Here is a 113,578-nt window from a genome sequence, read left to right as displayed (position 1 = left end):
CGACCAGACACTGCGGTTAAGCAGGCGGGTGCTGGTCTGGCGCGGCAACAGGTCGAGCCAGCTCTGCATCATGCCGGCGGCCACTGCCGAGAGAATGCCCGACACACCAAGACGCTCGGCCAGCACGTAAGCGGCGAACGGCAACAGCAGCATGAATACCACGTGGGTGGCCGGGTCATCCCAGCCACGGGCGATCATCCAGGCGCGCAAGCGGCCAATCAGCCAGCTCAGTGCAACGCCCACAGCCAGCCCGCCGAGGGCGACCAGGACGAAACTGAAGCTGGCATCGGCCAGCGAAAACGCCCCGGTAATGGCCGCAGCCAATGCAAACTTGAACGTCACCAGGCCGGAGGCATCATTCATCAGCGCCTCGCCTTGCAGCATGTGCATCAGCGGGGTCGGCAGGCGATCCTGGCTGATGGCCGACACCGCCACGGCGTCGGTGGGCGACAGCACGGCGGCCAGGGCGAAGGCCACCGGCAGCGGGATACTCGGCAGCAGCCAGTGGATGAAGTAACCGGCGCCGACCACGGTGAAAAGCACCAGCCCCACAGCCAGCGCCACCACGGGCCCACGGATGCGCCACAGCTCGCGCTTGGGAATGCGCCAGCCGTCGGCGAACAGCAGCGGCGGCAGGAACAGGAACAGGAACAACTCGGGGTCCAGAGCCACATGCAGCCCCAGGGTCGGCCAGGCCAGCAGTGCACCGGCGGCGATCTGTACCAAGGGCAGCGGCAACGGGATCAAGCGCCCGACCAGTTTCGACAGGCTTACCAGCGTCAGCAGGATGAGGACGGTGTAGGCGGACTGCATCCGTGAAGGCTTCCTTTGTGAACCAAAAACGACAGCGGGGGCGAGAGATCGCCATTGAAACAATATGTTAGCGGGGTATCGTGAAACGAGGCCGCTGCACGATAGTCGCAGGTGCTGGATGAATATGTAACACGATGATACATGGAGGGGTTACCGGGTTTGAGCTTGTAGAAGCTGAAGGGGCATGCCTGGGAGCTTGTTGACGTGCTGAGATCGAGCGCCGCCCGTGCGGCGCTCGGTTTCACAGACACCAAAAGTCGCAAGACATGCACACCCCGTGGCGCTCACACAATCGTTCCCGCATAATCCCGCGACTGACATTCGGAAATGGAGAGATTGGGGCAGCCTGTGGCCTCAATGTACACAATGACCTACACGCTCTACGGCATCAAAGCCTGTGACACCATGAAAAAAGCGCGTACCTGGCTCGAAGAAAAAGCCATCGCCTACGAATTCCACGACTACAAGGCCCAAGGCATCGACCGCGACAGCCTCAACCGCTGGTGCGACGAACACGGCTGGGAAGTCATCCTCAACCGTGCCGGCACCACCTTCCGCAAACTCGACGACGCCAGCAAGGCCGATCTCGACCAGGCCAAGGCCGTCGAACTGATGCACGCCCAGCCGTCGATGATCAAGCGCCCGGTGCTCGACCTGGGCGATCGCACCCTGGTCGGCTTCAAGCCCGACCTGTACGCCGCCGCGCTGGCCTGAGCCCCCACCCTATTTCGCACGAGGTAATCACATGTCCAATACCCTGTTCAGCCTGGCCTTCGGTGTCGGCTCCCAGAACCGCCAGGGCACCTGGCTGGAAGTGTTCTATGCACAACCCCTGCTCAACCCGAGCGCCGAGCTGGTTGCCGCGGTAGCGCCGATCCTCGGCTACGAAGGTGGCAACCAGGCCATCGCCTTCAGCAACGCCCAGGCCGCCCAGCTGGCCGAAGCCTTGAAAGGCGTCGATGCCGCTCAGGCTGCCCTGCTGACCCGCCTGGCTGAAAGCCACAAGCCGCTGGTCGCCACCCTGCTGGCCGAAGACGCAGCGCTCGCCTCGACCCCAGAGGCCTACCTCAAGCTGCACCTGTTGTCGCACCGCCTGGTCAAGCCGCACGGCCTGAGCCTGGCCGGCATCTTCCCGCTGCTGCCGAACGTGGCCTGGACCAACCAGGGTGCCGTCGACCTCAGCGAACTGGCCGAACTGCAACTGGAAGCACGCCTGAAGGGCGAGCTGCTGGAAGTGTTCTCGGTAGACAAGTTCCCGAAAATGACCGACTACGTGGTCCCGGCCGGCGTGCGCATCGCCGACACCGCCCGTGTCCGCCTGGGCGCCTACATCGGCGAAGGCACCACCATCATGCACGAAGGCTTCGTCAACTTTAACGCTGGCACCGAAGGCCCGGGCATGATCGAAGGCCGCGTGTCCGCTGGCGTATTCGTCGGCAAGGGCTCGGACCTGGGCGGCGGCTGCTCCACCATGGGCACCCTGTCCGGTGGCGGCAACATCGTCATCAAGGTCGGCGAAGGCTGCCTGATCGGCGCCAACGCCGGTATCGGCATTCCGCTGGGCGACCGCAATACCGTCGAAGCCGGCCTGTACATCACCGCTGGCACAAAGGTGAACCTGCTGGACGAGAACAACGAGCTGGTAAAAGTGGTCAAGGCTCGTGACCTGGCTGGCCAGACCGACCTGCTGTTCCGCCGCAACTCGCTGAACGGCGCCGTGGAATGCAAGACCCACAAGTCGGCCATCGAGCTGAACGAGGCGCTGCACGCCCACAACTGAGCACCGTCCAAGGTTTGAAGTGTTAAGATCGGGTCTGGCGTGCATGCGCCAGACCCGATTTTCATTCCAGGCCCCGCGAACATGTTCCAGCCCTCCCCCTGGCGCGCCGATTTCCCCGCTATCGCCGCCCTGCAACGGCAGCACCAGACCTACCTGGACAGCGCCGCCACCACCCAGAAGCCCCAGGCGTTGCTCGATGCCCTGAGCCATTATTACGGCCACGGCGCTGCCAACGTGCATCGCGCTCAGCACCTGCCCGGCGCACTCGCGACCCAGGCCTTCGAGACCAGCCGCGACAAGGTGGCCGCCTGGCTCAATGCCGAAAACTCACGGCAGGTCATCTTCACCCATGGCGCAACATCGGCGCTTAACCTGTTGGCCTATGGCCTGGAACACCGTTTCGAAGCGGGCGACGAAATTGCAATCAGCGCGCTGGAGCACCACGCCAACCTGTTGCCATGGCAGCAACTGGCCCGGCGCCGCGACATGCGCCTGGTGATACTGCCGCTGGACGAGCATGGGCGCATCGACCTGGAGCAGGCGCTGCAGTTGATCGGGCCGCGCACCCGCGTGCTCGCCGTCAGCCAGCTGTCCAACGTGCTCGGCACCTGGCAACCGCTGCCTGCACTGCTGGCCCATGCCCAAGCACAAGGCGCACTGACCGTGGTCGATGGCGCCCAGGGCGTGGTCCATGGCCGCCATGATGTACAGGCGCTGGGGTGCGACTTCTATGTGTTCTCGAGCCACAAGCTGTATGGGCCGGAAGGCGTCGGGGTGCTGTACGGCCGTAGCCAGGCCCTGCAACTGCTGCGCCACTGGCAGTTTGGCGGTGAAATGGTGCAAATGGCGGATTACCAGAGTGCCAGCTTCCGCCCCGCACCTTTGGGCTTCGAAGCGGGTACCCCGCCGATCGCCGCGGTGATCGGGCTGGGCGCAACGCTGGATTACCTGGCTAGCCTGGATAGCCATGCTGTCGAGGCCCACGAAACCAGCCTGCATCAGCAACTGCTGCGCGGCCTGGCCGACCGCGAGGGCGTGCGCGTCCTCGGCACACCTCAGGCGGCCCTGGCCAGCTTCGTCATCGACGGCGTACACAACGCCGACATCGCCCATATGCTGACCGAGCAAGGCATTGCCGTACGTGCCGGGCATCACTGCGCCATGCCGTTACTGAAGGGACTGGGGCTGGAAGGGGCGATTCGGGTGTCGCTGGGGTTGTACAACGACAGTGACGACCTGCAACGGTTTTTCGCGGCGCTTGATCAGGGCCTGGAGTTGTTGCGATGAGCTTGCCGGTTCAGGCACAGGAGGCATTGGCCAGCTTCGAGCTGGCTCGTGGCTGGGAACAGCGGGCGCGGCTGTTGATGCAATGGGGCGATCGGCTGGAACCACTGAGCGAGGCGGAGAAAGTCGAAGCCAATCGCGTGCATGGCTGCGAAAGCCTGGTGTGGCTGGTGGCCGAACACGTCGAAGGCCAGTGGCGATTCAAGGCGGGCAGTGATGCGCGCTTGTTGCGGGGGTTGCTGGCACTCCTGCTGGCCCGGGTACAAGGGCTTGGCAGTGCGGAATTGGCCGGGCTGGCTCTGCGCGACTGGTTTACCCAGCTTGGTCTGGAGCGGCAATTGTCGCCATCGCGCAGCAATGGGCTGCATGCGGTATTGCTGCGGATGGCGGAGCTGGCCTCCAACCGCTAAATCCAAGACTTACACTGCTCCCTGTAGGAGCGGCCTTGTGTCGCGATGGGGCGCGCAGCGGCCCCACATTTTCAGCTACGCCGCGAAAATTGCCGGGGCCGCTGCGCGCCCCATCGCGACACAAGGCCGCTCCTACAAGGACCGAGTAGTCCTGCGAATGCTTACTCAGGTTTGACCCGCTCCGAAGGCCGTCGCGCCCCGGCCACCAGTTTCTCGACCGCCTTGCTTGCCGCCACCATGCCAAAGGTCGCAGTCACCATCATTACCGCACCAAAGCCCCCCGCGCAGTCCAGGCGCACGCCTTCGCCGACGAAACTCTTCTGCAGGCAAACGCTGCCATCACCCTTGGGATAGCGCAGCTGCTCGCTGGAAAACACGCACGGCACGCCATAGTTGCGGCTGGTATTGCGCGAGAAGTTGTAGTCCCGGCGCAGGGTCGAGCGCACCCGTGAGGCCAACGGGTCGTTGAAGGTCTTGTTGAGGTCACCGACCTGGATCTGAGTCGGGTCGATCTGCCCGCCCGCACCACCGGTGGTAACGATGGCGATCTTGCGGCGCCGGCACCAGGCGATCAGCGCGGCCTTGGCCATCACGCTGTCGATGCAGTCGATCACCGCATCCATCTGCTCGGTGATGTACTCGGCCATGGTCTCACGGGTGACGAAATCCGCCACCGCGTGCACGGTGATCGCCGGATTGATCGCCCGCAGACGCTCGGCCATCACCTCGACCTTGGGCCGCCCCACCTGGCCTTCCAAGGCATGGGCCTGGCGGTTGGTGTTGCTGACGCAGACATCGTCCAGGTCGAACAGGCTGATTTCACCCACGCCACTGCGCGCCAGGGCTTCGGCCGCCCACGAGCCGACCCCGCCGATGCCGACGACCGCCACATGGGCGTTGCTCAGGCGCTGCAGGCCCTCGTCGCCGTACAACCGGGCAACGCCGGCAAAGCGTGGATCTTCTGTGCTCATGTCGATACCCCTGGGCTCTGATGCAAAAAACGGCGCGCATTATAGGCCAGTGGCCGCTTTGACCTCCATCGTTAGGAAAGACCCTACCATTACTGCTTTAATGTCCCACGACTTAGACAGAAGCGGACCACAATGTCATCACGCAAATTCGGCCTCAACCTGGTGGTGGTCCTGGCCATCGCCGCGCTGTTCACCGGGTTCTGGGCCCTGATCAATCGCCCGGTCTCCGCACCTGCCTGGCCGGAACAGATTTCCGGCTTCTCGTACTCGCCGTTCCGCCTCGGGGAGAGCCCGCAAAAAGGCCAATACCCCAGCGATGACGAGATACGTCAGGACCTGGAGCAGATGAACAAGCTCACCGACAACATTCGTATTTATACCGTCGAGGGCACCCAGGCAGAGATCCCGCGGTTGGCCGAAGAGTTGGGCCTGCGGGTGACCTTGGGCATCTGGATCAGCAAAGACCTGGAGCGCAACGAGCGCGAAATCGAAAAAGGCATCGAGCTGGCCAACCATTCTCGCAGCGTGGTGCGGGTGGTGGTCGGCAACGAAGCGCTGTTCCGCGAAGAAGTCACGCCTGAAGAGCTGATCGCCTACCTCGATCGCGTACGTGCCGCGGTCAAGGTGCCGGTCACCACCAGCGAGCAGTGGCATATCTGGAAGGAACACCCGGAACTGGCCAAGCACGTAGACTTGATCGCTGCACACATCCTGCCGTACTGGGAGTTCGTGCCGATGAAAGACTCGGTGCAGTTCGTCCTCGACCGCGCCCGCGAACTGCGCCACCAGTTCTCGCACAAGCCGCTGCTGCTGTCGGAAGTCGGCTGGCCAAGCAACGGCCGCATGCGCGGCGGCGCCGATGCCACCCAGGCCGACCAGGCCATCTACCTGCGCACGTTGGTCAACACCCTCAACCGCCGCGGCTACAACTACTTTGTGATCGAGGCCTACGACCAGCCCTGGAAGGCCAACGACGAGGGCTCGGTGGGTGCCTACTGGGGCGTCTACAACGCCGAGCGCCAGCAAAAATTCAACTTCGAGGGGCCGGTGGTGGCGATCCCGCAGTGGCGCGCCCTGGCGGTCGCCTCGGTGGTCCTGGCGATGATCGCCCTGGCCGTGCTGCTGATCGACGGCTCGGCCCTGCGCCAGCGCGGCCGCACCTTCCTCACCTTCATCACCTTCCTGTGCGGGTCGGTGCTGGTGTGGATCGCCTATGACTACAGCCAGCAATACAGCACCTGGTTCAGCCTCACCGTCGGCGTGCTGCTGGCGCTCGGCGCGCTGGGTGTGTTCATCGTACTGATGACCGAGGCCCACGAACTGGCCGAAGCGGTGTGGACCTTCAAACGCCGGCGCGAATTCCTGCCGGTGCAGGGCGACAGTGCCTACCGGCCCAAGGTGTCAGTGCATGTGCCGTGCTACAACGAGCCACCGGAGATGGTCAAACAGACCCTCGACGCCCTCGCTGCGCTGGATTACCCGGACTATGAAGTGCTGGTGATCGACAACAATACCAAGGACCCTGCCGTGTGGGAGCCGCTCAAGGCCCACTGCGAAAAGCTCGGCGAGCGGTTCAAGTTCTTCCACGTGGCCCCCCTGGCCGGCTTCAAGGGCGGCGCCCTGAACTACCTGATCCCGCACACCGCCAAGGACGCCGAAGTGATCGCGGTGATCGACTCGGACTACTGCGTCGACCGCAACTGGCTCAAGCACATGGTGCCGCACTTCGCCGACCCGAAGATTGCCGTGGTGCAGTCGCCACAGGACTACCGCGACCAGAACGAAAGTGCCTTCAAGAAGCTCTGCTACAGCGAATACAAGGGCTTCTTCCACATCGGCATGGTCACCCGCAACGACCGTGATGCGATCATCCAGCACGGCACCATGACCATGACCCGGCGCAGCGTGCTGGAAGCGCTGGGCTGGGCCGAATGGTGCATCTGCGAAGATGCCGAACTGGGCCTGCGCGTCTTCGAGAAGGGCCTGTCGGCCGCCTATGCCCACAATAGCTATGGCAAGGGCCTGATGCCCGACACCTTCATCGACTTCAAGAAGCAGCGGTTCCGCTGGGCCTATGGCGCCATCCAGATCATCAAGCACCACGCCAGTGCCCTGCTGCGCGGCAAGAACAGCGAGCTGACCCGTGGCCAGCGCTATCACTTCCTGGCCGGCTGGCTGCCATGGATCGCCGACGGCATGAACATCTTCTTCACCGTCGGCGCCCTGTTGTGGTCGGCCGCGATGATCATCGTGCCGCACCGGGTCGACCCGCCGCTGATGATCTTCGCCATCCCGCCGCTGGCGCTGTTCTTCTTCAAGGTTGGCAAGATCATCTTCCTCTACCGCCGCGCGGTGGGGGTGAACCTCAAGGATGCCTTTGCCGCAGCACTGGCAGGGCTTGCGTTGTCGCACACCATCGCCAAGGCGGTGCTGTACGGGTTCTTCACCAGCAGCATGCCGTTCTTCCGCACACCGAAGAATGCCGACAGCCATGGGCTGCTGGTGGCGATTTCCGAAGCGCGAGAAGAGCTGTTCATCATGTTGCTGTTGTGGGGTGCGGCGGCCGGCATCTGCCTGGTGCAGGGGCTGCCGAGTTCGGACATGCGCTTCTGGGTGGCGATGTTGCTGGTGCAGTCGTTGCCTTATGTGGCGGCGTTGGTGATGGCGTTTCTGTCGTCGCTGCCCAAGCCCGTTGAAAAGGCTGCCCAAGCGCAACAGGCTTGAGAACACCGGGGGCGCTTTGCGCCCCTTTCGCGACACAAGGCCGCTCCTACAGGTATTCGCGACCCTTCTGCAGGAGTGGCCTTGTGTCGCGAAAGGGCTGCAAAGCAGCCCCATTGCCCCATGTGTTTGATATAAGATAACGCCCCTCAGATTTCCCCGCCTTGCCCCGGAGTTCCCCATGACGGCCCCTGCCGAGCTCTCGCCTACCCTTCAACTGGCCTGCGACCTGATCCGCCGCCCCTCGGTCACCCCCGTCGATGCCGACTGCCAGGCACAGATGATGAACCGCCTGGGCGCCGTGGGCTTCCAGCTGGAGCCGATGCGCATTGAAGACGTCGATAACTTCTGGGCCACCCACGGTACCCAGGACGGCCCGGTACTGTGCTTTGCCGGCCATACCGACGTGGTCCCCACTGGCCCGGTGCAACAATGGCAGCACGAACCGTTCGAAGCGCTGATCGACGCCGACGGCATGCTCTGCGGCCGCGGCGCCGCCGACATGAAAGGCAGCCTGGCCTCGATGGTGATCGCCAGTGAACGCTTCGTGAAGGATTACCCGGGCCACCGCGGCAAGGTGGCTTTCCTGATCACCAGCGACGAGGAAGGCCCGGCCCACCACGGCACCAAGGCCGTGGTCGAGCGCCTGAAAGCGCGCAACGAGCGCCTGGACTGGTGCATCGTCGGCGAGCCGTCGAGCACCACCCTGCTCGGTGATGTGGTCAAGAACGGCCGTCGCGGCTCGCTCGGCGCCAAGCTGACCGTGTGCGGCAAGCAAGGCCACGTGGCCTACCCGCACCTGGCGCGCAACCCGATCCACCTGGCCGCCCCGGCCTTGGCGGAACTGGCTGCCGAGCACTGGGACGAAGGAAACGCGTTCTTCCCGCCGACCAGCTTCCAGATCTCCAACCTCAATTCCGGCACCGGCGCCACCAACGTGGTCCCGGGCGAGCTGACCGCGCTGTTCAACTTCCGCTTCTCTACCGAGTCGACCGTCGAGGGCCTGCAGGCGCGGGTCTCGGCGATCCTCGACAAGCACGAGCTGGACTGGTCGGTCGACTGGGCGCTGTCGGGCCTGCCGTTCCTCACCGAGCCGGGCGAACTGCTCGACGCGGTGGCGGCCAGCATCAAGGGCGTCACCGGTCGCGACACCCAACCGTCGACCAGCGGCGGCACCTCCGATGGCCGCTTCATTGCCACCATGGGCACTCAGGTGGTCGAGCTCGGCCCGGTCAACGCCACCATCCACCAGGTCGACGAGCGGATCCTGGCCAGCGACCTCGACCTGCTGACCGAAATCTACTACCAGACCCTGGTCCGGTTGCTCGCCTGATGCTCGCCTGCCCTCTCTGCCAGGCGGCCCTGTCGCGGCTCGACAACGGCGTGGTGTGCCCGGCCGGCCACCGCTTCGACCGCGCCCGCCAGGGTTACCTGAACCTGCTGCCGGTGCAGCACAAGAACAGCCGTGATCCGGGCGACAACCAGGCCATGGTCGAAGCCCGCCGCGATTTCCTCGACGCCGGCCACTACGCCCCGGTGGCCCAGCGCCTGGCCGAGCTTGCCGCCGAGCGCCAGCCCGGCGCCTGGCTGGACATCGGTTGCGGCGAGGGTTACTACACCGCGCAGATCGCCCAGGCCCTGCCAGCCGCCGATGGCTATGCGCTGGACATCTCACGCGAGGCGGTCAAGCGCGCTTGCCGCCGTGCGCCCGAGGTCACCTGGATGGTCGCCAGCATGGCCCGCGTGCCGTTGGCCGATGCCAGCTGCCAGTTCATCGCCAGCGTGTTCAGCCCGCTGGACTGGGACGAGGCCAAGCGCCTGCTCAGCCCGGGCGGCGGCCTGATGCGCGTGGGCCCGACCAGCGGCCACCTGATGGAACTGCGCGAAGTGCTCTACGATGAAGTGCGCCCCTATGCCGACGACAAGCACCTGGCCCTGGTGCCGCAGGGCATGGCCCACGCCCACAGCGAAACCTTGGAGTTCCGCCTGAGCCTGGCCGAGCCCAAGGCCCGTGCCGACCTGCTGGCGATGACCCCACACGGCTGGCGCGCCAGCGCCGAGAAGCGCGCCCGGGTAATCGACCAGCCCGAGCCGTTCGCGGTCACGGTTTCCATGCGTTATGACTATTTCGTGCGCCAGCACTGAGCACACCCGGAGCCCTTATGCGCCAACCCGATATCGAGATTTACCTGAAGGACGCCGACGTCGATCACAAGCAGATTGCCGAATGGCTCAGCCAGGCGATCGGCCCGTGCAGCGAATGGAAGCAGAAAGGCCAGACCTTCAAATGCCAGGCCGGTAACATCCCGGTCACCTGGTTACCCAAAGCTGTAGGGAAATGGAACAGCCTGTACCTGGAAAGCGACCAGACCCCATGGCCCGATGATGTCGCCTGCGCCCGCGCGGCGTTCGCCGCACTGAACGTCGAAGTGCGTTGTGCGCCGGGTGGCTGGGTCGAGGAAGACGGTGAAGAAGATGCCGATCGCTGGGTCCGCATCAGTGCCGACGGTGAAGAGGAAATCACCTGGCGTACTAGCTGAAGCCGGTTGCTTCAGGCTGCAAGTTACACGGTCAACTTGCAGCTTGAGGCTTACCACTTGAGGCTCAGAGCCCGACTACGTCCTCGGCTTGCAGGCCTTTCTGGCCCTGCACGCAGGCGTATTCCACCCGCTGCCCTTCGACCAGGGTACGATGCCCCTCACCGCGGATCGCCCGATAGTGGACGAACACATCCGCACCACCTTCGCGCTGAATGAAGCCATAACCTTTGGCATCGTTGAACCACTTAACATTCCCAGTCTCACGAGACGACATCTGAACTACTCCGGATTTTTATTGTGAAGATCGCCTTGTAGACACAGGGTGTCCTCCCTATGTCGACGCCGCTTGCCGAAATATCTTGCAAGTGGCAGGCCGAGTATATGACACAGAACAAAAAAATTTCATGACCGTCGCGCTATTTACCGAATTTTGCTGAACTTGCGCCGATACGGCAGACTAAATGGCTGTCTATTCTCAGAAATTCATTCCCAGGGCACTCACCCCATGACCCGTTCCCCCCTGCGCCGCCTGATCTTCGGCGCCCTGCGTCGCCTGATGTACCTGTGGGTGCGCTCCGAGACCATCAACCAATCGCCCCTGCCCCTCCAGCTCGACCGCAGCCGCCCGGTGTTCTACGCCCTGCCCTCGCCGTCGCTCACCGATCTGGCGGTGCTCGACCATGAATGCACCAAGGCGGGGCTTCCACGCCCGGTCTTGCCGGTTGCGGTCGGCCCGCTGCATGAACCTGCCGCGTTTTTCTACCTCACGCCGGACCCGGACTGGCTCGGCCGCCAGGACAAGCGCGGCGCCCCGCCGACCTTGGAGCGCCTGGTCGCCGCCATCAGCCAGCACGTCGAGGAAGACGCGCAGATCATTCCGGTCAGTGTGTTCTGGGGGCAGACGCCGGCCAGTGAAAACAGCCCGTGGAAGCTGCTGTTTGCCGACAGCTGGGCCGTGACCGGGCGCCTGCGCCGGCTGCTGACCGTGCTGATTCTGGGGCGCAAGACCCGCGTGCAGTTCTCTGCGCCGATCCACCTGCGCGAACTGGTGCAGCACAACAAGGGCCACGAGCGCACCGTGCGCATGGCCCAGCGCCTGATGCGCGTGCACTTTCGCAACCTCAAGAGCGCGGTGATCGGCCCGGACATCTCGCACCGGCGCAACCTGGTCAAGGGCCTGGTGCATGCGCCACTGGTCCGCCAGGCCATCGCCGACGAGGCCCAACGCGAGAACATGCCGCTGGCCAAGGCCGAAGCCCAGGCGCTGCGCTATGGCAACGAGATCGCCTCGGACTACACCTACACCGCGATCCGCTTCCTCGAAGTGGTACTGAGCTGGTTCTGGAACAAGATCTACGACGGCATCAAGGTCAACCACATCGAGCAGGTGCAGGGCATCGCACCGGGCCACGAAGTGATCTACGTGCCCTGCCACCGCAGCCACATCGACTACCTGCTGCTGTCCTACCTGTTGTTCCGCAACGGCCTGACACCGCCGCACATCGCCGCCGGCATCAACCTCAACATGCCGGTGATTGGCGGCCTGCTGCGCCGTGGCGGTGCCTTCTTCATGCGCCGCACGTTCAAGGGCAATCCGCTGTACACCGCAGTATTCAACGAATACCTGCACACCTTGTTCACCAAGGGCTTCCCGGTGGAATACTTCGTCGAAGGTGGGCGCTCGCGCACCGGGCGCATGCTGCAGCCGCGTACCGGCATGCTGGCAATCACCCTGCGCAGCTTCCTGCGCTCGTCGCGCACACCGATCGTGTTCGTGCCGGTGTACATCGGCTACGAGCGGGTGCTTGAAGGGCGTACCTACCTGGGCGAACTGCGCGGGGCAAGCAAGAAGAAAGAGTCGATCTTCGACATCTTCAAGGTCATCGGTGCGCTGAAGCAGCGCTTCGGCCAGGTGTACGTCAACTTCGGCGAGCCCATCCGTCTGGCCGGTTTCCTCGACGCGCAGCAACCCGGCTGGCGCGATCAGGAACTGGGCCCGCAGTTCCGCCCGGCCTGGTTGAACGAAGCCACCACCCGCCTGGGCGAAACCGTGGCCCGTCACCTCAACGAGGCAGCAGCGGTCAACCCGGTCAACCTGGTGGCCCTGGCACTGCTGTCCACCAGCCGCCTGGCGCTGGACGAGCGTGCCCTGACCCGCGTGCTCGACCTGTACCTGGCCTTGCTGCGCCAGGTGCCCTACTCCGAGCACACCACCTTGCCCGAAGGCGACGGCCAGGCACTTATCGAGCATGTCCGCGGCATGGACCTGCTGGCCGAGCAGAAGGACGCCCTGGGCCGCATCCTCTATCTGGATGAAGCCAACGCGGTACTGATGACCTATTACCGCAACAACGTGCTGCACATCTTCGCCCTGCCCGCCCTGCTGGCGAGTTTCTTCCACAGCAGCTCGCGGATGAGCCGCGAACTGCTTGGCCAGTACGTCCACGCGCTTTATCCGTACCTGCAGGCCGAACTGTTCCTGCGCTGGGCACCGGAGCAGCTCGACGAGGTCATCGACCAATGGCTCGCAGCGCTGGTCGAACAGGGCCTGCTGCGCCAGGACAACGACGTGTACATCCGCCCGGCGCCGAGCTCGCGGCAGTTCGTACTGCTTACCCTGCTTGCGCGCACCATCACCCAGACCTTGCAGCGCTTCTACATGGCCACTTCGCTGCTGCTCAACAGCGGACAGAACAGCCTCAGCGCCGAGGAACTGGAAGACCTGTGCGTGATGATGGCCCAACGCCTGTCGATCCTGCATGGCCTCAACGCCCCGGAGTTCTTCGACAAGACCTTGTTCCGACACTTCATCCAGACGCTGATCGAACAAGGCGTGCTGCACCCGGATGGCAACGGCAAACTGGGTTACCACGACAAGCTTGGCGAATTGGCCGAAGGCGTGGCCAAGCGGGTGCTGTCTGCCGAGTTGCGCCTGTCGATCCGCCAGGTTGCGCTGCACCGTGAGGACTCGCTGACCACCGCGGCCATCTGAACCCCCATCTGCCTGGAAAATCCGCTAAAGTCCCTGGGGTTGGCCACAAGCCAACTCCAAGGACACACCGGAGATTCCATGAAAAAACTCTTGATGCTGTGTTGCGCATCCCTGCTCGCAGCCTGTTCCAGCCACACCCCCTCCAACCAGGCCAGCCTGGATGGCGAAGTCTTCTACCTGCAGCGCATCGCCCTGCCGCCTGCCGCCACCTTGAGTGTCGAGTTGCAGGACGTGTCGCTGATGGACGCCCCCGCCGTGACCCTGGCCCGCCAGGCCGGCCCGGTAAAAGGCAACGTGCCTCTGCCGTTCCACCTCACCTACGACCCGGCCCAGGTCAAGCCCGGCCACCGCTACGCGGTCAGCGCGCGGATCGAGCTGGGCGGCAAGCTGCTGTTCATCAACACCGAACACCACGGCGTCGCCCTCGACGGCAGCGACCAGCAGCCGGTACGGGTCAAAGTCGACCCGGTGCGCTGAGCGCGCCCCACTTCATCGATAAGGAAATACCCATGATTCGCGCCTCCCTGCGCTTCACTACCCTGTGCGCCGGCCTGCTGCTGTCGGCCAGTGCCCTGGCGCTGTCGCTCGGCGACCTGAGCCAGTCCGACGCCACCGGTGGCCTGAAGGACGCCCTCACCCAGGGCGCGCAGATTGCCGTCAAGCAGTTGAGCACGCCAGGTGGCTTCAGCAACAACCCCGATGTGCGCATCGAGCTGCCGGGTAACCTCGGCAAAGCCGCCAAGGCCATGAAGATGTTTGGCAAGGGTGATCAGGTCGAAGCCCTGGAAACCAGCATGAACAAGGCTGCCGAGGCCGCCGTGCCACAGGCTCAGGCGATTCTGGTGGATGCCGTGAAGAAGATGACCGTGACCGATGCCAAGGGCATCCTCAGCGGCGGCCAGGATTCGGCTACCCAGTACCTGAACAAAAGCAGCCGCGAGCAGATCCGCGCCAAGTTCCTGCCGATCGTCAAGCAGGCCACCGACAAGGTCGGTGTCGCCCAGCAGTACAACGCCTTTGCCGGCCAGGCCAAAGGCCTGGGGCTGATCAAGGATGACGCGAACATCGAGAACTACGTGACCGAGAAAGCGCTGGACGGCCTGTTCGAGATGATTGCCAAACAGGAAGAGAGCATTCGCCAGAACCCGGCACAGGCAGCTACCAGCCTGGCCAAGAAAGTCTTCGGCGCGCTTTGAGGCCCTTGGGGCTGCTACGCAGCCCTTTCGCGACGCAAGGCCGCTCCTACAGGCGATCGCGTTTCCCTGTGGGAGCGGCCTTGTGTCGCGAAAGGAGGGCAAAGCCCTCCCCCGCGATCTTCAGCCTTTCTTGACCCTGAACCATGCCGCATACAACGCCGGCAAGAACAACAGGGTCAACGCCGTGGCCACGATCAAACCACCCATGATCGCCACCGCCATCGGCCCATAAAACACACTTCTGGACAACGGAATCATCGCCAGCACCGCCGCCAGCGCGGTCAGCACGATCGGCCGGAAGCGCCGCACCGTGGCCTCGATGATCGCCTGCCAGCGGTCCAGCCCCGAGGCGATATCCTGCTCGATCTGGTCCACCAGGATCACCGAGTTGCGCATGATCATCCCCGCCAGGGCAATGGTGCCGAGCATGGCAACGAAGCCGAACGGCTGGCGGAAGACCAGCAGGAACAGGGTCACGCCAATCAGCCCCAACGGCGCGGTGAGGAACACCATCACCGTGCGCGAGAAGCTGCGCAACTGGATCATCAGCAGGCTCAGCACCACCACGATGAACAGCGGCATGCCGGCGTTCACCGACTTTTGCCCGCGCTCGGCGTCTTCCACCGTGCCGCCCACTTCCAGCAGGTACCCATCCGGCAGCTTGGCCTTGATCTCCTGCAAGGTCGGCAGGATCTGCTTCACCAGCGTGGCCGGCTGCTCCTTGTCATAGATGTCGGCACGCACGGTCACCGTCGGCAGCCGGTTGCGGTGCCAGATGATGCCTTCCTCAAAGCCATATTCCAGCGTTGCCACCTGCGACAGCGCCACGCTCTGGCCATTGTTGGTAGGCAGCGCCAGGCTGCCGAGGTTGCCCAGTTCGCCACGCTCCTGCGGGGTGCCACGCAGGAGGATCTCGATCAGTTCGTTGTCCTCGCGGTACTGGCTGACTGTGGTGCCGGTCAGCGAGCTCTGCAAGAAGCTCGACAGATGTGCGGTACTCACGCCCAGGGCGCGGGCACGGTCCTGATCGATCTCAAGGAATACCGCCTTGCTCGGCTCTTCCCAATCCAGGTGCACGTTGACCACATGCGGGTTCTCACGCACCTTGTCCGCCACTTCGCGGGCCAGGGCACGGGCCTTCTCGATATGTTCGCCGGTAACCCGGAACTGCACCGGGTAGCCCACGGGCGGGCCGTTCTCCAGACGCGTGACGCGAGCGCGCAGGTCGGGGAACTGCTGGTCGACGGTGTCGATCAGCCAGCTGCGCAGGCGCTCGCGGTCTTCCATCGACTTGGCCAGCACCACGAACTGGGCAAAGCTGGCCGCCGGCAGTTGTTGGTCCAGCGGCAGGTAGAAGCGAGGCGAACCAGTGCCCACATAAGCCACGTAGTTGTCGATGCCATCCTGCTGCTTGAGCACCGCTTCCAGCTGCTTGACCCGCTCGGCGGTATTGGCCAGCGAGGCGCCTTCGGCGAGCTTCAGGTCGACCATCAGCTCCGGGCGCCCGGAAGCGGGGAAGAACTGCTGGGGCACGAAGCGGAACAGCAGGATGCTGCCAACAAAGGCGGCGATGGTCAGCAGGATCACCGTCTTGCGCCGCCGCACGCACCACTCCACCACACGCCGCACGCGCTGGTAGAACGGCGTGCCGTACGGGTCGGGGGCATGCCCGTCCTTGCCATGGCGGGCGGCATGCAGCTTGGCCAGGTCCGGCAGCAGCCGTTCGCCCAGGTAAGGCACGAAGACCACGGCCGCGACCCACGAGGTCAGCAACGCGATAGTCACCACCTGGAAGATCGAGCGGGTGTACTCGCCAGTGCTTGATGCCGCCGTGGCGATCGGCAGGAAGCCTGCCGCCGTGATCAGCGTACCGGTAAGCATCGGGAAGGCGGTGCTGGTCCAGGCGTAGCTGGCCGCCTTGAGGCGGTCGAAGCCTTGCTCCATCTTGATCGCCATCATCTCCACGGCAATGATCGCGTCATCCACCAACAGCCCCAGCGCCAGCACCAGCGCGCCCAGCGAAATCTTGTGCAGGCCAATGCCGAAGTAGTGCATGGCGGCGAACGTCATGGCCAATACCAGGGGGATGGCCAGCGCCACCACCAGGCCAGTGCGCAGGCCGAGGGAGAAGAAACTCACCAGCAATACGATCACCAGCGCCTCGACCAGCACCTGGACAAACTCGCCGACACCGGCCTTGACCGCTGCAGGCTGGTCCGACACCTTGCGCAGCTCCATGCCAGCCGGCAGGTTGCGCGCCAGGCGCTCGAACTCACCCTCCAGCGCCTTGCCCAGCACCAGAATGTCGCCGCCATCCTTCATCGACACCGCCAGGCCGATGGCGTCCTCGCCCATGAAGCGCATGCGTGGCGCGGGCGGGTCATTGAAGCCACGGTGCACGTCGGCCACATCGCCGATGCGGAAGGTGCGATCGCCCACCCGGATGGGGAACTGGCGAATCTGATCAACGCTGTCGAAGCGCCCGCTCACACGCAATTGCAAGCGCTCGCTGGGAGTCTCGAAGAAACCGGCAGTGCTGACTGCGTTCTGCTCACGCAGCGCCTGCTGTACCGCCTCCAGTGGCACACCCAGGGTGGCCAGCTTGAGGTTGGACAGCTCGATCCAGATCTTCTCGTCCTGCAGGCCGATCAGCTCGACCTTGCCTACGTCCTTGACCCGCTGCAGCTGGATCTGGATACGGTCGGCATAGTCCTTGAGCACCGCGTAATCGAAGCCGGCGCCGGTCAGCGCATAGATATTGCCGAAGGTGGTGCCGAATTCGTCGTTGAAGAACGGCCCCTGAATCTCTGGTGGCAAGGTATGGCGGATGTCCGCGACCTTCTTGCGGATCTGGTACCACAGCTCGGGGATGTCTTTGGAGTGAAGCGAATCGCGGGCCATGAAGGTCACCTGCGACTCGCCCGGGCGCGAGAACGAGACGATCTTCTCGTACTCGCCGGTCTCCATCAGCTTCTTCTCGATGCGTTCAGTGACCTGGCGCGAGACTTCCTCGGCCGTGGCGCCCGGCCACAGGGTGCGGATGACCATGGCCTTGAAGGTGAATGGCGGATCTTCGCTCTGCCCCAGCTTGGTGTAGGACATCGCGCCAATGGCAGCCAGCAGAATCATGAGGAACAGCACGATCTGGCGATTGCGCAGCGCCCAGGCGGAAAGGTTGAAACCCATCGGGACTTACTCCTTGACCGTCAGGTTCACCACACGGTTGGTACGGTCCACCGGCCGCACCTCTTGCCCCTCGCGCAGCACATGGCCGCCGGCGGCGACCACCCAGTCGCCTGGAGCAAGGCCTTCGAGCACCGGCACGGTTTCACTGCCATAAGGGCCAAGGCGCACCATGGCCCGCTCCAGGCGGCTGTCCTTGTTGACGCGCCAGACATAGGCCTGGCCGTTTTCGGCGGTGACTGCCGACAGCGGCACTGCCAGTGGGATCACCCCGTCATGGGCAATGAACACCCGCGCACTCTGGCCGAGTTCGGCTGGCACCTTGGCCGAGCTGAAGGCAATCCGTGCGGCGAAGGTGCGTGAACGCGGGTCGGCTGCAGGTGACAGCTCGCGAATACGCCCCGGGAAGCGCTGGTTGGGGTGCGACCACAATTCGATGCTGACATCCTGGCCCACGGCAAAGCGGGCGAACTGCTGCTCCGGCAGACCGATGGCCACTTCACGCTCACCGTCGGCGGCGAGTGTGAACACGGTTTGCCCGGCTGCAACCACCTGGCCGACTTCCACCTGACGCTTGGCGATCAGGCCTGCCTGCGGCGCACGCAACACCGCGTAATCAGCCTGGTTGCCGGCCACGTCGTATTCAGCTTTGGCCTGTTTCAGGCGGGCCAGGCCAGCGCGGTAGAGGTTTTCTGCGTTGTCGTACTGGGAGTGGCTGACCATCTGCCGATCCAGCAGCTTCTGGTAGCGGTCGCGTTCGGTGCGTACCAGCGACAGGTTAGCTTCGGCTGCCGCCAACTGGGCGCGGTTGGCCTCCAGCTGCAGGCGCACGTCCTGCGGGTCGAGCTCGGCCAGCGGCTGCTCAGCCTTGACTCGCTGCCCCTCCTCCACCAGGCGCTTGCTGACCTTGCCGCCAATGCGGAAGGCCAGCTCGGGCTCGAAGCGCGCACGCACTTCGCCGGGGTAACTGTCAGCAGCGGCTTCGGCCGGCTGCGGCTGGACCACCAGGGCCGGGCGCGGCGCGGCAGGCGCGGCGGCTTCCTGGCCGCAGGCTGCCAGCAACAGCGCGGCAGTAGCGGGCAGGGCGAGGGACAAGGCATGGCGCAACATGATGAATCCTTTCGCGAAGTGCACATCGAATATTTATACTGGCGAGTATATTAAATCAGGGAACCGAGGCCGGGAAGCCAGCGTCGGAAAGAAAATCAACATTCACGATGGTCGCGACCTACAGCCGGAAGCCGTTCGAGCCGGTAAGATGGGCGCCCCTTCAACCAGATGCGGATTCCAATGTCCAACGACGCACCCAACGGCCCGGGGCGGCCCAAGGACCTGGCCAAGCGCGAGGCCATCCTCGAAGCCGCCAAGGCCCTGTTCCTCAGCCTTGGCTATGCCAACACCAGCATGGATGCGGTCGCTGCGGCGGCAGGTGTTTCAAAGCTCACGGTCTACAGCCACTTCACCGACAAACAGACGCTATTCGGTTCGGCGGTCATGGCGACCTGCCAGAATCAGTTACCCGACCTGATGTTCGAGTACCCGGAAGGTGCGCCGGTGGAGCAAGTGCTGCTGAATATCGGCCGTAGCTTCCAGGCGCTGATCAGTAGCGACGAGGCGGTCAAGCTCAGCCGGCTGATCATGGCACTGGGCAGCCAGGACCCGAGGTTTGGCGAGTACTTCTACGAAGCCGGGCCCAAGCGCGTGCTGGCGGGGATGGAAGCGCTGTTGCGCGGGATCGACGAGCGCGGGTTGCTGCGGATTGCAAATCCGTTGAGTGCGGCTGAGCACTTCTTCTGCCTGGTCAAGGGCGCGCCGGATTACCGCTTGCTACTGGGCTGTGCCGAGCCTCTGGAAGGGGATGAAGCCGAGGCACATGTGCGCGAAGTGGTCGGGGTGTTCATCCGGGCGTTCAAGGCCTGAGTCAGCCTGTGACGGCCTCTTCGCGGCTAAAGCCGCTCCTACAGGGATCGCGCAGTACCTGTAGGAGCGTGCAGGTGATCAGGCCTTCAGAGCCTTCTTTGGATAAATGTCATACCGGCTCGATTTGCCTTCCAGGCTATGGCTTGGCTTCGGCCCGTCGATGATCGGTGCCTTGCGTGGCCGCTTCACCACCACCCGGTGGCTGGCCAGCGCCAAGGCTGCTTCGAGCAGGGCTGGCGCATCCATGTCATCACCGACCAGAGGCCTGAACACCCGCATTTCTTTCTTCACCAATGCGCTCTTGTCGCGGTGCGGGAACATCGGGTCGAGGTAGACCACCTGCGGCGGCTCGCCCTCCCATGCACGCATGCGCTCGATGGCGTTGCCGGTAAGCAGACGCATACGCCCGACGATAGGCCCTACCTCGTCATCGGCCCTGGCGCGCGCCAAGCCATCTTCGAGCAACGCTGCGATCAGCGGCTGGCGCTCGATCAGGGTCATCTGGCAACCCAGGCTGGCCAGCACGAACGCGTCCTTGCCCAAACCTGCCGTGGCATCCAGCACTTGGGGACGCACGCCCTGGGCAATACCGACCGCCTTGGCAATCATCTGCCCGTTGCCGCCACCGAACTGGCGACGATGTGCCGCCTGGCCCTCTACAAAGTCGACGCGCACCGGCCCCGGCGCCTGCGGCCCAAGTTGCTGGATCTGCAAGCCGTCAGCACCGACCTGCACGGCAAACCCGGCCGCGTCATCCACCCGTGGAAGCCCCAGGCGCTCGGCCCATGCGTTGGCCTGCGCGGCATATTCCGGTGCTAACGCCTCGACTCTCAGACCTGTGCCCTGTTCCTGCTCTTGCATCGCAACCCGTACCCGAAAAAATGGAAGAAGCCCTTAATGAATAATCGGCCACGGCCGATACAGGCAATATCCCGCTATTCTGCCAGAGCACAGCGCGTACGACTGCCATGTCAGAAACTCTTCCCATCGGTTTGACCTACCTGTCGCCTGTCGGCAACTACGGTCGGCAAAATACCCAGGCACTTGGGGGCGTCAGCCACCTGTGGCAGGATTTCTTTGCCCGCGCGATGGCCGAACAGCACGCGGAAGAACCCGACAGCGTCAGCCAGGCCATGGTCCAGTACGACCAGGCCAGCGGCGAGCCGATCGGCGGGGCCAAGGCCCTGGCCATGATCGAAACCCAGCGCGCCTGCCCGGTGCAGGACACCATCGTCGCGCCGCCCGAGCCATTGTTCCTGCCCAAGGCCGAGCTTGAAGCCCATCTGCTGGAGCCGGCACCGGAGCCGTTCAGCGTGGCCGAGATGATCCAGCAACAGCGCCAGCTCGACATCAGCAACAACTGGCTGCGCCCCGTTGTCATGAGCCAGGGCCACCCGCTCGCAGAACCCGGCCCGGCCCCCTCCCCCCGCCCGCTGCACCTGCCGATTGCCGAATTCGAGATGGACCTGCTCGACCCCGCGCCGGAGCCGTACGACGAGGCGACCATGGCCAAGCAGCAGAGCGAGCTGGCATTCGACATGCACTGGGCACGCCCGGTGGTGCTGAACAACGTTCGCGTGCACGCCTGAGCTCAGCGGCAAACCTGCCAGCGCCCCATGTCCAGATGAAAGTGATTATGGTGAGCGGCGTTGTAGTCCGGCCCCAGCACGGTGCTGAAACTGTCGCAGGCCGCTTGCCGCACCTGCCTTAGAAATTCCCCCTTCTGCCCGCCCGCCTGCCAGTCCCGCGCCAGCACGATGCGCTGCCCGTCCTGCAGGCGAAAACCGCTGATATCCAGCGCGTTGGCCGTGGCGTGCTGGCTCAGGCGCCCCTGCTTGCGGTTGTAGATATTGCGGCAGGCAAAGCTGCCCAGATGATCCACCTGAGCAACAGGCTGGCCGAATACCCGCTGCGCAGCCGCTTGCAGCCCATGCTGCTCGAACAGTGCATACGCCACTGCCAATGGGCAGCTGGCGAGAAAACGGCTGCTAAGCCGGGCTTGGCCTTGCTCGATGCGCCATACGTTCTGCAATGGGCAACTGGCCGATGGTGCACTGTCGGCTTGCGCACGGTAGCGCAGGCCAGAGCTTTCCAGCGCCTGGCGGCACAGACTTGGGTCGTTGCGCAGCCGCGACAGCTTGTAGCGCGTCAGCCAGTTCGGCGGCTGGCTTACATCCAGGGTCGCCCAAGGGTTCCAGGCATCCGGCAGGCGCCAGTCGAATTGCCAGGCCAGGGCCACCGTGAGCGCCAGCCCCCCGCACAGCAGCATTACTGCGCGCATCTTGCCTCAGCGGCGGAACAGGTCGTTGAGCTGGGCGAACGGCAAAGCCTGCTCGCCGTAGCTGAAGGTGCCCTGATCACGGATTTCCAGTGCCGCACGCTGAAACGCGCCCAGCGCCGCACGGGCCAGTGACGAGCCAACACTGATGCGGCGCACGCCCAGGTCCTGCAACTGATTGACGCTCAGCGGCACACCGGCCAGCCCCATCAGCACGTTGACCGGTTTCGGCGCCACGGCCTGTACCACCGCGCGCACCTCATCGACACTGCGCAGCCCGGGGGCATAGAGCACGTCGGCCCCCGCTTCGGCGAAGGCCTGCAGGCGCAGGATGGTGTCGTCCAGGTCCATGCGCCCGTGCAGCAGGTTTTCCGCACGGGCACACAAGGTGAACGGGAATGGCAGGCTGCGGGCAGCTTGCACAGCAGCCCGTACCCGTGCCACGGCCAGTTCGAAGTCATAGATCGGAGCGTCGGCCCGGCCACTGGCATCTTCGATCGAACCGCCTACCAGCCCCGTCTCGGCGGCACGCAGGATGGTCTGGGCGCAGTCCTCGGGCAGGTCGCCGAAGCCGTTTTCCAGGTCGGCGGCCACCGGCAAAGGTGTGGCATCGACGATCACCCCGGCATTTTCCAAGGTTTCGTCAAGGCTCAAGGCGCCTTCGGCATCCGGCCGCCCGAGGCTGAAGGCCAGGCCCGCACTGGTGGTGGCCAACGCTTCGAAGCCGAGGCTGGCCAGCAGCTTGGCGGAGCCGGCGTCCCAGGGGTTGGGGATGACGAAGGCGCCATCGCGCTCGTGCAGTGCCTTGAAGGCTTCGGCTCGCAGGGTCTGTACATCCATGGTCACAACCTCCGGGGGCAGGGAATGGTCAGAGTAGCCCCAGTTGTTCGACCTCGGGGGCGCGCGGCAATTCAGGCAAAGGTGCCAGGCCAGGCAACCGGGTCATCAGCCGCTGGTGGAAGCGCTGAGCCAACGCGGCGGCCTGGCGGTTGTCGGAGGTGTGCAGGAACACATAGGGGCTGCGCCCTTCCTCGATCCAGGCGGCGACCTTGTCCACCCAAGGGGTGAGGAAAGTTTCGTTGGCCGCAAGCTCCGGATGACCGATGAAGCGCACCTGTGGGTGCTGGCTGAAGGCAGCGGGGCGCGGTGGCACCTTGGGCTTTTTCGACTGCGCGTGCAGCACGGCAGGGTCGCGAGAGGTGCAATTGAACAGGGCGCGGGGGTCGAGGCAGATGCGCTCCACGCCACGCTCATGCAACAGGCGGTTGAGCAACCGCTCTTCCTCGCCCTTGGCGAAGAACGCCGGGTTGCGCACTTCCACGGCCACCGGCACGCCGATTTCATCTAGGAAGTGGCACAGCTCGCCGAGCCGTGCGGGGCTGAACCTGGCCGGCAACTGCAGCCAGTACGGCGATACACGCTGGCCCAGTGGTGCCATCAGACGGGTGAAATCAAAGGCAGGCTCCAGCTGATCACGCAGGTCCCCCTCGTGGCTGATGTCCCCGGGAAACTTGGCTGTGAAGCGGAAGTGCGCAGGCATGACCTGCGCCCAGCGCGCAATGGTGCCGGGTGAAGGGCGGGCGTAGAACGTGGTGTTGCCCTCGACGGCGTTGAACACCTGGCTGTAGTAGCCAAGCATTTCGTTAGTGGTCGCGTCGGCGGGATACAGGTAATCGCGCCAGGCGTTTTCGCTCCAGGACGGACAACCCACGAAGTAAGGCAGGGGTGGAGGATTCATCCCTCAAATGTACAGGTCGAGCCCCAGCACTTCCATGTCCCAATCCGTAAAACCGGCCGTGCTGAGGTAGCTGGCCAGCGCAGTGGCGGTGCGCCGGTCACGGGCACGGGGGAATACCCTGTCCTGCTGGCGCGCCGGCAGGCCTGCCGGGCGACGAAGAGCAGCTGCCTCCTGGGTGACTTCGCTTTCCTCGATCAGCTCGGCATCGTCGACACTCTCGTCGCGCACCGCTGCCTTGCGCGGCGTGCGCTTGAGCGGGTAGGACTGCGATGAGAAACCGTCGATACGCATGGTGTGAGCACTCAGGACCAATGATGGCAATTTAGCAGCATCAGGGATCCATCGCTAATGCTCGAGTGATAACTGGACCACAGTTTGCGCCGAAGGTTTTATCGTCAACCGCGATAACCGACGAACAGCATTCAGCGCGCTTTGGGTGTGGCTACATTATCGCGCAAGTAAACCGGTTGCGCCTGTTCGGCGACGATGGCCTCGCCACGCACCCAGGCGAAGCTGGCCAGGCTGAGGATGTCCAGCGCATTGGGCAGTGCCGCAGGGTTGCTGGCGATGGCCTGCACCGCCAGGCGCTCGGCATAGCCCCAGCCGGTGCCGGCACCGAACCAGTCACCGCAGCTGCCATCAGGCAAGGCCACGCGCTCGGGCGGCAGGACTGCTTCCTGGCCCTGCAGGCGCATCTCGCCGGCTTCGGCCTTGTAGCAACCCCAGTACACCTCATCCATGCGCGCATCGATGGCAGCTGCCACCTGTTGCGCACCGTGCTCGCGCAGCGCGCCCTGGGCCAGCGCGGCCAGGTTGGACACTGGCAGCACCGGGCGCTCCAGCGCAAACGCCAGGCCTTGCACCACACCGATGGCGATGCGCACACCGGTGAAGGCGCCCGGGCCACGGCCAAAGGCGATGGCATCCAGTGCGTTCAGCGCAACGCCCGAGTCCGCCAGCAGTTGCTTGATCATCGGCAGCAGCTTCTGCGCATGCATGCGCGGGATCACCTCGTAATGGCTGGTTACCTTGCCGTCATGCAGCAGCGCGACGGAACAGGCTTCGGTGGCGGTATCCAGGGCCAGCAGGGTGGTCATCGAACGGGTATCCAGGTGCTAGGGAAAAAGAGCGGCAGTATAAACGACAACGGCCCGCAAGCGGGCCGTCGTGACGCACGGTGATGGCTCAGCTCAGCGCTGCCAGCACCTTGGCGGTGATCGACTCGACCGAGCCGACGCCTTCGATGTGGCTGTACTTCGGCTTGCCGGCGTTGGCGGCCGACAGCTTCTGGTAGAAGTCCACCAGCGGCTTGGTCTGGCTGTGGTAGACCGACAGGCGGTGACGCACGGTTTCTTCCTTGTCGTCGTCGCGCTGGATCAGGTCTTCGCCGGTGACGTCGTCCTTGCCTTCCACTTTCGGCGGGTTGTACTGAATGTGGTAGGTGCGGCCCGAAGCCAGGTGCACACGGCGGCCAGCCATGCGGCCGACGATTTCTTCGTCGTCGACGGCGATTTCGACCACGGCGTCGATATCCACGCCTGCAGCAACCATGGCTTCGGCCTGCGGAATGGTACGCGGGAAGCCGTCGAACAGGCAGCCATTGGCGCAATCCGGCTGGGCGATGCGCTCCTTGACCAGGCTGATGATCAGCTCGTCGGAAACCAGCTGGCCGGCATCCATGACGTTCTTCAGTTCCAGGCCCAGTGGGGTACCGGCCTTGACGGCGGCGCGCAGCATGTCACCGGTGGAGATCTGTGGAATACCGAACTTCTCGGTGATGAACTTTGCCTGAGTACCTTTACCGGCCCCGGGAGCTCCCAGCAGAATTACGCGCATCTCGTGCTCCTCAAATTTTTTTATGAAATTCAATGGATTCGGCAATCGAGGCCAAGTCCGGAAAATCGGGTATGACCATAAATCGGTCAAAAGGCTGCTCAAGATACACAGCGCCCGGCAGCCAGACAAGCGTCCCAAAGTTGCAGCATTGCGTCATTTCCCGGCAGAGCTGCAGGTGGTTGCGCCCGGCGCAACCACCCTCATCGTCCTGCTCAGGCCCCTTCCCTGCCGACGGCGAAGGGCCGCACCCGCTGGCCTCAACCGGTATTGCGCAGGCCTGCGGCAATACCTGCCACGGTCACCAGCAAGGCCTGCTCCAACGGGCTGTCCAGAGCGGCTTCGCGGCTGCGCGAACGGGCCAGCAACTCGGCCTGTAGGCGGTGCAGCGGGTCCAGATAGGTATTGCGCAGGCTGATGAATTCCAGGGTCTCAGGGCTGTGCGCCAGTAGCACCGGCTGCCCGGTCAGGCCCAATACCACCTGACAAGACTGCGACAATAGGTCGCGCAGGTGCGCACCTAAAGGAAGCAACCCTGGTTGCACTAGACGTTCGTCGTAGGCCTTGGCAATTTCCGCGTCAGCCTTGGCCAGGACCATTTCCAGCATGTCGATGCGGGTGCGGAAGAACGGCCACCGCTCGCGCATCTGCGCCAGCAGCTCGCCTTGGCCACGCGCCAGGGCATTGCTCAGGGCGGTTTCCCACCCCAGCCAGGCAGGCAGCATCAGGCGTGTCTGGGTCCAGCCGAAGATCCACGGGATCGCCCGCAGGCTCTCGATGCCACCGGCACGGCGCTTGGCCGGGCGGCTGCCCAGCGGCAAGCGGCCCAGCTCCTGTTCGGGGGTCGACTGGCGGAAGTATTCGACGAAATCAGGGTTTTCCCGTACCACGCCGCGGTAGGCCTTCAGGCCATCGGCCGCCAGCTGGTCCATCAGTGCGCGCCAGGCTGGCTCTGGTGGCGGCGGCGGCAGCAAGGTGGCTTCGAGCACGGCGGCCAGGTAAAGGTTGAGGTTCTGCTCGGCGATGCCCGGCAAGCCGAACTTGAAGCGGATCATCTCACCCTGCTCGGTGGTGCGGAAGCGCCCTGCCACAGAGCCTGGCGGCTGTGACAGGATCGCCGCATGGGCCGGGCCGCCGCCACGCCCAACGGTGCCTCCGCGGCCGTGGAACAGCAGCAGCTCGACCTGATGCTCGCGGCAGATGCGCACCAGGTTTTCCTGGGCGCGGTACTGGGCCCAGGCGGCCGCCGTGGTGCCAGCGTCCTTGGCCGAGTCGGAATAACCGATCATTACTTCCTGCGGCCCGCGCAGGCTGGCGCGGTAGCCCGGCAGGCCAAGCAGGCGCTGCATCACAGGGCCCGCGTTGTCCAGGTCGGCCAAGGTTTCGAACAGCGGCACCACGCGCATCGGCCGGGTCAGGCCGGCTTCCTTGAGCAGCAACTGCACGGCCAGCACATCGGAGGCCGCGCCCGCCATCGAGATCACGTAGGAACCCAGCGAGGCGCCCGGTGCAGCGGCGATCTCACGGCAAGTGGCAAGCACTTCAGCAGTCTCTGCCTGGGGTTTGAAGTGCGCAGGCAACAGAGGCCGACGGTTCTTGAGCTCCGCCTGAAGGAATTCGATACGGCGCTCTTCGTCCCAGTCGGCATAACTGCCCAAGCCCAGGTAATCCGTGATTTCAGCCAGTGCATCACAGTGCCGGGCAGCGTCCTGGCGCACATCCAGGCGGCCGAGGAACAGGCCAAAGGTCACCGCCCGGCGCAGGCTGTCGAGCAGCGGGCCATCGGCGATCACGCCCATGCCGCACTCATGCAATGACTGGTAGCACAGTTCCAGCGGGGCGATGAGGTCGCGATTGTCCACCAGCACCTCGGCGCTGGCCGGCTGGTTGCTCGTCAGTGCAGCATGGGCCCAGACGCGGGTGGCCCGCAGGCGGTCACGCAACTGCTTGAGGACGGCCCGGTACGGCTCGGCACTGTCGCCCACACGCTCACGTAGTGCCTGGCTGGCCTGCTGCATGGAGAGCTCGGCGGCCAGCGCATCTACATCACGCAGGAACAGGTCGGCTGCCATCCAGCGGGCCAGCAGCAGCACCTCACGGGTCACCGCGGCCGTGACATTGGGGTTGCCATCACGGTCGCCGCCCATCCACGAGGCGAAGCGGATGGGTGCGGCTTCCAGCGGCAGGCGCAGCCCGGTGGCTTCAAACAGTGCCTTGTCGACCTTGCGCAAGTGGTTGGGAATGGCCTGCCACAGCGAGTGCTCGATCACCGCGAAGCCCCATTTGGCCTCGTCCACCGGGGTTGGCCGGGTGCGGCGGATTTCCTCGGTGTGCCAGGCCTCGGCGATCAGCCGGCGCAGACGTTCACGTACCTGCTGGCGCTCGGCGGGGGTCAGGTCGCGGTGGTCCTGCACGGCCAGCTGGCCGGCGATGGCATCGTATTTCTGGATCAACGTGCGCCGCGCCACTTCGGTTGGGTGGGCGGTAAGCACCAGCTGGATATCGAGCTTGGCCAATTGCCGGGCCAAGGCATCATCCTTGTGCCCGGCCTGCTTCAGCCGCGCCAGCAGCTCGGGCAATACCCGCGCTTCGAACGGTTCTGGCTGGCCAGCATCGCGGCGGCGGATCAGCTGATACTGCTCGGCCATGTTGGCCAGGTTGAGGAACTGGTTGAATGCCCGTGCCACCGGCAGCAGGTCCTCTTCGGCGAGGTCGGCGAGGGTCGAGCTCAACTGCTCGCCAGCTCCACGGCGGTCGGCCTTGGCACTGTGGCGGATACCCTCGATCTTCTGCAGGAACGCATCACCGTGCTGCTGGCGAATGGTCTCGCCGAGCAACTCCCCCAACACATGGACATCTTCACGCAAGCGCACATCGATATCAGTCATTGGCCCTCTCTTCGGCGCGGCTCGCCCGCGCACTGCTCAGGAAACAGCACTGGCCCAAGAGTGCCCACTGCCGGGACGTAATGGCAAGCCGCGATCGCGCAAAGCAAACTAAAGTTAAGGCACAGCAGTCCGATGCAATGCAGCCTTTTCTGGCGTTGACAGAGGTCATCATGAAAATCCGCGAACTCGCCCAGCACTGGGAACAGAATGCCACCGGCACCCTGAGCCCCACCGGCCACGCCTTGCACCTGGACCTGGAGTCCGAAGCGCGGCTGGCGGCCTTGATCGACATGTACCCCAAGCGCACCGCCGAGGAATTGCTCGGCGAACTGGTCGCCGCCGCGCTGGAGGAGCTGGAAGCCAGCTTCCCTTACGTGCAGGGCCGCAAGGTCATCGCCACGGACGAAGAAGGTGACCCCTTGTTTGAAGACGTCGGTCCGACGCCACGTTTTCTGGCCCTTTCGCGGCGGCACCTGCACGACCTCAGCAACACGGGCGACGACAGCGCAAACTGACCTGCCAGCACCTTGTTCCAGGCCTGCAACAGGCCTGGAATACCCCTCCGAGCATTGAAAGTTCCGGGCCAATCCTGCTGACCAATTAGTCAGAAACAGATACGTAGCCTTGGCAACTTTTTTCTGAACTATTCAAAAAAAGGTCAAGTCCCAGCCAATAGCCATCACGCTAAAACCCTGCACACCTGCCCAGGTGCATCGTGAAGCGCAAAGCGCAGGCAATGTCAGGGATTGAGCGATGGACTGCTACGGACATCGTCGTTATCAGGAGTGACCCAATGGAGCTGACCACCATGAAGACCCGCACTGCAAAACCTTCATCCACCCACGTGCGCGGGCTCAAGCTGGCCGCGCTGGCCCTCGGCAGTAGCCTGGTCCTGGCCGGCTGTGCGGGCAAACCGCCCACCGAGCAGTACGCCGTTACCCAGTCCGCCGTGAACTCCGCCGTCAGCGCGGGGGGCACCGAGTTCGCCGCAGTGGAGATGAAAGCGGCCCAGGACAAGTTCAAGCAGGCGGAAATCGCCATGCACGACAAGAAGTACGACGAAGCCAAGCTGCTGGCCGAGCAGGCCGAATGGGATGCCCGCGTCGCCGAACGCAAGGCCCAGGCAGCCAAGGCCCAGAAGGCCGTGCAGGATGCCCGCCAGGGCGTTCAGGACGTACGTCAGGAAGGCTTGCGCAGCGCTCAATGAGCGCCGCCATGCCAACCCAAGCCTTCGCAACTGATCAAAGGATGAACACTATGCGCAATTACGTCATGATTCCCGCCCTGTTGGCCCTCAGCGTCGGCCTCGCCGCCTGCTCCCACGACCCGAACCCCAACCTGGAGTCGGCCCGCACCAACTTCTCGGCACTGCAGAGCGACCCGCAGTCGAGCAAGGTTGCCGCGCTGGAGACCAAGGATGCCCAGGACTGGCTGAACAAGTCCGACAAGGCCTTCATGGACCGTGAAGACAGCAAGAAGGTCGACCAACTGGCCTACCTGACCAACCAGCGCATCGAGGTGGCGAAAGAAACCATCGCCCTGCGCACCGCCGAAAACGAGCTGAAGAATGCCTCGGCCCAGCGTGCCCAGGCCAAGCTCGATGCCCGCGACGCGCAGATCGCCAAGCTGCAGGAAAGCCTGAACGCCAAGCAGACCGACCGCGGCACCCTGGTGACCTTCGGTGACGTGCTGTTCGACTTCAACAAGGCCAATCTCAAGAGCAATGCCTACCCGAACATCACCAAACTGGCCCAGTTCCTTCAGGAAAACCCAGAGCGCAAGGTGATCGTCGAGGGCTACACCGACAGCGTCGGTTCGGCCAACTACAACCAGGGCCTGTCCGAACGCCGCGCCGCCAGCGTGCGCATGGCGCTGGTCCGCGCAGGCGTAGACCCGGCACGCATCGTTGCCCAGGGTTATGGCAAGGAATACCCGATTGCGGACAACGGCAGCAACTCGGGCCGTGCGCAGAACCGCCGGGTGGAGGTGACCATTTCCAACGACAACCAGCCGGTGGCACCGCGTTCGGTGAGCCAAGTCAGCCAGTAAGTCCGGTTAGCGCAAGTGACAAGCCCCGCGATCAATGCGGGGCTTTTCTTTGGGCGCCTGGGCTCATGGCTTGAGAGGGGTAGCGGCTGTGAGATCGAGCGCCGCCCGCGCGGCGCATCGCGGATAAATCCGCTCCTACATCTGTTGCAACGTGCCGAACCTGTTACGCCATGGTTGCCTGCCTTGGCGCATGACTTGAGCCGTGCAAACCGGCTGACCACCATGGCCTCACAGGCATGGCCACGTTGCAACAGATGTAGGAGCGGATTCATCCGCGATGCGCCGCGCGGGCGGCGCTCGATCTCACAGGCGCCAAAAACCCCACGTCAACCCTCACTGCACCTGCTTCGGGGTCTCCTCGCCCATGCAACGCACCGCGCGCTTGCGGCTGTCCACCAGCACGCCGGTCAGGCCTTTCTGTTCGGTATCGAACAGCACCAGCACGCCATCCACGCACTGGGCCACCTGCGGTGCCGGGTCCAGCGAGACCTTGTAGTCTTCGCCAGGGATGGTCTTGAGCATGGTGAAGTCCTGCAGCAGCAGCGCATCCTCAGGTTTGGCGAAATGCAGGTAGCCGTAGTACCAGAGGGCTCCCACCGTCACGATGATGCTGCCGACGCCGGTCAGGATCAGCGGGATGGCGTTGCGTTCTTCACTCATTGCTGGTTCTTCTCGTCAGGGTAGTTGGGCACTTCGGCAAGCCGCCGCAGGCCGTTGAAATGGCTGGGGTCATCGAGAAAGCGCAGCATCACCTGGCGCCACACCGGGTCGGCGAAAGTCTGCACATGGCCGCCACGGGTCAGTTGCAGCACCCTCGGGGCCGGCGCGTTCTGGTACAGGCGGATACCGTTGTCCATCGGCACCAGGGCGTCGTCGATGCTGTGGAAAAACAGCTTCGGCGGGCTGCTAAGTTGCCCGATCGATCGGATCGCACTGTCGCCGTCCGGCACCAGCCAGGACAGCGGCACCTGCAGCGGCCAGGTCATCCACGAAGTACTCAGGGCATAGCGGCCGACACCTCGGTAACTGGCCGGCACGCCGTCGAACACCAAGGCACTGAAGCGCTGGCGCTGATCTGGGTGCTGCGCCAGGTAATGGATCGCCATTGCCCCACCGAGGCTCTGGCCGAGTAGCACCAGGGGCTTGCCCTTGACCTCAGGTGCCTGGTCCAGCCACGCCATCGCCGCAGCGATGTCCTGGTAGACCTCGGGCAAGCTCGGCGAGCCCTCCGACAGGCCATAGCCACGGTAATCGATCATCAGCACCTGGTAACCCTGCTCCGGCAGCCAGTAGCTGCCGCCCAGGTGGCCTGGCAGGTTGCCGCCATTGCCGTGCAGGTGCAGCACCGTCCCTTTCACCTCCACCCCAGCCTTGGCCGGCAGCCACCAGCCATGCAGGCGCAGGCCATCGGCGGTGGTGAATGTGATGTCGCGGTACTCCAGCTTGGCCCGCTGCGGAGTGAACGGCTCGCCAGGTTCCGGGTAGAACAGCAAGCTGCTGCAACCGCCCAGCCCGAGCATGAGCAGGCCCAGGACGAGCAGGCGGCAGCCTTCAGAGAATGTTCGCGTAGTCGGCTTCAATGCGATCCAGGCTCAGGTGGTTGAGGAAGTTGGAGAAGCACATCCAGGCCGACAGTGCGTTGAGGTCACGGAACTGCTCCGGAAGGTACTTGGGTGGCTCCACCAGCCCCTCCTCGACCAGTTGGCGCAGGGTGCGCATGTCTTCCAGAGTGGTCTTGCCGCAGAACAGCAGCGGAATCTGCTCAAGCTTGCCCTTCTTCACGGCCAACTGAATGTAGTTGTAAACCATGATGAAGCCCTTGAGGTAGGACAAGTCCTTGGTAAATGGCAGGCCATTGGGCACCGAGCCGCGGAACACCCGGCTGGCGTTGCTGTAGCTCTGCGTCATCTCGAAGCCTTGTTCGCGGAAGAAGTCGAACACCTGCAGGAAATCAGCCCCCTCCTCGACCATGTGGATGGCGCGGGTGCGGTTGGTCAGCTTGCGCAAGCGGCTGGGGTAGGACGCAAAGGCGATTACCTCCATGAGGATGGCCAGGCCTTCCTGGGTCACCGTCGACGAGGGCGGGCCCTTGGCCAGGAAGGTGCAGATCGGCTGGTTCAGGCCATTGAGCGTGGTGCCCACGTGCACGAGGCCTTCATGCACCTCCAGCGCACGTACGTCGCGGTTGTTGAACATGGCATCGGCACGCACCTTGATATAGTCGGCGCCGGCCGCAGCATCGGCGACGATACCGTCCGACTCGAATACGCGGATGGTTTCTTCGGCTTCGCCAAACACTTTGTTCAGGCGGCGCTGGAGGATGTCCACGGCCTCTTTGGCAGTGAGGTTCTTCGGCTCGTCCTTGAGGTCACCGCGCCCATCGATGTTGTTCAGGTAGTCCGAGAGCATCAGCCCCAGGTCGGCCAGGGTCGGATCACCGGCATGGAAGGCATCGGAGGCCGCGCCGTAGAGTTCCTGGGAGATCAGCCCGAAGTCTTCGGTACCGCGGGCTTCGAGCATGCGCACGACCATGCGGTACTCGCGGCACATGCGCTTCATGATCTGCCCGACCGGGTTGAACTGGCCGAGTTGGCGAATGATGTCACGCTCGATGGCCTGGAACTCGGCCTTCACCGCGCTGGAGTCGAACGCCAGCGGGCGGGCCAGGTAGTAATCGCGGTTAACGGCGGGTGGCTCCTTGCCCTTGGCCTTGAGGAAGCCCTGGCGAATGTTGTCGTCCCATTTCACCGCATCCAGGACCCGGATCGGGGTCTGCGCCGCGACGATGCGGTCAGACAGGGCGCGGATGGTTTGCTGGTATTCGTCCACCGGGGACTCCTTTCTAGAACAAGATACCTGTGCCGGCCCCTTCGCGGCTAAAGCCGCTCCTACAGGATTATCACTCGCCTCAAGCCTGGCGCTGAACCTGTGGGAGCGGCTTCAGCCGCGAAGAGGCCAGCTCGGTCATTTGCCGGAGCGCTGGAACCGCGCCACCTCAACGAACAGGTCGGAGTTGGCTGGATCATCCAGATAGGCCAGCACGCGCGGCGACGGGCTGTCGATCAGCACGCCCTGTTCATTTTCTTCCGCCACCTCAGTGCTGCGCCCGCTCAATTCCTTCTTGTCGACTGCCTGCTGCACCTGCTCGACGTCAAGGTTGTAGACCACCAGTTCCTTGCCATCGACGATGTCGAATCCACCGATCAGGAAGTTGCCGCCCAGGCGCTTGGGCACGCCAGCCGACAGGTACCAGCGGTTGCCATGCCGCGAGACGGTAAACGTGTATTCCTCGGGCGCCTTGCCCTTGGCCGTGGCCACCGCCTTGTAGGCATCGCCACCGCTGCGGCTGATGGTCAGCTTCAGCGGTTCGCCCCAGGCGTCCTTGCTGCTCCATTTGCCGAGCAAGGCCTTGGGCGCCGCCTGGTTGCTCGGCAGCGGCTCATGAAAGGTCACCAGACAACCGCCCAGCAGCAGGAATGACAACGTCAACAACACCACACGCCAGGCTTTCATCAGGTTCTCCTTGAAAGTTCGGTCTCAGCTCAGGCCGATGCCAACACCAGGTGCAGGTAACGGGTAAGCATAGCGAGCATCTGCCCATCGGCTTGCGCATCGGCATCCTTGAGCAGGCCCTGATATTCCATCTGCTCGATAATCGCCGTCAACATTTGGGCGTCCTGTTCCGGTTGCTGCGAGCCTACCACCTGCAGCAGCTGGCGTGCGCCATGCAGCAAAATCTGCTCGTGCGCGCACACCAGCTCGGCCAAGCGCGGGCACAGCAGGGCCTCCTGGCGGAAGGCCTGCTCGGCCATCATGAAATCGCGGCGGTTGAGCAACTGGCGCTGGACATAGTCGGCGGTCATGCGCGCGATTTCGTCGGCCAGCCGCGCCCGCGACTGCACGCTGCCATCGCCCTGGGCCAGCAGCTGGCGCAGTACCACCTCGGTGTTGGCCCAGAGCTTGGCCATGTAGTCGGCACTGCGCTCGACGTACTGGGCGAAGGTATCGGTGAGCAGGTCCTCGATGTCCTTGAAGTAGTAGGTGGTGGCCGACAGCGGCACACCGGCTTCGGCGGCCACTGCACGGTGGCGCACGCCACGCACGCCGTCGCGCACGACGATGCGCATGGCGGCGTCGAGGATCAGCTGGCGGCGTTGTTCGCTGCCTTGACGGGCGGTCTTGCGACCCTGGTATTGCACGCTTTCAGCGACGGCGGTGGCGATGCCGGCGGCGCCTTGTTGGGCCATTGCGGGTGTCACGGGGGTACCTCACAAACAGTGGTTTGTCAGTGCCGGCCTCTTCGCGGGTAAACCCGCTCCCACAGGGTTCGCCACAGCCCACAGGAGCTGTGCAAAAAACCTGTGGGTGCGGGCTTGCCCGCGAAAAGGCCGGTACAGCCAATACAAGTGTACAGGCAAGAAAAAGCCGCCCCTAAAGGCGGCTTGTTCAGTTCACTCAGGCCTGTGGGCGCATGTGCGGGAACAGGATCACGTCGCGAATCGACGGCGAGTTGGTCAGCAGCATCACCAGGCGGTCGATGCCGATGCCTTCACCGGCGGTCGGCGGCATGCCGTATTCCAAGGCGCGAACAAAGTCGGCGTCGTAGTGCATGGCTTCGTCGTCACCGGCGTCCTTCTCGGCCACCTGGGCCAGGAAGCGCTCGGCCTGGTCTTCGGCATCGTTGAGCTCGGAGTAGGCGTTGGCGATCTCGCGGCCACCGATGAACAGCTCGAAACGGTCGGTCACGGACGGGTTGTCGTCGTTGCGACGGGCCAGCGGCGAGACTTCGAACGGGTACTCGGTGATGAAGTGCGGCTGCTCCAGCTTGTGCTCGACCAGCTCTTCGAAAATCATCACCTGCAGCTTGCCCAGGCCTTCGTGGCCCAGCACCTTGGCACCGGCCTTCTTGGCGATCTCGCGGGCACGGTCGACGTCCTGCAGGTCGGCAGCGGTCAGCTCCGGGTTGTACTTGAGGATCGAGTCGAACACCGACAGGCGCACGAACGGCTCGCCGAAATGGAACACCTTGTCGCCGTACGGTACGTCGGTGGTGCCCAGCACCAGCTGCGCCAGCTCGCGGAACAGTTCCTCGGTGAGGTCCATGTTGTCGCGGTAGTCGGCGTAGGCCTGGTAGAACTCGAGCATGGTGAATTCAGGGTTGTGACGCGTCGAAACGCCTTCGTTACGGAAGTTGCGGTTGATCTCGAACACTTTTTCGAAGCCACCGACCACCAGGCGCTTGAGGTACAGCTCAGGCGCGATGCGCAGGAACATGGCCATGTCCAGGGCGTTGTGGTGGGTTTCGAACGGTTTGGCCGCGGCACCGCCTGGAATGGTCTGCAGCATCGGCGTCTCGACTTCGAGGAAGTCGCGCTCGATGAGGAACTTGCGGATGTGCGAGATCACCTGCGAACGCACACGGAAGGTGTGGCGGGTTTCTTCGTTGACCATCAGGTCGACGTAGCGCTGGCGGTAGCGCTGCTCGGTGTCGGTCAGGCCGTGGTGCTTGTCTGGCAGCGGGCGCAGCGACTTGGTCAGCAGGCGCACGTTGGTCATCTCGACGTACAGGTCACCCTTGCCGGAACGGGCCAGGGTGCCTTCGGCGCTGATGATGTCGCCCAGGTCCCAGGTCTTGACCGCAGCCAGGGTCTCTTCCGGCAGGGTCTTGCGGTTGACGTAGACCTGGATACGGCCAGTCATGTCCTGGATGACCATGAACGAGCCACGGTTGAGCATGATACGGCCGGCAACCTTGACCGGGATCGCGGCTGCTTCCAGCTCTTCCTTGGTCTTGTCCGCGTACTGCTTCTGCAGGTCGTTGCAGTAGCTGTCGCGACGGAAGTCGTTGGGGAAGGCATTGCCCTTGGCACGCTCGGCGGCAAGTTTTTCCTTGCGCAGGGCGATCAGGGCGTTTTCTTCCTGTTGCAGGTCTTGCGATTCGGTCTTGAGGTCGCTCATGTCGTCATTCTTTCCATCAGGTATTCGTTGCCCTTGTCGGGCAGGGCGCGCTACCGGCGGTTGGCCAGGTAGCGCGGCAGTGGTGTACGGCTTACAGCCCCTGCTTGAGGCTCGCTTCCAGGTACTGGTCGAGGTCGCCGTCCAGAACCTTCTGGCAGTCACTGCGCTCGACGCCGGTACGCAGGTCCTTGATGCGCGAGTCATCCAGCACGTAGGAACGGATCTGGTGGCCCCAGCCGATGTCCGACTTGCTGTCTTCCAGTGCCTGCGAGGCGGCATTGCGCTTCTGCATTTCCAGCTCGTACAACTTGGCCCGCAGCATTTTCATGGCGGTGTCCTTGTTGGCGTGCTGGGAGCGTTCGTTCTGGCAGGCCACCACGGTGTTGGTCGGCACGTGGGTGATACGCACCGCCGAGTCGGTGGTGTTGACGTGCTGACCACCGGCACCGGAGGAGCGGTAGGTGTCGATGCGCAGGTCGGACGGGTTGATCTCGATCTCGACCTTGTCGTCGATCTCGGGGGAGACGAACACCGCCGAGAACGAGGTGTGGCGACGCGCGCCAGAGTCGAACGGGCTCTTGCGCACCAGGCGGTGCACGCCGATCTCGGTGCGCAGCCAGCCGAAGGCGTACTCGCCCTTGATGTGCACGGTGGCACCCTTGATGCCGGCGACTTCACCTTCGGACAGTTCGATGATGGTAGCGTCGAAACCACGCTTGTCGGCCCAGCGCAGGTACATGCGCAGCAGGATGTTGGCCCAGTCCTGCGCTTCGGTACCACCGGAGCCGGCCTGGATGTCCAGGTAGGCGTTGTTCATGTCCATCTCGCCGCTGAACATGCGACGGAACTCAAGCTGGGCCAGGGATTCTTCCAGGGCCTGCAGCTCGGTCTCGACATCGCTGACAGCGCCTTCGTCACCTTCCTCGACGGCCATGTCGAGCAGGTCCTTGCAGTCGGCCAGGCCGTTGGACATCTTGTCCAGGGTCTCGACCACCTGCGCCAGCATGGCGCGCTCGCGGCCCAGGGCCTGGGCGTACTCGGGCTTGTTCCAGACGGCTGCGTCTTCCAGCTCGCGGTTGACTTCGATCAGGCGGTCATGCTTGTGATCGTAGTCAAAGATACCCCCGAATGGACAGGGAACGCTCGGTGAGGTCCTTGATGGTGTTCAGGATCGGTTGGATTTCCATGGCTGGCTACTCGTGCGAATTCGGTGAAAAGCCCGCGAGTATAACCGATCCAGGCAACTGCGGCAGCCCGTTGGGCAGCCGCACCAGCCTCAGGCGATGCCGACCTGGTTGCGCCCGTTGTTCTTGGCCAGATACAGCCCCTTGTCTGCCGCCGAAATCAGCTGCCGGCAGTGGCTACCGATGGCTGGCGTCTGGGTCGCCAGGCCGATGCTCACGGTCAGGTGCGAATCTGCGGTCGGCGCGCTGTGCGCAATGTTCAGGCCGATAACGGTCTGGCGCAGCTTTTCTGCGACCAGACGCGCGCCACCGGGCGAGGTGTTGGGCAACACCAGGGCGAACTCCTCACCGCCGTAGCGCGCCGGCAGGTCGGACGGCCGCGAGCAGGAGCCACGAATGGCTTCGGCCACCTGGCGCAAGGCCTCGTCGCCGGCCAGGTGGCCGAAGCTGTCGTTGAAGACCTTGAAGTAATCGACATCGATCATCAGCAGCGACAATTGCTGCTGCTCACGCATGGCCCGGCGCCACTCCAGCTCCAGGTACTCGTCGAAGTGGCGGCGGTTGGACAAGCCGGTGAGGCCGTCGGAATTCATCAGGCGCTGCAGCATCAGGTTGGTGTCGAGCAGCTGCTGCTGGCTTACGCGCAGGGCGCGGTAGGCCTCGTCGCGCTGCAGCAGGGTCAGGTAGGAACGCGAGTGGTAGCGGATGCGCGCCACCAGCTCGATGGTGTCTGGCAGCTTGACCAGGTAATCGTTGGCCCCGGCGGCGAAGGCCGCACTCTTGACCAGCGGGTCTTCCTTGGTCGACAGGACGATGATCGGGATGTCCTGGGTGGCTGGGTTGTTGCGGTACTCGCGCACCAGGGTCAGGCCGTCAAGGCCGGGCATGATCAGGTCCTGGAGGATGACCGTGGGCTTGATGCGCATCGCCTGGGCCACCGCCTGGTGCGGGTCGGCACAGAAGTGGAAGTCGATGTTCTCTTCGTGGGCCAGGCCACGACGCACTGCTTCGCCGATCATCGCCTGATCGTCCACCAGAAGGACCATCGCCGAATTTTCATTGGGGGTCGCGAAACCTTCGATCGGTAGATCAGTCATCCGTTTTCACCTGATCACTGCCGCTCAGGCGACGTGACTCAATACATGTGGTCATTTTGCGAAGATTTCCATCAAGCGCCCGGCGATTCGCTCAAGCGGGCGGATTTCCACCGCAGCATCGATAGCCGCAGCGGCCTTTGGCATGCCGTAGACCGCACTGCTGGCCTGGTCCTGGGCAATCGTCAGAAAGCCCTGCTGGCGCATCAGCTTCAGGCCTTGGGCACCATCACGGCCCATGCCGGTAAGCAGCACGCCCACCGCGTCGCCGTTCCAGTGGCGCGCCACGCTCTCGAAGAACACGTCGATCGAAGGCCGGTAGATCTCGTTGACCGGTTCGGCAGTGTAGGCCAACTGGCCACCCTGTAGCAGGCGGATATGGTGATTGGTGCCGGCCAGCAGCACTTGCCCGGGTTGTGGCGGCTCGCCCTCGCGGGCCAGGCGCACCGGCAAGCCGCAGGCGCTGGCGAGCCACTCGGCCATGCCGGCGGCAAACACCTGGTCGACATGCTGGACCAGCACGATCGAGGCTGGAAAACCGCGCGGCAGGCCTTTTAGCAGCACTTCGAGCGCGGCTGGGCCGCCTGCGGACGAGCCGATGGCCACCAGGCCGCTGCGCTGGGACGCCTCGCGCAGGGGGGCGGCGACCGTCTTGCTCGCGCCGGGCCGCTGCTGGCCGATCAGCCAGCCGATATTGAGGATCTTGCGCAGCAGCGGCGCCGCTGCCGCACGTGCATCACCCGCGCCCACCGCGGGGGTGTCGACCACGTCCAGGGCCCCATGGCCCATGGCCTCGAACACCCGGTGCACGTTCTGCTTGCGGTCGACGGTGACGATAACGATGGCGCAGGGCGTTTCGGCCATGATCCGCCGGGTCGCCTCGACGCCGTCCATCACCGGCATGATCAGGTCCATGAGAATCAGGTCGGGGGTATCCTCGGCGCACTTGCGCACGGCTTCGGCCCCATTGCCGGCCACCCAGATCACCTGGTGCGCCGGCTCGAAGGCCAGGGCCCGGCGCAACGCCTCTACCGCCATGGGCATATCGTTGACGATGGCGACCTTCATCCCTGAGCACCTCCGATCAATTCCACCACGGCATCCAGCAACGCATCGTCATGGAAGCTGGCCTTTGCCAAATAGTAGTCGGCGCCAGCGTCCAGGCCACGTCGGCGATCTTCTTCGCGGTCCTTGTACGACACCACCATCACCGGCAACGACTGCAACCGCTGGTCGCGGCGCACCAGGGTGACCAGCTCGATGCCATCCATGCGCGGCATGTCGATATCGGTGATCAACAGGTCGAAGTCCTCACTGCGCAGGGCGTTCCAGCCGTCCATACCGTCCACCGCCACTGCGACGTCGTAGCCACGGTTACTGAGCAGCTTGCGCTGCAGTTCGCGCACGGTGAGCGAGTCGTCGACCACCAGGATGCGCTTGCGGCTCACGCCTCGCGCGCCTTGCGCACCGCGCTCGATGCGTTCCAGGCGGCCAGTGCTGAGCAGTTTTTCCACCGAACGCAGCAAGTCTTCGACATCGATGATCAGCACCACCGAGCCATCGTCCAGCAACGCCCCTGCAGAGATGTCCTGGACCTTGCCCAGGCGCGGGTCGAGCGGCATCACCACCAGCACCCGCTCGCCGATCAGGCGCTCCACGGCCACCCCGTACAGCTGCTCACGCTCACGGATCACCACCACCCGCAGGCTGTTTGCCTCACCCTGCCCTGCCGGCCGGTTGAGCAACTGGCTGGCAGCCACCAGGCCAATATGTCGGCCTTCGTGCCAGAAATGCTGGCGCCCCTCGATCTGCACGATCTCGTCGGCCGCCACCTCGAGGGTGCGCTCGATATGCGCCAGCGGGAACGCATACGCCTCATCCCCCACCTCCACCACCAGGCTGCGCACCACCGACAGGGTCAGCGGCACCTCAAGCTGGAAACGGCAGCCCTGGCCAGGCACCTGGGTCAGTTCGATAGATCCGCGCAGGTCGCGGACCATGTGCTGCACTGCATCCAGGCCAACACCACGGCCAGACACCTCGGTGACCTTGTCACGCAGGCTGAAGCCCGGCAGGAACAGGAAGGTCAGCAGCTCGGCCTCACTCATTTGCGCCACGGTATCGGCGGGCGACAGGCCGCGCTCGACGATGTTGCGTTTCAGGCGCTCAAGGTCGATGCCTGCGCCATCATCGCTCAGTTCGAGCATCAGCAGGCCGGCCTGGTGCGAGGCGCGCAAGCGGATCGTGCCTTCCGCTGGTTTGCCCGCCAGCAGGCGCCGCTCGGGCAGCTCGACGCCATGGTCGACGGCATTGCGCAGCAAGTGGGTCAACGGCGCTTCGAGCTTTTCCAGCACGTCGCGATCGACCTGGGTCTTTTCGCCTTCGATCTGCAGTTGCACCTGCTTGCCGAGCGAACGCCCCAGGTCGCGGACCATGCGGCTCTGGCCGGTGAGCACGTCGGCAAACGGGCGCATGCGGCAGGCCAATGCCGTGTCGTACAGCAACTGCGCACGCTGGCTGGCCTGCCAACCGAACTCGTCGAGGTCGGCGGCCTGCTGCTGCAGAATCTGCTGGGTTTCCGCCAGCAGTCGCTGGGTCTGGGCCAGGGCGTCGAGCACCTCAATGCTCTGGCCGCTGTCTTCGAGTTGCGTTTTCAGGCCGTCGAGGGCCCGCATGCCTTGGCCATGCATGCGCTTGAGGCGCTGCAAGGTGGCCAGGTAGGGCTTGAGGCGCTGGGTCTCGACCAACGACTTGCTCGACAGGTCGAGCAGGCTGTTCAGGCGGTCGGCCGTCACCCGCAACACCCGCTCACCCCCCTCACCCGCGCGCTTGCCAGCCTTGCGCGGCGCAGCTGGCTCGACGTCTGTTTCCAAGGCCGGCACCACGGGCTCCGTCTGGGCCGGCGGGACCACGGGCGACGGTGGCTCAAGTGCAACCGCTGCGGGCAGGGGCGCGGCACCGGGGTCGAGCAAGCTGGCCATCTGCCGCAGGAACGCCGGCACCAGCGCCTCGCCATGCGGGTCGCCAGGGGTGGCGATGTGCATCAGCAAGTCGGTGCCACGCAGCAGCGCGTCGATGTGTTCGGCGCGCAACAGCAGCCGGCCTTCCTGGCCCGCCACCAGGCAATCTTCCATGACGTGGGCGACGCTGACCCCGGCATCGATACCGACGATGCGCGCCGCGCCTTTCAATGAGTGCGCCGCACGCATGCAGGCTTCCAGCTGGTCGGCCTGGGTCGGGTTGCGTTCCAGTGCCATCAGCCCGGTACTGAGCACCTGGGTCTGCGCCTCGGCCTCCAGGCTGAACAGTTCGAGCAGCGATGCGTCGCGCATTTGCTCTGGGGTCATGACAGGCTCCGCTGCACGGCAGACAGTAATTGTTGATCGTCCAGCACACGCACGCTGCGCCCGCGCCATTGCATTACCGCAGCGGTGAACGGCGCGGCATCTTCGCTGGCGTCCAGCAGTGTGGCGTCGAGGCGGTGAATGCCATCGATCTCGTCCACGGCCATCACCACCGGTCCGCCCGACGCTGCCAGGATCAGCATGCGCGGCATCGCCCGGCCGCCACGCGCCGGCTCGGACAATCGCTCCACACCCAGCAGGTCGCTCAGTGACAGGCACGGCACCAGCGCACCGCGCACGTTGGCCACCCCTTGCAGCACGCGCGAGCGCTGATGCGGCAATGAATGCACCGGCTGCAGATGGGCGATCTCGACCAGGCAGGCAGTGGCCAAGGCCAGCCATTCTTCGCCCAGGCGGAACAGCAGTTGCGAACGCCCGGCGCGGGTTTCGGCAGGGGCGTGCGCATGCACCAGGTCCGCTTCGATCAGCGCATAGCGGTCGAGCAGGCGCGTGGCCGCCGCCGCGTAGACTTCGCAGTTGCGGCAATGGATATGCCGCTCCAGCAGCGGGCATTGCTTGTTGCCGTGTACGCCAATGCGGTTCCAGCAATCGTCGATGCGCTCATCGTCCTGGGCCAGCAGCTCGATCCCGTGTTCGGCTTTCATCGTTCAGACTCCCGGCCAACCCGTGCCGCACGTGCCTGCAGGCGGCGGGCACCAACTTCATCGCCTTGGGCCGCCAGCAGCGTGGCCAGGTGCAGCAATGCCTCAGGGTGCTGAGGTTCCAGGTACAGCGCCTTGCGGTAATGGGTCAGCGCCTGTTGTGCATCGCCTTCGGTATCACTCAGCAGCCCTAGCCAGTAGTAGACTTGGGCCTTCGGTGCGAACTGGCGCAGATAGCGCTGGCAACTGGCGCGGGCCTGGGCGCTGTCGCCGGCATTGGCCTGGCGCGCGATGCTGGCCAGCAATTCGCTTTCGCTCTCGCGCGGTGGCGCTGCCGAAGGGGCAGGCGCAATCGCCCGCAGCGGCCGTGCGGGCGGCGCAGGCACGGGCCTTGGGCGGCTTGGGGCAACGGGCAGGGCCACGCGGCTTGGTGGCAGGGCCGGCATGGCGGGGACATCCACCGGTTGGCGCACATAAGCGAACGACTGGGCAATCCCCAATGGCCGCATCCCCAACCGCGCCAGCAAACTTCCCTCGGCCGGGCCGATGAACAGCACGCCCTGCGGCTGTGCAAGGCGCTTGAGCACTTCGAACACACGCTGCTGGGTCGGTACATCGAAGTAGATCAGCAGGTTGCGACAGAACACGAAGTCGTACTGGCCGTTGCGGCTGGCGAGCGCCGGGTCGAGCACATTGCCCACTTCCAGGCTCACCTGCCGGCGTACCCGCTCATCCAACTGGTGCCCGTCATCGCGCTCACGGAAATGGCGCTCGCGAAACGACAGTTCGCTGCCGCGGAACGAGTTGCGCCCATACAAGCCCTGTATGCCCCTGGCGACCGAGCTTGGACTGATATCGACCCCGTCGATGCGAAAATCGAGTGGGCTCATGCCCGCGTCGAGCAAGGCCATGGCGAGCGAGTACGGCTCCTCGCCGGTGGAGCACGGCAGGCTGAGCAGACGCAACGGCCGCTCACCGGCCAGCTCGGCCAGGCGCTTCTGGGCCAGGCCGACCAGTGCGGTGAACGATTCCGGGTAGCGAAAGAACCAGGTCTCCGGGACGATCACGGCCTCGATCAGGGCCAGTTGCTCGTCCGCCGATTGCTGCAGACGGACCCAGTAATCATTCAGATCGGTGGCATTCAGTGCGACGCAGCGCTGGCGCAGTGCCCGCTCGACCATCGGCACGCCAACAGACTCGACATCCAGACCGATACGCGTTTGCAAGAAGCGGAAAAAACGTTGCTCGCTCATGGCGCCTCCTGCCCTTGCGCCAGCGGAAACAACCGCTCGCGCACGCTATCGGTCAGCAGGTCATCCACCACGATCCGTTGCAACAAGCCCTGAGCGTCCTGGCGAACCGGGCCCAGGTAACGCGCTTCGCCGTTATCCAGGCCATAAGGCTGGAACTCATCCGGCATGCAGCGCAGGGTTTCGGTGGCTTGTTCGAGGATCAGGCCCAGCACCTGGTCGTGACGGTAATGCACCAGCACCAGGCGCGTGCTGGCGCGCTCGGCGGCCGGCCGCGCGAAGCTCAGCGCACTCAGGTCAACCACTGGCACCAGCACGCCGCGATGGGGCAGGATGCCGGCCACCCAAGCCGGCGCCTGGGCAATCGGCTTGAGCGGGCGGCGCGGCAGCACCTCGATCACTTCGCGCACGTCCAGGGCAAAACGCTGCTGGTTGAGGCGAAACTGCAAGTACAGCGTGCCCTTGGCGCTGGCCGCCGCTGCCGGGTAAGAGTGCAGGTTGGTCATGGTGATCAGACTTTGAAGCGCGATACACCACCGCGCAGGCCGGCGGCCACCTGGCTCAGCTCATCGATGGCGAAGCTGGCCTGGCGCAGCGATTCCACCGTCTGGGTGCTGGCATCGCTGAGCTGGGCCAGGGCCTGGTTGATCTGCTCGGCACCGGTGGCCTGGGCCTGCATGCCCTCATTGACCATCAGCACACGCGGAGCCAGGGCCTGGACCTGGTGAATGATCTGGCTCAGTTGCTCGCCCACCTGCTGCACTTCGAACATGCCGCGGCGCACTTCTTCGGAGAACTTGTCCATGCCCATCACCCCGGCCGACACCGCCGACTGGATTTCCCGCACCATCTGCTCGATGTCGTAGGTGGCCACGGCCGTCTGGTCGGCCAGGCGCCGCACCTCGGTGGCGACCACGGCAAAACCGCGGCCATATTCACCGGCCTTTTCCGCCTCGATGGCGGCATTGAGCGAAAGCAGGTTGGTCTGGTCGGCCACCTTGACGATGGTCACCACCATCTGCGTGATGTTGCTGGCCTTCTCGTTGAGGATACCCAGCTTGGCGTTGACCAGGTCGGCGGCGCCCATCACCTGGTGCATGGTCTCTTCCATGCGCGCCAGGCCCTGCTGGCCGGAGCCCGCCAGGCTCGACGCCTGGTCGGCAGCGCTGGTGACCTCGGTCATGGTGCGCACCAGGTCGCGCGAGGTAGCGGCGATTTCACGCGAGGTGGCGCCGATCTCGGTGGTGGTGGCAGCCGTCTCGGTAGCGGTGGCCTGCTGTTGCTTGGAGGTGGCGGCAATCTCGGTGACCGAGGTGGTTACCTGTACCGACGAGCGCTGCGCCTGGGCCACCAGGTTGGCCAGGGCTTCGGCCATTTCGTTGAAGCCGCTCTCGATGGCGCCGAACTCATCCTTGCGGTCCAGGCTCAGGCGCATGCTCAGGTCGCCCGAGCGCAGTTTGTCGAGGGCATGCACCACGCGCTGCACAGGGGCTGTGATGGCGCGCATCAACAGCAAGCCACAGATGCCGGCGGCCACGATCGCCAGCAGCAGCGAGACCATCATGCTGCCCTTGGCCGTGCTCACGGCACTGACAATTTCATGGGTGGCAGCGTCTGCCGACTCGCGGTTGTGCTCGATCACCGTGTTGAGGTGCTTGCGCCCTTCCACCCAGGCCGGGGTAAGCGCCTCGCTGATCAGCCGCTCGGCTTCGGTGTAATTGTGCTGCCGGTAGGCATCAAGCACCTGGCCGACGAGCTTGAGGTAGTTTTCCTCAAGCTTGACGAAGGTGTCGAAGCGCTTCTGGTCTTCGCTGTCCTGGATGGTGCCCTGGTAGCTGGCCATGTACTGCTTGAGGCGGTCATCGAAGCTCTTGAACAGCTCCATGTCGGCCGGGGTGATCTCGCGGTGGTTGGACAGGCCCACCAGTTGCTGGCTGGTGACATAGCTGTCGACCCAGGCGCTGCGGATCATCGAGCTGTAGTAGACACCTGGAATGCTGTCTGTACCCACCGCTTCCTCGGCGCTTTCGATCGTCACCAACCGCGAGTAAGCGGCTACGATCATCAGCAGCATGATGGCGATGATCACGGCGAAACTTGCCAGGATCCGTTGGCGCAAGGTCCAGTTCTTCACATTCAGCCCTCAGGAATTCACAACGAGCGGGAAAAATCGCCGAAGTATAGCCCAGGCTTCCTACGCTTTTGCGGCTGAAATGCGAGGTATTCAGGCCTCTATCCCTGGCGGACAGGCCATTTTCCAGTTCATTGACCTGCGGCAAGCCGTACCTGGCTCTCCAGTTCCTGGCGCAGGGCCGGGTCGAGGCGCAACTGGCGGGCCAGTTCGTCGAGGTAGGCGCGCTCCATGAAGTTTTCCTGATCGACCATCATCACGCTGGCCAGATACATCTCTGCAGCCATCTCAGGGGTTTGCGCGGCGCGAGCGACTTCGGCCGGGTCAAGCGGCTTGTTCAGTTCATCGTGCAGCCAGTGCTGCAGGTCGCGGTCGTTGTCCAGGCGGGTGAATTCGCCTTCGATCAGGGCCCGCTCGCGCTCGTCGATATGGCCATCGGACTTGGCCGCCGCCACCAGCGCGCGCAGCACCGCCTGGCTGTGCTGTTCGGCCTGGGCCGGCGGGAGGCGATCGAGCGTCTGCGGCTCGCTGCCCTGCCCTGTGCCCTGGCGCGCCTGCCAGTTGCCATAGGCCTTGTAAGCCAGCACGCCAAGAGCGGCCAGGCCACCGTAGGTGAGCGCCTTGCCACCATACTTGCGGGCCTTCTTGCTGCCCAGCAGCAGGCCCAGCGCACCCGCCCCCAAGGCACCTGTGCCGGCCCCGGAGAGCAGGCCGCCCAAGCCACCGGCGCCGGCTGACGGCTTGCCTGCGCCAGGCTGCTTGTTGAGCAGCTCCTGGCCAGATTTGAGCAATTGATCGAGCAGGCCACGGGTGTTCATGTGCACGTCTCCACGATACGGAAAGGAACGAGCAGAGTAAGGCCTGCCGCGTAAGCGGCCACTCGGGGATTTGCTTCCGGATGTTGCATTAGCAGGCAAAAAGCCAACTAGACTCGTCATCGCCAACAACCTGCACAGGCGCACTACGCTTATCACAATCGCTTCACTGCTTTCTTGATGACTGCCCCGACCAAAATCTCCAAGAAGAGGGAACACCATGTCAGTGCACAAGACCGCATTGCTCGGCGCCATGACCGGCGCACTGCTGGCCAGCGCCAGCCTGCAGGCCGCCGAGATGCCCAAGGCCGTTGGCGCCGGCGAAGGCCGGCTGGATATCGTCGCCTGGCCCGGCTACATCGAGCGCGGTGAAAGCGACAAGGCCTATGACTGGGTCAGCGGTTTCGAGAAGGAAACCGGCTGCAAGGTCAGCGTCAAGACTGCGGCCACTTCCGATGAAATGGTCAGCCTGATGACCAAGGGCGGCTACGACCTGGTCACCGCTTCCGGCGACGCCTCGCTGCGCCTGATCGTCGGCAAGCGCGTACAGCCCATCAACACAGCGCTGATCCCCAACTGGAAGAACATCGACCCACGCCTGCAGAACGGTGGCTGGTACGTGGTCGACAAACAGGTGTATGGCACGCCCTACCAATGGGGCCCGAACGTGCTGCTGTACAACACCAATACCTTCAAGCAGGCCCCCACCAGCTGGAACGTGGTGTTCGAGCCGCAGGACCTGCCCGATGGCAAGCCGAACAAGGGCCGCGTACAGGCTTACGACGGGCCGATCTACATCGCCGATGCCGCGCTGTACCTGAAATCCGCCAAGCCCGAGCTGGGCATCAAGGACCCGTACGAGCTCAATGAAGCCCAGTACAAGGCCGTGCTCGAATTACTGCGCCAGCAGCAACCGCTGATCCACCGTTACTGGCATGACGCCACGGTACAGATGAGCGACGTGAAGAACGAAGGCGTGGTTGCCTCCAGCTCATGGGGCTACATGGTCAATGGCCTGAAGGCCGAGAACCAGCCGGTGGCCTCGACCATTCCGAAGGAAGGCGCCACCGGCTGGGCCGACACCACCATGCTGCACAGCGAGGCCAAGCACCCCAATTGCGCCTACAAATGGATGGACTGGTCGCTGCAACCCAAGGTGCAAGGCGATGTGGCGGCCTGGTTCGGCTCGTTGCCCGCAGTGCCGGCAGCTTGCACCGGCAGTGAGTTGCTGGGGGCTGAAGGGTGCAAGACCAACGGCTTCGACAACTTCGACAAGATCGCCTTCTGGAAAACCCCGCAGGCCCAGGGCGGCAAGTTCGTGCCGTACAGCCGCTGGACCCAGGATTACATAGCGATCATGGGCGGGCGCTAGCACAGGCTTGCTACAGGTATGCCGCTTGATTTGGGGCTGCTGCGCAGCCCTTTCGCGACACAAGGCCGCTCCTACAGACCGCGATCCCCTGTAGGAGTGGCCTTGTGTCGCGAAAGGGTCGCAAGGCGCCCCCGAGCTTTACCTTGGAGTTACCCATGCCCCTAGCCGTCCAGTTCACCCAGGTTTCCCGCACCTTCGGCGAGGTCAAGGCCGTTGACCAGGTCAGCATCGACATCGAGGACGGCGAATTCTTCTCCATGCTCGGCCCTTCCGGCTCGGGCAAGACCACCTGCCTGCGCCTGATCGCCGGCTTCGAGCAACCCAATAGCGGTTCGATCCGCATCCATGGTGTCGAGGCCGCTGGCGTACCGCCCTACCAGCGCGACGTCAACACGGTATTCCAGGACTACGCGCTATTCCCGCACATGAACGTGCGCGACAACATCGCCTACGGCCTCAAGGTCAAGGGCGTGGCCAAGGCCGAACGCCAGGCACGCGCCGAAGAAGCGCTGGCCATGGTCGCCCTGGCCGGCTACGGCGAGCGCAAACCGGCACAGCTTTCCGGCGGCCAGCGCCAGCGCGTAGCCCTGGCCCGCGCGCTGGTCAACCGGCCACGGGTGCTGCTGCTCGACGAGCCGCTGGGCGCACTCGACCTCAAGCTGCGCGAACAGATGCAGGGCGAATTGAAGAAGCTGCAGCGCCAGCTGGGCATCACCTTCATCTTCGTCACCCACGACCAGACCGAAGCGCTGTCGATGTCGGACCGGGTGGCGGTCTTCAATCGTGGCCGCATCGAACAGGTCGACACGCCACGCAACCTCTACATGAAGCCAGCAACCACCTTCGTCGCCGAGTTCGTCGGTACCTCCAACGTCATCCGCGGCGACCTCGCCGAACAACTCAGCGGCAGCCGCGCTCCGTTTTCCATTCGCCCGGAGCATATCCGCCTGGTAGATCAGCCAGGCCAGGCGCAAGACATTCAGCTCGGCGGCCTGCTGCACGACGTCCAATACCAAGGCAGCGCCACCCGCTACGAGGTGCAACTGGAAAGCGGCCAGCTGCTTGCCGTCAGCCACGCCAACGACCGCTGGCAGGCACACGCGCAGCCCTGGCAGGCCGGTCAGCAGGTGCAGGTACGCTGGCCACGCGAGGCGATGACTGCCCTGCAGGAAACCGTCCTGGCCGAGGGCCGCTGAGATGCGTCGCCTGTCCGATCTGCTGTACCGGCGCCCCAACCTCTACCTGGCGCTGTTGCTGATCCCCCCGCTGACCTGGTTCGGCGCTATCTACCTGGGCTCGTTGCTCAGCCTGCTGTGGCAGGGCTTCTACACCTTCGACGACTTCACCATGGCGGTCACCCCGGCGCTGACCCTGGGCAACTTCGCGGCGCTGTTCAACCCGTCCAACTTCGACATCATCCTGCGCACCCTGACCATGGCCGTCGCGGTATCGCTGGCCAGTGCGGTACTGGCCTTCCCGATTGCCTACTACATGGCGCGCTACACCAGCGGCAAGACCAAGGCATTTTTCTACATCGCGGTAATGATGCCGATGTGGGCCAGCTACATCGTCAAGACCTACGCCTGGACCCTCTTGCTGGCCAAGGGCGGTGTGGCCCAGTGGTTCGTCCAGCAGTTGCACCTGGACGCCCTGCTGCAGGCCGTGCTGACCGTGCCCGGGGTGGGCGGCAGCACGTTGTCGACCTCGCACCTGGGGCGCTTCATGGTGTTCGTGTACATCTGGCTACCGTTCATGATCCTGCCGATCCAGGCCTCGCTCGAGCGCCTGCCACCGTCATTGCTGCAGGCTTCGGCAGACCTGGGTGCCAGGCCGGGGCAAACGTTCCTGCAGGTGATCCTGCCGCTGTCGATCCCCGGCATTGCCGCCGGCTCGATCTTCACCTTCTCGCTGACCTTGGGCGACTTCATCGTGCCGCAACTGGTCGGCCCGCCGGGTTACTTCATCGGCAGCATGGTCTATGCCCAACAAGGGGCGATAGGCAACATGCCAATGGCGGCAGCCTTCACGCTGGTGCCGATCGTGCTGATCGCGGTGTATCTGGCCATCGTCAAGCGCCTGGGGGCCTTCGATGCACTCTGAAAAAGCGTCTGTCGGCCTGCGCCTGGCGGCCTGGGGCGGGTTGGTGTTTCTGCACTTCCCGATCCTGATCATCGTCCTGTACGCCTTCAATACCGAAGACGCGGCGTTCAGCTTCCCGCCCAAGGGCTTCACCCTCAACTGGTTCACCGTGGCCTTCGCCCGCCCCGACGTGCTCGAAGCGATCAAGCTGTCGCTGCAGGTGGCGTGCCTGGCCACGCTGATCGCGCTGGTGCTCGGCACCCTGGCCTCGGCGGCGCTGTACCGGCGCAACTTCTTCGGCAAGGAGAGCATCTCGCTGGTGCTGATCCTGCCGATCGCCCTGCCCGGCATCATCACCGGCATAGCCCTGCTCTCGGCGTTCAAAAGCCTCGGTATAGAACCCGGCGTGTTCACCATCGTGGTCGGTCACGCCACGTTCTGCGTGGTGATCGTCTACAACAACGTCATCGCCCGCCTGCGGCGCACCTCGCAGAGCCTGATCGAGGCGTCCATGGACCTCGGCGCCGACGGCTGGCAGACCTTCCGCTACATCATCCTGCCCAACCTCGGCTCGGCACTGCTGGCCGGCGGCATGCTGGCCTTCGCCCTGTCGTTCGATGAAATCATCGTCACCACCTTCACCGCTGGCCACGAGCGCACCCTGCCGATCTGGCTGCTCAACCAGCTCAGCCGCCCGCGCGATGTGCCGGTGACCAACGTGGTCGCCATGCTGGTGATGCTGGTGACCATGCTGCCGATTCTCGGCGCCTATTACCTGACCCGTGGCGCCGAAAGCGTTGCGGGCAGTGGCAAATGACCCACAAGGAGCCCCCCATGCAAAGCAAAATGCTGGTCAACGGTAAGCTGGTCGCAGGCGAAGGCCCGGCCTGGACCGTGCTCAACCCCGCCGAGGGCAGCGCCCTGGCGCAGATCAACGAAGCCACCGAAGCCCAGGTCGATACGGCCGTGCGCGCTGCCGACCTGGCCTTCGACAGCTGGTCACAGACCAGCCCCAAGGAACGCTCGCTGGCGCTGTTGGCCCTGGCCGACACCATTGAAGCCCATGGCGATGAACTGGCCCGCCTGGAATCGCAGAACTGCGGCAAGCCGTTTGCAGCTGCCTTGAATGACGAAATCCCGGCCATCGCCGACGTGTTCCGCTACTTTGCCGGCGCCGCCCGCTGCCTCGGCGGCTCGGCGGCGGGCGAATACCTGCCGGGCCATACCTCGATGATCCGCCGCGACCCGCTGGGCGTGGTTGCTTCGATCGCGCCGTGGAACTACCCGTTGATGATGCTGGCATGGAAGATCGCCCCCGCCCTGGCGGCCGGCAACACCGTGGTCATCAAACCCTCCGAACTGACCCCGCTGACCGCCCTGCGCCTGGGCGAGCTGGCTAAAGACTTGCTACCGCCCGGCGTGCTCAACATTTTGTTCGGCCGCGGGCAAACGGTCGGCAACCCACTGGTCACCCACCCTAAGGTGCGCATGGTGTCGCTGACCGGCTCCATTGCGACGGGGGCACATATCATTGGCGCCACCGCCAGCAGCGTGAAGCGCATGCACATGGAACTGGGCGGCAAGGCGCCGGTGCTGGTGTTCGACGACGCCGATATCGACGCGGCCATCGACGGCATCCGCACGTTCGGCTTCTACAACGCTGGCCAGGACTGCACCGCCGCCTGTCGCCTGTATGTGCAGGCAGGCATCTATGAACGCTTCGTCGAGCGCCTGGGCAAGGCCGTTTCCAGCCTCAAGGCCGGCCTGCAGGATGCCGAGGACACCGAACTGGGCCCATTGATCAGCGCCCAGCACCGCGACAAGGTGGCCGGCCTGGTCCAGCGCGCCATCGCCCAGCCCCATATCCGCCTGGTGACGGGCGGCAAGGTAATTGCGGGGGATGGCTTCTTCTTCGAGCCGACCGTGCTGGCCGACGCCTTGCAGGATGACGAGATCGTGCGTAACGAAGTGTTCGGCCCGGTGGTGTCGGTGACCCGCTTCAATAGCGAAGAGCAGGCGCTGGAATGGGCCAACGATTCCGAGTACGGCCTGGCGTCATCGGTGTGGACCCGCGACAACGGCCGCGCCCACCGCCTGGCGGCGCGGTTGCAGTATGGCTGCACCTGGGTCAACACCCACTTCATGCTGGTCAGCGAGATGCCCCATGGTGGGCAGAAGCATTCGGGGTATGGGAAGGATATGTCGATGTACGGGCTTGAGGACTACACCTGCGTGCGGCATGTGATGATCAAGCATTGAGGTGAGGCGGGTGGCGTATGCCTGTAGTTCTTTAGCGCCTGCGAGATCGAGCGCCGCCTGCGCGGCGCATCGCGGATAAATACGCTCCTACAGTTGTTGCAACGTGCCGAACCTGGCAGACCATGGTCGCCAGCCTTGGCGCATGTCTTGAGCTTCGCAAACCAGGCTGATGGCCTGGCAGGCATGGCCACGTTGCAATAACTGTAGGAGCGGATTTATCCGCGATGCGCCGCGCGGGCGGCGCTCGATCTCAGCCACCGCGCATAGCTGCCGGCGAGCCCCCTAATCTCGCAAATCCGACTCGTGAATAGGGTTGGCCCGGCTGGTCGCCCTTTGGTACTGCGCCGGCCAAGTGGCTTTGTTGCCACCCAAGTCATCATCGGCATGCAACGGCCAGTAAGGATCGCGCAGCAGCTCCCGGGCCAGGAAGATCACGTCGGCCTGCCCGGTGCGCAGAATGTGCTCGGCCTGTGCCGGTTCGGTAATCATGCCTACGGTGCCAGTGGCGATCTCTGCCTCTTTGCGCACACGCTCTGCAAAGCGAGTCTGGTAGCCAGGGCCTGTAGGGATTTCGGCATTCACCGAGGTACCACCGGAGGACACGTCGATCAGGTCGACGCCCAGCACCCGCAGGCGGCGTGCCAGCTCGACGGTTTCATCCGGGTTCCAACCATCCTCAACCCAGTCCGTCGCCGATACACGCACGAACAGCGGCAGTTCAGCAGGCCAGACCTTGCGCACCGCTTCGACCACCTGCAGGGTCAGGCGGATGCGGTTTTCGAAGCAACTGCCGTACTCGTCGCGGCGCTGATTACTCAGTGGTGAGAGGAATTGGTGCAGCAGATACCCATGGGCCGCGTGGATTTCGACGACCTTGAAGCCCGCTTTCAGCGCCCGCTCGGTAGAGGCGACGAAGGCATCGATCACCCCCTGAATTTCGTCCTGGCTCAATTCGCGCGGCGGTGTGTGCTGTGGGTCAAAAGCGATTTTCGACGGCCCCACCGGCTGCCAGCCGCCGTCTTCAATCTTCACACTGCCCTGCTTGCCCAGCCAGGGCCGATAGGTACTGGCCTTGCGCCCGGCGTGGGCCAACTGGATGCCTGGCACGGCGCCCTGGGCGGTGATGAAGCGGGTAATGCGCTGCAACGGCGCAATCTGGTCGTCGTTCCACAGGCCTAGGTCTTCGGCGGTGATGCGACCATCGGCGGTCACGGCGACGGCTTCGCTGATGACCAGGCCGGCGCCACCCACGGCGCGGCTGCCCAGGTGGACGAGATGCCAGTCGTTGGCCAGGCCATCGACGGAAGAATACTGGCACATCGGCGAGACCGCGATGCGGTTGGGCAGGGTCAGCTGACGCAGGGTGTAAGGCTCTAGCAGCAGGCTCATGAGGGCACCTCCCAAGGACTCCAATGGTGATCCGGCCCGGACACTCAAGTGCACATCCCTGGCCCGGTGCCGGTCATTAATCAGACTAGACCAGATTGGTGGGGGGGATGGTTCCGTGGGATGGCGGGGTGTTCGTCGGAAGGCTTGCAGCGCCTGTCAGATCGAGCGCCGCCCGCGCGGCGCATCGCGGATAAATCCGCTCCTACATTTGTTGCAACGTGGCCATGCCTGTGAGGCCATGGTTGTCAGCCGGTTTGCAAGGCTCAAGTCATGCACCAGGGCTGGCAACCATGGCGTAACAGGTTCGGCACGTTGCAACAGATGTAGGAGCGGATTTATCCGCGATGCGCCGCGCGGGCGGCGCTCGATTTCCGCACCCCTGCAAGAACCAAGGCGGGCACCCTCTCTAAGCGCCGCTCACTGGGATTGCTGACTGGTCCGACGCATGTATCAGACGCTTCCTACGCATATGAACTGGCGATGTTTAGCTAAGGAAAATATCCTACAAATCCTGTCGACTCGCGTCTGATTGTTCCTGGAAACACCGCCCTTTAGGCTTTTTCGTGTCGCTGATGTTTAGCGCCCGGGAGTGGAATCCTGGTCAATTACTGAGTTGCTGTCGTCGTGGCAGTTGTGCGCGGGAGGCCGAAAAGCCTACCGGGTTTACTCGTAGCCTGGATTCCACACCGCGTACAACTGCCACCCATCCGTGTGGAATCGAAAAGGTCGGTCAATCAGTAACCTTACGAGTCGTTCCATATGAAGAAAATCGTCCCCGACCCACCCCATCATTTCGACCTTCCCTCTGACAAGACCCTCACCAACGCCGTCAGCGAAGGCATCGCGCCCATCGATCATGTGGTGATGAACGTCACCCACTACCTGATGCTTGCCTACAACCATTGCCACCGGACCCTCGATACCATCGAAGATGACAGCACCCGGGAATCGCTGGTGAATGGGCTGCGTGCCATGCAGATCGCCTGGGGCCAGGCGGATGCACTGTCGCTGGCTTTGGAGCGGAGTAGCAGCCTGCATTGAGGTTGGAGCTACTGGCCTATTCGCGGGTAAACCCGCTCCCACAGGGACATCACAGACCTCAAGATTTGCACATCACCTGTGGGAGCGGGTTTACCCGCGAAGAGGCCATAACAGGCAGTCGAGCAATTTCAGGAGAGGAACCGATGACCACAGACGACACCCAATTCACTGTCGGCAAAACCACGTTCTTCCAAGGCGAACACCAGACCCATCCCCTGTTTCGCATCGAGCCAGGCATTCCCTGCCGGGATGCCCGCGAGCAGGCCTCGGAGTTGATGGGCTATGTAAGAGAACTGACCATCATCGGCCTGATGGATGAAAAGCCGATGATGATCTGGGCATCCCACTACCTGAGTGCCATGGCCAAGGCACTGATGGATGATGCCGAGCTAGGCATGACGAATTAACAGCTGGGCGACTGAAACTACAAGCACTCCGCGGTCAGACTGTAACCAGCAAAAGTCGACCGCCTTTTTAAGGGTTAGGGTAGTACCACCCACGACAACCCTTTCCACCCGGCCTACCGAGGATCTTAGAAAAATCCTACAGCCTACTACTTAAACTTCTACGTCCTCTTGGGAAACTCTTCTCAAGCAACATCTCCCTCCTCCTATCGCTCTTCTGCCTCGTAAATACTATCGTCCACCACGTCACGGCGACCAGTAAAGCCAGGTAAACCGTTCGTACAAGCCCGATTCCCACGCCCATGATTTGAGCCGATTATGGATACTCCCTTATCAGAAAAAGTGAAAATATTAGATAGATTCATTACTGAACAAGAGCAAAATTTACTCACTGACGCATTGTCAGGCGCCATATGGAGATATGGCTGGCCCATAAATACAATTCCCTCCGCACGTCCTTGCTGGCACATCTTCATTGCCGGCAGCAAACGTGCCTCACTGGAGTGCTGTGAGCATGAACTGGCTAGTGACAGCTGCTGGGGCTTTTTACTTGATATCTGGAGGCGTGTGCAGTTTGCTCACATGCGTGACTGTTTGCTCCTTGGTGTCTACGCAAACGGCCAGACCTTCGGCCAGGACAGCCCTATTCATAGAGATAACAAATCAATTGAACCAGGAAAAACCGCAGTTATCTTCTGCAATACCCAGTGGGAAACCACATGGGGCGGCGAACTGGTTTTATTCAATCAACAGACGAATGACACCATTGCGGCAATACAACCAAAGCCGGGACGCATAGCGATATTCGACGGACACATACCGCACAGAGCTAAATCACCCACCATTGACTGCGACCAATTGCGCATCACCATTGCCTTCAAGACCATAAATAAGGACGTTAAACAATGAGCACACGTGCCGAGCTGATAGTAGCCGTAATAGATAAAACGGCGAAACCTGTCAATAACGCCGGGGCAGCAGCGGCTATTCATGACCAATTCAACAGCGACAAGACCGGATTTTCACTAGTTATCCAAGCAGCACAAACAACTACGGCGATAGCCTCAGTTATCTCCATCACTCACTTCGCAGTAGGTGCTGTACCCTTTATTAACATTGTCACCAACACCCTATCTGGCACCGTAACATTCCTGAAAATCGCGGCGGACTTCAAGGAGGGCGCGGAGATTAAGAGAGGAGATGTCATAAGTTTGGCAGGCAATGTTGCAGGCATCGTAGCCTCCTTCGCCATTCTTGCCGGAGCACCATTCATTGCTGGAGGGGCCACAGTCTTCGGCATAAGCGCCACAATCTACAGCATTGTCAATTCGGACTTGGCTGAAGCAGCATACGACAAGATGGCTCCACTTTTTACCAGTCTCTTGAATCAAGGTGACCTTACTGGATTGGACGCACCACAAATTGCGCCTGATTTCACACTCGCGTCCCCTGACCAGATACTTTCCACCCACCAGGGAATGATCACAACCGTTAACTGGAACCCTGGCTCTTCAGAAATAACACTGGGCACCCAACTACTTAGCTTTCCAGAAAGCAACCAAACTGACACCAACGCAACAGGGAGCGAGAGTTCCGGCTCAACGCAACCCCCTCCCCTTATCGGAAACTCAGGCAGCAACTCAGCAGCGCCAACGACGCCCCCTGGCATACCAGCACCCGACGCAACACTGACTATAAGTATAGAAAGCCTAGGCGGCGTTAAATCCCCCGACCCTGAGCCATCAATCACGGTACCTATTCAAGACAATCAAGACAATCAAGACAATCAAGACAATCAAGACAACTATATATGCTGCAGCGGGGGGCAACAGGACCAGTATTACTAACCGACCTGTTAACCACCCAACAACGCACCGACCCCAAAATGGATATCTGGCAATACTCGCTAAAGCTCATGCGAGAACTTCCGCCTCGCAAACAAGCAAAAGCTTTGCTGTTCGCGGGGATTCTTAATCTCATCTTAAGCGCTAGCTTTACACTTATGTGGCGCGAACACGAAAAAACCAGCGAAGAATCATGGCTGCGAGTCCCAGCATCTCTCACTTCCAAACCTGAAACATGGGATAGTGACAGATCTCTCTACACGTTCAGCATCATGTTTAAAACACTAGATGGAAAGCGCTACAACACTCATCTTTATGCAGAAAAAATTTACTATGACGCAGCGAACCTGGACCGCAACACGCCACTCTTTGCCGACATAGCAACCTCTGAAAGCGCGGCAACGGTTCAGCGCTTAATCGCCCCTAATGGAATGTTTCTTTACGACCCTGCACTGGCGGCACATGTAACCAACGTAAGAAACAGGGAGACCACGCTAGCCGTAATCATTTTCTCAGTTGGCGGCATTAGCATCTTGATTGCGGCAGCGGCGATCTACTATCGCCCCAGAAAGGAGTGCAACTGAACTTAACAGTGCCTGGGAAATCGAGCTCCGTGCGGACGGTGCTCGATCTTCCAAACCTGCATGAACCAAGGCAGGCACCTTATGGCGTATCAGCGCGGCTCCATATGCGCAATCATCAACTGCACGCTCTCATTCCCGCGAAACTCATTCACATCCAGCTTGTACGCCAACTCCACCCACCGCACCGTCGGGTTTGGCCACACGTCACGGTCGATGCCAAAGGCAATGCCATCCAGCCGCACCGAGCCGCATTCGGTCTTGAGCACCACCTTCAAGTGCCGCTCGCCGACCACACGTTGCTCCACCAACTGGAACACCCCATGGAACAGCGGCTCGGGGAAGTGCTGCCCCCAAGGCCCGGCATTGCGCAGGGCCTTGGCCAGGTCGAGGTGGAATTCCTCCACCGCCAGGCTACCGTCCGACAACAGACGACCGGTCAGGTCTTCCTCACGCAACTGGCGCCGGACCTCTTCATCGAACGCCTCGGCAAAGGCCGGGAAGTTGCTTTCGGGCAGCGACAGCCCCGCCGCCATGGCATGGCCGCCGAACTTGCTGATCAGCTGCGGCTGCCGCGCCGCCACCGCATCCAGCGCATCGCGGATATGGAAGCCCGGCACCGAACGCGCCGAGCCTTTGAGCATGCCGTCGCCGGCATCGGCGAAGGCAATGGTCGGCCGGTAGTAGCGCTCTTTCAGGCGCGAAGCGAGGATCCCGATCACGCCCTGGTGCCAATCGGCATCGAACAGGCACAGGCCATAAGGCATGGACTCGACCGGCAGGTCCTTGAGCTGGGCCAGTGCCTCACGCTGCATGCCTTGCTCGATCGACTTGCGGTCCTGGTTCAGCTCGTCCAGCTGCTGAGCCATGTCCTGGGCCAGGGCTTCGTCATCGCACAGCAGGCATTCGATGCCCAGGCTCATGTCGTCCAGCCGCCCGGCGGCGTTGAGCCGTGGGCCGAGGATGAAGCCCAGGTCAGTGGAGGTGATGCGCCGGTGATCGCGGCGGGCCACTTCAAGGATCGCCTTCAAGCCCGGCCGTGCCCGGCCGGCGCGGATGCGCTCAAGCCCTTGGTGCACGAGGATGCGGTTATTGGCATCCAGCGGCACCACGTCGGCGACGCTGCCCAGGGCGACCAGGTCGAGCAGCTCGCCGATGTTCGGCTGCGGCTGCGTTTCGTAGCGCCCCAGGCTGCGCAGGCGTGCGCGCAAGGCCATGAGCACGTAGAAAATTACCCCGACCCCGGCCAGCGACTTGCTCGGGAAGCCGCACCCAGGCTGGTTCGGGTTGACGATGGCGTCGGCATCCGGCAACTGCTGACCCGGCAGGTGGTGGTCGGTGACCAGCACCTTGAGCCCGGCCGCCTTGGCGGCGGCAACACCTTCGACGCTGGAGATACCGTTATCGACGGTAACCAGCAGGTCCGGCTGGCGTTCGAGCGCCACCTGGACGATCTCCGGCGTCAAGCCGTAGCCATACTCGAAGCGGTTGGGCACCAGGTAATCGACATGGGCCGCGCCCAGCAGGCGCAGGCCGAGCACACCCACAGTGCTGGCGGTGGCGCCATCGGCGTCGAAGTCGCCAACGATGAGGATACGCTGGCGCTGATCGAGGGCGTCGACCAGCAGGTCCACCGCAGCCTCGATACCCTTGAGCTGCTGATACGGCAACAGCCGCGCCAGGCTCTTGTCCAGTTCGGCCTCGGTCTGCACGCCGCGGGCGGCGTACAGGCGGGTCAGCAAAGGTGGCAGGTTACCCAGGAAAGGCAGGGTCGATGGCAACGGGCGGGGTTCGATACGCATGGGATCTTCGGCAGTCAGGTGTCAGTCGGTTCAGCCACGCTCACCGAGCAGCCATTGCAGTTGCACTTCGTGCTGGCCACGGTCGTCGGTGACGAACACCGTGCCTTCGCTGATCATCACATCCCACTTGATGGTACGTGGCATGTCGGTGGCCAGTACCTCCAGCACCTCCTGCGGCACCGCTGCAATGTTCAGGTTCTTCAGCCCTTTGACCGCGCCCACCACTTTACCTTCCCACACGCGCAGGCTGCCGTAGGCCAGCAGGCTGGTGCGTTCGGTGCGGCGCGAGCACCAGGTCAGGCGCTCGGCGTCCGGCTGGCCGACTTCGATCCAGTGCAGGATGCGGTCGTCCAGGCTTTTTTCCCACAGCGCCGCTTCGTCGACATCAGACAGGCCACGGCCGAACGACAGGTTCTCGTTGTACCACAGGGCGTAGGCCAGCAGGCGCACAGCCATGCGCTCTTCGGTTTCCGAAGGGTGGCGGGCAATGGTCTGCCGGACGTTTTCATACACGCCGCGATCGAGATCGGTCAGGTTCAGTTCGAATTTGTAGGTGGTGGACGGCTGGGCCATGGTCGACTGGGCTTCGTGCGTAGAGAAAAGTCACCTAGTCTAACCGATCCTGCTTCCGCTTGCGCCGGAGCAGTATCGGACGCTCCGGACCTATGCTAAAACCACGGCTCTGACCAGCTGCCACGGATGCCTCATGTCTACGCCCAGCAAACCCCTCGCCGGCCTGAAAGTCATCGAGCTCGGCACCCTGATCGCCGGGCCGTTCGCCTCGCGGATCTGCGCCGAATTCGGCGCCGACGTGATCAAGGTCGAGTCACCGGACGGCGGCGACCCGCTGCGCAAGTGGCGCAAGCTGTACGAGGGCACATCACTGTGGTGGTTCGTGCAGGCGCGCAACAAGCAGTCACTGACGCTCAACCTCAAGCACCCCGAAGGCCGTGAAGTGCTCAAGCGCCTGCTCGGCGAGGCCGACATCCTTATCGAGAACTTCCGCCCCGGCGTGCTGGAAAAGCTCGGCCTGGGCTGGGACGTGCTGCATGCGCTAAACCCGCGCCTGGTGATGGTGCGCCTGTCCGGCTTCGGCCAGACCGGCCCGATGAAGGACCAGCCGGGCTTCGGTGCGGTCGGTGAATCGATGGGCGGGCTGCGTTACATCACCGGTTTCGACGACCGCCCGCCTGTGCGCACCGGCATCTCCATCGGCGACTCGATCGCCGCGCTGTGGGGAGTGATTGGCGCGCTGATGGCCCTGCGTCATCGCGAAGTCAATGGCGGCCAGGGCCAGGTGGTGGATGTGGCGCTGTACGAGGCCATTTTCGCCATGATGGAAAGCATGGTCCCGGAGTTCGACGTGTTCGGTTTTATCCGCGAGCGCACCGGCAACATCATGCCGGGTATCACGCCCTCCTCCATCCACACCAGCGCCGACGGCAAGCATGTGCAGATCGGCGCCAACGGTGACGCCATCTTCAAGCGCTTCACGCAGGCCATCGGCCGCCCCGACCTGGCCGACGACCCGAGCCTGGCCAGCAATGATGGCCGCGACGCCCGGCGCGACGAGCTGTACGGCGTGATCGATCGCTGGGCCAACAGCCTGCCGCTGGACCGGCTGATGCAGGTGCTTACCGATGCCGAAGTCCCGGCCAGCCGTATCTACTCGGCCGAGGACATGTTCAGCGACCCCCAGTACCTGGCCCGCGAGATGTTCCTGCAAGCGCGCCTGCCGGATGGCAAGCCGTTCAAGATGCCGGGCATCGTGCCAAAGCTCTCGGACACCCCGGGCTCTGCCGAATGGGTTGGCCCGACGCTGGGTGAACACACCGATAGCGTGCTGGCTTCGCTGGGCTACGACCAGGCAGCGATCGCCAGCCTGCGCCTGGCGGGCACGGTCTGAGGCTGCTTCAGATGCGCTCGCGGGCCCTGTGCTGCGCGCTGCTGCTCGCGCTGCTGACGGCACCGGCGCAGGCCAAGGAACGCCTGCTGTGGCTGGTGCGCGACCTGCCGCCCTTCACCGTGTTCGAGGGCACGGAAAAGGGCCAGGGGGTTATCGACCAGATGCTGCCGCTGCTGATCGAGCAAATGCCCGAGTACGACCACAGCATCATCCGGGTCAACCGTGCACGCGGTATCCAGATGCTTCAGGATCCGACCAGTTTCACCTGCGACCCGACACTGCTGTGGACCGCAGAGCGTGCGAAGTTCGTGTACTTCTCGCAACCTACGCTCGGCGTGCTGAGCAGCGGCGTGGTGGTGCGCAACACCGGCCATGCGTTACTGGCAGCGTTTCTCGACGACCAGCAAGTCGACCTCAAAGGCTTGCTCGCCAACACCCGACTGAAGCTGGGCATCGTCGCCGAGCGCAGCTACAGCAGCGAGGTTGACGAGATCCTTCGCCAACTGCCCGACTCGGCGCTCAGCCGCCACTATGGCAACGATGCCACCGCCAACCTGCTACAGATGCAACAGCTCGGGCGCCTGCAACTGGTGCTGGGCTACTGGCCGGAAGTACGCTACCTGATTCAGCAACAGGGTGGTTCGCCGGCGGACTATCAGTTTCACCCCATCCAGGGCGTCAACCGCTACCAGTTCCTGCACGTGGGCTGCTCGGACACACCCCTGGGGCGTGCAGCCGTCAGCCACATCGACCAACTGCTACCGGCCCTGCGCCTGAATACCCTGCCCGCGCTGTATGCTCGCTGGCTTGACCCCGAGCTGCGCGAAACCTACCTGGAAGAGAGCAAGCACTTCTTCGAAAACCGCTGAGCTGCAGTCTGTGTAAGCCGGGCAAAAAGAAACCCCGAACGCTGGGGAAGACGCCCGGGGCCAATTGAAAGTCCTCATGGACTTCCCGCGACAACCTGCCAGTACCGGAGCTGTGCACTGGCCGGCTGCCCTTACTGTTTCTGATTGGCCATTCAGGCAAAGGTTCCCTGTGGCTGCTGACGCTGTTGCAATGCCGCGATCACACAGGGCTGCAAGCGCCCTTCGACAATCTGCAGGTCACGGTGCAAGCCGTCTACCAGATCGATCAGCAGGCTCTGTTCCTGCAACTGACGCAGGCTGACCGTACGTCGCAAGGCCGTGCCGCCGAGGCTGTCGTACACGGTCAATTGGCGATTGCCACTGGCATCCGTCACACCCAGTTTGGCCTGGTAAGGGGCAAGGGCGTCGTTGAGCAGTCTGCAGATTCTTTCCATCCGGATCACTCGCTTGTAATGGGACATGAAGGAACTGACCAGCAAGCGCAGCGGAAAGTTCGCTGCGCCACCGCTGTGCTAGTGAGCATGCGTGGCTGACATGACAGTTTGAATACGCTGCAGCGCTTGCTGCCAACGCCCGACTGGCAAGGGCCAGGGGAGATCGGCAACGACCCACAAGCCTTGGCGCCGGGCTTCTTTGGCGAGGTTCAGGCTGCCTGGGTTGTGGTGGCCGACGAACAGTACGCCACGGATGGAGCGAGCCCGTTCGAGCAGGGCCAGGCCATCGTTCACGGCGTGTTCGAGGATCAGCAGATCGGCGCGCGGCGTGCGGGCCAGACAGGTGTCGAGGTCGGCCAGGTCGTGGGTGATGCGCACATTGAACAGGCCTTGGGCATTGCAGGCCTGGTGGAGCAGGATCTGGTGGGATGGGCGTGCCGGGTGAATCAGCACGTAGGGCTGGCGCATGTGCCGCTCCTTGGGGAAAGGACCGGTCACTCTAGGCAAGGCTTGTGGCGCCTTACATAGGACAATTCTGCAAATGGTTGAGGAAAACGCTGCAATCTTGGGCCGCTTTGCAGCCCTTTCGCGACGCAAGGCCGCTCCTACAAGGGGTCGTGTTCCCTGTAGGAGCGGCCTTGCGTCGCGAAAGGGCCGCAAAGCGGCCCAAGATGCCAGTTATCTTACAAAGGCTTCCCGCGGTTGCCATGCTGGCTAACGAATGCCTGAACAGCCTTCAGGTCATTGGCCAACACGGTGCAACGCTCTTCACGGCTGAACAGATCGCTCAGGTGCGCCGGCAGCTCCAGTGCCTTGCCGACACCGGCCTTCTCTACCGCTTCCGGGAACTTGACCGGGTGCGCGGTGCCCAGCACCACCATCGGCGTGTCCAGGCTGCGGCGGCACTCGCGGGCGGCCTTGACGCCAATCGCGGTGTGCGGGTCGAGCACTTCGCCAGTGGCGGCGAACACCTCGGCGATGGTCTCACAGGTCTGCTCGTCGCTGACGGCCAGCGAATCGAACAGCTTGCGCGCTTCGGTCCAGCGGTCCTGCTCGACGCTGAAGCCACCGCCCTGCTTGAAGGTCGCCATCAGCTCGGCCAGCGCTGCGCCGTTACGGCCGTGCAGGTCGAACAGCAGGCGCTCGAAGTTGGACGACACCATGATGTCCATCGACGGCGACAGGGTCGCGTGCAGGGTTTCCTTGACGTACTGATTGCCGCTCATGAAGCGGTGCAGGATGTCGTTGCGGTTGGTGGCAACGATCAGTTGGCTCACCGGCAGGCCCATGTTGCGGGCCAGGTAACCGGCGAAAATGTCGCCGAAGTTGCCGGTCGGTACCGAGAACGCCACCGAACGGGCCGGGCCGCCCAGCTGCAGCGCCGCGTGGAAGTAGTAGACGATCTGGGCCATGATCCGCGCCCAGTTGATCGAGTTGACCGCAACCAGGCGAGTGCCCTTGAGGAACGACTGGTCGGCAAAGCTGGCCTTGACCATCTCCTGGCAGTCGTCGAAGTTGCCTTCGATGGCGATGTTGTGGACGTTGTCGCCAAACAGGGTGGTCATCTGGCGGCGCTGCACTTCCGACACACGCTGGTGCGGGTGCAGGATGAAGATATCGACGTTTTCGCAGCTGCGGCAGCCTTCGATAGCAGCGGAGCCGGTGTCACCGCTGGTGGCACCGATGATCACCACACGCTCGTTGCGCTTGGCCAGCACGTGGTCGAGCAGGCGACCGAGCAGTTGCAGGGCAAAATCCTTGAACGCCAGGGTCGGGCCGTGGAACAGCTCGAGCACCCACTCGTTGCTGTTCAGCTGGCGCAGCGGGGCGACCGCAGCATGGGCGAACTCGCCGTAGGTTTCTTCGAGGATCTTCTTGAAGTCGGCATCGGCGATGCTGCCTTCGACGAACGGGCGCATCACCCGGAAGGCCAGCTCGTGGTACGGCAGGCCCGCCCAGGAGGCGATTTCTTCCTGGGTGAAGCGTGGCAGGTTCTCAGGGACGTACAGGCCGCCGTCGCTGGCCAGGCCAGCCAGCAGCACGTCTTCGAAATTCAGGGCCGGAGCCTGGCCGCGGGTACTGATATAGCGCATGGGTGCAAACCTTCGATGCTAGGGCCGCGCAAGCGGCCCGATTGGCAAATTAATTCAGCTGTTCGACGCGGATGCGCACGACCTTGCCGACCACGTCCTGCAGGGCTTCCAGGGCGACAATGGCGTCGTTGATGCGCTGCTCGACCACACCGTGGGTCAGCAGGATCATCGGCACCAGGCCGTCCTGTTCCTCGGCTTCCTTCTGCATGATCGATTCGATGTTGATGCCGCGCTCCGACAGGATGCTTGCCACCTGGGCCAGCACGCCGGGGTGGTCCTTGGCCTGGATACGCAGGTAGTAAGCACTTTCGCAGGCCTCGATCGGCAGGATCGGGTGGGCCGACAGCGAATCTGGCTGGAAGGCCAGGTGCGGCACGCGGTTTTCCGGGTCGGAGGTCATGGCACGGACCACGTCGACCAGGTCACCGACCACCGACGAAGCAGTCGGCTCCATGCCGGCGCCAGCACCGTAGTACAGGGTGGAACCAGCGGCGTCGCCGTTGACCATGACCGCGTTCATCACGCCGTTGACGTTGGCGATCAGGCGGTCGGCCGGGATCAGCGTCGGGTGCACGCGCAGCTCGATGCCTTCGGCGGTGCGGCGGGCCACGCCCAGGTGCTTGATGCGATAGCCCAGCGCTTCGGCGTAGTTCACGTCAGCGGTGGTCAGCTGGGTGATGCCCTCGGTGTAGGCCTTGTCGAACTGCAGCGGGATACCAAAGGCGATGGACGCCAGGATGGTCAGCTTGTGCGCGGCATCGATGCCTTCGACGTCGAAGGTCGGGTCGGCTTCGGCATAGCCCAGTGCCTGGGCTTCGGCCAGCACGTCGGGGAAGGCGCGGCCCTTCTCACGCATTTCGGTGAGGATGAAGTTGCCGGTGCCGTTGATGATGCCGGCCAACCAGTTGATGCGGTTGGCCGACAGGCCTTCGCGGATCGCCTTGATCACCGGGATGCCACCGGCCACTGCCGCTTCGAAGGCGACGATGACGCCCTTCTCCCGGGCCTTGGCAAAGATCTCGTTACCGTGCACGGCGATCAGCGCCTTGTTGGCGGTAACCACGTGCTTGCCGTTCTCGATCGCCTTGAGCACCAGGTCGCGGGCGATGGTGTAGCCACCGATCAGCTCGATGACAATGTCGATTTCCGGGTTGCTCGCAACTTCGAACACGTCAGCGGTAATGGGGGTACCGGCAATCTGGCAGTTCGGGTTCTGCGAGCGCATGGCAATCTGTGCCACTTCAATACCGCGCCCGGCACGGCGGGCAATCTCCTCGGCGTTGCGCTGAAGTACATTGAAGGTTCCGCCACCGACGGTCCCCAACCCACAGATGCCTACTTTGACCGGTTTCACTGTGAACTCCCCATTGAACGGCCGGCGCCTTCACCGACCGTGAAACATGCCGTCACCCCATGACGACGGCGTATTGAATGAATTACTTGGCAGCCTGCTGCTCGCCAGCCAGGGCCAGTTTGGCCACTTGCGGTGCGGGCTGGTAGCCCGGAATCACATGGCCGTTCTCGAGCACGATGGCCGGCGTGCCGTTGACGCCGATCTGCTGGCCCAGCTGGAACTGCTTGCTGACCGGGTTGGCGCACTTGGCTGCCTTGATTTCCTTGCCTTCGACCATCTTGTCCATCGCCGCCCGGCGATCGCTGGAGCACCAGACTGCTTGCAGTTGCTCATCGCCCGGCGAACCGAGGCCCTGGCGCGGGAAGGCGACATAGCGCACTTCGATACCGCGGCGGTTGAGCTCGGGCACTTCGGCGTGCAGCTTGTGGCAGTACGGGCAGGTAGTGTCGGTGAATACGGTGATGTGCGACTTGGTCTCGCCCTTGGCAGGGTAAACCACGGTCTCGGCGGCTGGAATACCGTTGATGAGCTTGGCGACGCCTTGACGCTCGGTTTTTTCTGTCAGGTTGACCGGCTTGCCGTCCTGCAGCTGGTACAGGTAGCCCTGCATGACGTACTGGCCGTCAGCGCTGGCATACAGCACACGGCCGCCCTGCAACTTGACTTCATAGAGGCCATTGAGCGGGCTGCTGCCGACGCTTTCAACCGGCACTTCGAGTTCGAGGTTCTGCAACGACTTGCGGATGGCCTGCTCGGCGCTGGCATTGCTGTCGGCCGCGGCAACGGCAAAGGTACTGGCCAGCGCCATCACGGCGGCGGCGAAAATCTGGGTCACGCGCATGGGGAACTCCTGGAGGCGGACAGGGGCCGGCGGGCGTCACCTGCGGAAAAAACGCGGCAACCGTGCGGCCCTTGATGCAAACCGCCCAAGCCTACCACATCAAGGTGCAAATGAAGGGGCCTGCAAGGACCGGTCAGCGGAACATGAAAAACATTCATCCACGTGGATGATGCTGGGCGTGCAGTTGCTGCAGCCGCGCCTTGGCCACGTGGGTGTAGATCTGGGTGGTCGACAGGTCGCTGTGGCCCAGCAGCATCTGCACCACGCGCAGGTCGGCGCCGTGGTTGAGCAGGTGCGTGGCGAAGGCATGACGCAGGGTATGCGGCGACAGCGACTTGTCGATACCGGCCACCCGCGCCTGGTGCTTGATGCGGTGCCAGAAGGTCTGGCGGGTCATCTGCTCACCGCGCTGGCTGGGGAACAGCACGTCGCTGGGGCGGCCGTTGAGCAGGTCGGCACGGCCGTCACGCAGGTAACGCTCCAGCCATACCACCGCCTCCTCGCCCATCGGCACCAGGCGCTCCTTGCTGCCCTTGCCCATCACCCGTAGCACGCCCTGACGCAGGTTGACCTGGTCGAGGGTCAGGCTGACCAGTTCGGTCACGCGCAGGCCGCAGGCGTAAAGCACTTCGAGCATGGCACGGTCGCGCTGGCCAATGGCTTCGGCCAGGTCCGGCGCCTGCAGCAACGCCTCAACGTCGGCTTCCGACAGGGATTTGGGCAAGGGCCGGCCGAGTTGCGGCATGTCGACCTGCAGGGTGGGGTCGACGGCAATCAGTTTTTCCCGCAGCAGATAGCGAAAGAAGCCGCGCAGGCCTGAGAGAAAGCGCGCCGTGGAGCGAGGTTTGTAGCCTTGGTCGAGGCGCCAGGCCAAGTGGTCGAGGATCAGCTCGCGGCCGGCATCGGGAAGGGTTACCGAATGTTCCTGAAGCCAGCCGTTGAACAGGGCCAGGTCGCTGCGATAGGAGACTCGAGTGTTGTCGGACAGGCCTTTTTCAAGCCACAGGGCGTCGAGGAACTGGTCGATCAAGGGGTGGTCGAGGGCAGGCATGAAATCTCGATGGCAAACGACGAAATGACGCTTAGTCTTTCATAACTACGCCGGCATAGGGAGCCCGCATGAGCGAACAGCTAATCCTTCTGAGTGTGGGTGGCATTGGCGCGGCTGCGCTTGCCTGCCAATGGCTGGCCTGGCGCCTGAAACTGCCCGCCATCCTGTTCTTGCTGCTGTGCGGAATCGTCGCCGGCCCGGTGCTGGGCTGGCTGTCACCTGAGGCCCTGTTCGGCCCACTGCTGATGCCCCTGGTGTCGCTGGCTGTAGCACTGATCCTGTTCGAAGGCAGCCTGACCCTGCACCTCTCGCAGTGGCGGGAGATCGGCAGCGTGGTGCATCGCCTGGTCACGCTCGGGGCGCTGACCACCTGGCTGGTAATCGCCCTGGCCACCCACTGGCTGCTGGCATTCGAATGGCCCTTGGCGATCCTGTTCGGCGCGCTGACCCTGGTGACCGGGCCTACGGTGATCGTGCCCATGCTGCGCGTGGTACGTCCAAATGCGACGATCGCCAACATCCTGCGCTGGGAAGGCATTGTCATCGACCCGATCGGCGCCTTGCTGGCCGTGGTGGTCTACAGCTTCATCATCGCCAGCGGTGACGGCCTGAGCCAAAGCCTGATCACCTTCGCCGGGGTGATTCTGTGCGGCTGCGCACTGGGTGCAGCCGGTGGCTGGCTGCTGGGCCAGGTGATGCGTGAGCAGTGGCTGCCGGAGTACCTGCACAACCTGGCCTCCCTGGCTGCCGTGCTGGGCATCTTCATTGCTGCCAACCAGATCGTCCACGAGTCCGGCCTGCTGGCGGTGACGGTGATGGGCATGTGGTTGGCCAACATGCGCGGGGTCGATGTACGGCAAATCCTGCACTTCAAGGAAAACCTGAGCGTCCTGCTGATTTCCGGGCTGTTCATCCTGCTGGCCGCCCGCCTCGACCTGCATGCCCTGTTCTCCCTGGGCCCGGCGGTGCTCGCCTTGCTGTTGGTCATTCAGTTGCTGGCCAGGCCGCTGAATGTGCTGGTTTCCACTGCCGGATCCTCACTGAACTGGCGCGAACGCGCCCTGCTGGCCTGGATAGCGCCGCGCGGCATCGTGGCTGCTGCGGTTTCGGCGGTATTTGCCATTCGCCTGGACCAGGCTGGCCACCCCTCGGCCTTGCTGCTGGTGCCGCTGACATTCGCGGTGATCATCGGTACGGTCGTACTGCAAAGCGCTACTGCCCGCCCGCTGGCGCGGCTGCTCAAGGTTGCAGAGCCTGCCCCCAGCGGCTTTCTGCTGGTAGGCGCCAACCCGCCTGCGCGCACGCTGGCCAAAGCATTGCAACAGCTCGGTTGCCGCGTCCTGCTGACCGATTCGAGCTGGGAAAACATCCGGGCTGCACGCATGGATGGCTTGCCGACCTACTTTGGCAACCCGGCCTCGCAGCACGCCGACGCGCATCTGGACCTGGTCGGCCTCGGCCATCTGCTGGGGCTATCGCCTGCCGGCGAACTCAATGCCCTGGCGTGCGCACGGTTTCGCCATGATTTTGGCCACAAGCGGTTGTTCGTACTGGCCAGCGGGCTGGAAAACCGGCGCAGTGACAAGCATCGCGCCAGCGAAGAACACCGCGGCCAGTTGTTGGGTTCCAGCCCCATGACCTACCTGCAACTGGCCAACCGCCTGCTTGAAGGGAGCGAATTGTTCAGCACCACGCTCACTGAAGCCTTCGGCTGGCAGCAGTACCAGGCCTTGCATGGCGAACGCGCAACCTTGCTGTTCGCCCGCGATGCCCACGGCTGGGTGCATGTCGCATGCCCGGACGCCCCGCTCGCCCCTCAGGCAGGCTGGACGCTGGTATCACTGATCGACCCGGAGCCGGCCGACGCGTGAGGGTCAGCTACCGGGCAGTACCGGCACCGGGCGCTTGTCCTCGTCGATGGCGACAAAGCTGAACACGCCATGGATCGCCCGCTCGCGCCCGTCCAGGTACATGTTCTCGACGAACACATCCACTTGCACCTGCAAACTGGTATTGCCCACCTTGACCACCGTGCCTACCAGTTCAACGATCGAGCCCGCCGGGATCGGGTGCTTGAAGTCGATGCGGTCGGTTGACACGGTCACCAATGGCAGCCGGCAGAAGCGCGTGGCCGCAATGAACGACACTTCGTCCATCCACGCCAGCGCGGTGCCGCCGAACAGGGTGTTGTGGTGGTTGGTGGTGTTGGGGAACACCGCTTTGGTCACACGGGTCACCGACAGCTCGGTGCGGCGCTGGATTTCCTGGTCTCGGCTGGTCATATCCGTCACTTTTCACGGGTTTCAGAAAGCAAAAAAGCAGCCCGAAGGCTGCTTTTTTCTCGCAAGGGGCCTTAGGCCACCGGGCAAACTGTACTCAGGACAGTTTTTCCTTGATGCGAGCGGCTTTGCCGGACAGGTCGCGCAGGTAGTACAGCTTGGCTTTACGCACGTCACCACGACGTTTCACGGCCAGGCTGTCGATCTGCGGGCTGTAGGTCTGGAAGGTACGCTCAACGCCTACGCCGCTGGAGATCTTGCGCACGGTGAAGGCGCTGTTCAGACCGCGGTTACGCTTGGCGATGACAACGCCTTCGAAAGCCTGCAGACGGGAACGATCACCTTCCTTCACTTTAACCTGAACGACGATGGTGTCGCCTGGTGCGAAGGTTGGGATTTCCTTGCTCATCTGCTCGGCTTCGAGCTGCTGGATGATCTTGTTGGTCATGCTGTGCTCCTAAGATGGATACTTGATCCACCATCGATACGTTTAACTATCGTCCCGCTCGTGGAGATATTCCTCGAGCAGCTTCTTCTCTTCTCCAGAAAGCGAGCGACTTTCCAGAAGATCGGCGCGTCGTTCGAAGGTCCTACCAAGGGACTGCTTCATCCTCCAACGCCGGATATGTGCATGGTTGCCACTTAGCAACACGTCGGGAACACGCTGATCCGCATACACCTCAGGCCGGGTGTAGTGCGGGCAATCCAGCAGACCGTCAGTGAAGGAATCTTCCTCCGCCGAGTCCACATGCCCTAAAGCTCCGGGCAGCAGCCGTGTAACCGCATCGATCAGTACCATGGCCGGCAGCTCGCCACCGGAAAGCACATAGTCGCCAATCGACCACTCCTCATCGACATGAGCCTCGATAAAACGCTCGTCGATGCCTTCATAACGGCCGGCGATCAGGATCAACGATTCCTGTTCGGCCAAGCCTTTGACCGCCTGCTGAGTCAGCTTGCGGCCTTGCGGCGAAAGGTAGATCACCTTTGCCGATGCTCCGGTCGCTTGCCTGGCGCTAACCAGGGCGTCTTCCAGAGGCTTGATTTTCATCACCATGCCCGGACCACCGCCAAACGGCCGATCATCCACGGTGTGGTGGCGATCTGTGGTGTAGTCCCGCGGGTTCCAGCAAGTCACCTGAAGCAACCCCTGTTTCACCGCACGGCTGGTAATGCCGTACTCTGTGATGGCCGAGAACATCTCGGGGAACAGCGTGATGACGTCTACGCGAAGGTTACCCATCGTTTAGAAGTCCGCGTCCCATTCAACCCGCATCACGCCTGCTTCCAGGTCGACGTTGAGCACGCATTGCGCCGTATAGGGCAACAGACGCTCGCGATCATCCAGGCTGCCTGCGCAGGGCTTGACCACCATTACATCGTTCGCACCGGTCTCCAACAGGTGATCGACCTTGCCGAACAGCTGTTCGTCCTGGTTGATGACCTTCAGGCCCTGCAGCTGGTACCAGTAGTACTCGTCTGCGGCCAGGTTGGGCAAAAGGCTCCGCGCAATGCAGATTTCATGACCACTCAGAAGACGGGCTTCATCGCGATCATCAAGGCCTTTCAGTTTCACGACCAGGCCCTTTTGGGAGCCACGACCGCTGACCAGCTCGACCTGCTTTACCTTGCCTTCGTGCCGAAGCGTCCAGCGCGGATAATCCAACAGGTTTTCAATCGGATCGGTAAAGGAATACACCTTCACCTCGCCGCGAACGCCGTGAACCGAAAAAATCTTGCCAACGACGATGAGGTCGTCAGCCTTTTCTGGCGTCGCGTTCATACTGTTTAGGCGGCAGCCTTGGCAGCGTCCTTCAGCAGCTGAGCAACGCGCTCAGACGGCTGTGCGCCCTGGCTCAGCCAGTAGGAAACGCGCTCTTGGTTAACCGACAGCTTGACTTCGGCGCCCGATGCGATCGGGTTGAAGAAGCCTACGCGCTCAACGAAACGGCCGTCACGGGCGTTACGCGAGTTGGTCACGGTCAGGTGGTAGAATGGGCGCTTTTTCGAGCCGCCACGGGCAAGACGAATGGTTACCATGTGAACATTGTTCCTATAGTCGGTGCTGCAAATCTGAATGCCAAATAGGCACACGGGTGCCCAAAAGGCCGCATATTCTCGGGGAATACACGGACATTTGCAAATGCCTTTTTCGACAGAGCCCCGCCCTGCCGTCCAGATTTGCCGGTTAAGCCACGCAATTCGCGGCCGTTACCCCGCCGGAGCGGGGGTTCCGGGCGCCCACTCATCTGAAAGCAGGCGCCCAAAATAGGGGTTACAGCTTCGGCATGCCGCCGCCTGGCAGCATCCCGCCCAGGCCACGCATCATCTTGGCCATGCCGCCCTTGGCGGAGAATTTCTTCATCATTTTCTGCATCTGCTTGTGTTGCTTGATCAGCCGGCCGATGTCCTGCACCTGGGTACCGGAACCGAGGGCGATACGGCGCTTGCGCGAACCGCTGATCAGGTCGGGGTCGCGACGCTCTGCAGGGGTCATCGAGTTGATGATCGCTTCCATCTGCTTGAACTGCTTCTCGGCTGCACCCTGGGCGTTGCCCATCTGCGACAGGTTGACCCCGCCGATGCTCGGCAGCTTGTCCATCAGGCCGCCGAGCCCGCCCATGTTCTTCATCTGTTGCAGCTGGTCGCGGAAGTCTTCGAGGTCGAAGCCCTTGCCCTTCTTCAGCTTCTTGGCCAGCTTGTCGGCCTTGGCCTTGTCGATGGTCTGCTCGGCCTGTTCGATCAGACTGAGCACGTCACCCATGCCAAGGATGCGCGAGGCGACACGGTCCGGGTGGAAGGGTTCGAGGGCTTCGGTTTTCTCGCCCATACCGATGAACTTGATCGGCTTGCCGGTAATGGCGCGCACCGACAGCGCAGCACCGCCACGGGCGTCACCGTCGACCTTGGTCAGCACCACACCGGTCAGCGGCAGGGCTTCACCAAACGCCTTGGCGGTGTTGGCGGCGTCCTGGCCGGTCATGGCGTCGACCACGAACAGGGTCTCGATCGGCTTGACCGCGGCGTGCAGCGCCTTGATCTCGGCCATCATGTCGGCGTCGATGTGCAGGCGGCCGGCGGTGTCGACGATGACCACGTCGATGAACTTGAGCTTGGCTTCACGGATCGCCGCTTCGGCGATGGCCACCGGCTTCTGGCTGATGTCGGACGGGAAGAAGGTCACGCCGATGTCGTGGGCCAGGGTTTCCAGCTGCTTGATCGCCGCCGGGCGGTAGACGTCGGCGGAAACCACCATCACGCTCTTCTTCTTGCGCTCCTTGAGGAAGCGCGCCAGCTTGCCGGCGGTGGTGGTCTTGCCCGCACCTTGCAGGCCGGCCATCAGGACCACGGCCGGCGGCGCGGCATTCAGCGCGAGGTCTTCGTTGGCCGCGCCCATCAGGCTTTCCAGCTCGGCCTGGACGATCTTCACGAACGCCTGGCCCGGGGTCAGGCTGCGCGACACCTCAGTGCCGACCGCACGCTCCTTGACGCTGTTGACGAAATCCTTGACCACCGGCAGGGCAACGTCGGCCTCGAGCAGGGCCATGCGCACTTCGCGCAACGTGTCCTTGATGTTGTCTTCAGTCAGCTTGGCCTTGCCGGTGACATGGCGCAGCGTCTGTGACAGGCGGTCGGTCAGGTTTTCGAACATGGTGATCCTTACAGGCCCAGTAAAAGCCGAGGTTTGTCAGGCGCCCGAGGGGGAAATGCACACCCGCCAGGCACAGCAAGGCGGCGATTATAACGAAGTGCGGCGGCGGCGCACACCTTGCAGCCGATCGGTCTGGATGGCCGGTGTCGATCTATGCCAAACTCCGTCTCTTTCAGGGCTCTGCAACCAGGACTTATGGTCTCCTCACCCAGCCTCATCCCCAACCTGATCGCCGCCGGCTTATATATAGCTGCGGCCATCTACCAGGGCTCCTACCTGGCCCAGGGCCGCAAGGCCGACAAACGCCTGCTCGGCCTGCTCGGCACCCTCGCCGTGGTCGCCCAGGGTGGCGCGCTGTTCTTCCAGCTGATCACCCCACTGGGGCTGAGCCTGGACTTCTTCAGCGCCGCCAGCCTGATCGCCGTGGCGGTCATCGCCCTGACGCTGGTGGCCTGCCTGCGCATCCCGGTGGAAAACCTGCTGGTACTGCTGTTCCCGCTCGGCGCCATCACTGCCCTGCTGGCGCAGTTCGCCCCGCCCGGCACGGTGCCGCTGATCGACGAAGAACCGGGCATCCTCGCGCACATTCTGCTGTCGATCCTGGCCTATGGCCTGTTCACCATCGCGGTGTTCCAGTCGCTGCTGTTGCTGCTGCAGGACCACCAGTTGAAGAACAAGCACCCGTCCGGGCTGATCCGCAACTTCCCGCCGCTGCAGACCATGGAAAGCCTGCTGTTCGGCTTCCTCTGGGCGGGCTGGTGCCTGCTCTCGCTGTCACTGATTTCCGGCTGGCTGTTCTTTGAGAACCTGTTCGCCCAGCACCTGGTGCACAAGACCTTGCTGGCCTGCATCGCCTGGATCGTGTTCAGCGTGCTGCTGTGGGGCCGCACCCGCCTGGGCTGGCGCGGACACAAGGCAATCCGCTGGACCCTGGCGGGTTTCTGCCTGCTGATGCTGGCCTACTTCGGCAGCAAGCTGGTTCGCGAATTCATCCTGCATATCTGACGGCCGCCCATGGACACCCTGCCGTACGCACCGCTTCTCGGCATTCTGGCACTGGCGCTACTGTGGTCGGCGTTGTTCACCGCCGTGGACGCCGCCCGCCTGCAACTCAATGGCTCACTGCGCAATGGCGATGACGGCCAGCCGCTGTTGCCGGCCCAGGCCCTGGTGTTGTGTGCCAGCCTGGGCAAGCTGCTGGTGCTGGGCCTGGCTTGCCTGATCGGCCAACGCCAGAACGGCGAACACGGCTTCTGGCTGGCTGGCCTGGCCGCCGTGGCAGCCCTGTCGGTGTTCGCCGAGTTTCTGCCGCGGCGCCTGGCCCGGCGTAACCCGCAGGCCTTCATCAGCCTTGGCCTGAGCCTGCGGCCATTTCCTCTGGCCCTGCTGCAGCCCCTGGCCTGCCTGTTCGACGGTATCGCCAAGCTGATGCTGCGGCCGTTCCGCGTACAGCCTGCGGCTGTGGCCCTGCACCCGCAGGAGAACGACGATTTCGACGAAGACGACGAGCACGAAACGCCGCGCCACGGCCTTTTGGACGGCCTGCAATCGCTGGACAAGATCACCGTCAATGACATTCTGGTGCCACGTAACGAAGTCGATGGCATCAACCTTGACGACCCCATCGAGCAGATCATCGAGCAGCTGATCGTCAGCCGGCACACGCGCCTGCCGGTGTACCACAGCGACATCAACCAGGTCGAAGCAATCCTCAACACCAAGCTCATCAGCCACCTGCTGCCAAAGGCCGAGCTGAGCCTGGAGCAACTGCTCGGCGCCTGCTACGAACCCTACTTCGTGCCGGAAAGCACGCCCCTGCAGATGCAGCTGCTGAACTTCCACAAGCAACAGCGACGCCTGGGCGTGGTGGTGGACGAGTATGGCGAGGTGCTGGGCATCGTCACCCTGGAGGACATTCTCGAGGAGATCGTCGGCGAGTTCGAGGACGAACAGAGCCTCGACAACCCGCACGTGCATCCGCAGCCCGATGGCACCTTCGTCATCGAAGGCGCCGCCTCGCTGCGCGAAATCAACCGTTCCCTGGGCTGGCACCTGCCCTGCGACGGCGGCCCGAAAACCCTCAACGGGCTGGTCACCGAAGCCCTCGAGAGCATTCCGGAAAGCGCCGTTTGCCTGAAGATCGGCCGCTATCGCCTGGAAATCCTCGAAACAGAGGACAATTGCGCCAGCAAGGTACTGGTGTGGACCGTGACCCGATAGCTATACTCGGGTCACGCTTACCCAGCCCCGCCGTCCCGCCTGCTACCCGCACCCGGCGCCACACGGCCAGTCCGCTCCACTGACACCTCTGCGGTCCTGCTTCAACACCCCGAACAGTGCCCGCTCCCGCCCCTACCCCCCTTGGGCTGGCGTCAGTCGCGCGAACACAACAACAAATACGCTCCGGCGTCCGTGACGCTGTGCCTGCCTTCGAACCATGCACACCACGCAGACAACGCCCATGGAGCGGACCAGACTGTTAGGGACCTACTTAATGACCACCAGCACCTATGCCCAAGCGCCTGCCGCGCCGGTCAACTCGCCCGCGCGGGTTGCCACCGCCAGCTTCATCGGCACCGCCATCGAGTTCTACGATTTCTACGTCTATGCCACCGCTGCCGCGCTGGTGATCGGCCCAGTGTTCTTCCCATCCGGGTCAGGCACCGCGCAGATGCTCGCGGCGTTCATCACCTTCGGCATCGCCTTCCTCGCCCGCCCGCTGGGCTCGGCACTGTTCGGCCATTTCGGTGACCGCATCGGGCGCAAGTCGACACTGGTCGCCTCGCTGCTGCTGATGGGTTTGTCGACCACGCTGATCGGCGTGCTGCCGGGCTATGACAGCATCGGCGTGTGGGCACCGATCCTGCTCTGCCTGCTGCGCTTCGGCCAAGGCCTGGGCCTGGGTGGTGAATGGGGCGGCGCAGCGCTGCTGGCCACCGAGAATGCACCAGAGGGAAAACGCGCCTGGTTCGGCATGTTCCCGCAACTTGGCCCTTCGATCGGCTTCCTCGCTGCCAATGGCCTGTTCCTGACCCTGGCCATGCTGCTCAGTGACGAACAGTTCCGCGATTGGGGCTGGCGCATTCCATTCCTGCTCAGCGCCGCGCTGGTGCTGGTGGGGCTGTATGTACGCCTGAAGCTGGAAGAAAGCCCGGTGTTCGCCAAGGCAGTGGCTCGCCACGAGCGGGTGAAGCTGCCGGTGGTCGACCTGTTCGCCAAATACTGGCTGCCGACCCTGCTGGGCGCAGCGGCGATGGTGGTGTGCTATGCGTTGTTCTACATCTCGACCGTGTTCTCGCTGAGCTATGGCGTGACCACCCTGGGCTACACCCGCGAGACATTCCTTGGCCTGCTGTGCTTCGCCGTGGTGTTCATGGCCCTGGCCACTCCGCTGTCAGCCTGGCTCAGCGACCGTTACGGGCGCAAGCCGGTACTGATCGTTGGTGGCCTGCTGGCGGTGGCTTCGGGCTTTACCATGGAGCCGCTGCTGACCTCGGGGTCGACCACCGGCGTGGCGCTGTTCCTGGCCATCGAGCTATTCCTGATGGGCGTGACCTTCGCGCCGATGGGGGCGCTGCTGCCTGAGCTGTTCCCGACCCACGTGCGTTATACCGGCGCTTCGGCGGCGTATAACCTGGGCGGCATTGTCGGGGCCTCGGCGGCACCGTTCTTTGCCCAGAAGCTGGTGAGCATGGGTGGGCTGAGCTGGGTGGGGGGCTATGTGTCGGCGGCGGCGGTGATCAGCCTGATTGCCGTGCTGTGCCTTAAAGAAACCCGCAATACCGAGCTGTGAGCCATTGGGGCTGCTGTGCAGCCCTTTCGCGACACAAGGCCGCTCCTACAAGGAATTGCGATCACCTGTAGGAGCGGCCTTGTGTCGCGAAAGGGCCGCAACGCGGCCCCGTGCGGTCTCGGATCAGAACTCGACCTTGACCGCCTGCGAAGCACGGGTCGCCTTGGCCCGCGCCGCTTCGACCGACTCATCACGCGCCAGGCACACGCCCATGCGACGGGTGCCGTTGATTTCCGGCTTGCCGAACAGGCGTATGGCCGTATCCGGCTCGCTCAGGGCTGCCCCCAGGTTGGCAAAGCGGGTCTGCTGCGACTGGCCTTCCGGCAGGATCACCGCCGAAGCCGACGGCCCGAACTGGCGCACCACCGGAATCGGCAGGCCAAGAATGGCGCGAGCATGCAGGGCGAACTGCGACAGGTCCTGAGAAATCAGGGTCACCAGGCCGGTGTCATGCGGGCGCGGCGAGACTTCGCTGAACCACACCTGGTCGCCTTTGACGAACAGCTCCACACCAAACAGACCACGACCACCCAGTGCATCGGTGACCGCCTTGGCCACGCGCTGCGACTCGGCCAAGGCTTTCGCGCTCATGGCCTGTGGCTGCCAGGACTCCTGGTAATCGCCCTTCTCCTGACGGTGGCCGACCGGCTCGAGGAAGGTGGTGCCCCCCACATGGCGCACAGTCAGCAAGGTGATTTCGTATTCGAAATCGATGAAGCCCTCGATGATCACCCGGCCTTTGCCGGCGCGCCCGCCTTCCTGGGCGTATTCCCACGACTTGTGCAGGTCGGCATCGCTGCGCAACAGGCTCTGGCCCTTGCCCGAGGAGCTCATCACCGGCTTGACCACGCACGGGTAACCGACGTCGGCAACGGCTTTGGCGTAGTCCTCGTAAGTGTCGGCGAAGTGGTACGGCGAGGTCGGCAGGTCCAGCTCTTCAGCGGCCAGGCGGCGGATGCCTTCACGGTTCATGGTCAGCTGGGTGGCGCGGGCGGTCGGCACCACGGTGAAGCCTTCGTTCTCCAGCTCGACCAGCGTGGCGGTGGCGATGGCTTCGATTTCCGGAACGATGTAGTGCGGTTTTTCCGCCTCGATGATCGCCCGCAGGGCAACGCCATCGAGCATGTTGACCACGTGGCTGCGGTGCGCCACCTGCATTGCCGGGGCATTGGCGTAGCGGTCGACGGCGATCACCTCGACGCCCAGGCGCTGCAGCTCGATCACCACTTCCTTGCCCAGCTCGCCACAGCCGCAGAGCAGTACACGGGTCGCGGTCGGCGACAATGGGGTTCCGATACAGGTCATTTCAGGTCCTCGAAGGCGTCCGGGGCCGCACCAGGCTTGGCGCGGCCCGCTGAAAAAGGACCGGTATTCTACACCATCAACCTGCCACAGCGGCCCGCCGCGCACGAAATGCCATGGCCAGCCAGACGGCCGTGACACCGGCGAATTTCGAAGCCATGGCGGTGCCGATCACAGCCGGCGTCAGGGCGCCGATCATGCCGAAGAAGATGAAGGTATCCACCGGAATGCTCAGCGCCGAGCTCAGCCACAGGCGGTCACGCAGCGGCCGGCGGGTGATGCTGAACACCAGCCAGTCGATCAGTTCGGAGACGAAGAACGCAGTGGCGCTGGCCAGGGCGATGGCTGGCTCCGAGGTGGCATACGACAGCACCAGGGCCAGCAGCATGGCAATCAGCGCGCCGTGGCCGAAGCGGGTCTGCACCATGTCGCGCAGGATGAACACCAGGCCGCCCCAGCAGGACCAGATGATGTCCAGGTGCGGGGCGCTGGAGAAGGCGTAGTTGATCAGCACTACGCTACTGATATAGGCAATGAGATAGAACATGGCGAGTGATCTGTGGGCAAGCCGCACAGATTACTTGATTTTGCGGTCAGTGCCCAATAATCAGCCCGGCAGCCAGCGCCCGCTCATGGCAAAGCTTCAGCACCGCCCGGCGCTCGGTATTGTCCATCCGCCCCCAGCGGCCGATCTCGGCCACCGTGCGCTGGCAGCCGGTACAGATATCCTGCTCGTCCAGCGCGCAAATGCTCACGCACGGCGAAGCCACTGGCCGCTCGGCTGCCACTTCACTCATCGTCGGCCACCAGCTCCCGCGCATAACGCTCGGCATTGTGCACATAGTGCGCGGCGCTGGCTTCGAGCAGGCGCATCTGCTGCTCGGTCAGCTCGCGCACCACCTTGCCTGGCGAGCCCATTACCAGCGAACCATCGGGGATTTCCTTGCCTTCAGGGATCAGCGCGTTGGCACCGATGATGCAATGCTTGCCAATGCGCGCGCCGTTGAGGATAACCGCGTTGATGCCAACCAGGCTGTAGTCGCCGACCGTGCAGCCATGCAGCATGGCGTTGTGACCAACGGTCACGCCCTTGCCCAAGGTCAGCGGCGAGCCCATGTCGGTGTGCATCACGCTACCGTCCTGGACGTTGCTGTCCTCGCCGATGTCGATCAGCTCGTTGTCACCCCGCAGCACCGCACCGAACCACACGCTGGCACGGGCCTGCAGGCGTACCCTGCCAATCAGGGTGGCGTTGGGTGCGGCCCAGCTTGTGGCGTGGCATTCGACCCGATGGTCGCCCAGGCGGTATTTCATGTTCGCTCCTCAGAGGTTCACGCAGATGGCGGGGTGTGCCCCGCTCAGATTTCGATGTAGCGCTCGGGGGGTTGATGCAGGCTGATTCCCGCGTCATACAGCAGGTTGACCAGCTCGACGATCATGATTGCCGACAGCCCCCAGATCTTGTACTCACCATAGCGATAACTGGGCACGTACCAGCTACGGCCCTGGTAATCGATACGGTGGGTGTGGTCACGCGGGTCCTGGCGAAAGAATTCCAGCGGCACGCTGAAGACTGCCGCGATTTCGGCATCGTTGGCACGGTATTCGACGAAATCCGGGATCAAGCCGACGAACGGGGTCACTTTCAGGCCGTGCAGGGAAATCAGCGGGCTGAGCGGGCCGATTACCTCCACAAGGCCAGGTGGCAGGCCGATTTCTTCTTCGGCCTCGCGCAATGCGGTAAATACCAGGTCCGGGTCTTCCGGGTCGCGGCGGCCACCGGGAAAGGCGACTTCGCCGCCGTGGGTCGACAACCCCTTGGCACGCAAGGTCAAGACAAGCTCGGGTGCTTCGCTGCGGGTAATGGGCAAAAGTACCGCCGCCTCGGGGAACCGTCGGTCGGTTTCCAGTGAAGCCGGTTGGTGGTTGCTCATTCGGCGAAGTAGCTCGTCCAGCATTGTGCACTCTCGTTTCCAAAGCCTGCCGTGCATGATGCACCAAAAGCCGCGAAGCACCCAAGCCCCACACGCTTGCGGCAGCCCGGCCTGACGCGCCAAGATAACCCGGTCTACAGGGAAGAAAAGCATGAAATTCTGCAGCGCGTGCGGCCAGCCGGTCATTCAGCGGATCCCCGAAGGCGACAGCCGCCTTCGGTTCGTCTGCGAACATTGCCAGACCATCCACTACCAGAACCCCAACATCGTCGCCGGGGTGCTGCCCAGCTGGGGTAGCCAGGTGCTACTGTGCCGCCGCGCCATCGAACCGCGCCGCGGCTTCTGGACGCTACCCGCCGGCTTCATGGAAAACGGCGAGACCCTCGACCAGGCCGCCCGTCGCGAAACGGTCGAAGAGGCCTGTGCCCGGGTCGGGGATATGGCCCTGTACCAACTGTTCGACCTGCCGCACATCAACCAGGTGCATGTGTTCTTCCGCGCCGAGCTGGCCGACCTGGATTTCGCCGTCGGGGTCGAAAGCCTGGAAGTACGGTTGTTCGAGGAACACGAAATACCGTGGGGCGAGCTGGCTTTCCGCACCGTCACTCGCACACTAGAATGCTATTATCGCGACCGCATCAGGCAGCACTACCCGATTGGCCATGAATACCTGCCGCCGATGAATGTTTCGCCCACCACTTAAGCTCGCAGGTACTGCTTCATGCGTTGGTTGTTCGCCCTATTCTGCCTTTGCGTTACCACGGTGTCCCAGGCGGCCTTCACCGAAGTCATCATTCGCAAGCCGCAACCGCCCGTGCCGGCCCAGTCGCAGTCCCAGGCGGCCATGCAACCGCTGATCGACAAGGTGCTGGTGATCAAGTCCGAGCGGCGCCTGCAGCTGATCAGCCGCGGCGAGCCGCTCAAGACCTACCGCATCTCCCTGGGCAAACAGCCCAAGGGGCCGAAGGAACGCGAAGGCGACAAGAAAACCCCAGAAGGCCTTTACTGGCTGGACTGGCGCAAGGAAAGCGACCGCTTCAACCTGGCCATGCACATCACCTACCCGAACATCAGCGACGCCGCCCGCGCCACCCGCGAAGGCTGGAGTGCCGGCAGCATGATCATGATCCATGGCACGCCGATCAACGATGACTACCCCGAGTGGTACTTCCACACCCTCGACTGGACCGACGGCTGCATCGCCATGCGCAACCGCGACATGCAGGAAGTGTGGGACCTGGTACGTGATGGCACCTTGATCGAGATTCGCCCCTGATAGTCCTACATTCAGATTGAGCTTGTAGGACCTTTCATACTTCAATTGCACACCCGCCCTACGCCCTGCTGAAGCCGGAGACTGCATCCAAGCGAAGGCATCAATTCTTAGCATCCCCGCAAACGAGTACGTGATCCGTACACCACTTGCGGGGATGTTCCATGCCATGCCGATTCCGCCACATCGCCAGCAGGCTGCTTGCCCGGTGCCTCTCTGGCCTGCTGGTCACCTGTACGGCCCTGGCTGACGACCCCGCCAGCCTGCACCTGCGCGACCAGCAGCAGTCACTGCGCCAACTCGAACAGCAACAGCGGCTCAAGCGCTGGCAGCTACCTACCTCGCCCGAGAGCCGCGAGCAGGCCCCCACCCTCACGGCCAACAGCCAGTGCTGGGCCGTATCCGGCCTGCGCATCATTGGCAATCGTCAGCTTGCGGATCAGGCACTTGAGCCCGCCCTGCGCGAGCGGGTGCTGCCCTGCATGGGCATCGATGACATCAATCGCCTGCTCAGGGGCATCACCCAGTTGTATGTCTGCGCGGGCTTTCCGACCAGCCGACCCTACCTGCGCCAGCCGCCTCGGGATGACGCACCACTGGATATCGTGATCGTCGAAGGCTTTGTCGAGTCCATCGAGCTCGCTGGCCCGGCGTTACCCCTGTCACTGAGCAGCGCCTTCCCCGGCGTACTGGGCCACCCCCTGTACTTGCCCGACCTGGAGCAAGGGCTCGACCAACTCAACCGCCTGCGAGCCTATGAACTGGGCATGGACCTGCTGCCGGGCGAGCTGCAGGGTGGCACCCGGGTGGTGGTGCAACCGCAGAGGGCTGGCTCGCGATGGCACCTGGACAGCCGCCTGGACAACCGCGGCAGTGAACTCACTGGCCGCCACCGCCTGAACCTGAGCCTTGGCCTGGACAGCCCGCTGAGGCTGAATGACGACCTGCGTGTTTCACTGCTGTCCAACGTCTTCCGCGCCCCCGGCCAGACCCAAGGCATCACGCTGTATTACAGCGTTCCTTACGGTCCCTGGACCTTTGCCCTCAACGCCAGCCAACTGGCCTACGACGCCCCGCTGCCCCACAGCCGGCAAACCAGCGAAGGCAGCAGCAGCTACCAAGGCCTGAGCGTCGAGCGGGTGCTGTGGCGCAACCAGCAAGGCCTGCTCAGCGCCAGCACAAGGCTGGACCGCAAGCAGTTGATCAACCGCAGCGCTGGCGCCGTTGTCACCCAGCAAAGCCCGACGCTCACCAGCCTCGAGGCTGGCATCAACCTGCTGTGGCTCGAAGGTGGACTTTGGAACGGGTATGTGGGCATTGCCCAAGGCCTGGACTGGTTCGGTGCCGATGAGTCGCCACTGGGCGTAGAGCGCCTGCGCCCAGACTATCGCAAGTACCGCGCCAGCCTGCTGCACCTGCGCCACGGGCCGGCGAACGCGCCTTGGCGCTGGCAAAGCGAACTGGCCCTGCAGTACAGCAGTGACGCGCTGCCTGCCGTCGAACAACTGCTGGTCAGCGACGATTCGACCGTACGGGGCTTTCGCCTGCGCACCTACTCCGCTGCCAGCGGTGCAGCCTGGCGCAACACCTTCAGCCAACCCCTGCCAACGAAGTGGGCTCAGCCCCTGCAGATACGCCCTTATTTCGGGCTGGATGTGGGGTGGGCCCGGCCAGCCGCTGGCAAGCCCTCGCAACGCCTGGCAGGCGCAGCCGCCGGCATCGAGCTGAGCCTGCCCGACACTCGACTGCGCCTCGACTACCAACGCGCCCTCTACACCAGCGACCTGCCTCGCTCCGGACTGGAGCCTGGCTTCTGGGTACTGGAATGCACCTTGAGCCTCTGATTCCCCACAACAAAGAGAACGAGAACATGCATAAACGCTCGCCGTTACCGTCTACTCGCCCGGATACCTTACGCTGGGCCATCTTCCTCGCGCTGCTCGGGCCCACCAGTGCTTTCGCGCAAGGGGGCCTGGAGGCCGCCAGCGGCCCCGCAGGCACCCCTATCATCAACAACGATCACGGCGTACCGGTGATCGACATCGTCCCACCCAACGCCAGTGGCCTGTCGCATAACCAGTTCCTCGACTACAACGTCGCACAACCCGGTGTGGTGCTGAACAACGCCCTGCAGGGCGGCCAGTCGCAACTGGCCGGCGCACTGGCCGCCAACCCGCAATTCCAGGGCCAGGCGGCGTCGACCATTCTCAACGAGGTGATCAGCCGCAATGCCTCGCTGATCGAAGGCCCGCAGGAAATCTTCGGCCGCCCCGCCGACTACATTCTCGCCAACCCCAACGGGATCACCCTCAATGGCGGCAGTTTCATCAACACCACCCGCGCAGGGTTCGTGGTCGGCACACCTGAATTGCAGGATGAGCAGTTGCAAAACTTCAACACATTGAATGCCGGTGGCACTTTACAGGTGCTGCAGGGCGGCCAGAGCAATGCCGAGGGTGCGCTTGAGCTCATTGCCCCCAAGGTGGACCAGCAGGGCTTGCTCATGGCCAAGGGTGACCTCAACGTGACCGTTGGCCGCAATCGCATCGCCCATGCCGATGGCCAGGTCCTCGAACACCTGCCGGGCACCCCGTCGAGCATCGACGCCAACCTGTTCGGCGCCATGCGCGCCGGGCGTATTCGGGTGGTCAGCACCGCCGAAGGTGCCGGGGTACGCATGGGGCCGGTAAAGGCCAAGGCTGACAGCGGCATCGCCATCCACTCGGCTGGCTCATTGCACGTCAGTGGCGAGGCCGACCAGCCTGCCGAACTGCACAGCGAACGCGGCAGTTTGCAGCTTACAGCCGCCGATGACCTGACGCTGAGCGCCGTCGACGGCAAGGCCGAGCGTATCGAAGCCAAGGCTGGCAAGCAGCTCACCCTGGACGCCGAGACCCGTGAAAACATTGGCCACGACCGCGACAGCTGGAACAAGAAGTTCCTGTTCATCACCCGCGAAACCTACAGCCGCAACAGCACCACCACCGAGCGCCAGCAACGCGGTGTGCAATTGGAGGGCAGCGACAGCATCACGCTGCAGTCCGGCGCCAACATGCGCCTGGTCGCCGCCCAGGTGAAGGCAGGTGGTGACGTAACCCTCGACAGCGGCGCCAACCTGGACATCGCCGCCGGTATCGACAGCACGCAGTTCAAAGAGCAGGTGCGCCATCGCAAGGACCTCTGGCGCGGTGATAGCGACACCGACACGTACACAGAGCGCGCACGGCCCAGCGCATTGAGTGCCCAACGCATGACGGTCAAAGCCAAAGACACACTAACCGTCGAAGGCAGCAGCCTGCATAGCCGCAGCGACATGGACATCAACGCCAGGCGAGTCGAGGTCGGCACAACCGCCCTGCAGCAACGCAGCAACGACAGCAACTACCGTGGCGACCTGGTCTCCGGGACCTTCTTCGGCGATCGCAAGGGCAACGACACCGAAGGCCGCAGCGTTGCCGGCAGCAGCGTCACCGCCGGTGGCAAACTGAACATCCACGCCGACCAGGTCAGCATCAAGGGCAGCACCGTGCACGGCAAGGAGGATGCCGTGCTGTACAGCGAAAAAGGCGCACTGGCGATCGAAGCCGACCATGGCAGTACCCGCTCCACCAAACGCGCAAGCGACAGCAAGCTGTTCGGCCTGATCGGCAGCGACCACGAAGACACCACAAGGCAACAGCAGGTGCTGGTCAGCGATGTCAGCTCGTCCAGCAACCTGCGCCTGGCCAGTGCCGATGAGCTGCGCATCCAGGGGGCCAAGGTCGAAGCCGGCGCGCATCTGCAGGTCGAAGCCAAGGGCGATGTGCTGATCGGCAGCGCACAAACGGTCCAGGAAAGCGAAACCCGCGATCGGCAACGTGGCTTGACTGCCAGTGCCCGGCAAACCCAGAACGCCGAAGACGGCAAGCCGGAGTCGCGCCAGTACGCAGCAGGCGTGGCCTATGAAGTGAGCACTCGCCACGAAAAGGTGCGCGACACCACGCAGGTTGCCAGCGAGCTGAAGGGCGCCACGGTTGGCCTGGCCAGCGAGGCACACCTGCAGGTCAACGGTTCCACAGTCCAGGCCAGTGCTGGCGACCTCGACGTGAAGGCCAGGCAATTGACACTGGGCGCCACCCGCAATGAGCGCGAATCGACCACCCGCGCAAGCCAGAGCGGCGGTGGTTTGACCGTCACGGGCGGCATCGACCGCCTGGGTAGCCTGTTCGAAGGCCATCACAACAGCAGCGTGGTCACCGAACGCGACAACAAGGCCCAACGCAGCGAGCTGCAGGCCAGTGGCAACCTGAAGCTCGAAGCGGACGAACTGGTTACCGAAGCCGCACGGGTCACTGCCGGCGCTACCCTCAAGGTCTTTGCCAAGCGCATCGACAACCGTGCGGTCCAGGAGACCCACGAGCGCGAAGAACTACGCAGCGAGTGGTCCGGCAGCCTCGGCGCCAGTGTCGAATACCGTGACCTGACCCGGCCGATTGAACGGCTGGTGCTGGGCGAAGAAGCCGCACGCTTCCAGCAGGCATCGCCCGAAGACGCGATGGCGGCGCCCAGCGTCGGCGCCGACATGACCGTGGAGCATCTCAAGCGCCTGGAGAACCAGCGCCGAGGCATCGCCCAGGTCAGCGAGCTGTCTGGCGCGAAAGTCGAGGTCAAGGCCGAGAGGATCGACGACGAAGGTACCGCTTGGCGTGCAGAGGCCGGCAAATTGCTGATCGATGCCCAGGAGCATACGGTGCGCGCAGCCGAAAACACAGAGGAGGACAGCGTGCAGCGCTTGGCCTATGGCGGTGACCTGCGCGTGGACACCAGCGCTGGAAGTGACGTGAACGTGCGCGCCGCAGGCAAGGGGGGCTCGCTGGACAAACACGCCACGGCCATTACCGCAGTGCCCGGCAGCCTGTATGGGCAACAGGGCATCCAGGTCCAGCTGGGAAGCGATGGCCGCTATGAAGGCACACGCATGAACGGTGGCGAAGGCAAAGTGGTCATCCACAGCGCTGGCAGCCTGTCGTTGACCCAGGCCAGCGACCACACCGAGCAACTGACCCGCCAGCTTGACGGCAACGCCTGGGCCAAGGTCGGCAACCGCCCTGGCAGCACCGGCTTCGACGGCCGCGGCTATCTCGACAACGCGCAGCAGCTGGCCGAGCAAACCAAGGCTCGCGTGGCACAGATCGACGCCAAGGGTGAGGTACGCCTCAGCAGCGTGGGTGATCTGTCGCTCGAAGGCACCCGTATTGGCAATCGCGAGGCCAAGACCGGCGACATTCTGGTGTACAGTGACGGTCGCCTGCAGGTCAAGGCAGGCAACGACACCCAGCAAGCTGCAGGCGGCAAACTCGGCGGTGGCCTGGAGCTGGCAGGCAAGAGGGGCGACACCAAAGGCGGTGGCATCGGTGGCCATTTCACCCATGGCAAGCAGGATGAAAACACCCGTCAGGCTGTCGATGCCCAATTCGCCAGTGCTGGCAAGCTGACCCTCAGCAGCCGCGCTCGCGAAGACATTGCCCTGCACCTTCAAGGCCTGCAGGCATCAGCCGAGCAGATCGAACTCGATGCGTCCCGCGGCGGCATGCTGATCGAGGCTTCTTCCAATCAGGAGCAGCGCAACAACCTCGACATCAGCGCCGGGGCCGGTTTCAACATGGCCACAGGTACCCCCCACACCCGAGGCCTGCATGGGCGCGCCAAGGTCGAGCTGGACAAGCGCGACAACCAGACCTGGAACGCCAGCAACTTGCGCGCCGAAACCATCGACCTGCAAAGCCGTGGTGATACCCGTATCGAAGGTGCCAGCCTGGAAGCCGAGCGCATCACCGGCGCGATCGATGGCGACCTGCGCATCGCCAGCCGCAAGGACAGCGTCGACAGCCTGACAGTGAAGGGCGATGCACGCCTGAGCCAGGAAAAGAACCCGCAGGGTTACGTCAACGCCGCCACCTCGCTGGCCGGGCCACTGGGTGGCAAGGTCAAGGAAAAAGCCGGCTCGGCGTTGAGCAAGGCCGACCCAGGCTTCTCGCCGACCTTCAGCCTTGAGGTGTCGCATGTGCAGCGCGACAGTGTGGCGCAACAGGCGGTTCTCAAGGGCAGTGACGGTGTCGAGTTGAAGGTGGGGGGCCAAGCACAGCTGGTTGGCGCACGCCTGCAGTCGGCCAAGGGTGCGGTAGCGCTCGATGCCGGCTCGGTGAGCCAGGAAACCTTGAGTGGCAATGATTACCGTCGGGATGTATCGATCGATGCGTCCAATTCGCCGGTTGACCTGGGCACGGCGATTGCCGAGATGGCCAAGGGTAAGGGGGCTGCAGATGGCGAGAATGCGCTGGACCTGGGGTTGCTGAGGACCAGTGGGCATAGCCGGAGTGAGCAGTGGGTTTCCAGTGTGCAGGGTAAGGTGAAATAAGGGGGGAGGCGCGCAGGTGCCTGCCTTGAGATGTTCAGCGCCTGTAAGATCGAGCGCCGCCCGCGCGGCGCATCGCGGATAAATCCGCTCCTACATCTGTTGCAACGTGCCACGCCTGTAAGGCCATGGTTGTCAGCCGGTTTACACGGCTCAAGTCATGCGCCAAGGCAGGCAACCATGGCGTAACAGGTTCGGCACGTTGCAACAGATGTAGGAGCGGATTTATCCGCGATGCGCCGCGCGGGCGGCGCTCGATCTCACAGGCACTAAACATCTCAAGGCAGGCACATGGTGGCCCTGCCCCAATCCCTCACCCAACCTACCAACGCACCTCGCGCCGCCCCACCAGGGCCTGCGGCCCCAACCACTGCACGCCTCGCAGCAACGGCGTCAGCGCCGCCTCACTCTGCAAGTCGAACATCACCTGAGCCTTACGCCCCGCAAGGTCAGCATCCAGCTTCAGCTCATGCTGCCCCTGCTGCGCCAATTGCCCACGCAAACGCCAGCCAGCGCGGCAATCCATTTCCACCCAGCCCTGCCCCAACCCCAGCGACCATGGCTCACTCAAGGCCAAGTCAGTAACACTCAGCCGCCCTTCGCTACTGCGACACTGGCGCCCTGCGCCCTGCAAGCGCAGCCCCCCTTGCCACTGCCCGGCCAGGCGGTAATCCGTCAGCACTGTTGCCTGGGCGGCCAATGCCGCGGCTTCCAGCCGCCAGCGCAATGGCCAGCCTTCGGCGCGCAATTGCCAGGCCTGGCCCTGGAAACCGAGCTGTGCATCGGCCTGCATGCGCCATGGCCGCAATGCCCAGCGCAGCGGCCCGACCGGCCCCAACTGCTGTGCCTGGCCATGCCACAAGCTGCCGCTGACATCACGTGCCGGCAGGCCAACTCCGCGCGCCACCCAAGCGGCCGGCAACTCCACCAGCAAGGTCAAGGAGAACACCATCACGCACCACAACAGCCCGCGACGGTTCATGGCTGCAGCACCAGGTCCAAGCGCAGGCCCTTGGTATCCTGCTCAAGCCCCCACTGCAAGGGCTGCACACCTTCCGCACGCAGGCTTTGCAACCAGCCCTGCAACACACGCTCATCCGCTACCTGGCCCCGCAGTTGCCAGTTTTTGCCTTGCACATCGACGTCAGTCAGATCGATTCGCCGGGCCTGGGCTGACTGGCGCAAGCGCTCCAGGCTCACACCCGGGCCGCCCTGAATGTTTGCGGCTTGAGCTGCCAGTTCGCGCCACAGGCTCAGGTCACGCCATTGCGCCAGGCCTTCACGCACGGCCAACAAGCCCAGCAGGCAGCCAATCAGGGCCCATGCCAGGCGCAGGCGATGACGCTGTATCCAGGCCCGATTCATGTTGCTGCTCCCAGGTCGAACACCACCTGCCCGTCCTGTACCTGCACAGCAGCGCCCACAGCGCTGGCCATCTCGGTCCACGGCGGCGCGGCGCCATCGCCATCCAGGCGCAGGTGCCAACGTTGGCCATCGAAACGCACTGCACGCAGGCGCCAGGACGGGTGCTCATGCAGCCACGCTTGCAGACGTGCCTGCAGGTCTTCGAGCTGACGTTCGCGCAATTGCTGTTGCAGTTCGGTTTCCCGCATACGCTTGAGGGCCTGCGCCGCTTGCCGGGCGCTGGCCTGTTCGCCGGTCACCGCCAGCACCTGCGCACGCCAGGTTTGCGCCTGCCGCCATTGCTGGCCCAGCCAGAGGCTGGCCCACACAGAGGCCAGCATCAGGCAAGCGACAAGCAAGCGCAGTTGTTGCGGCGATACCCGTGATAGGGAAGGCGCCCGGCGGGGCCGATCAAACAGGCTGGGCAATGTGTCGAGTGCCGCCAATGAGCTGGGCCAAGTGCTGGTCACCCCGTGCTTGTGCAGGCCCGACCAAGGCTGCTGCGGCAGCTCGCCCAACGCTGCGGGCCAGGCCAACCAATGTTCAACTCCGCCCTCGCCCCGCCCTTTGCAAAGGGAGACGTCCGCTGTGCGCTGCCATTGCCATGCGCTGCCCGGCTCGGGAGTGGGCAGCAGCTGGAACTCGGCCCAGCAGCACTCGACCTGCAGCCCCCACTCGGCACATTGCTCGCGCCACGGCTCCAGCAATCGACGCTCCACCGCCATCAGGTGCAATTGCCCTGCCTGCCGTGAAAGGCAGGCACATAGCACTTCATCCGGGTTCTGCAGCAAGCGGTCCTCCAGCAACAACGGCCACTCGTCACGCTTGATCCCGGGAGGCGCAGCCAGCTGAAACTGGCTGCAACATTCGCCAGGGACGATCAGTGCCACCCGTGCCTGCAGGTTCGCCGGTGGCTCGCCCTGCCCTTGGCGCTGGGTGACACCTGCCTCGACCAGTAGCCAGTCCCAGACTTCGCCCGGGCGCAGCAGTAACCACGGTCGCGCTGGCGTAGCGCGGCGCCATTCAAACGTCATGAACGCCCCCAAGGGAGGATGAAGGTGCAGACATAGGGTGCTCCATCACGCTGCAATTCCAGGCGCACGCCACGGCCGGGGTGCGCGGGTTGGTCGGAGGGCCAGGGCAGCCAGCGACCACCCTGGTGGTAAAGAATATTGATGGCGCTGACACGCGGCAGTTGCTCGCGCAGCACCCAGCGCGGCTCGCTGGCGGCGTAGAGGTCGGCGGAGCTCTCCAACAGCAGGCGCTGATCACGCACATCAAAGCGCACGCGCTGGCGTTGCAGGCGCGAGCCGCCTTCGGCCTCGGGCAAGGCGGCGGCGGCCACCCACAGCAACTGCTGGCGGTCGGCCTGCCAGTCGAACCAGCGACTGGCCAGGGGCAGGCGCTGTTCATACAGGCGGCGCAACACCGGGCTGTCGAAGCGCCGTTCCAGGGCCAGGCAGAACTCCAGCACGCTGGTTTCCTGCGTGTTTACCTGTAGCCGCTCGCGCACCTTGAGCCAGCCGTTGACCAACGCCGCCAGCATGACCCCGAGCAGCGCGGTCAGGGCCATGGCCACCATCAGTTCGATTAGCGTCAGGCCCGCCTGACGCCGTTTCAGGGGCAGACACTGCTCCCCTGTGGTTGCGGGTTCACCCGCAAACACCGGCAAAGCCGGTGCCATGCACCGCGATGCCTGCTTCGCGGGTGTACCCGTTCCCACAAGGTCCGCGCAAGTTTCACGAGCGTTGCCAATCATGGCTGCTCCAGAAACAGGGTGTACTGCCCTAACGGCACGCGCTGGTCGCGGTCGGCATACAGCTGCAGCTCGCCACGGCGCAGGTCGCGCACGCCGGTGCGGCGCAGCTGCATTTGCCAATGGCAGGCCTGGCCACCTTGACTGAGTACGCCATCGACCTGGTTGCTGGCCGGCCAATACTGCTCGACGGCAAAGCGCGCCTGCAGCTCCCGAGCGCAGAGCACGCCCAGACGATGCTGCTGCACGTTGGCCTGCACCGCCAGGCGCTGGCGCAACACCTGGCTGGTGATGACCGCCAGCACCGCAGCGATCGCCAGGGCCACGGTCACTTCCAGCAAGGTGAACCCGCGCTGCTTGCGTCTCATGGCGCCATCGCCACACGCAACTGGCCGTCACGGCCCCACTCCCAACGCTGGCGGCCTTGCGCCCAGCGCCATTGCACCGAGCCCGGCTGCGCCCAGCCCTGCGGCGTGAACAGAACACGTGGCTGCGCGCTGGCCGGCCAGTCAGGGCGCAGGCCCTTTGGCCAATCAAGCGGGGCGCCTGCCTCGACCACCCAGCCGTCGCCCTCACGGCGCACGAACTCCGGTCGCTGACCGGTCCAGCGCAGCCCACGCAGTTGCCCGGCATGCCGGGCCAGCGCCGCCTGGCTGCGGGTTTCCACGGCCAGCCGTTGCAGCGCCTGGTCGACGCTGGCCTTGCCACTGTCGAGCCAGGCCACCGCCATGCCGGTCATGAGCCCGGCAATCGCCAGAACCACCAGCAATTCGAGTAGGCTGAAGCCACGCTGGTCGCGCATCGGTCACAACGCCCAGTTACCAAGGTCAGCATCCTGGCCTTCGCCACCGGGCACCCCATCGGCGCCCAGCGAATACACATCGACCCGCCCATGCTCACCGGGCATGCGGTACTGGTATGGGGTGCCCCATGGGTCTTCCGGCAGGCGGCGCACATAGCCGTCGCTGCGCCAGCTGCGTGGCAGGGGCTCCTGGGTCGGTTTTTTCACCAGCGCGGTCAGTCCCTGTTCGTTGCTGGGGAAGCGCAGGTTGTCCAGGCGGTACATGTCCAGCGCCTGCTCCAGGGTCGCCAGGTCGGCCATGACTTTCTGTTTCATGGCCTTGTCCTGATTGCCCAGCACGCTGGGCGCGACCACGGCGATCAGCAGGCCGATGATGAAGATCACCACCATGATTTCCATCAGGGTGAAGCCGCGCTGGCGGTTGCGTCGATGCTGCATGGAAGTACTCCTTGTTTTCACAGTTGCAGGCCCTGGTTGAGTTGCATGATCGGTAACAGCACCGCGAGCACGATGAACAGCACCACGGCGCCCATCACCAGGATCATCAGGGGTTCGAAAAGCGCCATGGCGGTGTCCACCTGGCGGGCAAAACCGCGCTCCTGGTCGTCGGCGACGCGTTCGAGCATGTCGGCCAAGGTGCCGCTGGCCTCGCCGCTGCCGACCATGTTCACCAGCAATGGCGGGAACTGTTGGCTGGCATCCAGGGCGCGGTGCAGGCTGGTGCCGCCCTGCACCTGCTGGCGCACTTGCTCCATGGCCAGGCGAATGCGCCGGTTGCCAACGGTTTCAGTGGCCACCTGCAACGCTTCGAGCAGGGCCACGCCACTGCTGCAGAGGATCGCCAGGCTGCGTGCCAGGCGGGCGCTTTCCAGCACCTGCAGCAATAGGCCGATGCGCGGCAGGCGCAGCAGCAGTTCGTCGCGGCGCAGGCGCCACTGCGGCGAGCGCAGCAGCCAGCTGCCCAGCACGCCGAAAGCCAGCGCCAGCCCTAGCAGCCACGGGCCTGCATGTACCAAGCCCTGGCTCAGGCCGATCAGCAGCGAGGTGATCAACGGCAGGCTCTGCCCGGCGTGGGCGAACTGTTCGGTGAGCTTGGGCACGACGAAGGTCATCAGGCCGACCACCACTGCCAGCGACACGCCCATCAGCACGCAGGGGTAGATCAGGGCGGTGCGCGCCTTGTGCTGCTGGCGCTGCACCTGCTCGAGGTGATCGGCCAGCCGGGTCAGCACCTGGGCCAGGCGCCCGGAGCGCTCGCCGGCCTCGACCAGCGCGCAGTACAAACCGGTAAAAGGCGCCCCTTGACGGGCAAGGCTGCGGGCTAGGCCGAGGCCTTCAGCCAGCGAGCCGCGCAAGGCCACCAACACGCCATGCAAGGCCGGTTCGCGCAGTTGCCGTTCAAGCGTGGCCAGCGCATCGACCAGCGGGATACCGGCACCGGTCAGGGTTGCCAGCTGGCGGGTCAACTCGCACAGCTGGGCCCGGCTCAGGCGTTGGCGGCGCGGTTGGCGGCTGCCGGCTTCATGCCGTTGCAGTTGCCGCGGGAACAGGCCCTGCTCGCGCAGCAGCTGGCGTGCATGGCGTTCGCTGTCAGCCTGCAGGCTGGCTTTGTGGGTCTTGCCGGCGAGGTCGACGGCTTGGTAGCGAAAGGTCGGCATCGGTCAGCCCTGCACCACACGCAGCACTTCGGCCAGGCTGGTTTCGCCGCGGGCCAGGCAGTCGCTGGCCATCGCCACCAGGCTTTGCCGGCGCTCGGCCAGGTAATCCTGCATGGCCAGTTCGCTGGCACCGTCGTACAGCAGGCCGACCAGGCCGGTATCCAGTTCGATGAATTCATAAAGCCCCAGGCGGCCGACATACCCGCTGCCCTGGCAGTGCTCGCAACCGACCGCGTGATAGCTGCTGTGCAGTGCCGCCAGTTCCGGCCACAGGGCGCGTTCGGCCGGCTGCAAGGGTTGCGCAACCGCACACTGGCACAGCCGCCTGACGAGCCGCTGGGCCAGCACACCGCGAAGGCACGAGGCGATCAGGAACGGCTCGATGCCCATGTCGCGCAAGCGCGTGACTGCACCCACCGCGCTGTTGGTGTGCAGCGTCGACAGCACCAGGTGGCCAGTGAGGCTGGCCTGCACGGCGATCTGCGCGGTCTCTTGGTCGCGGATTTCACCCAGCATGATCACGTCCGGGTCCTGGCGCAGAATGGCGCGCAGGCCACTGGCGAACGTCAACCCCGCACGTGGGTTGATGGCGGTCTGGCCAATGCCGGCGATGGCGTATTCCACGGGGTCCTCGACGGTGAGGATGTTACGGCTGCCGTCATTGAGGCTGTTGAGGCTGGCGTACAGCGTGGTGGTCTTGCCCGAGCCGGTCGGGCCGGTGGACAGGACGATGCCGTTGGGCCGCGCCAGGCAACTGCGCAAGCCCTGCAGCACGGCAGCGGGCATGCCCAAATTGCCTAGCGCCAGCAGGCTGGCCTGCTTGTCGAGCACCCGCATCACCACACGCTCACCGTGGATGCCAGGCAGCGTCGACACCCGCACGTCCACTTCCCGACCTGCCGCGCGCAAGGTGATGCGGCCATCCTGAGGCTGGCGTTTCTCGGCAATGTCCAGCCGTGCCATGACTTTGATCCGCGACACCAGCATCGCCGACAGTGCCCGCGGTGGCCGCAGCACCTCGCGCAGGTGGCCATCGACGCGCAAGCGCACCACCAGGCTCTGCTCGAAGGTTTCGATGTGAATGTCCGAGGCACGCAGCCGCAACGCCTGGCCGAACAAGCCGTTGATAAGGCGGATCACCGGGGCTTCGTCGTCGCTTTCGAGCAAGTCCTCGATACGCGGCATTTCGCTCATCAGGCTGTCGAGGTCGACCTGCTCGCCGATACCTTCCATCAGCGCTTCGGTCGCGCCGGCGCCGGCTTCATAAAGCTGGCCAAGGCGCTTGTCGAACTCCGCAGGCTCAAGGTATTCCAGCGCCATGGGCCGGCCATGCACGCGCAGCAATTCCTGCAACTGGTCGCTGTCGGCGTCGCTGCGCAGCCACAGCTGCCAGCCTTCTTCAGCCGCAGCCATGGCCAACCCGGCCTGCCGGGCCAGCCGATAAGGCAACATCACCAGTTACCGCCTTCAAGGCGCGCACGGCTGGCGGGGAACACCTGCAGCAACGGCGTGCCCTCGGCCAGGTCGGGCAACTGCAACGGCGTGGTCTGCTGCAAGGTGCGGTATTTGTCTTCGCTCAGGCCTGCCAGGCTCGGCCCATCGCGCAGGATGCGCGGGCGGATGAACACCATCAGGTTCTGCTTGGTGTTCTTGCTGGCATCGGAACGGAACAGCCGGCCCAGGCCGGGAATGTCACCCAGAAACGGCACGCGCTGGTCGCTGGTGCTGAGTTCGTCGCTGATCAGCCCGCCGAGGATGACCAGGCCGTTGTCTTCGACCATGACCTTGGTCTTGATCTCGCGCTTGTTGGTGATCACGTCGCTGGCGGCCCTGGAATCGGCAATCGACGAGACCTCCTGGACGATGTCCAGGCGCACGCTGTTGTCGATGTTGATCTGCGGCTTGATGCGCAGTTTCACGCCGACTTCCTTGCGCTCGATGGTCTGGTAAGGGTTGGCGTTATTCTGGGTGACCGAGCCGGTCACGAAAGGCACCTCCTGGCCGACCAGGATCGACGCCTCGGCGTTGTCCAGGGTCAGCAGGGTTGGTGTCGACAACAGGTTGAAGCCGCTCTTGCCCTTGAGGGCGTTGATCAGCATGGCGAAGTTGAAACCGCCGCCGATATGGCCAAAGCCGGCCGTAGCCCCGGCGGTGGACGACAGCAGGTCACCCAGTGCCTCGTTGTCGCCACTGGCGGCAGCGCCGGCGATGTTGGCAATGTTTACCCCGTTGCTGCCGAAGTTGACGATGCCGGCGCCGAACTTCTCATCGGCGAACAACCACTGCACGCCCAGCTCCTGGGCGCGGCTGTCGGACACCTCGGCGATGATCGCCTCGACCACCACCTGGGCGCGGCGGATGTCCAGCTGTTCGACGATCGAGCGGTAGGCCGCCAGTTCGCTGTCGGGGCCGACCATGACCACGGCATTGGTGCCTTCTTCGTATTCAAGACGGATGCCGGAGTCGCTGGCGGCAGCCATCACCGGGCGCTCCTTGCCCTCTCCTTCGCCTGCCGCTTCGCCAGGCACTGCGCCTTCCTGGCTGAGGCCGCGCAGCACCTTGACCACTTCAGCCGCATTGGCGTGGCGCAGGTACATGACCTGGGTATTGCTGTTGTGCTGGTTGTCGCTGGGGCGGTCGAGCTGGCCGAGCAATGCCCGCACCCGCTCGGTGCTGCCGCGTACCAGCAAGGCATTGCTGCGCGGGTCGGCGACCACTTGCGTGCTGTCGACGCCTTGCTCGCGGGCCAGCAGGCGGGTGAGCAACTGGGCGGTGTCGGCAGCGCTGGCATGGCGCAGCGGCATTACCTGCAGCGGCTCGTCACTGACCTGGTCGAGCTGGCGCAGCAGGCTGTCGATACGTTGCAGGTTGCTGCGCCAATCGGTGACCACCAGCAGGTTGGCCGCGGGGTACGGCGTGATCACGCCAACGCGGGGGTCGATCAGCGGCTTGAGGATGCCGAGCATCTGTTCGCTGGCGGCATTGCGCACATTGAACACCCGGGTGGCCACACTGTCGCTGCCCTCGCCTTGTTTGCCCGCTGGCTCGACCGGCACCGGCTCCAGGCGTGCGGCCTGGTCAGGAACGATCTTCACGCTGCCGTTGGGCAGGTCGACAGCGGCGTAGCCCTGAGCGCGCAGCTGGGCGAGGAAGATGTCGTAGATGGCATCGGCATCGTGGCGGTCGACGGTGCGTACGGTGACCTTGCCCTTGACCCGCGGGTCGACGATGAAGGTGGTGCCAGTGATGCGCGACACGCTGTCGATGAATTCGCCCAGTTCGGTGTCGACGAAGTTCACCTCGTACAACGGCGTGCCGTTGTCATCGAAGGTTTCCGGCTCTTCTGCCCAGGCGAGTGACAGGCCCAGGCTCAAGGCCGCAGCCACGCAGTATCTGGCAAACATCATTCATCCTTGGCGCTTGAAGCCGGTCACGGCGGGGCGTGGCGGCCAGGGCAGGCGTTCGCGCCGCCCCTGGTTGTCGAAAATCAGGCCATCGGCGTCGATGTCCTGCAATACGATGCCGGGTGCCAGGCGCTGCCCACGGCCGAGTGTGCGCACCTGCTGGCCGTAGCGCAGCACTACCACACTGGCCGACAGCGGTTGGGCCTTGAGGCCGCCGAGGTACTGCAAAGGCAGGCGGGTGATGGCGATTGCGCCGTCATCCGCGGCGGGCTGCCAGTGGCCAATCAGCAGGCCTGGCAGCGGAGTAGCGCCGACCTGCGCCGGGCTGGCCGGCTGCGGCTGGCGCCCCAGCTGCAGCACGCATTGGGCGGCCAGCCAGCCGGCCAGGGTCAGCAGGCCGCCGGTCATCACGCGTGAAACCAGGCTCACGAAACAGCCTGCCGCGGGTGCCAGCCTGGGTGGCCTTGCACGTAGCGCACCTCGGGCAGTTGCAGTGCTGCCAGCTGCCAGTCGGCCTTCTGCCGCGCCAGCCAGCCCTCGACACGTTGCCACAGGGGCTCGCCCGCCCGGGCTTCGAATTGCAGGCCAAAGGTGCGGCACTGGCCCTGCAGCGCTTCGACACCAGTGATGCGCTTGCCTTGCGGGCTGTAGCTCACACGCCAGGCCTGACCCTGCCAGCGCGGCAGGTCCTGGCTGTTGTCGAGCAGCAGCGGGTCACCAAACAGTTGCTCGGCGGCGTTCTCCAGCACCTGTTCGACTTGCCGGGCCGGGGCCTCGACTACCGGTGCAGGGTAGCCACCGGTCAGGCTGATCAGGTGCTCGCGGGTAATGGCTTCGCCCGCCGCCAGCGGGTAGTCGTAGCGCAGGCCTGGCAGTAGCACTGGCATGCTGCCGTCATCAGCCAACGCCTGGTGCAGCAGGCGGTCCCAACTGCCGCCACGGGTGTCGCGCCGCCACAGGGCCTGCGGCGCGTGCGCCAGCGGCTGGTCGAGCCATGCCGCGTGGCCGGCACGTTGCTGGTGCAGTTCATCCCGCAACTGGCTGGCGCGCATCTGCGCGGCGGGGGCCAGGTAGCGCTCAAAAGCCGGGAAGAATTGCCCGTCGAACTGCCATTGCCCGGCGACCTGCTGGCAACGTAAACGGAATGCACCGCTGCCACGGCAGCCGGCGAACAGCACCGGCACCCGCCGGCCACTGGCCTGGGTGGCCTGTACCGGTGCTGGCCACAGGTCTTGGCCACGGGCACAAAGCAGTACGTCGACTTCTGTCAGCCGCTCAGCCAGCCACAGGCCTGGCCCGGTTCCGACATCGGCCATCGCCACGACCAGGTCGGCCTGGCGACGGGCCTGCTCGAAGGTCGGCAGCAGTGACTGGTACCACTGTTTCAGCGAGGCTTTCTGGTCCTGGGCGTACGGGTCTGTGACGCCGACCACAGCGATGCGCGCACCACCGCGGTCGAAGACGTGCAGGGCCTCAAGGTTCAGCGACTTGCGCTGATCGCCCGTGAGCCCGGCAGCGAGGGTGATAGCGGAAGACTGGCGGTAAAGCGCCGCGCTGCGCTGGGGCCAGAGCACGCGTTCATCGCTGCTTACCCGCGCCTCGCTGCCCAGCAACTGGCTGCCTTGTACACCGCTTTCGCCCTGGGTGAGGTAGGCCAGGCCACTGCCGTTCCAGCCTTGGCCATTCTCCAGGGTCAGGCTGTTGCCCGGCCCGGCTTCGCCACGCAGTTGCTCCAGCAACGCCGCAAGCACGGCATAGCCGCCCAGCTTGACGCCCGCCGCCTGGTTGGCATCGAGCAAAGGCGCCAACCGAGGGTAAGCCAGGCTGGCACTTGACCCCGTCATCCACGGCGCCCGGCCCAGGTGGCTGACCGGGCCCAGACGCGTGGCCGGCACGACTGGCAGGCCCGGTTGGCGTGCGTCGAGGGTGTCGGCGAAGTACAGCAGATCCACACGAGCGCTGCCTCCCCCCTGCCCTGGCAACGCAGAGCAGGCGCCGAGCAACGGTGCCAGCGCACCGACACCCATCCAGCTGATCAATTCGCGCCTGTTCACACTGCTTGCCATCGGGCCCGCCATCCTTATCCGAGTTCTCGTTGGGCCCGGATGTTGCGGCGTTGGCATGACAGTTTAATGGCAAAAATCCGACAATCATTCCAGATTGATCTGACTTTATTTGCAATAAGAACTTACAGTTTTAAAAACCCGTTAATAATTCTGCCAATGAATCATCACAGTAGCGCCCTAAAGTCGCGGTTTCCTCTAACTCAGCCACTACAAGGACACCCTGATGAGTCGAGATACCGGCGATAACCTGGACCGCAACCACAGCGGCAACCTGCCGATGGCCAGCGTCATGGACGCTTACCTGAGCCGTCGCAGCGTGATGCGCGGCAGCCTGGGCGCCGCCATTGCCATGATTGCCGGTACCGGCCTGACCGGCTGCTTCGACAGTGGTGGCGGCTCCGATGACGATCCGGGCACAACCGAGCCACCGGTGACTCAACCGCCTGTGACCGAACCCGAAGCGCCAAAACTGGCCTTGGGCTTCCAATCCATCCCAGGCTCGCGCACCGACGCCTGCGTGGTTGCTGCCGGCTACAGCGCCTACGTGCTGGCCCCTTGGGGCACGCCGCTGAACAGCAACGGCAACCCGTGGAAATCGGACGGCAGCAACACCTCGACCGACCAGGCCAATGCCATGGGCATGCACCACGACGGCATGCACTTTTTCCCGATCAACGGCAGCTCTGAAGACGGCCTGCTGGCGATCAACTTCGAGTACATCGACACCGCTGCCCTGCACCCCAACGGCCCGACCACCGACGCCAGCGGCAAGCGCCCGGCCGAAGAAGTGCGCAAGGAAATCAACGCCCACGGCGCTGGCGTGGTACGCCTGCAGAAGGTCAACGGCCGCTGGCAGGTAGTCGATAACGACCCGCTCAACCGCCGCTTCACTACCGCCTCGCGCATGGAGCTGACCGGGCCGCTGCGCGGCACCGACCACGTCAAGACCAAGTATTCGGCCGACGGCACCCACTGCCGCGGCACCAACAACAACTGCGGCAACGGCTACACCCCGTGGGGCACCTACCTGACCTGCGAAGAGAACTGGCCGGGCATCTTCGTCAACAAGGGCACCCGCCCGGAAGACCAGCGCCGCATCGGCGTCGGCACCTCCAGTGGCCAGTACAAGTGGGAAAGCGCTGCCGGTGACAGTACCGAAGTCGCCGATGAATTCGCCCGTTTCGACGTGACCGTCAAGGGTGCCGCCGCCACCGACGACTACCGTAACGAAGCCAGCACCTATGGCTACATCGTCGAGATCGACCCGTACAACAGCAGCACCCTGGCCACCAAGCGCACGGCCCTGGGCCGCTTCCGCCACGAAGGCTGCTGCCCGGGCCTGCCGGTGGTCGGCAAGCCATTGGTCTGGTACATGGGCGACGACTCGAACAACGAGTACCTGTACAAGTGGGTTTCCACGGCCGTGTGGGATGCCGCCGACGCCAACCCGGCCGACCGCCTGGCCACCGGTGCCAAGTACCTGGACCAGGGCAAGCTGTACGTCGCCCGCTTCAATGCCGACGGTACCGGCGTGTGGCTGCTGCTCGATGTGAATACCGCCACTACCGCTGGCAGCACCCTCGGTGCATTGTACGGTGACCTGGCAGGCATCATCCTCAACACCCGAGGTGCCGGCGATGCCGTGGGCGCCACGCCGATGGACCGCCCGGAGTGGACCGCCGTCAACCCGCTCAACGGCGATGCCTACCTGACCCTGACCAACAACAGCGCGCGTACTGCGCAAAAGGTCGATGCGGCCAACCCACGCGGCCCGAACCGCCACGGCCACATCATCCGCTGGCATGACAGCGACGACCAGCTGAGCTTCACCTGGGACATCTTCGTGTTCGGCGCCAACGCCGCCGGTACTGCCGACATCAACCGCTCGGGCCTGACCGAACTCAACCAGTTCGCAAGCCCCGACGGCATGAGCTTCGATAGCCGAGGCGTGCTGTGGTTCGAGACCGACAACGGCGAGACCACCCTCACCGACTACACCAACGACCAACTGCTGGCGGTGATCCCCACCGACCTGGTCGATGCCAGCGGCAAGCAGGTGCCAATCAATGCCCAGAACCAGACGGCCCTGCGCCGCTTCTTTGTAGGGCCGAACGGTTGCGAGGTAACCGGCATCAGCTTCACGCCGGACAACAAGACCTTGTTCATCAACATCCAACACCCGGACAACTGGCCGTATACCGACAAGGCCACCGATGCCACTCCGGCCGGGGCCAAGGTACGGCCGAGGGCTACAACGGTAGTGATTCAGCGTAATGATGGCGGGGAGATCGGGACCGCCTGATTGATCTGTGCACCGAGGGCCGCTTTGCGGCCCTTTCGCGACGCAAGGCCGCTCCTACAGGATTTGTGCGATCCCCTGTAGGAGCGGCCTTGTATCGCGAATGGGCTGCAGAGCAGCCCCGGCAATCTCCAGCCTTACCAGGCCATCGGCTCACGGCTGCGCACCCGTACCTGTTGCGCCGGCACACGGGCATGCCACTGCACCACCCCTAAAGCCTCCACCTGAAACTCGCTGCGCATCACCCTGCCCTGCTCCTCGAACGACAGCTGCAACAGATAATGCCCACTGTTGAGCAGCAAGCCTTCGCTCAACCGCTCGAATGTCTCGTCATCCACTGCCCCCAGCGCCTGGCGCAATGCCGAGGCATCCTCATACCCCGACGCCGGCCGCCCGCTGACAATGCGGGCAAGCAACGAACGCGGGTAACGCCCCTCATACAACGCATCGAGCAACGGCAAGTGCTCCAGCCCAAGGGCATTGGCATTCAAGCGCCAGCCCGTGGTCTGCGGCAAGGCGCACAGCATCGGGTAGCGGCGCTGGCGTGCAGCGTCTGGCTCAAGCAGCAGGTTCAGCTCGCTGGTATCGAGCATCGGCTGGTTGGCCGCCAGCCGCGGCGGTTGCTGGCGCAGGTACTGGGCGCTTTCGGCCCCCTGCAGGCGGGCATCGCTGTCACTGTCGAGCCAGTCGGCCAGTGCATCGACCAGGCGCTCGGCGGCCATGTCGTCCCCCAGCAGGTGCTTGAGCTGGCGCTCGGCGCGCTCGCCGTCGGCCCCCAGCAGCGCATTCACATTGAAGCAGGTGTGCTGGTCACGCACCCGCAATTGCGCCTGCCCGGCACCGAAATCGTACTTCAACGGTTGCCCGCGCAAGGCTTGCCAGAACAATGGGCTGAGCCGCCAGGCAGGGTCACGCAGGGCCTGCTCGGCATAGGCCAGGCCGGCCTGTTCCATCGCTCGCACCTGCACCCGCTGACGCAGCAACTGCACATCATCCACCTGCCGCCGGCCATCCTCCACCAACCAGGCCATGCCTGCGGCAAGCATGGCCAGCACCACCATCACCATCAGCAGTGCCGCGCCCTGCTGCCGCTTGCCACTCATCCCGCGCCCCCTCTTCAATCACTGAAAGGCGCCAGTCAACACGCGGGTTGTTGCAGTCAGGTTGCAATGGCCTTGCAGTCATGTTGGCGTCATCTGCAAGCGGCAGGATTGGCCTTCATTTTCATGACCTTACAGGAGTGGTCGAAATGGGTGGCATCGGAATCTGGCAACTGGTGATCGTACTGCTGATCGTGTTCCTGCTGTTTGGCACCAAGCGCCTCAAGGGCCTGGGCAGCGATGTCGGCGAAGCGATCCAGGGCTTTCGCAAATCCATGGGCGGCGATCATGACGCCTGCGCACCAGGTGCCGCTAACGTGCAGCAGCAGCCATCGGTAACCGCCCAGGCGGCACAGCAGCCGCAAGCGGATCGCCAAGCCTGATGTTCGAGATCGGTTTCAGCGAGCTCTTGCTGGTAGGCGTCGTCGCGCTGCTGGTGCTTGGCCCCGAGCGCCTGCCCGTCGCGGCACGCACCTTGGGCCGGGGCCTTGGCCAGGCGCGCCGGGCGATGAACGGGTTACGCGCACAGATGGAACGCGAGATTGACATGCCCAACCTGGACAGCGCGCCCTTGCAGCGCCTGGAGCAGGAAATTCGCCAGGGCATCAGCCTCAAGGTGGAATCGGCCGGTGACGCCATACCTGGTAGCATCGCCCGGGAGAGCAGCCCATGAGCATTGCCCTGGACCCGGCAGCACGCATGCCATTGACCGACCACCTGCGGGACCTGCGCAAGCGCCTGGTGCGCTGCCTGTTGCTGCTGGCGCTGGTATTCGCCGGGCTGTTTCCATTTGCCCAGCAGCTCTACACGTTGATCTCGGAACCGCTGCGCCGCTTCCTGCCGGAAGGCACCAGCATGATCGCCACCAGCGTCACTTCGCCGTTCCTCACGCCGTTCAAGCTGACGGCGATGTGCGCGCTGTTCGTGGCCATGCCACTGTTGCTGCACCAGGCCTGGGGCTTCCTCGCTCCGGGGTTGTACCGCCGCGAGCGGCGCATCGCCCTGCCGTTGCTGGTGTCGAGCATACTGCTGTTCTATGCCGGCATGGCCTTCGCGTTCTACCTGGTATTCCCGATGATGTTCGGCTTCTTTGCCAGTGTGACACCCGATGGTGTGGCGATGATGACCGACATCAGCCAGTACCTGGACTTCATCATGGCGCTGTTCCTGGCGTTCGGGTTGGCTTTCGAGATCCCGGTGGCGACCTTCATCGTGGTCTGGGTCGGGCTGGCCAACGTGGCTACATTGCGCAGCAGCAGGCCTTACGTGATCGTTGGCTGCTTCGTGGTCGGGATGATTCTGACACCTCCTGACGTGTTTTCTCAGACTATGCTCGCGATCCCCATGTGGATGCTGTTCGAAGTGGGGTTAGTTGCCTGCCGCTTGCTCAGAAAACCTGAAAGCAACCATTGATGCGTGAAGATGGCCGCCGTGTGGGCAATCAAAGCTGGAAGCCATCCCTGATGTCTAAAAAGTACAGAGGGGAACATGCTGTGCGCCCTCTGATCAATGAAGGCAATAGGTTATGCCCACCTCTGTTAACGTTCCGACTCAGGCTTCCTTTGAAAGTACTCATGCCCTCGACCAATTGATGGGCATTGCGAAGACCACAAGCCAGCGCACCTTTGAACTGACCTTGAAGTCGATATACGGCTATGGGCTTCCCGTGGAGCCCATTACCAAACTGCACGATGACCTTCGCGCAGGCGCGGTAACCAATCCTGCTTATCGAATGGTAGAGGACAGTCCTAAGACGGCCAGCTACGACCGCGCTAGCCAAACCATCGAAGTGGACCTTGCAGCCATAGAACAAGCCCTGGAGCAACCGCACACGACTCCATTGCTGCTGATGGCCATACTCAGGGCATTTGCTGATCACGTCGGGTATCTCGTCGGCGCCGATGCTGCCGACAGCTCAATAAAAGAAGCAGCTGAACAGTATCTCGCCACGCTGGCCCTCCTCGATCGTTCAACCGGTAACGGAACAGTCATTGCAAAAATAGAAGGGGAAGATTTTTCCGAAACGATACTGCTCAACTTGAGCCTCCCGCCGAAGGGCGACCAGATCGATGGCGGGATGATCAAGGAGAAGATCTTCCCGACACTCAGATTTTCAGCTGGGACTGGGAGCGGTTCAGACCAGTCTTTTGGCCATGAATCCATCGAAAAGGCTCTGGCAACTGCAGGTTTTACGCCTGAGCAGCGCAAAGCAATCTACTTCGGCAACTGGCTGCGCGATTACTCGCAATTGGTCGACCCCAAGCTCGTTCGTGCAGAACATGAACCGAAGGACTTTCCACGCAAACTCTCAAGAGCCACCCTGACCAATCTCGTGGATTTCCTGGCACTGAAGGAGTTTCACAGCCTCCAGACTACCCCTGAAGACCGCGAAACCTACAAGGTAAATGAGAAAATGCTGGGTGTGTATCGGCCTTCCGAACATATCGATAATCCGCTTACCTTAGATGAAGCTACCGACCCTCAATCAATCGATCCAGACTTCGAGCCTTTGCGGCAATCGGACCATGAATACATGCAACTGGATCACGACCGGTCCATGTATCGTTATTTCGAGCCTGCCCAAGACTACATGTACCAGAAGATCATAGATGCGTCGAACGCGGGTCCAACACCAGAAGGCATGCGCTTTTTTGGCGAAGCGCTGCATGTACTGGAAGACCTCTTCGCTCACTCGAACTTCGCCGAACTGAGCCTTCGCAAGGTCGGTCACACCGAGGTGCTTGCCTGGACAACAAAAAAACAGGTCCGGCATGAACGGCCCTTGGTAACCGGCCTGTTCAGTGGGACTGATGTCCTTGGCAGTGTGCTCGAACCGGTAGCCAAAGTTCTGTTCCCCGCCAAGGGTCTCGACTACGCCCCAACCCGTCCGGGTGAACGTAGTGATACAGAGCAAATGCTGTTGATCTTGCTCCGAGAACACGAAGACCCAGAGTGGCTGCAGACGTTGGAGAGCTACCTGGCCCTGCGCGACAAAGCGGCGGAACAGCCATGGTACAACTGGCTGGGGCTTACGAACCATGTGGTGAAGATACCGTTGAAGGCTATCAGCCATTTGATCGACTTGGTCTTCCAGAACTTGCTGACATGGGCTGGCGACAACATCGATGATCTTCAACTGTTGCTGGGTAAGGATCCAAATATCGACGACGATACCCATCCGACCCATTCGCAGCTGGCAAAGGATCATGACACCCACCCATTTCATACCCTGTCGTCACTACTGGCGCAGTATGCGGTAGAGGAAGTGGGCCGTGCGATGTATGAGTATTGGCAGGGTGATACAGGTAGAGACCCGGCATCGTTGGCAAAGAGCTACTTCACACATCCTGATGCCAGTGACTGGCAGGACGATATCGTCCAGGCTTGGGCAGTCAGTAATCAGGACAACATTAACGATGGATGTTCGAGCGGAAGTTTGAGCGAACGCCGAGCAGCATATCAGCAGCAAGCCCGTGAAAGATTGAGGAACCTCGAAAACCTCAATCAGCATTCTACGATCAAAGATCTGGAAATACTTAACAACCTACTACCATTCGGCTGAAGCGCCTTCTCAGCCTAAGCGGCAGCAACACCGTACCGGATTCAGATATCCAGCAGGCGCCAAACCTCATAGGCTGGCGTCTCGTACGGGTGGCTCAGCTTGAGCGCAGCGACGACCTGAGCGATCAGGTCGTCGGCTACCACCAGCTCCACCTTCCACTCCTCGACCACCTCGACCTGGCCGGTTTGCCCGAGGAACGGCTGGCTGCCGTCCAACGGGCGAAACTGGCCTTGGCCCAAGGCCTGCCAGGCGCAGTGGTCATAGTCGCCGATACGCCCACCACCTGCGGCGAACACGGCGGCCTTGACCCCTTCAACATGGCTGGCCGGGACGAAGAAGGCGAGCTTGTACACGCCTTAGTTCACCCACACGCGGGCGTTGCGGAACATACGCATCAGCGCGGCGTCTTCCTGCCACTCATCCGGGCGCCAGGAGTTCTGCACGGCGCGGAACATACGCTCCGGGTGCGGCATCATGATGGTCACGCGGCCATCGCGGCTGGTCAGGCCGGTGATACCACGCGGCGAGCCGTTCGGGTTGGCCGGGTAGGCTTCGGTCACCTTGCCGTGGTTGTCGACGTAGCGCAGGGCCACGCAACCGGACAAGTCAGCTGCCAGCAGTGCCTCTTCGCTGGCGAACTCGGCATGGCCTTCACCGTGGGCGATGGCGATCGGCATACGCGAACCGGCCATGCCCTGCAGGAAGATCGAGTTGGACTTCTGCACCTCGACCATGGCCACGCGCGCCTCGAACTGCTCCGAACGGTTGCGCACGAAGTGCGGCCAGTGCTCGGTGCCCGGGATCAACTCGTGCAGGTTGGACATCATCTGGCAACCGTTGCACACGCCCAGGGCGAAGCTGTCGGTACGCTCGAAGAAGGCCTGGAAGGCATCGCGGGCGCGGCTGTTGAACAGCGCCGACTTGGCCCAGCCTTCACCGGCGCCCAGCACGTCACCGTAGGAGAAACCACCGCAGGCAACCAGGCCCTTGAAGGCTTCGAAGTCGACACGGCCGGCGAGGATGTCGCTCATGTGCACGTCGATGGCAGCGAAACCTGCACGGTCGAAGGCGGCAGCCATTTCGACCTGGCCGTTGACGCCCTGCTCGCGCAGGATCGCCACTTGCGGGCGCACACCCGTCTTGATGTACGGTGCGGCGATGTCATCGTTGACGTCGTAGCCCAGCTTGACCGACAGGCCCGGGTTTTCTTCCTCGAGCAGCAGGTCGAATTCCTGGTCGGCACAGTCGGCGTTGTCGCGCAGGCGTTGGACCTGGTAGCTGGTTTCGGCCCACTGGCGTTGCAGCATGCGACGGTCGTCGTCGAACAGCACTTCGCCGTTGAGGCTGATGGAGACTTCACCATTGTTGATCGGTTTACCGATCACCGCGACGCACTCTTCGCCCAAGCCGGCGGCACTGAACTGTGCCAGTACGTCCGGGGTGGCATCCTGGCGTACCTGGATGACTGCACCCAGCTCTTCGTTGAAGAGGATGGCTGCCACGTCGGCCTTGCTGTCGGTCAGCGGGTCGAGTTGCAGGTCGAGGCCGCAGTGGCCGGCGAAGGCCATTTCCAGCACGGTGGTCAACAGGCCGCCGTCGGAACGGTCGTGGTAAGCCAGCAGGTGACCGTCGGCGTTCAGGCCCTGGATCACGGCGAAGAACGCCTTGAGGTCTTCGGCGTCGTCAACGTCCGGTGCCTGGGCCGCGATCTTGCCGTAGGTCTGGGCCAGGATCGAGGCGCCCATACGGTTTTTGCCGCGGCCCAGGTCGATCAGGATCAGGTCGGTCTCGCCCTTGTCCATGCGCAGTTGCGGGGTCAGGGTCTGGCGGATGTCAGTGACCGGTGCGAAGCCAGTGATGATCAGCGACATCGGCGAGGTGACGCTCTTCTCGACGCCCTCTTCGCTCCACTTGGTCTTCATCGACATCGAGTCTTTGCCGACCGGAATGGTGATGCCCAGCTCCGGGCACAGCTCCATCCCCACAGCCTTGACGGTGTCGTACAGGCGCGCATCTTCACCCGGGTGGCCGGCAGCGGACATCCAGTTGGCCGACAGTTTGATGTCAGACAGCTTCTCGATGCGTGCTGCAGCCAGGTTGGTCAGGGTCTCGCCGATTGCCATGCGCCCGGAAGCCGGGGCATCCAGCAGCGCCAGCGGGGTACGCTCGCCCATCGCCATGGCTTCGCCGGTGTAGACGTCGAAGCTGGTGGCGGTGACGGCGCAGTCGGCCACCGGCACCTGCCACGGGCCGACCATCTGGTCGCGGGCAACCAGGCCGGTGATGGTGCGGTCGCCGATGGTGATCAGGAAGCTCTTGCTGGCCACGGCCGGGTGGTTCAGCACGCGCTGGACAGCCTGGTCCAGGTCCAGCTTGCTTGGGTCGAAGTCATCGCCCAGCTCGGCTTCGCGGGTGACCGAACGATGCATGCGCGGCGGTTTGCCCAGCAGTACGTCGAGCGGCATGTCCACTGGCGTGTTGCCGAAGTGGCTGTCGGTGACGGTCAGGTGCGGCTCTTCGGTCGCTTCACCGACCACGGCGAACGGGCAGCGCTCGCGCTCGCAAATGGCCTGGAAGCGCTCGAAGTCAACGGCGCTGACGGCCAGCACGTAACGCTCTTGCGACTCGTTGCTCCAGATTTCGTGCGGGGCCATGCCCGGCTCGTCGTTGGGCACGTTGCGCAGCTCGAAGCGGCCACCGCGGCCACCGTCGTTGACCAGCTCAGGGAAGGCGTTGGAGATACCACCGGCGCCAACGTCGTGGATGAAGGCGATCGGGTTCTTGTCACCCAGCTGCCAGCAGCGGTCGATGACCTCTTGGCAACGGCGCTCCATTTCCGGGTTTTCGCGCTGTACCGAAGCGAAGTCCAGGTCAGCCGAGCTGGCACCGGTCGCCACCGACGAGGCAGCGCCGCCGCCCAGGCCGATGAGCATGGCCGGGCCACCGAGCACGATCAGCTTGGCGCCGACGGTGATCTCGCCCTTCTGCACGTGGTCTTCACGGATGTTGCCCATGCCGCCGGCGAGCATGATCGGCTTGTGGTAGCCGCGCACTTCTTCGCCATGCGGGGTATTGATGGCCTGCTCGAAGGTACGGAAGTAGCCGGTCAGGGCCGGGCGACCGAATTCGTTGTTGAACGCAGCACCGCCCAGCGGGCCTTCGATCATGATGTCGAGGGCTTCGACGATACGCTCCGGCTTGCCGTAGGCCTGCTCCCATGGCTGCTCGAAGCCCGGGATGCGCAGGTTGGACACGGTGAAGCCGGTCAGGCCGGCTTTTGGCTTGGCGCCACGGCCGGTCGCGCCTTCGTCGCGGATTTCGCCGCCGGAGCCCGTGGAAGCGCCGGAGAACGGGGCGATGGCGGTCGGGTGGTTGTGCGTCTCGACCTTCATCAGGATGTGCACCGGCTCCTGCACCGCGCCGTACTGGCGGGTTTCAGGGTTCGGGAAGAAGCGCCCGGCGACGCTGCCTACGATCACCGAGGCGTTGTCCTTGTAAGCCGACAGCACGCCTTCGTTGTGCATCTGGTAGGTGTTCTTGATCATGCCGAACAGGCTCTTTTCCTGAGCCTGGCCGTCGATGTCCCAACTGGCGTTGAAGATCTTGTGGCGGCAGTGCTCGGAGTTGGCCTGGGCGAACATCATCAGTTCGATGTCGTTCGGGTTGCGCTTAAGGCCCTGGAAGGCGTTGACCAGGTAGTCGATCTCGTCTTCGGCCAGGGCCAGGCCCAGGTCGATGTTGGCCTTGGCCAGCGCGCCGCGGCCACCGGCCAGGATGTCGACCGAGGTCATCGGCTTGGGCTGGGCGTGGCTGAACAGGTCGGATGCCTGCTCCAGCTGGGCCAGCACGCGTTGGGTCATGCGGTCGTGCAGCTCGGCGGCGACGACTGCGGCGTCGGCATCGCTCAGCTCACCGGCGACGTAGTAGGCGATGCCGCGCTCCAGGCGCTGGATCGACTGCAGGCCGCAGTTGTGGGCGATGTCGCTGGCCTTGCTGGCCCATGGCGAGATGGTACCCAGGCGCGGCACGACCAGGAACAGGCGGCCGGTCGGCTCCTGTACCGGCACGCTCGGGCCGTATTTGAGCAGACGGCCCAGCACCTGCTGCTGGTCGGCGGTCAGCTCGCCGTCAACGTCGGCGAAGTGGGCAAATTCGGCATACAAACCAGTAACAGCGGGGACTTTCTGGCTCAGTTGCTCGAGTAATTTACCGTGGCGAAAGGCAGAAAGGGCAGGAGCGCCGCGCAGGATCAACATCGTCGGGACAGCCTCAGGAAGGGGTGTGCTTAGAGGCCGTGCATTCTAGCCTAATTCGACGGCTTTCGGCACCCGCTCTAAGCCATGGCTGCCGGGCGGCGGAACCGGACTTTCGGGTCAAATTTTCGAGGGATTCGTCTTGGGTTTTTCAGCGCCTGGGAGATCGAGCGCCGCCCGCGCGGCGCATCGCGGATGAATCCGCTCCTACCTCTGTTTCGGGCCAATCACGCTTGTGAGGTCACCGCTGCCCGCTTTTGCTTGCTCCCGTTGATATCGAGGTGTCCGCAAGGCGGGCAGCGCACCTATCACAGGACGGACTGGCCCGAAACAGATGTAGGAGCGGATTCATCCGCGATGCGCCGCGCGGGCGGCGCTCGATCTAACGGGTACCGACTCTCTATAGGCATGCCCCACCACACAACCCGCTACCAGACAAGCTATCTGTTGTCGAGATATGGCTGGGCCGGTCCTTTGCGTATACTGCAACCTATGTTCGCCCACACTGCTTTGCGCCAACGTTGCGCCAGATGGCTAATCGCAACCGGACTCTTTCTGCTGCTCGGTGCCTGCGTTGAAAAACCCAGCACCCTCGAGCGCGTGAAGGAGGACGGCGTGCTGCGCGTCATCACCCGCAACAGCCCGGCCACCTACTTCCAGGACCGCAACGGCGAAACCGGCTTCGAGTACGAACTGGTCCAGCATTTCGCCGACGATCTCGGCGTGAAGCTGCAGATCGAGACCGCCGACAACCTCGACGAACTGTACGACTCGCTCGGCAAACCTTCCGGCCCGGTGCTGGCAGCTGCCGGCCTGGTCAGTAGCGACCGGCGCAAAGCCCAGGTCAGGTACTCGCACCCTTACCTGGAAGTGACCCCGCAGGTCATCTACCGCAACGGCCGCCCCCGCCCCACCGATGCCAAGGGCCTGGTCGGCAAGAAGATCATGGTACTCAAAGGCAGCAGCCACGCCGACCAACTGGCCGAGCTGAAGAAACAGTACCCAGGCCTGCAGTACGAAGAATCCGACGCCGTCGAGGTGGTCGACCTGCTGCGCATGGTCGATGAAGGTCAGATCGACCTGACTCTGGTCGACTCCAATGAACTGGCGATGAACCAGGTCTACTTCCCCAACGTGCGGGTCGCCTTCGACCTGGGCGACACCCGCGACCAGCGCTGGGCAGTGGCTGCGGGGGATGACAACAGCCTGCTCAACGAGATCAACGAATTTCTCGACAAGGCGCAGAAAAACGGTACCTTGCAGCGCCTGAAAGACCGTTATTACGGCCATGTCGACGTATTGGGTTATGTGGGGGCCTACACCTTCGCTCAGCACCTGCAACAGCGCCTGCCCAAGTACGAGAAGCACTTCAAGAGCTACGCCAAGGTCGAACAGGTCGACTGGCGCCTGCTTGCAGCCATCGGCTACCAGGAGTCGATGTGGCAGCCGGAAGTCACCTCCAAGACTGGCGTGCGCGGCCTGATGATGCTGACCCAGCGCACCGCCCAGGCCATGGGCGTGTCCAACCGCCTGGACCCGAAGCAGAGTATCCAGGGCGGTGCCAAGTACTTCATGAAGATCAAGGAGGAGCTCGACGACAGCATCCAGGAGCCTGACCGCACCTGGTTCGCCCTGGCCGCCTACAACGTCGGCACCGGCCACCTGGAAGACGCCCGCACCTTGGCCAAGCGCGAAAAGCTCAACCCGAACAAATGGCTGGACGTGAAGAAGATGCTGCCCCGGCTGGCCCAGAAACAGTGGTACCGGCAGACCAAATACGGCTATGCCCGTGGTGGCGAACCGGTGCACTTCGTGGCCAACATCCGTCGCTACTACGACATCCTCACCTGGGTGACCCAACCGCAGCTCGAGGGCCAGGTGGCCGAGGGCAACCTGCATGTGCCCGGGGTGAACAAGGACAAGCCGGCGGATCAGTCGCCGCCGATGTGAGGCTGTAGCGGCCTTTTCGCGGGTAAACCCGCTCCTACAGGGACTGCACAGGTTTTGAGAGCCGTGCTTTCTCTGTGGGAGCAGGTTCACCCGCGAAAGGGCCGCTACAGGTTAATTCCTGGCTCGCCGAGCCTTGAAGAAGTCACTCAGGATCTGCCCACACTCCTCCGCCAGCACCCCGCCCTCCACCATCACCCGGTGGTTGAGAAAGCCCTGCCCGAAGAACTGCCCCTGGCTCTGCACGATCCCCGCCTTGGGCTCCAAGGCCCCGAACACCACCCTCGCCACCCGAGAATGCACGATCAGCCCTGCGCACATGCTGCACGGCTCCAGGGTCACGTACA

At 63.7% G+C, this 113,578-nt stretch carries 106 protein-coding genes (2 of these 106 cut by a window edge); 42 read left to right on the top strand and 64 right to left on the bottom strand.

Annotated elements, in window-relative coordinates:
* A protein-coding gene (locus H040_RS03790; RefSeq protein ID WP_027920040.1) for a Na+/H+ antiporter crosses the window boundary here: on the bottom strand, positions 1 to 813 show its start. Its footprint begins 834 nt before the window's first position; only the first 813 of its 1,647 coding nucleotides appear in the window; it begins with the start codon at positions 811 to 813; its stop codon lies beyond the left edge, outside the window.
* Positions 814 to 1,179: 366 nt separating this feature from the next.
* Here H040_RS03790 and H040_RS03785 point away from each other — a divergent pair, with 366 nt between their 5' ends.
* The 4 genes from H040_RS03785 (at position 1,180) to H040_RS03770 (ending at position 4,287) form a co-directional block, all read left to right on the top strand.
* Positions 1,180 to 1,527 (top strand): ArsC family reductase, encoded by a 348-nt coding sequence (locus H040_RS03785; protein ID WP_027920041.1) that lies wholly within the window; start codon positions 1,180 to 1,182, stop codon positions 1,525 to 1,527.
* Between the two features lie 31 nt (positions 1,528 to 1,558).
* A complete protein-coding gene (gene dapD, locus H040_RS03780; protein ID WP_027920042.1) occupies positions 1,559 to 2,593 on the top strand; it encodes a 2,3,4,5-tetrahydropyridine-2,6-dicarboxylate N-succinyltransferase in 1,035 nt (344 codons plus the stop codon).
* 81 nt (positions 2,594 to 2,674) lie between these two features.
* Positions 2,675 to 3,880: a cysteine desulfurase gene (locus tag H040_RS03775; protein ID WP_027920043.1), complete on the top strand. Its 1,206-nt coding sequence runs from the start codon at positions 2,675 to 2,677 to the stop codon at positions 3,878 to 3,880.
* Entirely contained in the window at positions 3,877 to 4,287 is a 411-nt protein-coding gene (locus H040_RS03770; protein WP_027920044.1) for a SufE family protein, read from the top strand. Before H040_RS03775 ends, H040_RS03770 begins: the two co-directional genes overlap by 4 nt.
* A gap of 161 nt (positions 4,288 to 4,448) precedes the next feature.
* Here H040_RS03770 and tcdA read toward each other — a convergent pair whose 3' ends face one another.
* Positions 4,449 to 5,258 carry a tRNA cyclic N6-threonylcarbamoyladenosine(37) synthase TcdA gene (tcdA, locus tag H040_RS03765; protein ID WP_033696473.1) on the bottom strand — a complete coding sequence of 270 codons (810 nt, stop codon included), beginning with the start codon at positions 5,256 to 5,258 and terminating at the stop codon, positions 4,449 to 4,451.
* 132 nt (positions 5,259 to 5,390) lie between these two features.
* Here tcdA and H040_RS03760 point away from each other — a divergent pair, with 132 nt between their 5' ends.
* The 4 genes from H040_RS03760 to H040_RS03745 all read left to right on the top strand — a co-directional run bounded on the left by H040_RS03760 (position 5,391) and on the right by H040_RS03745 (position 10,519).
* Positions 5,391 to 7,982: a glycosyltransferase gene (locus H040_RS03760; RefSeq protein WP_027920046.1), complete on the top strand. Its 2,592-nt coding sequence runs from the start codon at positions 5,391 to 5,393 to the stop codon at positions 7,980 to 7,982.
* Between the two features lie 178 nt (positions 7,983 to 8,160).
* Positions 8,161 to 9,312, top strand: coding sequence for a succinyl-diaminopimelate desuccinylase (gene dapE, locus H040_RS03755; RefSeq protein ID WP_027920047.1), 1,152 nt, complete (start codon positions 8,161 to 8,163; stop codon positions 9,310 to 9,312).
* The gene (locus H040_RS03750) at positions 9,312 to 10,124 is read left to right on the top strand and encodes a putative RNA methyltransferase (protein ID WP_027920048.1); all 813 of its coding nucleotides are present in this window, start codon (positions 9,312 to 9,314) and stop codon (positions 10,122 to 10,124) included. The genes dapE and H040_RS03750 overlap by 1 nt, the downstream gene beginning before the upstream one ends.
* 17 nt (positions 10,125 to 10,141) lie before the next feature.
* Complete coding sequence (locus H040_RS03745) at positions 10,142 to 10,519, top strand: hypothetical protein (RefSeq protein WP_027920049.1); 378 nt, start codon at positions 10,142 to 10,144, stop codon at positions 10,517 to 10,519.
* 64 nt (positions 10,520 to 10,583) lie between these two features.
* Here the strand turns inward: H040_RS03745 and H040_RS03740 are convergent, their stop codons facing one another.
* Entirely contained in the window at positions 10,584 to 10,793 is a 210-nt protein-coding gene (locus tag H040_RS03740) for a cold-shock protein (RefSeq protein WP_003252255.1), read from the bottom strand.
* A gap of 231 nt (positions 10,794 to 11,024) precedes the next feature.
* Between H040_RS03740 and plsB the strand changes: the two genes are divergently transcribed.
* The 3 genes from plsB to H040_RS03725 all read left to right on the top strand — a co-directional run bounded on the left by plsB (position 11,025) and on the right by H040_RS03725 (position 14,707).
* Positions 11,025 to 13,511 (top strand): glycerol-3-phosphate 1-O-acyltransferase PlsB, encoded by a 2,487-nt coding sequence (gene plsB / locus H040_RS03735; protein ID WP_027920050.1) that lies wholly within the window; start codon positions 11,025 to 11,027, stop codon positions 13,509 to 13,511.
* A 78-nt stretch (positions 13,512 to 13,589) separates the two neighbouring features.
* Entirely contained in the window at positions 13,590 to 13,988 is a 399-nt protein-coding gene (locus tag H040_RS03730) for a YbaY family lipoprotein (RefSeq protein ID WP_027920051.1), read from the top strand.
* Between the two features lie 32 nt (positions 13,989 to 14,020).
* Complete coding sequence (locus H040_RS03725; protein WP_027920052.1) at positions 14,021 to 14,707, top strand: DUF4197 domain-containing protein; 687 nt, start codon at positions 14,021 to 14,023, stop codon at positions 14,705 to 14,707.
* A 120-nt stretch (positions 14,708 to 14,827) separates the two neighbouring features.
* Here the strand turns inward: H040_RS03725 and H040_RS03715 are convergent, their stop codons facing one another.
* Complete coding sequence (locus tag H040_RS03715; RefSeq protein WP_027920053.1) at positions 14,828 to 17,893, bottom strand: efflux RND transporter permease subunit; 3,066 nt, start codon at positions 17,891 to 17,893, stop codon at positions 14,828 to 14,830.
* A 6-nt stretch (positions 17,894 to 17,899) separates the two neighbouring features.
* The gene (locus H040_RS03710; RefSeq protein ID WP_027920054.1) at positions 17,900 to 19,000 is read right to left on the bottom strand and encodes an efflux RND transporter periplasmic adaptor subunit; all 1,101 of its coding nucleotides are present in this window, start codon (positions 18,998 to 19,000) and stop codon (positions 17,900 to 17,902) included.
* Between the two features lie 168 nt (positions 19,001 to 19,168).
* Between H040_RS03710 and H040_RS03705 the strand changes: the two genes are divergently transcribed.
* Positions 19,169 to 19,810 carry a TetR/AcrR family transcriptional regulator gene (locus H040_RS03705; protein ID WP_027920055.1) on the top strand — a complete coding sequence of 214 codons (642 nt, stop codon included), beginning with the start codon at positions 19,169 to 19,171 and terminating at the stop codon, positions 19,808 to 19,810.
* 78 nt (positions 19,811 to 19,888) lie between these two features.
* On the opposite strand, the gene H040_RS03700 is transcribed toward H040_RS03705, so the two are convergent.
* Positions 19,889 to 20,671, bottom strand: a complete 783-nt coding sequence (locus H040_RS03700; RefSeq protein ID WP_027920056.1) for a class I SAM-dependent methyltransferase — start codon at positions 20,669 to 20,671, stop codon at positions 19,889 to 19,891.
* Between the two features lie 107 nt (positions 20,672 to 20,778).
* Between H040_RS03700 and H040_RS03695 the strand changes: the two genes are divergently transcribed.
* Positions 20,779 to 21,399 (top strand): hypothetical protein, encoded by a 621-nt coding sequence (locus H040_RS03695; RefSeq protein ID WP_027920057.1) that lies wholly within the window; start codon positions 20,779 to 20,781, stop codon positions 21,397 to 21,399.
* Between the two features lie 2 nt (positions 21,400 to 21,401).
* Here the strand turns inward: H040_RS03695 and H040_RS03690 are convergent, their stop codons facing one another.
* The 7 genes from H040_RS03690 to ppc form a co-directional block, all read right to left on the bottom strand.
* Positions 21,402 to 22,091, bottom strand: coding sequence for an extensin-like domain-containing protein (locus tag H040_RS03690; RefSeq protein WP_027920058.1), 690 nt, complete (start codon positions 22,089 to 22,091; stop codon positions 21,402 to 21,404).
* A gap of 6 nt (positions 22,092 to 22,097) precedes the next feature.
* On the bottom strand, positions 22,098 to 22,928 hold the full coding sequence (locus H040_RS03685) for an isocitrate lyase/PEP mutase family protein (protein ID WP_027920059.1): 831 nt from the start codon (positions 22,926 to 22,928) through the stop codon (positions 22,098 to 22,100).
* A 28-nt stretch (positions 22,929 to 22,956) separates the two neighbouring features.
* Complete coding sequence (locus tag H040_RS03680) at positions 22,957 to 23,826, bottom strand: DUF72 domain-containing protein (protein ID WP_027920060.1); 870 nt, start codon at positions 23,824 to 23,826, stop codon at positions 22,957 to 22,959.
* A gap of 3 nt (positions 23,827 to 23,829) precedes the next feature.
* Complete coding sequence (locus H040_RS03675) at positions 23,830 to 24,117, bottom strand: hypothetical protein (RefSeq protein ID WP_027920061.1); 288 nt, start codon at positions 24,115 to 24,117, stop codon at positions 23,830 to 23,832.
* Positions 24,118 to 24,248: 131 nt separating this feature from the next.
* Complete coding sequence (gene tsaB / locus H040_RS03670) at positions 24,249 to 24,923, bottom strand: tRNA (adenosine(37)-N6)-threonylcarbamoyltransferase complex dimerization subunit type 1 TsaB (protein WP_027920062.1); 675 nt, start codon at positions 24,921 to 24,923, stop codon at positions 24,249 to 24,251.
* A gap of 88 nt (positions 24,924 to 25,011) precedes the next feature.
* Positions 25,012 to 25,662: an adenylate kinase gene (gene adk, locus H040_RS03665; RefSeq protein WP_027920063.1), complete on the bottom strand. Its 651-nt coding sequence runs from the start codon at positions 25,660 to 25,662 to the stop codon at positions 25,012 to 25,014.
* Between the two features lie 257 nt (positions 25,663 to 25,919).
* A complete protein-coding gene (gene ppc / locus H040_RS03660; protein ID WP_027920064.1) occupies positions 25,920 to 28,547 on the bottom strand; it encodes a phosphoenolpyruvate carboxylase in 2,628 nt (875 codons plus the stop codon).
* Between the two features lie 170 nt (positions 28,548 to 28,717).
* Between ppc and H040_RS03655 the strand changes: the two genes are divergently transcribed.
* The 3 genes from H040_RS03655 to H040_RS03645 all read left to right on the top strand — a co-directional run bounded on the left by H040_RS03655 (position 28,718) and on the right by H040_RS03645 (position 30,596).
* Positions 28,718 to 29,062 carry a hypothetical protein gene (locus H040_RS03655; RefSeq protein ID WP_027920065.1) on the top strand — a complete coding sequence of 115 codons (345 nt, stop codon included), beginning with the start codon at positions 28,718 to 28,720 and terminating at the stop codon, positions 29,060 to 29,062.
* Positions 29,063 to 29,340: 278 nt separating this feature from the next.
* Entirely contained in the window at positions 29,341 to 29,754 is a 414-nt protein-coding gene (locus H040_RS03650) for a DUF4398 domain-containing protein (protein WP_027920066.1), read from the top strand.
* A 50-nt stretch (positions 29,755 to 29,804) separates the two neighbouring features.
* Positions 29,805 to 30,596 carry an OmpA family protein gene (locus tag H040_RS03645; protein ID WP_027920067.1) on the top strand — a complete coding sequence of 264 codons (792 nt, stop codon included), beginning with the start codon at positions 29,805 to 29,807 and terminating at the stop codon, positions 30,594 to 30,596.
* Positions 30,597 to 30,929: 333 nt separating this feature from the next.
* Here the strand turns inward: H040_RS03645 and H040_RS03640 are convergent, their stop codons facing one another.
* The 15 genes from H040_RS03640 to H040_RS03570 form a co-directional block, all read right to left on the bottom strand.
* Positions 30,930 to 31,256 carry a hypothetical protein gene (locus tag H040_RS03640; RefSeq protein WP_027920068.1) on the bottom strand — a complete coding sequence of 109 codons (327 nt, stop codon included), beginning with the start codon at positions 31,254 to 31,256 and terminating at the stop codon, positions 30,930 to 30,932.
* Positions 31,253 to 32,176 (bottom strand): alpha/beta hydrolase, encoded by a 924-nt coding sequence (locus tag H040_RS03635; RefSeq protein WP_027920069.1) that lies wholly within the window; start codon positions 32,174 to 32,176, stop codon positions 31,253 to 31,255. Before H040_RS03635 ends, H040_RS03640 begins: the two co-directional genes overlap by 4 nt.
* On the bottom strand, positions 32,148 to 33,425 hold the full coding sequence (locus tag H040_RS03630; RefSeq protein WP_027920070.1) for a flavohemoglobin expression-modulating QEGLA motif protein: 1,278 nt from the start codon (positions 33,423 to 33,425) through the stop codon (positions 32,148 to 32,150). Before H040_RS03630 ends, H040_RS03635 begins: the two co-directional genes overlap by 29 nt.
* Before the next feature lie 135 nt (positions 33,426 to 33,560).
* Positions 33,561 to 34,109, bottom strand: a complete 549-nt coding sequence (locus H040_RS03625) for a hypothetical protein (protein ID WP_027920071.1) — start codon at positions 34,107 to 34,109, stop codon at positions 33,561 to 33,563.
* A gap of 29 nt (positions 34,110 to 34,138) precedes the next feature.
* A complete protein-coding gene (locus tag H040_RS03620; protein WP_027920072.1) occupies positions 34,139 to 34,843 on the bottom strand; it encodes a TetR/AcrR family transcriptional regulator in 705 nt (234 codons plus the stop codon).
* A 208-nt stretch (positions 34,844 to 35,051) separates the two neighbouring features.
* A complete protein-coding gene (gene lysS, locus H040_RS03615) occupies positions 35,052 to 36,554 on the bottom strand; it encodes a lysine--tRNA ligase (RefSeq protein WP_027920073.1) in 1,503 nt (500 codons plus the stop codon).
* Positions 36,555 to 36,645: 91 nt separating this feature from the next.
* A protein-coding gene (prfB, locus tag H040_RS03610; protein WP_112312756.1) for a peptide chain release factor 2 occupies positions 36,646 to 37,741 on the bottom strand; the annotation gives its coding sequence in 2 pieces (ribosomal slippage) (positions 36,646 to 37,668 and positions 37,670 to 37,741; 1,095 coding nt in all).
* 89 nt (positions 37,742 to 37,830) lie between these two features.
* Positions 37,831 to 38,835 (bottom strand): Wsp signal transduction system regulator diguanylate cyclase WspR, encoded by a 1,005-nt coding sequence (wspR, locus tag H040_RS03605; protein WP_027920075.1) that lies wholly within the window; start codon positions 38,833 to 38,835, stop codon positions 37,831 to 37,833.
* 51 nt (positions 38,836 to 38,886) lie between these two features.
* Positions 38,887 to 39,900, bottom strand: a complete 1,014-nt coding sequence (locus H040_RS03600) for a chemotaxis response regulator protein-glutamate methylesterase (RefSeq protein ID WP_027920076.1) — start codon at positions 39,898 to 39,900, stop codon at positions 38,887 to 38,889.
* Positions 39,897 to 42,179 (bottom strand): hybrid sensor histidine kinase/response regulator, encoded by a 2,283-nt coding sequence (locus H040_RS03595; RefSeq protein WP_027920077.1) that lies wholly within the window; start codon positions 42,177 to 42,179, stop codon positions 39,897 to 39,899. Before H040_RS03595 ends, H040_RS03600 begins: the two co-directional genes overlap by 4 nt.
* Positions 42,176 to 42,841, bottom strand: coding sequence for a chemotaxis protein CheW (locus tag H040_RS03590; protein ID WP_027920078.1), 666 nt, complete (start codon positions 42,839 to 42,841; stop codon positions 42,176 to 42,178). The genes H040_RS03595 and H040_RS03590 overlap by 4 nt, the downstream gene beginning before the upstream one ends.
* Entirely contained in the window at positions 42,838 to 44,091 is a 1,254-nt protein-coding gene (locus H040_RS03585; protein ID WP_027920079.1) for a CheR family methyltransferase, read from the bottom strand. The genes H040_RS03590 and H040_RS03585 overlap by 4 nt, the downstream gene beginning before the upstream one ends.
* Complete coding sequence (locus tag H040_RS03580) at positions 44,088 to 44,594, bottom strand: chemotaxis protein CheW (protein ID WP_027920080.1); 507 nt, start codon at positions 44,592 to 44,594, stop codon at positions 44,088 to 44,090. Before H040_RS03580 ends, H040_RS03585 begins: the two co-directional genes overlap by 4 nt.
* Before the next feature lie 5 nt (positions 44,595 to 44,599).
* Positions 44,600 to 46,222: a methyl-accepting chemotaxis protein gene (locus H040_RS03575; protein ID WP_027920081.1), complete on the bottom strand. Its 1,623-nt coding sequence runs from the start codon at positions 46,220 to 46,222 to the stop codon at positions 44,600 to 44,602.
* A 128-nt stretch (positions 46,223 to 46,350) separates the two neighbouring features.
* On the bottom strand, positions 46,351 to 47,037 hold the full coding sequence (locus H040_RS03570; RefSeq protein WP_027920082.1) for a tellurite resistance TerB family protein: 687 nt from the start codon (positions 47,035 to 47,037) through the stop codon (positions 46,351 to 46,353).
* A gap of 217 nt (positions 47,038 to 47,254) precedes the next feature.
* Here H040_RS03570 and ydcS point away from each other — a divergent pair, with 217 nt between their 5' ends.
* The 5 genes from ydcS (at position 47,255) to H040_RS03545 (ending at position 52,744) form a co-directional block, all read left to right on the top strand.
* Positions 47,255 to 48,406: a putative ABC transporter substrate-binding protein YdcS gene (ydcS, locus tag H040_RS03565; protein WP_027920083.1), complete on the top strand. Its 1,152-nt coding sequence runs from the start codon at positions 47,255 to 47,257 to the stop codon at positions 48,404 to 48,406.
* Between the two features lie 155 nt (positions 48,407 to 48,561).
* Complete coding sequence (locus H040_RS03560; RefSeq protein WP_027920084.1) at positions 48,562 to 49,602, top strand: ABC transporter ATP-binding protein; 1,041 nt, start codon at positions 48,562 to 48,564, stop codon at positions 49,600 to 49,602.
* A gap of 1 nt (position 49,603) precedes the next feature.
* Complete coding sequence (locus tag H040_RS03555) at positions 49,604 to 50,506, top strand: ABC transporter permease (RefSeq protein ID WP_027920085.1); 903 nt, start codon at positions 49,604 to 49,606, stop codon at positions 50,504 to 50,506.
* A complete protein-coding gene (locus H040_RS03550) occupies positions 50,496 to 51,302 on the top strand; it encodes an ABC transporter permease (RefSeq protein WP_027920086.1) in 807 nt (268 codons plus the stop codon). Before H040_RS03555 ends, H040_RS03550 begins: the two co-directional genes overlap by 11 nt.
* Positions 51,303 to 51,319: 17 nt before the next feature.
* Positions 51,320 to 52,744, top strand: coding sequence for a gamma-aminobutyraldehyde dehydrogenase (locus H040_RS03545; RefSeq protein ID WP_027920087.1), 1,425 nt, complete (start codon positions 51,320 to 51,322; stop codon positions 52,742 to 52,744).
* A 282-nt stretch (positions 52,745 to 53,026) separates the two neighbouring features.
* Here the strand turns inward: H040_RS03545 and H040_RS03540 are convergent, their stop codons facing one another.
* Complete coding sequence (locus H040_RS03540) at positions 53,027 to 54,133, bottom strand: NADH:flavin oxidoreductase/NADH oxidase (protein ID WP_027920088.1); 1,107 nt, start codon at positions 54,131 to 54,133, stop codon at positions 53,027 to 53,029.
* A gap of 759 nt (positions 54,134 to 54,892) precedes the next feature.
* Here H040_RS03540 and H040_RS03535 point away from each other — a divergent pair.
* The 5 genes from H040_RS03535 to H040_RS03515 all read left to right on the top strand — a co-directional run bounded on the left by H040_RS03535 (position 54,893) and on the right by H040_RS03515 (position 58,006).
* Positions 54,893 to 55,174 (top strand): hypothetical protein, encoded by a 282-nt coding sequence (locus tag H040_RS03535; protein WP_027920089.1) that lies wholly within the window; start codon positions 54,893 to 54,895, stop codon positions 55,172 to 55,174.
* A gap of 143 nt (positions 55,175 to 55,317) precedes the next feature.
* Positions 55,318 to 55,581, top strand: coding sequence for a DUF3077 domain-containing protein (locus tag H040_RS03530; protein WP_027920090.1), 264 nt, complete (start codon positions 55,318 to 55,320; stop codon positions 55,579 to 55,581).
* Positions 55,582 to 55,896: 315 nt separating this feature from the next.
* Complete coding sequence (locus tag H040_RS27445) at positions 55,897 to 56,487, top strand: 2OG-Fe(II) oxygenase (RefSeq protein ID WP_177326717.1); 591 nt, start codon at positions 55,897 to 55,899, stop codon at positions 56,485 to 56,487.
* Entirely contained in the window at positions 56,484 to 57,425 is a 942-nt protein-coding gene (locus H040_RS03520; RefSeq protein WP_081784324.1) for a hypothetical protein, read from the top strand. The genes H040_RS27445 and H040_RS03520 overlap by 4 nt, the downstream gene beginning before the upstream one ends.
* Before the next feature lie 38 nt (positions 57,426 to 57,463).
* Entirely contained in the window at positions 57,464 to 58,006 is a 543-nt protein-coding gene (locus H040_RS03515; RefSeq protein ID WP_081784325.1) for a hypothetical protein, read from the top strand.
* 89 nt (positions 58,007 to 58,095) lie between these two features.
* On the opposite strand, the gene recJ is transcribed toward H040_RS03515, so the two are convergent.
* Positions 58,096 to 59,805: a single-stranded-DNA-specific exonuclease RecJ gene (gene recJ / locus H040_RS03510; protein WP_027920092.1), complete on the bottom strand. Its 1,710-nt coding sequence runs from the start codon at positions 59,803 to 59,805 to the stop codon at positions 58,096 to 58,098.
* Between the two features lie 30 nt (positions 59,806 to 59,835).
* The gene (locus tag H040_RS03505; RefSeq protein WP_027920093.1) at positions 59,836 to 60,378 is read right to left on the bottom strand and encodes a YaeQ family protein; all 543 of its coding nucleotides are present in this window, start codon (positions 60,376 to 60,378) and stop codon (positions 59,836 to 59,838) included.
* A 133-nt stretch (positions 60,379 to 60,511) separates the two neighbouring features.
* Here H040_RS03505 and H040_RS03500 point away from each other — a divergent pair, with 133 nt between their 5' ends.
* Together H040_RS03500 and H040_RS03495 are read left to right on the top strand one after the other, a co-directional pair.
* A complete protein-coding gene (locus tag H040_RS03500) occupies positions 60,512 to 61,711 on the top strand; it encodes a CaiB/BaiF CoA transferase family protein (protein WP_027920094.1) in 1,200 nt (399 codons plus the stop codon).
* An 11-nt stretch (positions 61,712 to 61,722) separates the two neighbouring features.
* On the top strand, positions 61,723 to 62,580 hold the full coding sequence (locus H040_RS03495) for a TIGR02285 family protein (protein ID WP_033696482.1): 858 nt from the start codon (positions 61,723 to 61,725) through the stop codon (positions 62,578 to 62,580).
* 152 nt (positions 62,581 to 62,732) lie between these two features.
* On the opposite strand, the gene H040_RS03490 is transcribed toward H040_RS03495, so the two are convergent.
* From H040_RS03490 to xerD, 6 genes are all read right to left on the bottom strand, one after another.
* The gene (locus H040_RS03490) at positions 62,733 to 63,014 is read right to left on the bottom strand and encodes a DUF3509 domain-containing protein (protein WP_027920096.1); all 282 of its coding nucleotides are present in this window, start codon (positions 63,012 to 63,014) and stop codon (positions 62,733 to 62,735) included.
* A 78-nt stretch (positions 63,015 to 63,092) separates the two neighbouring features.
* Positions 63,093 to 63,482, bottom strand: coding sequence for a hypothetical protein (locus tag H040_RS03485; protein WP_027920097.1), 390 nt, complete (start codon positions 63,480 to 63,482; stop codon positions 63,093 to 63,095).
* A gap of 215 nt (positions 63,483 to 63,697) precedes the next feature.
* Entirely contained in the window at positions 63,698 to 65,107 is a 1,410-nt protein-coding gene (gene thrC, locus H040_RS03480; RefSeq protein WP_027920098.1) for a threonine synthase, read from the bottom strand.
* A gap of 49 nt (positions 65,108 to 65,156) precedes the next feature.
* Positions 65,157 to 66,461, bottom strand: coding sequence for a homoserine dehydrogenase (locus tag H040_RS03475; protein WP_027920099.1), 1,305 nt, complete (start codon positions 66,459 to 66,461; stop codon positions 65,157 to 65,159).
* A gap of 82 nt (positions 66,462 to 66,543) precedes the next feature.
* Complete coding sequence (locus H040_RS03470) at positions 66,544 to 67,302, bottom strand: thioredoxin fold domain-containing protein (RefSeq protein ID WP_027920100.1); 759 nt, start codon at positions 67,300 to 67,302, stop codon at positions 66,544 to 66,546.
* A gap of 154 nt (positions 67,303 to 67,456) precedes the next feature.
* Positions 67,457 to 68,353 carry a site-specific tyrosine recombinase XerD gene (gene xerD, locus H040_RS03465; RefSeq protein ID WP_027920101.1) on the bottom strand — a complete coding sequence of 299 codons (897 nt, stop codon included), beginning with the start codon at positions 68,351 to 68,353 and terminating at the stop codon, positions 67,457 to 67,459.
* A 68-nt stretch (positions 68,354 to 68,421) separates the two neighbouring features.
* On the opposite strand from xerD, the gene H040_RS03460 reads away from it, so the two are divergent.
* A complete protein-coding gene (locus H040_RS03460) occupies positions 68,422 to 70,224 on the top strand; it encodes a cation:proton antiporter (RefSeq protein WP_027920102.1) in 1,803 nt (600 codons plus the stop codon).
* 3 nt (positions 70,225 to 70,227) lie between these two features.
* Here the strand turns inward: H040_RS03460 and H040_RS03455 are convergent, their stop codons facing one another.
* The 6 genes from H040_RS03455 to ffh all read right to left on the bottom strand — a co-directional run bounded on the left by H040_RS03455 (position 70,228) and on the right by ffh (position 74,284).
* Positions 70,228 to 70,635 carry an acyl-CoA thioesterase gene (locus tag H040_RS03455; RefSeq protein ID WP_027920103.1) on the bottom strand — a complete coding sequence of 136 codons (408 nt, stop codon included), beginning with the start codon at positions 70,633 to 70,635 and terminating at the stop codon, positions 70,228 to 70,230.
* A gap of 94 nt (positions 70,636 to 70,729) precedes the next feature.
* Complete coding sequence (gene rplS / locus H040_RS03450) at positions 70,730 to 71,080, bottom strand: 50S ribosomal protein L19 (RefSeq protein ID WP_023629812.1); 351 nt, start codon at positions 71,078 to 71,080, stop codon at positions 70,730 to 70,732.
* Between the two features lie 42 nt (positions 71,081 to 71,122).
* Positions 71,123 to 71,875 carry a tRNA (guanosine(37)-N1)-methyltransferase TrmD gene (gene trmD, locus H040_RS03445; RefSeq protein ID WP_027920104.1) on the bottom strand — a complete coding sequence of 251 codons (753 nt, stop codon included), beginning with the start codon at positions 71,873 to 71,875 and terminating at the stop codon, positions 71,123 to 71,125.
* A gap of 3 nt (positions 71,876 to 71,878) precedes the next feature.
* Positions 71,879 to 72,415, bottom strand: coding sequence for a ribosome maturation factor RimM (gene rimM / locus H040_RS03440; RefSeq protein ID WP_027920105.1), 537 nt, complete (start codon positions 72,413 to 72,415; stop codon positions 71,879 to 71,881).
* 5 nt (positions 72,416 to 72,420) lie between these two features.
* Entirely contained in the window at positions 72,421 to 72,672 is a 252-nt protein-coding gene (rpsP, locus tag H040_RS03435) for a 30S ribosomal protein S16 (RefSeq protein ID WP_027920106.1), read from the bottom strand.
* Positions 72,673 to 72,907: 235 nt separating this feature from the next.
* Complete coding sequence (gene ffh / locus H040_RS03430; protein ID WP_027920107.1) at positions 72,908 to 74,284, bottom strand: signal recognition particle protein; 1,377 nt, start codon at positions 74,282 to 74,284, stop codon at positions 72,908 to 72,910.
* Positions 74,285 to 74,479: 195 nt separating this feature from the next.
* Here ffh and H040_RS03425 point away from each other — a divergent pair, with 195 nt between their 5' ends.
* The 3 genes from H040_RS03425 (at position 74,480) to H040_RS03415 (ending at position 78,077) form a co-directional block, all read left to right on the top strand.
* Positions 74,480 to 75,289 (top strand): cytochrome C assembly family protein, encoded by an 810-nt coding sequence (locus H040_RS03425; RefSeq protein WP_027920108.1) that lies wholly within the window; start codon positions 74,480 to 74,482, stop codon positions 75,287 to 75,289.
* Positions 75,290 to 75,298: 9 nt separating this feature from the next.
* On the top strand, positions 75,299 to 76,504 hold the full coding sequence (locus H040_RS03420; RefSeq protein WP_027920109.1) for a transporter associated domain-containing protein: 1,206 nt from the start codon (positions 75,299 to 75,301) through the stop codon (positions 76,502 to 76,504).
* Between the two features lie 274 nt (positions 76,505 to 76,778).
* Positions 76,779 to 78,077: an MFS transporter gene (locus tag H040_RS03415; protein WP_027920110.1), complete on the top strand. Its 1,299-nt coding sequence runs from the start codon at positions 76,779 to 76,781 to the stop codon at positions 78,075 to 78,077.
* A 123-nt stretch (positions 78,078 to 78,200) separates the two neighbouring features.
* On the opposite strand, the gene purT is transcribed toward H040_RS03415, so the two are convergent.
* From purT to H040_RS03390, 5 genes are all read right to left on the bottom strand, one after another.
* Entirely contained in the window at positions 78,201 to 79,382 is a 1,182-nt protein-coding gene (purT, locus tag H040_RS03410; protein WP_027920111.1) for a formate-dependent phosphoribosylglycinamide formyltransferase, read from the bottom strand.
* A gap of 76 nt (positions 79,383 to 79,458) precedes the next feature.
* A complete protein-coding gene (locus tag H040_RS03405) occupies positions 79,459 to 79,926 on the bottom strand; it encodes a VUT family protein (protein WP_027920112.1) in 468 nt (155 codons plus the stop codon).
* A 46-nt stretch (positions 79,927 to 79,972) separates the two neighbouring features.
* On the bottom strand, positions 79,973 to 80,176 hold the full coding sequence (locus H040_RS03400) for a DUF1289 domain-containing protein (RefSeq protein ID WP_027920113.1): 204 nt from the start codon (positions 80,174 to 80,176) through the stop codon (positions 79,973 to 79,975).
* Complete coding sequence (locus H040_RS03395) at positions 80,169 to 80,693, bottom strand: gamma carbonic anhydrase family protein (RefSeq protein ID WP_027920114.1); 525 nt, start codon at positions 80,691 to 80,693, stop codon at positions 80,169 to 80,171. Before H040_RS03395 ends, H040_RS03400 begins: the two co-directional genes overlap by 8 nt.
* 44 nt (positions 80,694 to 80,737) lie before the next feature.
* Positions 80,738 to 81,337, bottom strand: a complete 600-nt coding sequence (locus tag H040_RS03390) for a CoA pyrophosphatase (RefSeq protein ID WP_027920115.1) — start codon at positions 81,335 to 81,337, stop codon at positions 80,738 to 80,740.
* A 127-nt stretch (positions 81,338 to 81,464) separates the two neighbouring features.
* Here H040_RS03390 and H040_RS03385 point away from each other — a divergent pair, with 127 nt between their 5' ends.
* From H040_RS03385 to H040_RS03370, 4 genes are all read left to right on the top strand, one after another.
* On the top strand, positions 81,465 to 82,016 hold the full coding sequence (locus tag H040_RS03385; RefSeq protein ID WP_027920116.1) for an NUDIX hydrolase: 552 nt from the start codon (positions 81,465 to 81,467) through the stop codon (positions 82,014 to 82,016).
* Positions 82,017 to 82,034: 18 nt separating this feature from the next.
* Entirely contained in the window at positions 82,035 to 82,589 is a 555-nt protein-coding gene (locus H040_RS03380) for a L,D-transpeptidase family protein (RefSeq protein WP_027920117.1), read from the top strand.
* 161 nt (positions 82,590 to 82,750) lie between these two features.
* Positions 82,751 to 84,430 carry a ShlB/FhaC/HecB family hemolysin secretion/activation protein gene (locus H040_RS03375; protein ID WP_027920118.1) on the top strand — a complete coding sequence of 560 codons (1,680 nt, stop codon included), beginning with the start codon at positions 82,751 to 82,753 and terminating at the stop codon, positions 84,428 to 84,430.
* 26 nt (positions 84,431 to 84,456) lie between these two features.
* Positions 84,457 to 88,983, top strand: a complete 4,527-nt coding sequence (locus H040_RS03370; protein WP_027920119.1) for a hemagglutinin repeat-containing protein — start codon at positions 84,457 to 84,459, stop codon at positions 88,981 to 88,983.
* Between the two features lie 319 nt (positions 88,984 to 89,302).
* Here H040_RS03370 and H040_RS03365 read toward each other — a convergent pair whose 3' ends face one another.
* The 12 genes from H040_RS03365 to H040_RS03305 form a co-directional block, all read right to left on the bottom strand.
* Entirely contained in the window at positions 89,303 to 89,962 is a 660-nt protein-coding gene (locus H040_RS03365) for a type II secretion system protein N (protein ID WP_027920120.1), read from the bottom strand.
* Positions 89,959 to 90,345: a type II secretion system protein GspM gene (gene gspM / locus H040_RS03360; protein WP_027920121.1), complete on the bottom strand. Its 387-nt coding sequence runs from the start codon at positions 90,343 to 90,345 to the stop codon at positions 89,959 to 89,961. The genes H040_RS03365 and gspM overlap by 4 nt, the downstream gene beginning before the upstream one ends.
* Positions 90,342 to 91,418: a type II secretion system protein GspL gene (locus tag H040_RS03355; RefSeq protein ID WP_027920122.1), complete on the bottom strand. Its 1,077-nt coding sequence runs from the start codon at positions 91,416 to 91,418 to the stop codon at positions 90,342 to 90,344. Before H040_RS03355 ends, gspM begins: the two co-directional genes overlap by 4 nt.
* Positions 91,415 to 92,005, bottom strand: coding sequence for a PulJ/GspJ family protein (locus tag H040_RS03350; protein ID WP_027920123.1), 591 nt, complete (start codon positions 92,003 to 92,005; stop codon positions 91,415 to 91,417). The genes H040_RS03355 and H040_RS03350 overlap by 4 nt, the downstream gene beginning before the upstream one ends.
* 134 nt (positions 92,006 to 92,139) lie before the next feature.
* The gene (locus tag H040_RS03340) at positions 92,140 to 92,508 is read right to left on the bottom strand and encodes a type II secretion system protein GspI (RefSeq protein WP_027920124.1); all 369 of its coding nucleotides are present in this window, start codon (positions 92,506 to 92,508) and stop codon (positions 92,140 to 92,142) included.
* The gene (gene gspH, locus H040_RS03335) at positions 92,505 to 92,942 is read right to left on the bottom strand and encodes a type II secretion system minor pseudopilin GspH (protein WP_027920125.1); all 438 of its coding nucleotides are present in this window, start codon (positions 92,940 to 92,942) and stop codon (positions 92,505 to 92,507) included. Before gspH ends, H040_RS03340 begins: the two co-directional genes overlap by 4 nt.
* A gap of 3 nt (positions 92,943 to 92,945) precedes the next feature.
* Entirely contained in the window at positions 92,946 to 93,380 is a 435-nt protein-coding gene (gspG, locus tag H040_RS03330) for a type II secretion system major pseudopilin GspG (RefSeq protein ID WP_027920126.1), read from the bottom strand.
* Between the two features lie 17 nt (positions 93,381 to 93,397).
* Complete coding sequence (gene gspF / locus H040_RS03325) at positions 93,398 to 94,600, bottom strand: type II secretion system inner membrane protein GspF (RefSeq protein WP_027920127.1); 1,203 nt, start codon at positions 94,598 to 94,600, stop codon at positions 93,398 to 93,400.
* A gap of 3 nt (positions 94,601 to 94,603) precedes the next feature.
* Positions 94,604 to 96,052, bottom strand: a complete 1,449-nt coding sequence (locus H040_RS03320) for a GspE/PulE family protein (protein WP_027920128.1) — start codon at positions 96,050 to 96,052, stop codon at positions 94,604 to 94,606.
* Positions 96,052 to 98,004 carry a type II secretion system secretin GspD gene (gspD, locus tag H040_RS03315; RefSeq protein WP_112312769.1) on the bottom strand — a complete coding sequence of 651 codons (1,953 nt, stop codon included), beginning with the start codon at positions 98,002 to 98,004 and terminating at the stop codon, positions 96,052 to 96,054. The genes H040_RS03320 and gspD overlap by 1 nt, the downstream gene beginning before the upstream one ends.
* 3 nt (positions 98,005 to 98,007) lie before the next feature.
* On the bottom strand, positions 98,008 to 98,412 hold the full coding sequence (locus H040_RS03310; protein WP_371260265.1) for a pilus assembly protein PilZ: 405 nt from the start codon (positions 98,410 to 98,412) through the stop codon (positions 98,008 to 98,010).
* A gap of 17 nt (positions 98,413 to 98,429) precedes the next feature.
* A complete protein-coding gene (locus H040_RS03305) occupies positions 98,430 to 100,070 on the bottom strand; it encodes a hypothetical protein (RefSeq protein WP_027920131.1) in 1,641 nt (546 codons plus the stop codon).
* A 223-nt stretch (positions 100,071 to 100,293) separates the two neighbouring features.
* Between H040_RS03305 and H040_RS03300 the strand changes: the two genes are divergently transcribed.
* The gene (locus H040_RS03300; RefSeq protein ID WP_027920132.1) at positions 100,294 to 102,372 is read left to right on the top strand and encodes a PhoX family protein; all 2,079 of its coding nucleotides are present in this window, start codon (positions 100,294 to 100,296) and stop codon (positions 102,370 to 102,372) included.
* Between the two features lie 134 nt (positions 102,373 to 102,506).
* Here H040_RS03300 and gspK read toward each other — a convergent pair whose 3' ends face one another.
* A complete protein-coding gene (gene gspK, locus H040_RS03295; protein WP_027920133.1) occupies positions 102,507 to 103,472 on the bottom strand; it encodes a type II secretion system minor pseudopilin GspK in 966 nt (321 codons plus the stop codon).
* A 146-nt stretch (positions 103,473 to 103,618) separates the two neighbouring features.
* On the opposite strand from gspK, the gene tatA reads away from it, so the two are divergent.
* From tatA to H040_RS03275, 4 genes are all read left to right on the top strand, one after another.
* Positions 103,619 to 103,852: a twin-arginine translocase TatA/TatE family subunit gene (tatA, locus tag H040_RS03290; protein WP_027920134.1), complete on the top strand. Its 234-nt coding sequence runs from the start codon at positions 103,619 to 103,621 to the stop codon at positions 103,850 to 103,852.
* A complete protein-coding gene (gene tatB / locus H040_RS03285) occupies positions 103,852 to 104,142 on the top strand; it encodes a Sec-independent protein translocase protein TatB (protein WP_027920135.1) in 291 nt (96 codons plus the stop codon). Before tatA ends, tatB begins: the two co-directional genes overlap by 1 nt.
* Positions 104,139 to 104,882 carry a twin-arginine translocase subunit TatC gene (gene tatC, locus H040_RS03280; protein WP_027920136.1) on the top strand — a complete coding sequence of 248 codons (744 nt, stop codon included), beginning with the start codon at positions 104,139 to 104,141 and terminating at the stop codon, positions 104,880 to 104,882. The genes tatB and tatC overlap by 4 nt, the downstream gene beginning before the upstream one ends.
* A gap of 112 nt (positions 104,883 to 104,994) precedes the next feature.
* Entirely contained in the window at positions 104,995 to 107,031 is a 2,037-nt protein-coding gene (locus H040_RS03275) for an HET-C-related protein (protein ID WP_050437250.1), read from the top strand.
* A gap of 41 nt (positions 107,032 to 107,072) precedes the next feature.
* On the opposite strand, the gene H040_RS03270 is transcribed toward H040_RS03275, so the two are convergent.
* Together H040_RS03270 and purL are read right to left on the bottom strand one after the other, a co-directional pair.
* On the bottom strand, positions 107,073 to 107,384 hold the full coding sequence (locus H040_RS03270) for an NGG1p interacting factor 3 protein, NIF3 (protein ID WP_027920137.1): 312 nt from the start codon (positions 107,382 to 107,384) through the stop codon (positions 107,073 to 107,075).
* Between the two features lie 3 nt (positions 107,385 to 107,387).
* Positions 107,388 to 111,287 carry a phosphoribosylformylglycinamidine synthase gene (gene purL, locus H040_RS03265; RefSeq protein WP_027920138.1) on the bottom strand — a complete coding sequence of 1,300 codons (3,900 nt, stop codon included), beginning with the start codon at positions 111,285 to 111,287 and terminating at the stop codon, positions 107,388 to 107,390.
* Between the two features lie 489 nt (positions 111,288 to 111,776).
* On the opposite strand from purL, the gene mltF reads away from it, so the two are divergent.
* Positions 111,777 to 113,234: a membrane-bound lytic murein transglycosylase MltF gene (gene mltF, locus H040_RS03260; protein ID WP_027920139.1), complete on the top strand. Its 1,458-nt coding sequence runs from the start codon at positions 111,777 to 111,779 to the stop codon at positions 113,232 to 113,234.
* 111 nt (positions 113,235 to 113,345) lie between these two features.
* Here the strand turns inward: mltF and tadA are convergent, their stop codons facing one another.
* Positions 113,346 to 113,578: the end of a tRNA adenosine(34) deaminase TadA gene (gene tadA, locus H040_RS03255; RefSeq protein ID WP_027920140.1), read on the bottom strand. 247 nt of this gene lie beyond the right edge of the window; 233 of the gene's 480 nt are visible here — the last part of the coding sequence; the start codon falls outside the window, past its right edge; the stop codon is at positions 113,346 to 113,348.

Source organism: Pseudomonas sp. URMO17WK12:I7 (assembly GCF_003269045.1).
Classification (GTDB): domain Bacteria; phylum Pseudomonadota; class Gammaproteobacteria; order Pseudomonadales; family Pseudomonadaceae; genus Aquipseudomonas; species Aquipseudomonas putida_J.
The sequence above is the reverse complement of the archived record's forward strand: the minus strand, read 5'-3'. Positions and strand labels throughout refer to the sequence as shown.

Bases quoted from the DNA above. Each gene is read 5' to 3' on its own strand.
- H040_RS03495 (WP_033696482.1), top strand. From the start codon at position 61,723: ATGCGCTCGCGGGCCCTGTGCTGCGCGCTGCTGCTCGCGCTGCTGACG.
- H040_RS03595 (WP_027920077.1), bottom strand. From the start codon at position 42,179: ATGACCCCAGAGCAAATGCGCGACGCATCGCTGCTCGAACTGTTCAGC.
- H040_RS03560 (WP_027920084.1), top strand. From the start codon at position 48,562: ATGCCCCTAGCCGTCCAGTTCACCCAGGTTTCCCGCACCTTCGGCGAG.
- H040_RS03770 (WP_027920044.1), top strand. From the start codon at position 3,877: ATGAGCTTGCCGGTTCAGGCACAGGAGGCATTGGCCAGCTTCGAGCTG.
- lysS (WP_027920073.1), bottom strand. From the start codon at position 36,554: ATGAGCGACCTCAAGACCGAATCGCAAGACCTGCAACAGGAAGAAAAC.
- H040_RS03355 (WP_027920122.1), bottom strand. From the start codon at position 91,418: ATGACGTTTGAATGGCGCCGCGCTACGCCAGCGCGACCGTGGTTACTG.
- tatC (WP_027920136.1), top strand. From the start codon at position 104,139: ATGAGCATTGCCCTGGACCCGGCAGCACGCATGCCATTGACCGACCAC.
- trmD (WP_027920104.1), bottom strand. From the start codon at position 71,875: ATGGGTAACCTTCGCGTAGACGTCATCACGCTGTTCCCCGAGATGTTC.
- rpsP (WP_027920106.1), bottom strand. From the start codon at position 72,672: ATGGTAACCATTCGTCTTGCCCGTGGCGGCTCGAAAAAGCGCCCATTC.
- ffh (WP_027920107.1), bottom strand. From the start codon at position 74,284: ATGTTCGAAAACCTGACCGACCGCCTGTCACAGACGCTGCGCCATGTC.
- ydcS (WP_027920083.1), top strand. From the start codon at position 47,255: ATGTCAGTGCACAAGACCGCATTGCTCGGCGCCATGACCGGCGCACTG.
- H040_RS03625 (WP_027920071.1), bottom strand. From the start codon at position 34,109: ATGAAAGCCTGGCGTGTGGTGTTGTTGACGTTGTCATTCCTGCTGCTG.
- H040_RS03300 (WP_027920132.1), top strand. From the start codon at position 100,294: ATGAGTCGAGATACCGGCGATAACCTGGACCGCAACCACAGCGGCAAC.
- tatB (WP_027920135.1), top strand. From the start codon at position 103,852: ATGTTCGAGATCGGTTTCAGCGAGCTCTTGCTGGTAGGCGTCGTCGCG.
- H040_RS03750 (WP_027920048.1), top strand. From the start codon at position 9,312: ATGCTCGCCTGCCCTCTCTGCCAGGCGGCCCTGTCGCGGCTCGACAAC.
- H040_RS03570 (WP_027920082.1), bottom strand. From the start codon at position 47,037: ATGAACACCCGTGGCCTGCTCGATCAATTGCTCAAATCTGGCCAGGAG.
- gspG (WP_027920126.1), bottom strand. From the start codon at position 93,380: ATGCAGCATCGACGCAACCGCCAGCGCGGCTTCACCCTGATGGAAATC.
- H040_RS03505 (WP_027920093.1), bottom strand. From the start codon at position 60,378: ATGGCCCAGCCGTCCACCACCTACAAATTCGAACTGAACCTGACCGAT.
- dapE (WP_027920047.1), top strand. From the start codon at position 8,161: ATGACGGCCCCTGCCGAGCTCTCGCCTACCCTTCAACTGGCCTGCGAC.
- H040_RS03600 (WP_027920076.1), bottom strand. From the start codon at position 39,900: ATGAAGGTCGCCATCGTCAACGATATGCCCATGGCGGTAGAGGCGTTG.
- H040_RS03775 (WP_027920043.1), top strand. From the start codon at position 2,675: ATGTTCCAGCCCTCCCCCTGGCGCGCCGATTTCCCCGCTATCGCCGCC.
- H040_RS03460 (WP_027920102.1), top strand. From the start codon at position 68,422: ATGAGCGAACAGCTAATCCTTCTGAGTGTGGGTGGCATTGGCGCGGCT.
- H040_RS03400 (WP_027920113.1), bottom strand. From the start codon at position 80,176: ATGAGTGAAGTGGCAGCCGAGCGGCCAGTGGCTTCGCCGTGCGTGAGC.
- H040_RS03365 (WP_027920120.1), bottom strand. From the start codon at position 89,962: ATGAACCGTCGCGGGCTGTTGTGGTGCGTGATGGTGTTCTCCTTGACC.
- H040_RS03470 (WP_027920100.1), bottom strand. From the start codon at position 67,302: ATGCGCGTGACCCAGATTTTCGCCGCCGCCGTGATGGCGCTGGCCAGT.
- H040_RS03705 (WP_027920055.1), top strand. From the start codon at position 19,169: ATGCGGATTCCAATGTCCAACGACGCACCCAACGGCCCGGGGCGGCCC.
- H040_RS03640 (WP_027920068.1), bottom strand. From the start codon at position 31,256: ATGAGTGAAGAACGCAACGCCATCCCGCTGATCCTGACCGGCGTCGGC.
- H040_RS03675 (WP_027920061.1), bottom strand. From the start codon at position 24,117: ATGCGTATCGACGGTTTCTCATCGCAGTCCTACCCGCTCAAGCGCACG.
- H040_RS03415 (WP_027920110.1), top strand. From the start codon at position 76,779: ATGACCACCAGCACCTATGCCCAAGCGCCTGCCGCGCCGGTCAACTCG.
- H040_RS03520 (WP_081784324.1), top strand. From the start codon at position 56,484: ATGAGCACACGTGCCGAGCTGATAGTAGCCGTAATAGATAAAACGGCG.
- H040_RS03370 (WP_027920119.1), top strand. From the start codon at position 84,457: ATGCATAAACGCTCGCCGTTACCGTCTACTCGCCCGGATACCTTACGC.
- ppc (WP_027920064.1), bottom strand. From the start codon at position 28,547: ATGACTGATATCGATGTGCGCTTGCGTGAAGATGTCCATGTGTTGGGG.
- H040_RS03685 (WP_027920059.1), bottom strand. From the start codon at position 22,928: ATGGATGTACAGACCCTGCGAGCCGAAGCCTTCAAGGCACTGCACGAG.
- H040_RS03580 (WP_027920080.1), bottom strand. From the start codon at position 44,594: ATGACCAACCTGCACTCTTACCCGGCAGCGGCGGCCAGCGCCAAGGGC.
- H040_RS03700 (WP_027920056.1), bottom strand. From the start codon at position 20,671: ATGCAAGAGCAGGAACAGGGCACAGGTCTGAGAGTCGAGGCGTTAGCA.
- H040_RS03555 (WP_027920085.1), top strand. From the start codon at position 49,604: ATGCGTCGCCTGTCCGATCTGCTGTACCGGCGCCCCAACCTCTACCTG.
- plsB (WP_027920050.1), top strand. From the start codon at position 11,025: ATGACCCGTTCCCCCCTGCGCCGCCTGATCTTCGGCGCCCTGCGTCGC.
- H040_RS03515 (WP_081784325.1), top strand. From the start codon at position 57,464: ATGGATATCTGGCAATACTCGCTAAAGCTCATGCGAGAACTTCCGCCT.
- H040_RS03690 (WP_027920058.1), bottom strand. From the start codon at position 22,091: ATGCGCGCAGTAATGCTGCTGTGCGGGGGGCTGGCGCTCACGGTGGCC.
- H040_RS03405 (WP_027920112.1), bottom strand. From the start codon at position 79,926: ATGTTCTATCTCATTGCCTATATCAGTAGCGTAGTGCTGATCAACTAC.
- H040_RS03395 (WP_027920114.1), bottom strand. From the start codon at position 80,693: ATGAAATACCGCCTGGGCGACCATCGGGTCGAATGCCACGCCACAAGC.
- H040_RS03745 (WP_027920049.1), top strand. From the start codon at position 10,142: ATGCGCCAACCCGATATCGAGATTTACCTGAAGGACGCCGACGTCGAT.
- H040_RS03680 (WP_027920060.1), bottom strand. From the start codon at position 23,826: ATGAATCCTCCACCCCTGCCTTACTTCGTGGGTTGTCCGTCCTGGAGC.
- gspF (WP_027920127.1), bottom strand. From the start codon at position 94,600: ATGCCGACCTTTCGCTACCAAGCCGTCGACCTCGCCGGCAAGACCCAC.
- H040_RS03715 (WP_027920053.1), bottom strand. From the start codon at position 17,893: ATGGGTTTCAACCTTTCCGCCTGGGCGCTGCGCAATCGCCAGATCGTG.
- H040_RS03385 (WP_027920116.1), top strand. From the start codon at position 81,465: ATGAAATTCTGCAGCGCGTGCGGCCAGCCGGTCATTCAGCGGATCCCC.
- H040_RS03695 (WP_027920057.1), top strand. From the start codon at position 20,779: ATGTCAGAAACTCTTCCCATCGGTTTGACCTACCTGTCGCCTGTCGGC.
- H040_RS03310 (WP_371260265.1), bottom strand. From the start codon at position 98,412: ATGACCGGCGGCCTGCTGACCCTGGCCGGCTGGCTGGCCGCCCAATGC.
- H040_RS03500 (WP_027920094.1), top strand. From the start codon at position 60,512: ATGTCTACGCCCAGCAAACCCCTCGCCGGCCTGAAAGTCATCGAGCTC.
- H040_RS03455 (WP_027920103.1), bottom strand. From the start codon at position 70,635: ATGACCAGCCGAGACCAGGAAATCCAGCGCCGCACCGAGCTGTCGGTG.
- tcdA (WP_033696473.1), bottom strand. From the start codon at position 5,258: ATGAGCACAGAAGATCCACGCTTTGCCGGCGTTGCCCGGTTGTACGGC.
- thrC (WP_027920098.1), bottom strand. From the start codon at position 65,107: ATGCGCTATATCAGTACCCGCGGCCAGGCTCCGGCCCTGAATTTCGAA.
- adk (WP_027920063.1), bottom strand. From the start codon at position 25,662: ATGCGCGTAATTCTGCTGGGAGCTCCCGGGGCCGGTAAAGGTACTCAG.
- H040_RS03590 (WP_027920078.1), bottom strand. From the start codon at position 42,841: ATGAAAGCCGAACACGGGATCGAGCTGCTGGCCCAGGACGATGAGCGC.
- H040_RS03420 (WP_027920109.1), top strand. From the start codon at position 75,299: ATGGACACCCTGCCGTACGCACCGCTTCTCGGCATTCTGGCACTGGCG.
- H040_RS03620 (WP_027920072.1), bottom strand. From the start codon at position 34,843: ATGGCCCAACAAGGCGCCGCCGGCATCGCCACCGCCGTCGCTGAAAGC.
- H040_RS03305 (WP_027920131.1), bottom strand. From the start codon at position 100,070: ATGGCAAGCAGTGTGAACAGGCGCGAATTGATCAGCTGGATGGGTGTC.
- purT (WP_027920111.1), bottom strand. From the start codon at position 79,382: ATGACCTGTATCGGAACCCCATTGTCGCCGACCGCGACCCGTGTACTG.
- H040_RS03340 (WP_027920124.1), bottom strand. From the start codon at position 92,508: ATGAGACGCAAGCAGCGCGGGTTCACCTTGCTGGAAGTGACCGTGGCC.
- rplS (WP_023629812.1), bottom strand. From the start codon at position 71,080: ATGACCAACAAGATCATCCAGCAGCTCGAAGCCGAGCAGATGAGCAAG.
- gspH (WP_027920125.1), bottom strand. From the start codon at position 92,942: ATGCGCGACCAGCGTGGCTTCAGCCTACTCGAATTGCTGGTGGTTCTG.
- tatA (WP_027920134.1), top strand. From the start codon at position 103,619: ATGGGTGGCATCGGAATCTGGCAACTGGTGATCGTACTGCTGATCGTG.
- H040_RS03380 (WP_027920117.1), top strand. From the start codon at position 82,035: ATGCGTTGGTTGTTCGCCCTATTCTGCCTTTGCGTTACCACGGTGTCC.
- H040_RS03645 (WP_027920067.1), top strand. From the start codon at position 29,805: ATGCGCAATTACGTCATGATTCCCGCCCTGTTGGCCCTCAGCGTCGGC.
- H040_RS03390 (WP_027920115.1), bottom strand. From the start codon at position 81,337: ATGCTGGACGAGCTACTTCGCCGAATGAGCAACCACCAACCGGCTTCA.
- H040_RS03725 (WP_027920052.1), top strand. From the start codon at position 14,021: ATGATTCGCGCCTCCCTGCGCTTCACTACCCTGTGCGCCGGCCTGCTG.
- H040_RS03425 (WP_027920108.1), top strand. From the start codon at position 74,480: ATGGTCTCCTCACCCAGCCTCATCCCCAACCTGATCGCCGCCGGCTTA.
- H040_RS27445 (WP_177326717.1), top strand. From the start codon at position 55,897: ATGGATACTCCCTTATCAGAAAAAGTGAAAATATTAGATAGATTCATT.
- H040_RS03375 (WP_027920118.1), top strand. From the start codon at position 82,751: ATGCCATGCCGATTCCGCCACATCGCCAGCAGGCTGCTTGCCCGGTGC.
- H040_RS03710 (WP_027920054.1), bottom strand. From the start codon at position 19,000: ATGTTGCGCCATGCCTTGTCCCTCGCCCTGCCCGCTACTGCCGCGCTG.
- H040_RS03650 (WP_027920066.1), top strand. From the start codon at position 29,341: ATGGAGCTGACCACCATGAAGACCCGCACTGCAAAACCTTCATCCACC.
- H040_RS03545 (WP_027920087.1), top strand. From the start codon at position 51,320: ATGCAAAGCAAAATGCTGGTCAACGGTAAGCTGGTCGCAGGCGAAGGC.
- rimM (WP_027920105.1), bottom strand. From the start codon at position 72,415: ATGAACGCGACGCCAGAAAAGGCTGACGACCTCATCGTCGTTGGCAAG.
- wspR (WP_027920075.1), bottom strand. From the start codon at position 38,835: ATGACTGATCTACCGATCGAAGGTTTCGCGACCCCCAATGAAAATTCG.
- H040_RS03785 (WP_027920041.1), top strand. From the start codon at position 1,180: ATGACCTACACGCTCTACGGCATCAAAGCCTGTGACACCATGAAAAAA.
- H040_RS03540 (WP_027920088.1), bottom strand. From the start codon at position 54,133: ATGAGCCTGCTGCTAGAGCCTTACACCCTGCGTCAGCTGACCCTGCCC.
- H040_RS03585 (WP_027920079.1), bottom strand. From the start codon at position 44,091: ATGAGCGAGCAACGTTTTTTCCGCTTCTTGCAAACGCGTATCGGTCTG.
- H040_RS03535 (WP_027920089.1), top strand. From the start codon at position 54,893: ATGAAGAAAATCGTCCCCGACCCACCCCATCATTTCGACCTTCCCTCT.
- dapD (WP_027920042.1), top strand. From the start codon at position 1,559: ATGTCCAATACCCTGTTCAGCCTGGCCTTCGGTGTCGGCTCCCAGAAC.
- recJ (WP_027920092.1), bottom strand. From the start codon at position 59,805: ATGCGTATCGAACCCCGCCCGTTGCCATCGACCCTGCCTTTCCTGGGT.
- gspM (WP_027920121.1), bottom strand. From the start codon at position 90,345: ATGAATCGGGCCTGGATACAGCGTCATCGCCTGCGCCTGGCATGGGCC.
- H040_RS03655 (WP_027920065.1), top strand. From the start codon at position 28,718: ATGAAAATCCGCGAACTCGCCCAGCACTGGGAACAGAATGCCACCGGC.
- H040_RS03550 (WP_027920086.1), top strand. From the start codon at position 50,496: ATGCACTCTGAAAAAGCGTCTGTCGGCCTGCGCCTGGCGGCCTGGGGC.
- H040_RS03760 (WP_027920046.1), top strand. From the start codon at position 5,391: ATGTCATCACGCAAATTCGGCCTCAACCTGGTGGTGGTCCTGGCCATC.
- H040_RS03490 (WP_027920096.1), bottom strand. From the start codon at position 63,014: ATGGAAAGAATCTGCAGACTGCTCAACGACGCCCTTGCCCCTTACCAG.
- H040_RS03740 (WP_003252255.1), bottom strand. From the start codon at position 10,793: ATGTCGTCTCGTGAGACTGGGAATGTTAAGTGGTTCAACGATGCCAAA.
- H040_RS03275 (WP_050437250.1), top strand. From the start codon at position 104,995: ATGCCCACCTCTGTTAACGTTCCGACTCAGGCTTCCTTTGAAAGTACT.
- mltF (WP_027920139.1), top strand. From the start codon at position 111,777: ATGTTCGCCCACACTGCTTTGCGCCAACGTTGCGCCAGATGGCTAATC.
- H040_RS03730 (WP_027920051.1), top strand. From the start codon at position 13,590: ATGAAAAAACTCTTGATGCTGTGTTGCGCATCCCTGCTCGCAGCCTGT.
- H040_RS03320 (WP_027920128.1), bottom strand. From the start codon at position 96,052: ATGTTGCCTTATCGGCTGGCCCGGCAGGCCGGGTTGGCCATGGCTGCG.
- tsaB (WP_027920062.1), bottom strand. From the start codon at position 24,923: ATGACCACCCTGCTGGCCCTGGATACCGCCACCGAAGCCTGTTCCGTC.
- gspD (WP_112312769.1), bottom strand. From the start codon at position 98,004: ATGTTTGCCAGATACTGCGTGGCTGCGGCCTTGAGCCTGGGCCTGTCA.
- gspK (WP_027920133.1), bottom strand. From the start codon at position 103,472: ATGAGTGGCAAGCGGCAGCAGGGCGCGGCACTGCTGATGGTGATGGTG.
- H040_RS03530 (WP_027920090.1), top strand. From the start codon at position 55,318: ATGACCACAGACGACACCCAATTCACTGTCGGCAAAACCACGTTCTTC.
- H040_RS03485 (WP_027920097.1), bottom strand. From the start codon at position 63,482: ATGCGCCAGCCCTACGTGCTGATTCACCCGGCACGCCCATCCCACCAG.
- purL (WP_027920138.1), bottom strand. From the start codon at position 111,287: ATGTTGATCCTGCGCGGCGCTCCTGCCCTTTCTGCCTTTCGCCACGGT.
- xerD (WP_027920101.1), bottom strand. From the start codon at position 68,353: ATGCCTGCCCTCGACCACCCCTTGATCGACCAGTTCCTCGACGCCCTG.